Annotated in this window: 113 protein-coding genes, 1 tRNA gene and 1 pseudogene; 51 read left to right on the top strand and 64 right to left on the bottom strand. The window is 61.4% G+C overall.

From position 1 onward, the window contains the following. Positions 1–93: 93 nt before the first annotated feature. The 5 genes from ASC97_RS18265 to ASC97_RS34700 all read right to left on the bottom strand — a co-directional run bounded on the left by ASC97_RS18265 (position 94) and on the right by ASC97_RS34700 (position 3946). Positions 94–318 carry a sulfurtransferase TusA family protein gene (locus tag ASC97_RS18265; protein WP_057469770.1) on the bottom strand — a complete coding sequence of 75 codons (225 nt, stop codon included), beginning with the start codon at positions 316–318 and terminating at the stop codon, positions 94–96. Between the two features lie 4 nt (positions 319–322). Then, the gene (locus ASC97_RS18260) at positions 323–1585 is read right to left on the bottom strand and encodes a L,D-transpeptidase family protein (protein ID WP_057469769.1); all 1263 of its coding nucleotides are present in this window, start codon (positions 1583–1585) and stop codon (positions 323–325) included. A gap of 196 nt (positions 1586–1781) precedes the next feature. Then, on the bottom strand, positions 1782–2735 hold the full coding sequence (locus ASC97_RS18255) for an acetyl-CoA carboxylase carboxyltransferase subunit alpha (RefSeq protein ID WP_057469768.1): 954 nt from the start codon (positions 2733–2735) through the stop codon (positions 1782–1784). A 61-nt stretch (positions 2736–2796) separates the two neighbouring features. Then, positions 2797–3765 carry a site-specific tyrosine recombinase XerD gene (locus tag ASC97_RS18250; protein WP_057469767.1) on the bottom strand — a complete coding sequence of 323 codons (969 nt, stop codon included), beginning with the start codon at positions 3763–3765 and terminating at the stop codon, positions 2797–2799. Between the two features lie 4 nt (positions 3766–3769). Continuing rightward, complete coding sequence (locus tag ASC97_RS34700) at positions 3770–3946, bottom strand: hypothetical protein (RefSeq protein WP_037059419.1); 177 nt, start codon at positions 3944–3946, stop codon at positions 3770–3772. Between the two features lie 145 nt (positions 3947–4091). Between ASC97_RS34700 and ASC97_RS18245 the strand changes: the two genes are divergently transcribed. The 4 genes from ASC97_RS18245 (at position 4092) to ASC97_RS18230 (ending at position 7686) form a co-directional block, all read left to right on the top strand. Further along, entirely contained in the window at positions 4092–4679 is a 588-nt protein-coding gene (locus ASC97_RS18245; protein WP_057469766.1) for a shikimate kinase, read from the top strand. Beyond that, positions 4679–5812, top strand: coding sequence for a 3-dehydroquinate synthase (gene aroB / locus ASC97_RS18240; RefSeq protein ID WP_057469765.1), 1134 nt, complete (start codon positions 4679–4681; stop codon positions 5810–5812). Before ASC97_RS18245 ends, aroB begins: the two co-directional genes overlap by 1 nt. Then, on the top strand, positions 5809–7119 hold the full coding sequence (locus tag ASC97_RS18235) for an HlyC/CorC family transporter (RefSeq protein ID WP_057469764.1): 1311 nt from the start codon (positions 5809–5811) through the stop codon (positions 7117–7119). Before aroB ends, ASC97_RS18235 begins: the two co-directional genes overlap by 4 nt. Positions 7120–7206: 87 nt before the next feature. After that, a complete protein-coding gene (locus tag ASC97_RS18230) occupies positions 7207–7686 on the top strand; it encodes a DUF2938 domain-containing protein (protein WP_057469763.1) in 480 nt (159 codons plus the stop codon). Between the two features lie 72 nt (positions 7687–7758). Here ASC97_RS18230 and ASC97_RS18225 read toward each other — a convergent pair whose 3' ends face one another. Continuing rightward, positions 7759–8040 (bottom strand): BolA family protein, encoded by a 282-nt coding sequence (locus ASC97_RS18225; RefSeq protein WP_037059406.1) that lies wholly within the window; start codon positions 8038–8040, stop codon positions 7759–7761. A gap of 105 nt (positions 8041–8145) precedes the next feature. On the opposite strand from ASC97_RS18225, the gene ASC97_RS18220 reads away from it, so the two are divergent. The 4 genes from ASC97_RS18220 (at position 8146) to ASC97_RS18205 (ending at position 12997) form a co-directional block, all read left to right on the top strand. Then, on the top strand, positions 8146–8760 hold the full coding sequence (locus tag ASC97_RS18220; protein ID WP_037059404.1) for a J domain-containing protein: 615 nt from the start codon (positions 8146–8148) through the stop codon (positions 8758–8760). A gap of 311 nt (positions 8761–9071) precedes the next feature. Then, positions 9072–10064 carry a cobaltochelatase subunit CobS gene (gene cobS / locus ASC97_RS18215; RefSeq protein ID WP_057469762.1) on the top strand — a complete coding sequence of 331 codons (993 nt, stop codon included), beginning with the start codon at positions 9072–9074 and terminating at the stop codon, positions 10062–10064. Positions 10065–10076: 12 nt separating this feature from the next. After that, complete coding sequence (cobT, locus tag ASC97_RS18210; RefSeq protein WP_057469761.1) at positions 10077–11978, top strand: cobaltochelatase subunit CobT; 1902 nt, start codon at positions 10077–10079, stop codon at positions 11976–11978. A 53-nt stretch (positions 11979–12031) separates the two neighbouring features. Next, positions 12032–12997, top strand: a complete 966-nt coding sequence (locus ASC97_RS18205; protein ID WP_244481520.1) for an esterase-like activity of phytase family protein — start codon at positions 12032–12034, stop codon at positions 12995–12997. A gap of 17 nt (positions 12998–13014) precedes the next feature. On the opposite strand, the gene ASC97_RS18200 is transcribed toward ASC97_RS18205, so the two are convergent. Further along, positions 13015–14463: a metal-dependent hydrolase family protein gene (locus tag ASC97_RS18200; protein WP_057469760.1), complete on the bottom strand. Its 1449-nt coding sequence runs from the start codon at positions 14461–14463 to the stop codon at positions 13015–13017. Between the two features lie 272 nt (positions 14464–14735). Between ASC97_RS18200 and ASC97_RS18195 the strand changes: the two genes are divergently transcribed. Next, on the top strand, positions 14736–15272 hold the full coding sequence (locus tag ASC97_RS18195; RefSeq protein ID WP_057469759.1) for a GNAT family N-acetyltransferase: 537 nt from the start codon (positions 14736–14738) through the stop codon (positions 15270–15272). Positions 15273–15294: 22 nt separating this feature from the next. On the opposite strand, the gene ASC97_RS18190 is transcribed toward ASC97_RS18195, so the two are convergent. Both ASC97_RS18190 and rpmB read right to left on the bottom strand, forming a co-directional pair. Continuing rightward, positions 15295–15930, bottom strand: a complete 636-nt coding sequence (locus ASC97_RS18190) for a queuosine precursor transporter (protein ID WP_057469758.1) — start codon at positions 15928–15930, stop codon at positions 15295–15297. A gap of 117 nt (positions 15931–16047) precedes the next feature. Next, positions 16048–16350, bottom strand: a complete 303-nt coding sequence (gene rpmB / locus ASC97_RS18185) for a 50S ribosomal protein L28 (RefSeq protein ID WP_057469757.1) — start codon at positions 16348–16350, stop codon at positions 16048–16050. Between the two features lie 239 nt (positions 16351–16589). Here rpmB and ASC97_RS18180 point away from each other — a divergent pair, with 239 nt between their 5' ends. Then, positions 16590–17366: a DUF3108 domain-containing protein gene (locus ASC97_RS18180; protein WP_057469756.1), complete on the top strand. Its 777-nt coding sequence runs from the start codon at positions 16590–16592 to the stop codon at positions 17364–17366. Between the two features lie 30 nt (positions 17367–17396). After that, the gene (yddG, locus tag ASC97_RS18175; RefSeq protein WP_057469755.1) at positions 17397–18287 is read left to right on the top strand and encodes an aromatic amino acid exporter YddG; all 891 of its coding nucleotides are present in this window, start codon (positions 17397–17399) and stop codon (positions 18285–18287) included. Between the two features lie 88 nt (positions 18288–18375). Here yddG and ASC97_RS18170 read toward each other — a convergent pair whose 3' ends face one another. The 6 genes from ASC97_RS18170 to ASC97_RS18145 all read right to left on the bottom strand — a co-directional run bounded on the left by ASC97_RS18170 (position 18376) and on the right by ASC97_RS18145 (position 27245). After that, complete coding sequence (locus ASC97_RS18170) at positions 18376–20130, bottom strand: methyl-accepting chemotaxis protein (protein ID WP_057469754.1); 1755 nt, start codon at positions 20128–20130, stop codon at positions 18376–18378. A gap of 328 nt (positions 20131–20458) precedes the next feature. Next, on the bottom strand, positions 20459–21286 hold the full coding sequence (locus ASC97_RS18165) for a DUF4167 domain-containing protein (RefSeq protein WP_057469753.1): 828 nt from the start codon (positions 21284–21286) through the stop codon (positions 20459–20461). Between the two features lie 343 nt (positions 21287–21629). Then, positions 21630–22508, bottom strand: coding sequence for a peptide chain release factor N(5)-glutamine methyltransferase (prmC, locus tag ASC97_RS18160; RefSeq protein ID WP_057469752.1), 879 nt, complete (start codon positions 22506–22508; stop codon positions 21630–21632). Continuing rightward, the gene (gene prfA, locus ASC97_RS18155; protein WP_057469751.1) at positions 22505–23584 is read right to left on the bottom strand and encodes a peptide chain release factor 1; all 1080 of its coding nucleotides are present in this window, start codon (positions 23582–23584) and stop codon (positions 22505–22507) included. Before prfA ends, prmC begins: the two co-directional genes overlap by 4 nt. A gap of 28 nt (positions 23585–23612) precedes the next feature. After that, positions 23613–25880: a phosphoenolpyruvate--protein phosphotransferase gene (gene ptsP, locus ASC97_RS18150; RefSeq protein WP_057469750.1), complete on the bottom strand. Its 2268-nt coding sequence runs from the start codon at positions 25878–25880 to the stop codon at positions 23613–23615. Between the two features lie 90 nt (positions 25881–25970). Further along, positions 25971–27245 carry an aspartate kinase gene (locus tag ASC97_RS18145; RefSeq protein WP_057469749.1) on the bottom strand — a complete coding sequence of 425 codons (1275 nt, stop codon included), beginning with the start codon at positions 27243–27245 and terminating at the stop codon, positions 25971–25973. A 445-nt stretch (positions 27246–27690) separates the two neighbouring features. Here ASC97_RS18145 and cmoA point away from each other — a divergent pair, with 445 nt between their 5' ends. The 4 genes from cmoA (at position 27691) to ASC97_RS18125 (ending at position 32676) form a co-directional block, all read left to right on the top strand. Beyond that, the gene (gene cmoA, locus ASC97_RS18140) at positions 27691–28452 is read left to right on the top strand and encodes a carboxy-S-adenosyl-L-methionine synthase CmoA (protein WP_057469748.1); all 762 of its coding nucleotides are present in this window, start codon (positions 27691–27693) and stop codon (positions 28450–28452) included. Positions 28453–28460: 8 nt separating this feature from the next. Further along, positions 28461–29210, top strand: coding sequence for a methyltransferase family protein (locus ASC97_RS18135; protein ID WP_057469747.1), 750 nt, complete (start codon positions 28461–28463; stop codon positions 29208–29210). A gap of 330 nt (positions 29211–29540) precedes the next feature. Continuing rightward, entirely contained in the window at positions 29541–29786 is a 246-nt protein-coding gene (locus tag ASC97_RS18130; protein ID WP_113001263.1) for a hypothetical protein, read from the top strand. Positions 29787–30495: 709 nt separating this feature from the next. Further along, the gene (locus tag ASC97_RS18125; protein WP_057469745.1) at positions 30496–32676 is read left to right on the top strand and encodes a CHASE2 domain-containing protein; all 2181 of its coding nucleotides are present in this window, start codon (positions 30496–30498) and stop codon (positions 32674–32676) included. Positions 32677–33205: 529 nt separating this feature from the next. Here the strand turns inward: ASC97_RS18125 and ASC97_RS35400 are convergent. Beyond that, positions 33206–34165, bottom strand: a pseudogene (locus ASC97_RS35400) (FecR domain-containing protein); the annotation flags it as partial. Positions 34166–34332: 167 nt separating this feature from the next. Between ASC97_RS35400 and ubiG the strand changes: the two are divergent. Further along, on the top strand, positions 34333–35079 hold the full coding sequence (ubiG, locus tag ASC97_RS18115; RefSeq protein WP_057469744.1) for a bifunctional 2-polyprenyl-6-hydroxyphenol methylase/3-demethylubiquinol 3-O-methyltransferase UbiG: 747 nt from the start codon (positions 34333–34335) through the stop codon (positions 35077–35079). Positions 35080–35124: 45 nt separating this feature from the next. Here the strand turns inward: ubiG and ASC97_RS18110 are convergent, their stop codons facing one another. The 6 genes from ASC97_RS18110 to ASC97_RS18090 all read right to left on the bottom strand — a co-directional run bounded on the left by ASC97_RS18110 (position 35125) and on the right by ASC97_RS18090 (position 39066). Further along, entirely contained in the window at positions 35125–36009 is an 885-nt protein-coding gene (locus ASC97_RS18110) for an SDR family NAD(P)-dependent oxidoreductase (RefSeq protein WP_057469743.1), read from the bottom strand. After that, positions 36006–36788, bottom strand: a complete 783-nt coding sequence (locus ASC97_RS18105; RefSeq protein WP_057469742.1) for a hypothetical protein — start codon at positions 36786–36788, stop codon at positions 36006–36008. The genes ASC97_RS18110 and ASC97_RS18105 overlap by 4 nt, the downstream gene beginning before the upstream one ends. A 10-nt stretch (positions 36789–36798) precedes the next feature. Continuing rightward, positions 36799–37386 (bottom strand): protein-S-isoprenylcysteine O-methyltransferase, encoded by a 588-nt coding sequence (locus ASC97_RS18100; protein WP_057469741.1) that lies wholly within the window; start codon positions 37384–37386, stop codon positions 36799–36801. 62 nt (positions 37387–37448) lie between these two features. Next, entirely contained in the window at positions 37449–38033 is a 585-nt protein-coding gene (locus ASC97_RS18095) for a hypothetical protein (protein WP_057469740.1), read from the bottom strand. A gap of 151 nt (positions 38034–38184) precedes the next feature. After that, on the bottom strand, positions 38185–38316 hold the full coding sequence (locus ASC97_RS35395) for an ABC transporter (protein ID WP_080725444.1): 132 nt from the start codon (positions 38314–38316) through the stop codon (positions 38185–38187). A 171-nt stretch (positions 38317–38487) separates the two neighbouring features. Further along, a complete protein-coding gene (locus ASC97_RS18090) occupies positions 38488–39066 on the bottom strand; it encodes a L,D-transpeptidase (protein WP_057469739.1) in 579 nt (192 codons plus the stop codon). 300 nt (positions 39067–39366) lie between these two features. Between ASC97_RS18090 and ASC97_RS18085 the strand changes: the two genes are divergently transcribed. Continuing rightward, positions 39367–40122 carry an SDR family NAD(P)-dependent oxidoreductase gene (locus tag ASC97_RS18085; RefSeq protein WP_057469738.1) on the top strand — a complete coding sequence of 252 codons (756 nt, stop codon included), beginning with the start codon at positions 39367–39369 and terminating at the stop codon, positions 40120–40122. Positions 40123–40124: 2 nt separating this feature from the next. Here ASC97_RS18085 and ASC97_RS18080 read toward each other — a convergent pair whose 3' ends face one another. From ASC97_RS18080 to ASC97_RS18065, 4 genes are read right to left on the bottom strand one after another with little or no spacing between them, the layout of a single operon-like run. Beyond that, the gene (locus ASC97_RS18080; RefSeq protein WP_057469737.1) at positions 40125–40553 is read right to left on the bottom strand and encodes a DUF1178 family protein; all 429 of its coding nucleotides are present in this window, start codon (positions 40551–40553) and stop codon (positions 40125–40127) included. Further along, the gene (locus ASC97_RS18075) at positions 40550–41407 is read right to left on the bottom strand and encodes a carbon-nitrogen hydrolase family protein (RefSeq protein ID WP_057469736.1); all 858 of its coding nucleotides are present in this window, start codon (positions 41405–41407) and stop codon (positions 40550–40552) included. Before ASC97_RS18075 ends, ASC97_RS18080 begins: the two co-directional genes overlap by 4 nt. A 9-nt stretch (positions 41408–41416) precedes the next feature. Then, complete coding sequence (gene grxC, locus ASC97_RS18070; RefSeq protein ID WP_057469735.1) at positions 41417–41674, bottom strand: glutaredoxin 3; 258 nt, start codon at positions 41672–41674, stop codon at positions 41417–41419. A 33-nt stretch (positions 41675–41707) separates the two neighbouring features. After that, positions 41708–42460, bottom strand: coding sequence for a ComF family protein (locus ASC97_RS18065; RefSeq protein WP_244481519.1), 753 nt, complete (start codon positions 42458–42460; stop codon positions 41708–41710). A gap of 101 nt (positions 42461–42561) precedes the next feature. Here ASC97_RS18065 and ASC97_RS18060 point away from each other — a divergent pair, with 101 nt between their 5' ends. Then, entirely contained in the window at positions 42562–43446 is an 885-nt protein-coding gene (locus ASC97_RS18060; protein ID WP_057469733.1) for a methyltransferase domain-containing protein, read from the top strand. Positions 43447–43467: 21 nt separating this feature from the next. Here ASC97_RS18060 and ASC97_RS33105 read toward each other — a convergent pair whose 3' ends face one another. From ASC97_RS33105 to ASC97_RS18035, 6 genes are all read right to left on the bottom strand, one after another. Next, positions 43468–43638 (bottom strand): Flp family type IVb pilin, encoded by a 171-nt coding sequence (locus tag ASC97_RS33105; RefSeq protein WP_082530049.1) that lies wholly within the window; start codon positions 43636–43638, stop codon positions 43468–43470. 58 nt (positions 43639–43696) lie between these two features. Continuing rightward, positions 43697–44014: a hypothetical protein gene (locus ASC97_RS18055; protein ID WP_057469732.1), complete on the bottom strand. Its 318-nt coding sequence runs from the start codon at positions 44012–44014 to the stop codon at positions 43697–43699. 123 nt (positions 44015–44137) lie between these two features. Further along, positions 44138–44551 carry an 8-oxo-dGTP diphosphatase MutT gene (gene mutT / locus ASC97_RS18050; protein ID WP_057469731.1) on the bottom strand — a complete coding sequence of 138 codons (414 nt, stop codon included), beginning with the start codon at positions 44549–44551 and terminating at the stop codon, positions 44138–44140. Then, positions 44548–45357, bottom strand: a complete 810-nt coding sequence (locus tag ASC97_RS18045) for a GNAT family N-acetyltransferase (RefSeq protein WP_057469730.1) — start codon at positions 45355–45357, stop codon at positions 44548–44550. Before ASC97_RS18045 ends, mutT begins: the two co-directional genes overlap by 4 nt. Continuing rightward, positions 45338–46579, bottom strand: a complete 1242-nt coding sequence (gene argJ / locus ASC97_RS18040) for a bifunctional glutamate N-acetyltransferase/amino-acid acetyltransferase ArgJ (RefSeq protein WP_057469775.1) — start codon at positions 46577–46579, stop codon at positions 45338–45340. Before argJ ends, ASC97_RS18045 begins: the two co-directional genes overlap by 20 nt. A gap of 117 nt (positions 46580–46696) precedes the next feature. Beyond that, the gene (locus ASC97_RS18035; RefSeq protein WP_057469729.1) at positions 46697–47581 is read right to left on the bottom strand and encodes a peptidylprolyl isomerase; all 885 of its coding nucleotides are present in this window, start codon (positions 47579–47581) and stop codon (positions 46697–46699) included. Between the two features lie 245 nt (positions 47582–47826). Between ASC97_RS18035 and secA the strand changes: the two genes are divergently transcribed. From secA to ASC97_RS18010, 5 genes are all read left to right on the top strand, one after another. Next, complete coding sequence (secA, locus tag ASC97_RS18030) at positions 47827–50541, top strand: preprotein translocase subunit SecA (RefSeq protein WP_057469728.1); 2715 nt, start codon at positions 47827–47829, stop codon at positions 50539–50541. 183 nt (positions 50542–50724) lie between these two features. Beyond that, positions 50725–51345, top strand: coding sequence for a C39 family peptidase (locus ASC97_RS18025; protein WP_057469727.1), 621 nt, complete (start codon positions 50725–50727; stop codon positions 51343–51345). A gap of 34 nt (positions 51346–51379) precedes the next feature. After that, entirely contained in the window at positions 51380–52498 is a 1119-nt protein-coding gene (locus ASC97_RS18020; protein WP_057469726.1) for a D-alanine--D-alanine ligase family protein, read from the top strand. Between the two features lie 122 nt (positions 52499–52620). After that, positions 52621–54033 (top strand): lipopolysaccharide biosynthesis protein, encoded by a 1413-nt coding sequence (locus tag ASC97_RS18015; RefSeq protein WP_057469774.1) that lies wholly within the window; start codon positions 52621–52623, stop codon positions 54031–54033. Between the two features lie 4 nt (positions 54034–54037). Continuing rightward, positions 54038–55315 carry a GNAT family N-acetyltransferase gene (locus tag ASC97_RS18010; RefSeq protein WP_057469725.1) on the top strand — a complete coding sequence of 426 codons (1278 nt, stop codon included), beginning with the start codon at positions 54038–54040 and terminating at the stop codon, positions 55313–55315. Here the strand turns inward: ASC97_RS18010 and ASC97_RS18005 are convergent. Further along, positions 55290–56942: an AMP-binding protein gene (locus ASC97_RS18005; RefSeq protein WP_057469724.1), complete on the bottom strand. Its 1653-nt coding sequence runs from the start codon at positions 56940–56942 to the stop codon at positions 55290–55292. The genes ASC97_RS18010 and ASC97_RS18005 overlap by 26 nt on opposite strands. A 181-nt stretch (positions 56943–57123) precedes the next feature. Between ASC97_RS18005 and ASC97_RS18000 the strand changes: the two genes are divergently transcribed. Further along, complete coding sequence (locus ASC97_RS18000) at positions 57124–58104, top strand: aldo/keto reductase (RefSeq protein ID WP_057469723.1); 981 nt, start codon at positions 57124–57126, stop codon at positions 58102–58104. Positions 58105–58170: 66 nt separating this feature from the next. On the opposite strand, the gene ASC97_RS17995 is transcribed toward ASC97_RS18000, so the two are convergent. Then, complete coding sequence (locus tag ASC97_RS17995; RefSeq protein ID WP_057469722.1) at positions 58171–58746, bottom strand: TetR/AcrR family transcriptional regulator; 576 nt, start codon at positions 58744–58746, stop codon at positions 58171–58173. 128 nt (positions 58747–58874) lie between these two features. Between ASC97_RS17995 and ASC97_RS17990 the strand changes: the two genes are divergently transcribed. Then, positions 58875–60173: an MFS transporter gene (locus ASC97_RS17990; RefSeq protein ID WP_057469721.1), complete on the top strand. Its 1299-nt coding sequence runs from the start codon at positions 58875–58877 to the stop codon at positions 60171–60173. Positions 60174–60295: 122 nt separating this feature from the next. Then, positions 60296–60380 (top strand) — tRNA-Leu (locus tag ASC97_RS17985). A gap of 58 nt (positions 60381–60438) precedes the next feature. Here ASC97_RS17985 and ASC97_RS17980 read toward each other — a convergent pair. Both ASC97_RS17980 and ASC97_RS17975 read right to left on the bottom strand, forming a co-directional pair. Then, positions 60439–60687, bottom strand: a complete 249-nt coding sequence (locus ASC97_RS17980) for a hypothetical protein (RefSeq protein WP_244481518.1) — start codon at positions 60685–60687, stop codon at positions 60439–60441. Beyond that, complete coding sequence (locus ASC97_RS17975) at positions 60677–61009, bottom strand: hypothetical protein (RefSeq protein WP_082530048.1); 333 nt, start codon at positions 61007–61009, stop codon at positions 60677–60679. Before ASC97_RS17975 ends, ASC97_RS17980 begins: the two co-directional genes overlap by 11 nt. A gap of 307 nt (positions 61010–61316) precedes the next feature. Between ASC97_RS17975 and ASC97_RS17970 the strand changes: the two genes are divergently transcribed. The 3 genes from ASC97_RS17970 (at position 61317) to ASC97_RS17960 (ending at position 64310) form a co-directional block, all read left to right on the top strand. After that, a complete protein-coding gene (locus ASC97_RS17970) occupies positions 61317–63050 on the top strand; it encodes a cation:proton antiporter domain-containing protein (protein WP_057469720.1) in 1734 nt (577 codons plus the stop codon). A 128-nt stretch (positions 63051–63178) separates the two neighbouring features. Next, entirely contained in the window at positions 63179–63775 is a 597-nt protein-coding gene (locus tag ASC97_RS17965) for a YqaA family protein (RefSeq protein WP_057469719.1), read from the top strand. A 22-nt stretch (positions 63776–63797) separates the two neighbouring features. Next, positions 63798–64310, top strand: a complete 513-nt coding sequence (locus ASC97_RS17960; RefSeq protein ID WP_057469718.1) for a disulfide bond formation protein B — start codon at positions 63798–63800, stop codon at positions 64308–64310. 23 nt (positions 64311–64333) lie between these two features. Here the strand turns inward: ASC97_RS17960 and ASC97_RS17955 are convergent, their stop codons facing one another. Both ASC97_RS17955 and ASC97_RS17950 read right to left on the bottom strand, forming a co-directional pair. After that, positions 64334–64891 carry an HNH endonuclease gene (locus tag ASC97_RS17955; RefSeq protein WP_037059323.1) on the bottom strand — a complete coding sequence of 186 codons (558 nt, stop codon included), beginning with the start codon at positions 64889–64891 and terminating at the stop codon, positions 64334–64336. 111 nt (positions 64892–65002) lie between these two features. Then, entirely contained in the window at positions 65003–65689 is a 687-nt protein-coding gene (locus tag ASC97_RS17950) for a DNA-3-methyladenine glycosylase family protein (RefSeq protein WP_057469717.1), read from the bottom strand. On the opposite strand from ASC97_RS17950, the gene gluQRS reads away from it, so the two are divergent. Continuing rightward, positions 65688–66566 (top strand): tRNA glutamyl-Q(34) synthetase GluQRS, encoded by an 879-nt coding sequence (gluQRS, locus tag ASC97_RS17945; protein ID WP_057469716.1) that lies wholly within the window; start codon positions 65688–65690, stop codon positions 66564–66566. The genes ASC97_RS17950 and gluQRS overlap by 2 nt on opposite strands. Here the strand turns inward: gluQRS and ASC97_RS17940 are convergent. After that, positions 66531–67445: a YihY/virulence factor BrkB family protein gene (locus tag ASC97_RS17940; protein WP_057469715.1), complete on the bottom strand. Its 915-nt coding sequence runs from the start codon at positions 67443–67445 to the stop codon at positions 66531–66533. The two genes, gluQRS and ASC97_RS17940, sit on opposite strands and share 36 nt — an antisense overlap. A gap of 77 nt (positions 67446–67522) precedes the next feature. Here ASC97_RS17940 and ASC97_RS17935 point away from each other — a divergent pair, with 77 nt between their 5' ends. From ASC97_RS17935 to ASC97_RS17905, 7 genes are all read left to right on the top strand, one after another. Then, positions 67523–68356 carry an SDR family oxidoreductase gene (locus ASC97_RS17935; RefSeq protein WP_057469714.1) on the top strand — a complete coding sequence of 278 codons (834 nt, stop codon included), beginning with the start codon at positions 67523–67525 and terminating at the stop codon, positions 68354–68356. Between the two features lie 17 nt (positions 68357–68373). Beyond that, entirely contained in the window at positions 68374–68577 is a 204-nt protein-coding gene (locus tag ASC97_RS17930; protein WP_037059312.1) for a twin transmembrane helix small protein, read from the top strand. Positions 68578–68601: 24 nt separating this feature from the next. Next, entirely contained in the window at positions 68602–69180 is a 579-nt protein-coding gene (locus ASC97_RS17925; RefSeq protein WP_057469713.1) for a cob(I)yrinic acid a,c-diamide adenosyltransferase, read from the top strand. Positions 69181–69221: 41 nt separating this feature from the next. Then, positions 69222–70010, top strand: a complete 789-nt coding sequence (locus tag ASC97_RS17920) for a rhomboid family intramembrane serine protease (protein WP_057469712.1) — start codon at positions 69222–69224, stop codon at positions 70008–70010. A gap of 172 nt (positions 70011–70182) precedes the next feature. Beyond that, a complete protein-coding gene (locus ASC97_RS17915) occupies positions 70183–70932 on the top strand; it encodes an electron transfer flavoprotein subunit beta/FixA family protein (protein ID WP_057469711.1) in 750 nt (249 codons plus the stop codon). A gap of 23 nt (positions 70933–70955) precedes the next feature. Beyond that, positions 70956–71885, top strand: a complete 930-nt coding sequence (locus ASC97_RS17910; protein ID WP_057469710.1) for an electron transfer flavoprotein subunit alpha/FixB family protein — start codon at positions 70956–70958, stop codon at positions 71883–71885. 149 nt (positions 71886–72034) lie between these two features. Next, entirely contained in the window at positions 72035–72916 is an 882-nt protein-coding gene (locus ASC97_RS17905) for a 3-hydroxybutyryl-CoA dehydrogenase (protein ID WP_057469709.1), read from the top strand. Between the two features lie 137 nt (positions 72917–73053). Here ASC97_RS17905 and tlpA read toward each other — a convergent pair whose 3' ends face one another. Then, a complete protein-coding gene (gene tlpA / locus ASC97_RS17900; protein WP_057469708.1) occupies positions 73054–73713 on the bottom strand; it encodes a thiol:disulfide interchange protein TlpA in 660 nt (219 codons plus the stop codon). A gap of 40 nt (positions 73714–73753) precedes the next feature. On the opposite strand from tlpA, the gene argH reads away from it, so the two are divergent. The 5 genes from argH (at position 73754) to ASC97_RS17875 (ending at position 80242) form a co-directional block, all read left to right on the top strand. Continuing rightward, entirely contained in the window at positions 73754–75157 is a 1404-nt protein-coding gene (argH, locus tag ASC97_RS17895; RefSeq protein ID WP_057469707.1) for an argininosuccinate lyase, read from the top strand. 133 nt (positions 75158–75290) lie between these two features. Continuing rightward, entirely contained in the window at positions 75291–75485 is a 195-nt protein-coding gene (gene lptM, locus ASC97_RS17890) for an LPS translocon maturation chaperone LptM (protein ID WP_057469706.1), read from the top strand. A 12-nt stretch (positions 75486–75497) separates the two neighbouring features. Beyond that, positions 75498–76766: a diaminopimelate decarboxylase gene (gene lysA / locus ASC97_RS17885; protein ID WP_057469705.1), complete on the top strand. Its 1269-nt coding sequence runs from the start codon at positions 75498–75500 to the stop codon at positions 76764–76766. A gap of 226 nt (positions 76767–76992) precedes the next feature. Further along, entirely contained in the window at positions 76993–79584 is a 2592-nt protein-coding gene (locus tag ASC97_RS17880) for a TIGR02302 family protein (RefSeq protein WP_443216754.1), read from the top strand. Positions 79585–79798: 214 nt separating this feature from the next. Further along, positions 79799–80242 carry a hypothetical protein gene (locus tag ASC97_RS17875; RefSeq protein WP_057469772.1) on the top strand — a complete coding sequence of 148 codons (444 nt, stop codon included), beginning with the start codon at positions 79799–79801 and terminating at the stop codon, positions 80240–80242. A gap of 43 nt (positions 80243–80285) precedes the next feature. Here the strand turns inward: ASC97_RS17875 and ASC97_RS17870 are convergent, their stop codons facing one another. The 3 genes from ASC97_RS17870 to ASC97_RS17860 all read right to left on the bottom strand — a co-directional run bounded on the left by ASC97_RS17870 (position 80286) and on the right by ASC97_RS17860 (position 82021). Beyond that, positions 80286–80645, bottom strand: coding sequence for a response regulator (locus ASC97_RS17870; RefSeq protein ID WP_007528024.1), 360 nt, complete (start codon positions 80643–80645; stop codon positions 80286–80288). Positions 80646–80761: 116 nt separating this feature from the next. Then, on the bottom strand, positions 80762–81304 hold the full coding sequence (hpt, locus tag ASC97_RS17865) for a hypoxanthine phosphoribosyltransferase (protein ID WP_057469703.1): 543 nt from the start codon (positions 81302–81304) through the stop codon (positions 80762–80764). 63 nt (positions 81305–81367) lie between these two features. Further along, positions 81368–82021: a hypothetical protein gene (locus ASC97_RS17860; RefSeq protein WP_057469702.1), complete on the bottom strand. Its 654-nt coding sequence runs from the start codon at positions 82019–82021 to the stop codon at positions 81368–81370. A 206-nt stretch (positions 82022–82227) separates the two neighbouring features. Between ASC97_RS17860 and ftsE the strand changes: the two genes are divergently transcribed. The 4 genes from ftsE to ASC97_RS17840 all read left to right on the top strand — a co-directional run bounded on the left by ftsE (position 82228) and on the right by ASC97_RS17840 (position 85552). Next, positions 82228–82887, top strand: coding sequence for a cell division ATP-binding protein FtsE (gene ftsE / locus ASC97_RS17855; RefSeq protein ID WP_037059285.1), 660 nt, complete (start codon positions 82228–82230; stop codon positions 82885–82887). Beyond that, positions 82880–83890 carry a cell division protein FtsX gene (locus ASC97_RS17850; protein WP_057469701.1) on the top strand — a complete coding sequence of 337 codons (1011 nt, stop codon included), beginning with the start codon at positions 82880–82882 and terminating at the stop codon, positions 83888–83890. Before ftsE ends, ASC97_RS17850 begins: the two co-directional genes overlap by 8 nt. Positions 83891–83964: 74 nt before the next feature. After that, positions 83965–84675, top strand: a complete 711-nt coding sequence (locus tag ASC97_RS17845; RefSeq protein WP_057469700.1) for a YdcF family protein — start codon at positions 83965–83967, stop codon at positions 84673–84675. A 79-nt stretch (positions 84676–84754) separates the two neighbouring features. After that, the gene (locus tag ASC97_RS17840; RefSeq protein ID WP_057469699.1) at positions 84755–85552 is read left to right on the top strand and encodes a lysophospholipid acyltransferase family protein; all 798 of its coding nucleotides are present in this window, start codon (positions 84755–84757) and stop codon (positions 85550–85552) included. Between the two features lie 2 nt (positions 85553–85554). On the opposite strand, the gene ASC97_RS17835 is transcribed toward ASC97_RS17840, so the two are convergent. Continuing rightward, positions 85555–86085 (bottom strand): gamma-glutamylcyclotransferase, encoded by a 531-nt coding sequence (locus ASC97_RS17835; protein ID WP_057469698.1) that lies wholly within the window; start codon positions 86083–86085, stop codon positions 85555–85557. A 51-nt stretch (positions 86086–86136) separates the two neighbouring features. On the opposite strand from ASC97_RS17835, the gene ASC97_RS17830 reads away from it, so the two are divergent. After that, a complete protein-coding gene (locus ASC97_RS17830) occupies positions 86137–87138 on the top strand; it encodes a DUF2125 domain-containing protein (protein WP_057469697.1) in 1002 nt (333 codons plus the stop codon). Between the two features lie 3 nt (positions 87139–87141). Here ASC97_RS17830 and ASC97_RS17825 read toward each other — a convergent pair whose 3' ends face one another. The 3 genes from ASC97_RS17825 to ASC97_RS17815 all read right to left on the bottom strand — a co-directional run bounded on the left by ASC97_RS17825 (position 87142) and on the right by ASC97_RS17815 (position 90044). Next, complete coding sequence (locus ASC97_RS17825) at positions 87142–88071, bottom strand: prephenate/arogenate dehydrogenase family protein (RefSeq protein ID WP_057469696.1); 930 nt, start codon at positions 88069–88071, stop codon at positions 87142–87144. Then, entirely contained in the window at positions 88068–89177 is a 1110-nt protein-coding gene (gene hisC, locus ASC97_RS17820; protein ID WP_057469695.1) for a histidinol-phosphate transaminase, read from the bottom strand. Before hisC ends, ASC97_RS17825 begins: the two co-directional genes overlap by 4 nt. 90 nt (positions 89178–89267) lie before the next feature. Further along, a complete protein-coding gene (locus ASC97_RS17815) occupies positions 89268–90044 on the bottom strand; it encodes a class I SAM-dependent methyltransferase (protein ID WP_057469694.1) in 777 nt (258 codons plus the stop codon). Positions 90045–90097: 53 nt separating this feature from the next. Here ASC97_RS17815 and gloB point away from each other — a divergent pair, with 53 nt between their 5' ends. Together gloB and ASC97_RS17805 are read left to right on the top strand one after the other, a co-directional pair. Beyond that, the gene (gloB, locus tag ASC97_RS17810; RefSeq protein WP_057469693.1) at positions 90098–90868 is read left to right on the top strand and encodes a hydroxyacylglutathione hydrolase; all 771 of its coding nucleotides are present in this window, start codon (positions 90098–90100) and stop codon (positions 90866–90868) included. Continuing rightward, positions 90868–91290 (top strand): cupin domain-containing protein, encoded by a 423-nt coding sequence (locus ASC97_RS17805; RefSeq protein WP_057469692.1) that lies wholly within the window; start codon positions 90868–90870, stop codon positions 91288–91290. Before gloB ends, ASC97_RS17805 begins: the two co-directional genes overlap by 1 nt. Positions 91291–91326: 36 nt before the next feature. Here ASC97_RS17805 and ASC97_RS17800 read toward each other — a convergent pair whose 3' ends face one another. From ASC97_RS17800 to ASC97_RS17720, 17 genes are all read right to left on the bottom strand, one after another. Continuing rightward, positions 91327–91587 carry a formate dehydrogenase subunit delta gene (locus ASC97_RS17800; protein WP_057469691.1) on the bottom strand — a complete coding sequence of 87 codons (261 nt, stop codon included), beginning with the start codon at positions 91585–91587 and terminating at the stop codon, positions 91327–91329. After that, on the bottom strand, positions 91577–92404 hold the full coding sequence (gene fdhD / locus ASC97_RS17795; RefSeq protein ID WP_057469690.1) for a formate dehydrogenase accessory sulfurtransferase FdhD: 828 nt from the start codon (positions 92402–92404) through the stop codon (positions 91577–91579). The genes ASC97_RS17800 and fdhD overlap by 11 nt, the downstream gene beginning before the upstream one ends. Further along, entirely contained in the window at positions 92404–95283 is a 2880-nt protein-coding gene (gene fdhF / locus ASC97_RS17790; RefSeq protein ID WP_057469689.1) for a formate dehydrogenase subunit alpha, read from the bottom strand. The genes fdhD and fdhF overlap by 1 nt, the downstream gene beginning before the upstream one ends. 4 nt (positions 95284–95287) lie before the next feature. Beyond that, entirely contained in the window at positions 95288–96844 is a 1557-nt protein-coding gene (locus ASC97_RS17785; RefSeq protein ID WP_057469688.1) for a formate dehydrogenase beta subunit, read from the bottom strand. Continuing rightward, positions 96841–97320, bottom strand: coding sequence for a formate dehydrogenase subunit gamma (locus ASC97_RS17780; protein WP_057469687.1), 480 nt, complete (start codon positions 97318–97320; stop codon positions 96841–96843). The genes ASC97_RS17785 and ASC97_RS17780 overlap by 4 nt, the downstream gene beginning before the upstream one ends. Before the next feature lie 168 nt (positions 97321–97488). Then, the gene (locus tag ASC97_RS17775; protein ID WP_057469686.1) at positions 97489–98382 is read right to left on the bottom strand and encodes a LysR family transcriptional regulator; all 894 of its coding nucleotides are present in this window, start codon (positions 98380–98382) and stop codon (positions 97489–97491) included. A gap of 70 nt (positions 98383–98452) precedes the next feature. Further along, entirely contained in the window at positions 98453–98791 is a 339-nt protein-coding gene (locus ASC97_RS17770) for an ArsR/SmtB family transcription factor (protein WP_057469685.1), read from the bottom strand. Between the two features lie 106 nt (positions 98792–98897). Beyond that, on the bottom strand, positions 98898–99668 hold the full coding sequence (locus tag ASC97_RS17765) for an SDR family NAD(P)-dependent oxidoreductase (RefSeq protein WP_057469684.1): 771 nt from the start codon (positions 99666–99668) through the stop codon (positions 98898–98900). Between the two features lie 198 nt (positions 99669–99866). Then, on the bottom strand, positions 99867–100274 hold the full coding sequence (locus ASC97_RS17760) for a F0F1 ATP synthase subunit epsilon (RefSeq protein WP_057469683.1): 408 nt from the start codon (positions 100272–100274) through the stop codon (positions 99867–99869). A gap of 76 nt (positions 100275–100350) precedes the next feature. Next, positions 100351–101799 carry a F0F1 ATP synthase subunit beta gene (atpD, locus tag ASC97_RS17755; RefSeq protein WP_057469682.1) on the bottom strand — a complete coding sequence of 483 codons (1449 nt, stop codon included), beginning with the start codon at positions 101797–101799 and terminating at the stop codon, positions 100351–100353. Between the two features lie 23 nt (positions 101800–101822). Then, positions 101823–102707: a F0F1 ATP synthase subunit gamma gene (locus tag ASC97_RS17750; protein WP_057469681.1), complete on the bottom strand. Its 885-nt coding sequence runs from the start codon at positions 102705–102707 to the stop codon at positions 101823–101825. A 26-nt stretch (positions 102708–102733) separates the two neighbouring features. Next, a complete protein-coding gene (atpA, locus tag ASC97_RS17745) occupies positions 102734–104263 on the bottom strand; it encodes a F0F1 ATP synthase subunit alpha (RefSeq protein WP_057469680.1) in 1530 nt (509 codons plus the stop codon). Then, positions 104263–104829 carry a F0F1 ATP synthase subunit delta gene (locus ASC97_RS17740; RefSeq protein WP_082530046.1) on the bottom strand — a complete coding sequence of 189 codons (567 nt, stop codon included), beginning with the start codon at positions 104827–104829 and terminating at the stop codon, positions 104263–104265. Before ASC97_RS17740 ends, atpA begins: the two co-directional genes overlap by 1 nt. Positions 104830–105083: 254 nt before the next feature. Next, complete coding sequence (locus ASC97_RS17735) at positions 105084–105473, bottom strand: AGROH133_08824 family phage infection protein (protein ID WP_057469678.1); 390 nt, start codon at positions 105471–105473, stop codon at positions 105084–105086. Positions 105474–105550: 77 nt separating this feature from the next. Beyond that, the gene (locus ASC97_RS17730) at positions 105551–107767 is read right to left on the bottom strand and encodes a primosomal protein N' (RefSeq protein WP_057469677.1); all 2217 of its coding nucleotides are present in this window, start codon (positions 107765–107767) and stop codon (positions 105551–105553) included. 57 nt (positions 107768–107824) lie between these two features. Next, a complete protein-coding gene (locus ASC97_RS17725; RefSeq protein ID WP_443216753.1) occupies positions 107825–108037 on the bottom strand; it encodes a hypothetical protein in 213 nt (70 codons plus the stop codon). A 75-nt stretch (positions 108038–108112) separates the two neighbouring features. After that, positions 108113–109060 carry a GNAT family N-acetyltransferase gene (locus ASC97_RS17720; protein WP_057469675.1) on the bottom strand — a complete coding sequence of 316 codons (948 nt, stop codon included), beginning with the start codon at positions 109058–109060 and terminating at the stop codon, positions 108113–108115. Positions 109061–109202: 142 nt separating this feature from the next. Between ASC97_RS17720 and ASC97_RS17715 the strand changes: the two genes are divergently transcribed. Beyond that, positions 109203–110138 carry a tyrosine recombinase XerC gene (locus ASC97_RS17715; RefSeq protein WP_057469771.1) on the top strand — a complete coding sequence of 312 codons (936 nt, stop codon included), beginning with the start codon at positions 109203–109205 and terminating at the stop codon, positions 110136–110138. A gap of 85 nt (positions 110139–110223) precedes the next feature. Beyond that, positions 110224–111300 (top strand): TraB/GumN family protein, encoded by a 1077-nt coding sequence (locus tag ASC97_RS17710; protein ID WP_057469674.1) that lies wholly within the window; start codon positions 110224–110226, stop codon positions 111298–111300. Positions 111301–111564: the final 264 nt, after the last annotated feature.

Raw genomic sequence — 111564 nt, 5'->3', positions numbered from 1 at the left:
CATATCGGCAGGCTGGTCGAAACCATCCAGCCCGCCGAATGCCAAAACTATCTGGAAAATGCTGGATATGGTTCCGTTAAAAGGTGAAACGCTCTAGCGCTTGCGGATGAGGAAACGGTGGCCGTCGTCGGTCTTCTCAGCCTCGATGAGTTCGTGACCGTCTTCGTTGCAGAAATGCGGGATGTCGATTCCCGCCAATGGATCGGTCGTTTCGACGCGGATTATCGTGCCGCTCGGCAGCGATGACATTTTGCGGCGCGTCTCGAGGACAGGCAGCGGGCATTTGAGCCCGCGCAGATCGTAGGAAATGGCGGTCAAGCCATCAGTCCTTGGCCCAGAACTTCCAGAACGGCTTCTTCGACGCGACTTCGACCGGCTCGGGCTGTTGTGCCGGCGCAAACGCGGTCAGCGGGCTCGGCGTCGGGACAGGAACCGCAACCGGCGCGGCAACGGCAACCGCCGTCGTCTTGGCCGCTTCAGGCGCAGCCACAGCGCCAGCAGCAGTTGCTGCCTGCGGCGTGGCTGGCGTCGCGGCCGGGGCGGCGTTGGCGGCAACCGCGGTCGCCGTCTTGTTCGCCATCATTCCTTCGAGTTCGGCAACCTTCACCATGCGGCCGGCCTCGAGCGACGTGCCTGTCGGTGCATAGGCAAGGTCGTGTCCCTTGCGCTGCTTGGCAACGACAGCCTTGCGCTCCGCTTCGGAAGGATCGTACCACGCCATGCCGTCGAACGCCTTCAGCGCCTTCGTATATGCCATGTCGTAGGTCTTGCCATAGGATGCCAGTGCCGCCGTCAGCGCCGGAGGCGTCGACATCTGAGGGCATTTGCCGCCCGGATTGAAGGCACCGTCGGCCGACTGCTGATTGAAGACATACTTCTTTTCGCAGACGTTGACCTCGGGCGGACGCTTGGTCACTTCGAAGTTGTCGTAGCCGACCTTCAGCATGTTCCAGAACTCGATGTTCGAGTTCATCCGGTGCTTCACCATATTTTCCGCCGTCATGCGGAACGGGAAAGCCTGCAGCTGTACCGTCGACTGGCCGCCCTTGAAGGCGTCGCGCGCGAAGGCATAGATTTCCAGCACCTGCTGGTCGGTCATGGAATAGCAGCCCGAAGACGAGCATGCCCCGTGGATCATCAGATCGGTTCCGCTGCGGCCGTTAACGGCGTCATAGCGGTTCGGGAAGCCTGTGTTGATCGCGAGATAGTACTTGGAATTCGGGTTGAGGTTGGCGCGGGTCAGGTTGTAGAAACCTTCCGGTGCCTGGCGGTCGCCCTGCTTCACCTTGGGACCGAGACGGCCCGACCAGGCGCAGATCTTGTAGTCGGCGATCTTGTCGAAGCGGTTGTCGGTCTTTGCCTTCCAGATCTCGAGCGCACCCTCTTCCTTGAAGATGCGGATCATGATCGGCGAATTTCGGTCCATGCCCTTGGCGCTCATCTCCGACAGGATGCGCGACGGCAGCGGCTGCTCGACCTTGTTCTTGACCTTGGACAGGTCGATCTGCGTGCTGTCCAACGCGTCATTGCAGCCGGCCAGGGCCAGCGCCATCAGTGAAACATAGGCAAAATGACGAATGCGCATCCAAACAAGCCCAATAACGAGATTCGACCCAATTCGCTTTGCAGCTCAGGCACGAAGCGAATCATTGGTTGATTGTGGTTAAAAAAACCTTACCAACCTATGCCGCGCGTCCAAGACCCCCGCAAGTACGAAAGTTATTGATAACATTATTGTGGCCAAGGTTTGGCCTCAATCGAGAAGACGTCGCAACCTCCGGTCAGAGATTGCGGCCCATGTTGAGGAATTTTTGGCGCCGATCGTTGCGAAGCTGCTCGCCGGACCGGCTCGAAAGCTCGCCGAGCGCATTGGCGATCACGTCGCCGGTCGCAGCGATCACGCTGTCCGGATCGCGGTGCGCGCCGCCAAGCGGCTCGCCGATGATGCCGTCGATGATGCCGAGCGACTTCAGGTCTTCGGAAGTGATCTTCATGTTGGTGGCCGCTTCCTTGGCACGCGCGGAATCCCGCCAGAGGATCGAGGCGGCACCTTCGGGCGAGATCACGCTATAGATCGCGTGCTCCAGCATGTAGACGCGGTTGCCCGTGGCGATCGCGATCGCGCCGCCGGAACCGCCCTCGCCGATGACCACCGAGATGATCGGAACCTTGACGCCGAGGCACATTTCCGTAGAACGGGCGATGGCTTCCGCCTGACCGCGCTCTTCGGCGCCGACGCCGGGATAGGCGCCAGCGGTATCGACCAGCGTGATGACGGGCAGACCGAAACGGTCCGCCATTTCAAGAACGCGGATTGCCTTGCGGTAGCCTTCCGGCCGCGCACTGCCGAAGTTGTGCTTCAGGCGGCTCTTCGTGTCGTTACCCTTCTCCTGGCCGAGAACGGCGACCGGCTGGCCGCGGAAGCGGGCAAGACCCGCCTGGATCGCGGCATCCTCGGAGAACTTGCGGTCGCCGGCAAGCGGCGTGAATTCCTGAAACAGCGTCTTGGCATAGTCGACGAAATGCGGCCGCTGCGGGTGACGCGCGACCTGGGTCTTCTGCCAGGCGTTCAGCTTCGAATAGATGTCGACCATCGCCTCGCGGACGCGAACTTCAAGCCTGCCGATTTCATCGGACGTGTCGATACTCTCGTCTTCCGAGGCGAGCTTCTTCAGTTCGATGATCTTGCCTTCGAGGTCGGAGATCGGCTTTTCGAAGTCGAGATAGTTGTGCATGAGGTGCGTTTCCGTTCCTTGTGCCGGGGCCGCTTTCGTCAGCGCACCCTTGTTGCCGGTCCTATTCCTGCTTTTTCGCCTGTTTGGCAAGGGGGTGATGCGTTTGGACCAGTTGCTGGAGCCTTTCCTCCAGGACGTGCGTATAGATTTGTGTGGTCGAAATGTCCGAATGACCCAAGAGTTCCTGAACAACGCGGAGGTCTGCGCCGTTGGCCAGAAGATGGCTTGCGAATGCGTGCCGCATCACGTGCGGCGAGATCGTAGATGGGGGCAGACCCGCCCGGATCGCAAGATTTTTCAGATCGCGGGCAAAAACCTGTCGTGGCAGATAGCCTTCCTTCGACGCCGCCGGAAACAGCCAGGGACTCTCCCCGGAATCTTTGGCGGCGGGATTTTTGGTGGCGGCATTTTCCGAAGCGATCATGCCGCCATAGAGCTTGAGCGCAGCGATCGCAGATTGCGACAAAGGGACGAGACGCTCCTTGCTGCCCTTGCCCCGGATCATCAGGAATCGCCCGTCCTGGCCGAGCACGCGGGCAGGAAGCGACACCAGCTCGCTGACGCGCATGCCCGTCGCATAAAGGAGCTCCAGCAGTGCCAGCATGCGCAACCGCTGCAATTGCCCGGCTGCGGGATCCTGCGCCTCAGCTTCGGCCTGTTCCAGCAACCTGCCGACCTCGTCGACGCCCATGGTTTTCGGCAGCGGCCTGCCCTTCTTCGGCGCGTCCAGTATCCCTGTCGGATCGTCGGTGCGAAGGCCCTCGGCATAGAGGAACTTGTAGAACTGCCGCATCGACGCCAGGTGGCGCGCCTGCGACGATGGCTTGAAGCCTTGTGCCGCAAGCGACGACAGATAGGCGGCCAGTTCGGCCGACGCCGCTTCCGTCAACCGGACGCCCTTGCCGTTCAGGAAAGACTGTAGATCCTCGAGGTCGTGCTCGTAGGACGACAAGGTATTGGCTGCAGCCCCGCGCTCTGCGCTCATCATCTCCAGAAAGGCTTCGACGTGAACGCGGCCGAGATCCTTCATGACGTCACTTCTTGGCCGGCTCGATGGCACCGGTCGAAGGCGGATTGATCCGTTCGGAGGGAATCCGGATCGTCACGTCGCGCTCCTGCGGTTCGACGAAAGTAACAAGCGCCCACATCGTCCCGTATATCGCTCCGGCGATGACCGCCAATACGGCGAGAAAACGGAACAGGCTCGGCATTCAACAACTCCATGGCTATGCTTCTTTATGAAGAAGCGTCTTCGCAAGCGCAAGAAGGTGCTTTTGACCATGTTTCCCTTGCCCGCGACTTGACGCTACACCCGCATTTGTCGATACCGTTCGCAAACAAAATGTGAATGGACCAATGAGCGACCCAGTTCTGACCGTTGCCGATAGCTTGAGAGACAGAGCTCGCGCTGCGCTCGGTTCACGCAATCTGATCCTCGTCGGGTTGATGGGCGCCGGAAAATCCTCCGTCGGTCGGATCGTCGCAAGCCATCTCGGCATACCGTTCGTCGACAGCGACGCCGAAATCGAGCGCGTCTCCCGCATGTCGATCACCGAACTCTTTGCTGCCTATGGCGAGGAAGAGTTTCGCGCCCTGGAAACGCGGGTGATGAAACGGCTTCTGAAAAACGGCCCGCGCGTGGTGTCCACCGGCGGCGGCGCCTTCATCAACGATCGCACCCGCAGGCACATCAAGAAGGGCGGTATTTCAGTCTGGCTGAATGCCGATCTCGACGTCCTGTGGGAGCGCGTCAACAAGCGCGACACGCGCCCGCTGCTGAAGACGGAAAACCCCAGGCAGACCCTCGAGAACCTGATGAACGCCCGGTATCCGGTCTATGCGCTGGCCGACCTAACCGTCATGTCGCGCGATGTGCGCAAGGAACTCATGGCCGACGAAGTGCTGAAGGCCGTGGTCGACTCTCGAACTGAAAGTGCCGCCTGATGAATGCGATTGCCACCGCCTCCACCGACCGCAAGGTCCACGTGCCGCTCGGCGAGCGCGCCTACGACATCCTCATCGGTCCTGGCCTGATCGCGCGTGCCGGCGGCGAGATCGCGTCGCGGCTGAAGGGGCGCAAGGCGGCCGTCATTACCGACGCGCATGTTGCGCCGATCTATCTCGATGCCCTTCTCCAGAGCCTTGAGGCGGCGGGTTTCACGTGTGCGACGCTCGTTCTGCCTGCCGGCGAGAAGACCAAGAGCTTCGAGCATCTGATGACGGTTTGCGACAAGGTTCTGGAAGCCCGCGTCGAGCGCAACGACGTCGTGATCGCCCTTGGCGGTGGCGTCATCGGCGATCTCACGGGCTTTGCCGCTGGCATCGTACGACGCGGCGTCCGCTTCGTGCAGGTGCCGACCTCGCTCCTGTCACAGGTGGATTCCTCGGTCGGCGGCAAGACCGGCATCAACAGCCGCCACGGCAAGAACCTGATCGGCGTGTTTCATCAACCCGATCTGGTTCTGGCCGACAGCGACGTCCTGAACACGCTGAGCGAGCGCGAGTTCCGTGCCGGATACGCCGAGGTCGCGAAATACGGGCTGATCGACAAGCCTGACTTTTTCGCCTGGCTGGAAGCCAACTGGCGGGATGTGTTTTCCGGCGGCTCCGCCCGCATCGAGGCGATTGCTGCAAGCTGCCAGGCAAAGGCGGATGTCGTCGTCGCCGACGAGCGGGAGACCGGCCGGCGTGCGCTCCTCAATCTCGGGCATACCTTCGGCCACGCACTGGAGGCTGCCACCGCCTACGACAGCTCCCGGCTGGTCCACGGCGAGGGCGTTTCGATCGGCATGGTTCTGGCCCATGAATTCTCGGCCCGCATGAATCTGGCGAGCCCCGACGATGCCCGGCGCGTCGAGCACCACCTCAAAGAGGTGGGCCTGCCGACGCGGATGTCGGACATTCCGGGAACCCTGCCGCCGGCAGAGGTGCTGATGGACGCCATCGCCCAGGACAAGAAGGTGAAGGGCGGCAAGCTGACCTTCATCCTCACCCGTGGCATCGGTCAATCCTTCGTCGCCGACGACGTGCCCACTTCCGAAGTGTTGAGCTTCCTCAAGGAAAAACACCCACAATGACCCTCGAAGGCACGCTGGCATTCCTTTCCGCATATTGGCCGGAAATCCTTTCCATCGTGGCCCTCGTCCTCATGTCGGCTTTCTTCTCCGGATCTGAGACCGCGCTGACGGCGGTGTCGCGCAGCCGCATTCACACGCTGGAAGCCAACGGGGAGGAACGCGCCGGCATCGTCCGTGAACTGATCGAACGCCGCGATCGCCTGATCGGCGCCCTGCTGATCGGCAACAACCTCGCCAATATTCTCTCCTCTGCCATTGCCACCAGTCTTTTTCTCGGGCTCTTCGGCACGTCAGGCGTGGCGCTTGCGACGCTGGCGATGACGGTCATCCTGGTGATCTTTGCCGAAGTCCTGCCGAAAAGCTGGGCGATCTCGATACCGGACCGGTTTGCGCTGAAGGTGGCGTTTGCCGTCAAGGTCTTCGTTGCCGTCGTCGGCCCGGTTTCGTCATTCGTCAATGCGATCGTGCGCTGGATCCTGTCGCTTTTCGGCATCAACCTCTCGCGCGAAAGCTCGATGCTGTCGGCGCACGAGGAGCTGCGCGGCGCTGTCGACCTGCTGCACCGTGAAGGCTCGGTGGTCAAGGCCGACCGGGACCGTCTGGGCGGCGTTCTCGACCTCGGCGAACTGGAACTGTCCGATATCATGGTGCACCGCATGGCCATGCGCGGCATCAACGCGGACGATCCGCCGGAAGTCGTCGTGCGGACGATTCTGGAAAGCCCGTTTACCCGCATGCCGCTCTGGCGCGGCTCGACGGACAACATCATCGGGGTCGTGCATTCCAAGGATCTGCTGCGGGCACTCGCCGAACGCGACGCGGAGCCCGAGCATCTTGATATCGTCAAGATTGCCCAGAAGCCCTGGTTCGTGCCTGACAGCACCAACCTCGAAGCGCAGCTCAATGCCTTTTTGCGCCGCAAGCAGCATTTCGCCGTCGTCGTCGACGAATACGGGGAAGTGCAGGGCATCGTGACGCTCGAGGATATTCTGGAAGAAATTGTCGGCGACATCTCGGATGAACACGACATCGACATGCAGGGCGTGCGCCAGGAGGCCGATGGCTCGATCGTCGTCGACGGCAACGTGCCGATCCGCGATCTCAATCGCGCGCTCGACTGGCAGCTCCCCGACGAGGAGGCGACGACGATTGCAGGCCTCGTCATTCACGAGTCGATGACGATCCCGGAAGAGCGGCAGGCGTTTACCTTCTACGGCAAGCGCTTCATCGTCATGAAACGGGACAGGAACCGTATCACCAAACTGCGCATCCGGCCGGCGGAGGAGAACGACGCGAAGCCGGCCTGACCTTCTTCCAACTCGACTTTAATCCCAATCATTGCGCGCTGCGGGAGGAGATTGTCTCAAGGCGAGCAGCATCGTTATGGATCTGATATGTTTGATATATTTTGGCGTTCGGTGGTCATCGGCATTGGCGCGACGGTTCTCATGGACATCTGGGCTATCGTTCTCGCCCAGGCGACAGGCGGGTCTTTGCCCAACTGGGCGCCGGTCGGTCGCTGGTTCTGGCATCTCGGCAATGGCAAGGTATTCCACGACGACATCGGCAAGGCGGCTTCCTACGAGCACGAACTGGCCCTCGGCTGGATCGGCCACTATGTCGTCGGCATCCTCTACGGCATCCTGCTGGTGCTGATCGCAGGCCCCGGCTGGCTGGCGGAACCGACGTTCCTTCCCGCCTGGATCTGGGCGATCGTGACGGTCGGCGCCGGCTGGTTTCTGCTGCAGCCCGGCCTCGGGATCGGGTGGGCGGCGTCGAAGACACCCAACCCCGCCAAGGTGCGGTTTCTCAATCTCGTCTCGCACACGGTCTTCGGCTTCGGTCTCTACGCGACCGCACTGATCATCCGCTGACACGCGAGAGACCGTCGGCAGACGGCCTTCTTGGAAAGAGGAGGCTGCGCCACCATATAGGGTGGCGTCCGTCTACCAGCGCACGGGCTCGCCCGGTGCCGCCGGTTCTATGGCAAGCGCATGCAGTCCGGCGTCCAGCTCGGGCTTCAACAGCTCGGTGATCGCGCGGTGGCGTGCGAGCCGCGCCATGCCTGCGAACTTGGCCGATACAATTCGTACCCGCATGTGGGTTTCGCCAGCGCCGGTGATGTCGGGCTGATGTCCGGCATGCAGATGGCTTTCGTTGATGACGCTCAGGCGCTCAGGCGCGAAGGCCGCTACCAGCTTTTCTTCGATGGAGGATTGCAGGGTCATTGTCCGATCTTGCTGCTTTGCGAAAAAGGTTCCCACCAAGCCAGCAACATTCCTGTTTGTCAATTCTTGTCGTCAGCTCTTCTGAGCCCCATAATTAGCGCCGTCATGAGACTCGATTCCAAATACTTCGACCGCATCCGCACCAGCCGCAAACGCGAGCCGGAACCCGAACAGGCTCCTCCAACCTGTCAGTGGGACGGCTGCGACAAGAAAGGCGTGCATCGCGCTCCCGTCGGACGCAATGCCGAGGGGCAGTTCTTTCTGTTCTGTTTCGAGCACGTCAAGGACTACAACAAGGGCTATAACTATTTCTCCGGCCTCTCGGACGGTGAGATCGCGCGCTACCAGAAGGAAGCGATCACCGGCCATCGGCCGACCTGGACCGTCGGCGTCAACAAGGCCGCCAAGAATAGCCCGCTGCAGTCCGAAGTGCGCTCCGGAGCCTATACCCGCGTTCGCGATCCTTTCGGTTTCGTCAAGGATAGCAAGGGCAGCGGCCCCCGCTTTCCGGAGCAGCGCAAGCTGAAGAGCCTGGAAACCAAGGCCTTCGACACGATGGGGCTGGCGGCGAATGCGACCTCGGCGGAGATCAAGAGCCGCTACAAGGAACTCGTCAAGAAGCATCACCCCGATGCCAATGGCGGCGACCGCGGATCCGAGGAGCGCTTCCGCGCCGTCATCCAGGCCTATCAATTATTGAAACAGAACGGTTTTTGTTAATTCCCGTCCTTGCTCTTGGTCTTCAATCGGGTATGGTCCAAATCGGCTGAGGCCGCAGGCAACCGCGGCACGTGTTTTTGCGTTTGTCCCACAGGCGCCTCGGCCACTTCCGGATGCGGCGTTTCTTGTCCGGGGCTTTGTTCAAGAATGCTCGCAAGCGATGGATTTGTCGCCCCGAGGTTTCGTTTCAGTCCCGGAGAAGCATCGCCGACGTTCCGACATGAGCGAGCGCGGACCCCTCTGCGGCCTCATGGCTGTGAAATGGGCTGAGACAGTATGGCAGGGTGTCGGCCACCCGCCTTGGAGACATGATGAGCAAGATTGACCTTGATATTTCGGAGATTCCAGACACCACCGTTTCGGTCAGGGAGGTCTTCGGCATCGATTCCGACATTCGCGTTCCCGCTTACAGCCAGGGCAGCGCCTACGTTCCGGATCTCGATCCCGACTACCTCTTCGACCGCGAAACGACGCTGGCCATTCTTGCAGGCTTCGCTCACAACCGACGCGTGATGATCTCCGGCTACCACGGCACAGGCAAGTCCTCGCACATCGAGCAGGTCGCAGCCCGCATCAACTGGCCGTGCGTGCGCATCAACCTCGACAGCCACGTCAGCCGTATCGATCTTGTCGGCAAGGACGCAATCGTCGTCAAGGACGGCCTGCAGGTTACCGAATTCAAGGACGGCATCCTGCCCTGGGCCTATCAGCACAATGTCGCGCTCGTCTTCGACGAATATGATGCCGGCCGTCCGGACGTGATGTTCGTCATCCAGCGCGTGCTGGAATCGTCCGGCCGCCTGACGCTGCTCGACCAGAGCCGCGTCATCCGCCCTCACCCCGCCTTCCGCCTGTTTGCGACCGCAAACACGATCGGCCTCGGAGACACCACCGGGCTCTATCACGGCACGCAGCAGATCAACCAGGCGCAGATGGACCGCTGGTCGATCGTCACGACGCTGAACTACCTGCCGCACGACCATGAGGTGAACATCGTCGCCTCCAAGGTGAAGAGCTTCGGCAAGGACAAGAACGGCCGCGATACCGTTTCGAAGATGGTGCGCGTCGCCGACTTGACCCGCGCCTCATTCATGAACGGCGACCTGTCGACCGTCATGAGCCCGCGTACCGTCATCACCTGGGCCGAGAATGCCGAGATTTTCGGCGATCTCGCCTTCGCCTTTCGCGTCACCTTCCTCAACAAGTGCGACGAACTGGAGCGCCCGTTGGTTGCCGAACACTATCAGCGCGCCTTCGGCGTCGAGCTGAAGGAAAGCGCTGCCAACATCGTTCTGGAGGCCTGAGGCCGATCGATCATGGCATCTCGCGGTGACAATTCGAAAGCTAAGCCCGGTGCGCCCGTCGACGTCGAACCGTTGCGCCGGGCGATAACAGGCAGCGTGCGCGCAATCGCCGGCGACGGCGACGTCGAGGTAACCTTCGCCAATGAACGCCCGGGAATGACGGCCGAGCGGATTCGCTTGCCCGAGCTTTCCAAGCGGCCGACGGCGCATGAACTCGCGGTGACCCGCGGCCTTGGCGACTCGATGGCGCTCAGGCTTGCCTGCCACGACGAGAAGGTGCATGCGACGATGGCGCCTCAGGGCTCCGATGCCCGCGCCATTTTCGACGCCGTCGAGCAGGCGCGCGTGGAGTCGATCGGCTCACTGCGCATGGAAGGCGTAGCCGCCAACCTGCGCTCCATGACCGAAGAGAAATATTCCAAGGCGAATTTCTCCGGCATCGAACGTCAGGAAGATGCGCCCGTCGGCGAAGCCGTCGCCATGATGGTGCGCGAGAAGCTGACCGGCCAGAAGCCCCCGGCCTCTGCCGGCAAGGTGCTCGATCTCTGGCGCTCCTTCATCGAGGAGAAGGCCGGATCGGAACTCGATAATCTCTCCGAGGTGATCACCGACCAGCAGGCGTTCTCCAAGGTCATCCGCAACATGCTCTCGGCCATGGAAATGGCCGAGGAATACGGCGACGACGACAGCCAAGCAGATTCCGACGACGAGCAGGACCAGGAAGACAAGCCTGGCGGCGACGAGCAGGATCAGGACGAGGTCGACGAAGACGCCGGCTCCGATGCTGCCCCCGTCGAAGACAGCGAAGTCGCCGACGAGCAGATGGAGGACGGCGAGACTGAAGGCGCCGAGATCTCCGACGACGACATGATGGAGGAAGGCGAGGACGATTCGGAAACGCCGGGCGAAACCCGCCGTCCGAACACACCCTTCGACGACTTCAACGAGAAGGTCGACTACCACGTCTTCACCGAGGAGTTCGACGAGACGATCACGGCCGAGGAGCTGTGCGATGCGGCCGAGCTGGAGCGCCTGCGCGCCTTCCTCGACAAGCAGCTCGCGCACCTGCAGGGCGCCGTCGGCCGCCTGGCGAACCGCCTGCAGCGCCGCCTGATGGCGCAACAGAACCGCTCCTGGGATTTCGACCTGGAAGAAGGCTACCTCGACCCGGCGCGCCTGACGCGCATGATCATCGACCCGATGCAGGCGCTCTCCTTCAAGATGGAGCGCGACACGCAGTTTCGCGATACGGTCGTGACGCTGCTGATCGACAACTCGGGCTCGATGCGCGGCCGGCCGATCACGGTGGCCGCCACCTGCGCCGACATCCTGGCCCGCACGCTTGAGCGCTGCGGCGTCAAGGTCGAGATCCTCGGCTTCACCACGAAAGCCTGGAAAGGTGGACAGGCGCGCGAACAATGGCTCGCCAACGGCAAGCCGCAGACGCCCGGCCGCCTCAACGACCTGCGCCACATCATCTACAAGTCGGCCGATGCTCCGTGGCGCCGCGCCCGCAGCAATCTCGGCCTGATGATGCGCGAGGGGCTTCTCAAGGAAAACATCGACGGAGAAGCGCTGATCTGGGCGCACAACCGCCTGCTTGCACGTCGTGAGCAGCGCCGCATCCTGATGATGATCTCGGACGGCGCGCCGGTCGACGATTCGACGCTGTCGGTCAATCCGGGCAACTATCTGGAGCGCCACCTGCGCGCCGTCATCGACCGTATCGAGACCCGCTCTCCGGTCGAGCTTCTCGCCATCGGCATCGGCCACGACGTCACGCGGTACTACCGTCGCGCCGTCACCATTGTCGATGCGGACGAACTGGCGGGCGCAATGACCGAACAGCTCGCATCGCTCTTCGAGGACCAGGCCGCGCAGCCGCGAGGCGGACGCATCCGCCGCACCGGCTGATGCGGATGAACGCTTTTCTGGTGGCCCGAACGCATGTCGCGCGAACGATGCTGATGGTTCTTGGCCTGTTGACCTGCGCGCCGCCATCCGGCGCCGGCGGACCGACGGTGGTCAAAAGCAGCGTGATTTCTGACTTCAAGATTGGCTCGGACGAGAAACGGTTCGGGCCTTTCGAATTTCTGGGCGGGCTGGAAATGGTCTCCGCCGACCGGCTGTTCGGCTCGCTGTCATCGATCCGTTTTCGATCCGACGAGACCCATTTCATCGGCGTGCTCGACACCGGCCACTGGATGACCGGGCGTGCCGAACGCGATGCGCAGGGGCGCCTGGCGGCCCTGGCGGATATTGAAATCACGCCGATGCGAAATCGTGTCGGTCAGATCGTCGAGGGCAAGGGTTACATGGATGCGGAAGGCCTGGCGCTGCACGGCGACCATGTGCTGGCGTCCTTCGAACAGGACCATCGTGTCGATGTCTATCCCGACCCTGGCTTCGAGACATCCCGTGCCGTCGACACCGTCCCCATTCCTTTCCCGCGAAAATCCTTGCGCGCCAACCGCGGCTTCGAGACCGTGGCCGTGGCGCCGGCGGCGAGCCCCCTGAAAGGCGGCACGCTGATCGTCGCGGAACGCAGCCTGGATGCCGACGGCAATGCCGATGCGGCCATTCTCGACGGGCCGCTGAAGGGCCGCCTCGCGCTCGCCCGGTTCGGTGACTTCGACGCAACCGACGGAGCATTCCTGCCCGATGGCGACCTGCTCATCCTGGAACGTCGTTTCAACATGGCGGAAGGTATCGGCATGCGCATCCGCCGCATCAAATCGTCAGAGATCCGGCCCGGTGCGGTCATGAACGGCGAGGTCGTGCTGCAGGGCGACTTCGGCTACCAGATCGACAACATGGAAGGCCTTGATGCCTTCAAGGCCGCCGACGGCACCACGCACGTCGTCATCGTCTCCGACGACAACCACTCGATCCTGCAGCGCAATCTGATGCTCGAATTTCGGCTGGTCGACTAGCTCTTCGGTGGCCCGGCCTATGCGCTCAATGTGTTCTTGTAGACCCTCCCATCCTTCATGATGACCGCAAGGTTCTTTTCGGGGTCATTCAGAAGGTTGATGTTCTCCAAGGGGTTGCCGTCCACGACGAGCATGTCGGCGAACGCTCCCGCCTCCAGGACCCCGATTTTGCCCTGATAGGGGTTTCGCGGACCGGAGAGCGCCAGAAGTTCGGCATTGGTCGAGGTTGCCGTCCGCAGGATTTCGTCATTTGTGTACCAGCGGCTGAGATGTGTCAGCATGGTTCCCTGTCGCGCGGTCATCTCGGGCGAAAACAGCATGTCCGAGCCCCACGCGGTCTTGATATTGTATTTGCGCGCAAGCTCGTAGGCGACAAGCGAACCGGCAATGACCTGGTGCAGGCGTTCGGCAGAGGGTCCCGTGAGGGGAACGGAGTCCTCAACCGACAGGAAGGGTTGAATGCTCAACCAGATCCCCTTGTCCGCCATCATCCTCGCGGTTTCATCGTCCATCAGGTGCGCGTGTTCGATACAGGCTGCCCCGGCTGCTATGGCGCGCTGGATGGTTCTGGGCGCATAGGCGTGGACGGTGACATATGTATTCCAGTCCTGTGCCACGTTGACGGCGGCCCGAAGGTCCTCAAGGCTGAATGTCGTCATGTCGAGGGGGCTGCGCGGCGACGATACCCCGCCGCCGCCGACGACCTTTATCTGTGACGCGCCCTGCATCAACTGCTCGCGCACGCGAAGCTGCACCTCGCCGACGCTGTCGGCTATCATTGCGCCGCCCGACTCCTCGACGACGCTGAGCTGAGCGGGGTTGCGGGGGATTTCAGACAGCATGCGCAGATCGCCATGGCCGCCCGTTGTCGTGATGAACGCGCCGGAAGGATAGATTCGCGGGCCGGGGATCGTTCCGTTGTCGATCGCCTGCTTGAACGTGAAGACCGGCCCGCCGAGGTCGCGCACCGTGGTGAAACCGCGAAGCAGCGTTCGTTCCGCTTCCGCCGTCGACGCAGTGAAGATGAAGCCGGGATCGCCTGTCGTCGCAAGTTGGACAGGAACGGCGGCAAAGAGCGTGTGCCAGTGCATGTCGATCAGTCCAGGCATCAGAACACGATCGCCGCAGTCGATGACCGTCGCGTCGTCGGGCGGCGGACTGTTGGTCGTGTCGATGGACGCGATCATGTTGCCCTCGATCAGCACCTGGGTGCCGGATCGCGCCGTGGCCGACTTGCCGTCGAACAGCTTGGCTTGCCTCAGCAGTATCCTCTGCGGCTGCGCGGAAGCCTGCGCCAGCGCGAACGACGGATGAGAAGCTGTAAACAGTGCCGCTCCTATCCCCGCCAGCAGCCCCCTTCGCGTGAAGTCTTCCAGGCGGCGCGATGCCTGTTGGACTTCCGGCGCCGAGCAGCCGCACCCCAGGCCGTGAGCGAGATGCTGATACTTTCCACCCAAGCGGATCATGATGCACTCCCCTGCTTCAACGTTGTACCGATGGCGATGCGGCGATGCAGCCGCAACGGCGTGATCCCTTGCCGGTGAGCCGTCCTGAGGCATCGAACGTTGGAGATCCGCTGCGGACGATGTAGCGACGCACAATCGTGCGCAACTCGTAAGTACGTTACGGTAAAAGCGGGCGTAAATTTTGAGGCCGCAGCCCGGTTGCCTTGCCGGTGCCGCGCTATACGCTGCAGCGAGCGGCCATATCACAGACTAGCACGACGCAGAGGAAGGGAATGTCAGGCATCACGATCCTATCCGCCCGAACGGTCACCAGGCCGTTCACGCCGGGCGACGCAGACGAGGTTTTCTCCTGCATGTCGCCGGAGATCACGCGTTTTATGTCTTGGGAGCCGCCGGCTTCATTGGCTGAATTCGAGCGCATCTGGCGCGATTGGCTGCCGTCGATCGAGGATCGCTCCAACCTTCACCTAGTTGCGCGCGCACGCGACGACGGTCGGTGCCTCGGTGTCGTCGGGCTGCATGGTCTGCCGTCAGGAAAGCCGGAGCTCGGCATCTGGCTCCGGCAGGACGTCCATGGACGAGGCCTCGGGCGCGAGCTGATCGGTTCTGTCGCGGTATGGGCGAGCGAGAACGCAATCGTCGAGTATTTCGAGTACCCGGTCGCCGAGCAGAACGTGGCCAGCAGGCGGATCGCGGAGGCCCATGGCGGCCGCATCGCCGGATACCGGTCCGGCTCCAAATACCGATCCGTCGTCTATGTCATCCCGCCGATTCACCGGTCAGCGCCGCAGGCTTTGCGAGCCGAATAGGCTGCGAACCTGTTGTCGCGGCTCAGCGGGCGCGGGCGGCCTGCATGGGCAGAAGCACGTTCATCAGCGCGCCATAAGGCAGCAGCATTACCAGGCCGACGATCATCTTGACCGAGAAATCGCCGATGGCCCAGGAGATCCAGCGCGGCGCCTGCGCCGAAAAGATGCCGAGGATAGGCGAGGATTCCAGCGCGAAGAGGTCGTTCGGACCAAAGAAGACGAAAAATGCAGCAAACGCGAAGGAGAAGAAGATCACCGTATCCAGCATCGAACCGACAAGCGAGCCGAGCAGCGGTGCGCGCCACCAGGCCTGACGGCGCAGGCGATTGAAAACGGCGATGTCGAGCAGCTGACCGGCCAGATAGGCCGAGCCGGAGGCGATCGCGATGCGCGGCACGGACGTGAAGAACGAAAGCGAAACGCCGACCACGAAGCCGGCGAACACCACCTTGCGCGCGGCCTGCGGACCGAACTGGCGATTGGTAAGATCGGTGATCAGGAAGGCGACCGGATAGGTGAAGGCACCCCAGGTCAAAAGGTCGGCCAGATTGATGCCGGCAAACTGCGCGTCCACCGGGAACTGCACGAGGAAGTTCGAGGCGACGACGACAAGCGTCATCAGTGCGACGTAGACAATGGTATTGCGCGTCTTAAGCATTTTTTTATCCTGGGGTATGCCACCAGTTGGAGTGATCGGCAGGCAAAGCAAAAGGCTTGTGCGGATGTTATCCGTTCAAGCCTTTTGAAGCCTTAATAGCAGAAGAGCAGTCGAAGCTTAGGCAGCAGCAACTGCGGCTTCGGCAGCCTTCTTGACGATCTGGCGGCGCAGCAGACGAGCGCGCATCGACAGTTCGCCTTCATTTGCCTTGATCAGGAAAGCATCGAGGCCGCCACGGTGCTCTACGGTACGAAGGGCAGCAGCCGAAACGCGAAGACGGTAACGCTGGCCGAGCGCGTCGGAAATCAGCGTAACCTGGCACAGGTTCGGGAGGAACCGGCGCTTGGTCTTGTTGTTGGCATGGCTGACATTGTTGCCAACGAGGACTGCCTTGCCGGTCAATTCGCACATGCGGGACATGGGACACCTATTCTTGTTTTTCTCGGCCATCTATTGCCGACCCGCGCAAAATCGGGCTTGCAATCCAACAGGCCATGATTGGAAAGTTGCGGTTCTATAATCAGACAGGCCGGGCGCGTCAAGCCAAACGTTGGCGTTTCCCGCAATTCCGTCAAAAAGCTCGTGTTTTCTTCGCGACGCAACAGGCGTATAGACCGTGCTGTGCGGCTTTACCAGCTTGCCGGAACAAGGCAGATCTCATGGCTCAATTGGGCAAACGCATTTTCATCTCGGCAATTGCGGCACTGGCCGCGCTTCCGGCCGGTGCCGGCGAGGTCCAGCACCGAACGGAATACAGGGTTTCCCTCGGAATCCTGACGATCGCGCGCGCGGCGTTTCTCACGAAGATCGAGGACGACAAGAGCTATGAGATCTCGGGCGACATCAGTTCGGCCGGGCTTGCCGATCTGGTAACCAACATCTCGGCCAAGACCAGCGTCGACGGCGTGTTGCGCGGCAATCGTCTGCAGGCCTCGCGATACCATCTCTACTACAAGAGCGGCAAGCGTGCCCGCACATACGACGTCCGCTACGACAACGGCAACATCACCTCGACGACCGTCAGGCCACCGCGCCGGCTTCCGGCGAACTGGGTTAATGTGCCGACAGGCGACATGCGCTCGGTGCTTGACCCGATCTCCGGCCTGATCTTCCCGGCGGGCACCAATCTCTGCGCCCAGAAACTTCCGATCTACGACGGGGAGATGAGAATGGACCTCGTGCTCTCGCCGAAGGGCTCGAAGGATTTTGCGACCGAAGGTTTCAGCGGCAAGGCGACCGTCTGCAACGTTCGTTTCGTGCCGCGGTCCGGTTACAAGAAGGGCCGTAGCGACATCGAGTATCTGAGCAAGAGCAGCCGCATGGAAATCTGGTTTGCCAAGGCAGACGCGGCGAATGTATATGCTCCTGTCTATGTCCGTATCCCGACGCAATACGGGCCTGTAACGATTACCGCGGTGAGATACAGCGCAGGCTGACGGAGCTGATGTCTCCGTGAAGGGGGACGAGTGAAGCTTCGGGCAACGTTAATCGGGTTCACGGCCATTCTGATGTGGTCGTTTCTGGCGCTGTTTACCGCAGCGTCGGGAAAAATGCCGCCGTTCCAGCTTTCCGCCATATGCTTTGCCATCGGCAGCATCCCTGGCCTCCTGGTCCTGATCGTCAATCCGTCGCGCCTGGCGCTGCTGAAGCAGCCGGCCAAGGTGTGGCTCGTCGGCATTGCGGGGCTGTTCGGATACCACTTTCTCTACTTCACGGCGCTGCGCAATGCGCCCGCCGTCGAGGCCGGACTGATCGCCTATCTCTGGCCCCTGCTGATCGTCGTCGGTTCGGCGCTGCTGCCGGGCGAGCGGCTGCGCTGGTATCACATCGTCGGCGCGCTCGCCGGCTTGAGCGGCACCTTCCTGATCGTCGGGCGCAACGGCATCGACTTCGATGGCGCCTACGCCGTCGGTTACGGCGCTGCCGTCCTCTGTGCCTTCACGTGGTCGGGGTACTCGCTGCTGACACGGCGTTTCGATGCCGTGTCGACCGATGTCGTCACCGGCTTTTGCCTTGCGACATCGGTCCTGTCGCTGATTTGCCATCTGGGGCTTGAAACCACCGTATGGCCGGAAGCGACGTTCGAATGGATTGCCGTTGCCGGGCTCGGGCTCTTCCCCGTGGGAGCGGCCTTTTATGCCTGGGACTACGGCGTCAAGAACGGCGACATCCAGATCCTCGGTGCGGCAAGCTATGCCGCGCCGCTTTTCTCGACGCTGATCCTGACGGTCTTCGGCTTTGCCGAGCCGAGCTGGCGCATCGCGCTCGCCTGCCTCCTGGTGACGGGTGGAGCCGTGCTTGCCGCGCAGGAGATGTTTCGGCGAAAGAGGCCACCGGTAGAACAGCCGGCCGCCTAGCTAGCGCCTTCGACCCAACCTTTGACCAAGCAAAAAAGCCGGCATCGCTGGTGCGATACCGGCCGCATTGTCCTGCCGACTGTTGCGTTCAGAACTCCTCCCAGCTCTCTGCCGCGGTCGACGCGGCGCCGTGAGCCCTGGCCGCACGTGCCACCAGATGCAGCGCCGGAGAGCCGGCAGCCCTGGAGGAGCCGCGCACCGCGTAGGCCTCGCCAAGGCGAAACTGCGTGAGCAGCGAGCGCAGCGCTTCTGCCTCCGACGCCAGCTTGTGGCTTGCTGCCGTACTCTCCTCGACCATCGCCGCATTCTGCTGTGTCGATTGATCGAGCGAGTTGACGCTCTGGTTGATCTCCTTGAGCCCTGTCGCCTGCTCTTTCGAGCCCTCGACGATCGCCGTGACGTTGGCATTGATCTCGCCGACCTGGCTGACGATGGTTTCGAGCGCCTTGCCCGTCTCGCCGACCAGATCGACTCCGTTGCGGACCAGCTGGCTGGACGTGGTGATCAGTGACTTTATTTCTTTGGCGGCACTGGCGGAGCGTTGGGCGAGCTCGCGAACTTCCTGAGCGACGACCGCGAAGCCCTTGCCCGCCTCCCCCGCGCGCGCGGCCTCGACGCCGGCATTGAGCGCCAGGAGGTTGGTCTGGAAGGCGATGTCGTCGATGACACCGATGATGTTGGTAATCTCCCGCGACGACTGTTCGATCTGTCCCATCGCCGCCACGGCATTGCGCACTACCAGGCCCGATTGCTCGGCGCCGTGCTTCGTCTTCGCGACCAGCTTTCCTGCTTCGTCCGCACGGTGGCTGGAATCGTTGACCGTGGTCGTGATCTCCTCCAGCGCCGCAGCCGTTTCCTCGATCGACGCCGCCTGCTGTTCCGTGCGCTTGGAAAAGGAATCCGCAGCCGATCCGATCTCCCGCGAGCCGGCAGCGATCGCCTGCGCGTTCTCGCCGACGGTCTTCAGCGTCTCGGAAAGTCTGGCGACCGTCGCGTTGAAGTCGTGCCGCAGTTGCTCCATCGACGGCACGAACGCCGAATTGACCGTCTTGGTGAGGTCGCCTTCTGAAAGCCCGCGAAGGGCCTCCCCGAGCTGGCTGATGGCGCTCATGCGCTGCGTGACATCGGTTGCGAACTTGACGACCTTGTAGACCCTGCCGTTGGCATCGGTGATCGGGTTGTACGCCGCCTGGATCCAGATTTCCCGGCCGCCCTTGCCATAACGCACGAATTCGTTGGCGATAAACTCCCCCTGCTCAAGGCGACGCCAGAAGCTCGCATACTCGTCGGTTCGCGTATAGGCGGGGTCGCAGAACATGCTGTGATGCTTGCCGGCGATTTCGAAGAGGGAGTAGCCGAGCGCATTGCAGAAATTCTCGTTCGCCGTCAGGATCTCGCCCTTCGGCGTGAATTCGATGATTGCCTGTGAACGTGAGACGGCGTCCAGCTTGCCGGCATCCTCGACCGCCCTGTTTTTCGCGTCGGTAACGTCGGCTGCGAACTTCACCACCTTGTACGGCTTGCCGTGCTTGAATACGGGATTGTAGGACGCCTGGATCCAGATCTCACGTCCCCCTTTCGCGAGGCGCTTGTAGGCCCCGGCATCGTACTCGCCCCTCCCAAGACGAGCCCAGAACGCGCGATACTCCGATGTTGCGGTGTAGGCGGGCTCGCAGAACATGCTGTGATGCTTGCCGGTGATTTCCGAAAGGCTGTACCCAAGCGCCCTGCAAAAATTCTCGTTCGCCTTGAGGACATTTCCCTTGAGATCGAACTCTATGATCGCCTGCGACTTGGAAATGGCATCGAGGATATATTTCGAATCGGACGTCAGGCCAAACATTCCACCCTCCCTGTGCGGCGCCACGCCGTGGGCGCCGAGCTCCGTTTAGGCGAAGCCAACGACTGCCCTCGACGGGAGAGCCCGCTCGCTGAGGAAGCGGGGCAACTCTATTCTAGATCGCAGTAGTGGAACGCCTCACAACTGATGATGAGACCGGGAGGGTTAATGTTCGGTATAAAACAGATATCTAATTTAATATGGATTAACCGCCAAAAATCATGATGTATTTCCTGTTGCAAGCTGGACGCCGCAACGGAAAAAGGGCGCCCCACCGGGAGCGCCCTTTCACAATCACTAGGCTTGCAACGCCTTGCGGAGGACCGAATCCTTATTCCGAAGCGGCGTCCGCGAGAACCGGAGCATCGCCGGACGGAGCATCTCCCTCGCTCGAAGCCTCTGCCTCTCCTTCCGCACCGCGGCGCGGGCGACGGGGACGGGCGCCGGTGGCGCGGCGGCGCGGCTGGCGTTCGCGCGGCTGGCCGGCAGCACTTTCCTCGTCCATGGAGACCTCGGCCGGAATGCCCTCGATGACCGGCTGCGGGCCGGTGCCATCGATGATCTCAGGCTGCGCCTCAACCGCTGTGACCGGAGCCGGCTGCTCTTGCTGGCGACGCGGCTGGCGGGTGGGCTGATCCTCGCTCCGGCGCGGCTGCTGCTGTGCCTGCTCTTCAGAGCGGCGCGGCTGTTGCTGCTGCTCATCCGAGCGCCGCGGCTGTTGTTCTTCCGAGCGGCGCTGATGCTGCTCCTGCTGGCGCGGCGGCTGAACGACGACGACGTCATCGTTGTCGATGCCATCATTTTCATCGCCGTCAGCGCCTTCGCCGTATTCGCTTCGGTCGTCGCGCTGGAAACGTTCCTGCATCTGCGCCTGTGCGGCGGCAATGATGCGGTTGTAGTGTTCGGCGTGCTGTAGATAGTTTTCTGCCATGACGCGGTCGCCGGAGCTCTGGGCATCACGGGCGAGTTGCGCATATTTCTCGGCGATGTGCTGGGCAGTACCGCGGATCTTTACGTCGGGGCCGGAGCTATCGTAGCTCCGCGTCAGCGGATTTCCGCCCTTGCGGTTGAAATTGTTGTTATTATTGTTTCCACCGCCGCCGCCGCCGTTGTTACTGCCACGCCCGCGACCGCGCTTATTCTGCTGTCCTGGCCTCATCGATCGTTCACCTGAATTCTCTGTTTGTGTGGAGTGATGGCACCAACCGCCGTGACCGGACAAACCGTCTCAGGCTCTCGTGCCGCAAGCATACTGCGCCTTCGCGCCGACCTGCCGCTTGTTCTCAAGTCAGTTTGACTGATTCACGCATTGGGTCGTGTTCAACCTTTAAAACTCTCGTTTAAAAGAGCGGACCCCCGAGGCCGAGCTAGTATCGAACGAATCGTCGTTCTGTCCTATCTCTCCAACGCGTGGGGGCAACCTATATTGCTTCCAGTGGAAATCCAAGCCTTTTCTTCGCAATGCCACCAATGTCCTATTCGAAGCTTAACTTTGTCGCCGGTCATTTCAGCGCGAATACGAGCACCCTGTCATTCTGACCGTAGTCCTTCACGGATTCCAGAAGCTGGAAACCCTCGGCTTCAAAGAGGCTGGTCACATCGTTTCGCTGATCGTAGCCTATCTCAAGTCCAATAACCCCATTGGGCTGCATGAACCTTGCCGCATCCTTGGCGATGGCTTTGTAAGCGTCAAGCCCGTCCAGGCCACCATCCAGTGCGGCAGCCGGATCAAATTTCGTCACTTCGGGCGCGAGACCGTGAATGACACTGGACGCTATATAGGGCGGATTTGAGACAATCGCGTGAAACGACTGTTCGATGTTCTCGAACCAATTGGATCGAACGGCTTCGAACCGATCCCGCAACCCGTTGCTTTCCGCGTTGGATTTTGCCGTCCGCAAGGCATCGGCCGATATGTCGCTACCGATGCCCGACGCGTCCGGACACTCGCTCAACAGCGCAAGGCATATAGCCCCGGTTCCGGTTCCCATGTCCAGAATGTGGATATGGCCCTCCGTCGTTGCAAGGTCGCGCAGATAGGGAAGCATCGTATCGACGAGAATTTCAGTGTCGGGCCGCGGTTCCAGCGTCTCGGCCGAAAGCGACATTGGCAGACCGTAGAATTCGCGCGTACCGAGAATCCGGTGAACGGGCTCATGCGACAGTCGTCGCTCGATGGCGGCCCGAACGCTGGGGAGCCTGGCTCCGACCAGATCGCCCCCACGCGTCAGGATCTCCGTCGTCGACAGGTCCAGGAGACCGGCAATCAGCACGCGTGCGTCGGTTGCCGGGTCATTGACCCCCGCCTCGGTGAAACGGCGGCGAGCTTCGGCCAACATTTGGGAAACGGTAGGCCCGGCCTGTTTCCCGCTCTCGTTCATCGCTGTAAGCCGAGTTGCGCCAATTGGCTCGCCTGATAGTCCGCCATCAGCGCATCGACGACCTCGTCGATCTCGCCGACCATCATCCGGTCGAGCTTGTAGAGCGTCAGGTTGATGCGGTGGTCAGTGACGCGCCCCTGCGGAAAATTGTAGGTGCGGATGCGCTCCGACCTGTCCCCGGAGCCGACCTGACTCTTGCGGTCGGCGGAACGCTCGCTGTCGGCGCGCTGGCGCTCGGCGTCGTAGAGACGCGAGCGCAGCACCTGCATCGCCTTGGCGCGGTTCTGGTGCTGCGATTTCTCCGAGCTCGTCACCACGATGCCGGTCGGCAGATGGGTGATGCGAACCGCCGAGTCCGTCGTGTTGACGTGCTGTCCGCCCGCGCCGGACGACCGCATCGTATCGATGCGGATGTCTTCCGGCCGGACTTCGATATCGATCTCCTCGGCCTCCGGCAGCACGGCAACCGTGGCCGCCGACGTATGAATGCGGCCGCCCGCTTCCGTCTCGGGCACGCGCTGCACACGATGCACCCCGGATTCGAACTTCAGCTTGGCGAACACGCCCTTGCCGGTGATGGTCGCAATGATTTCCTTGAAGCCGCCGGCTTCACCCTCGCTGGACGAGAGAACCTCGACCTTCCAGCCGCGGGCCGCCGCGTAGCGCTCGTACATCCGGAAGAGGTCGCCGGCAAAAAGGGCTGCCTCAGAGCCCCCGGTGCCGGCGCGGATTTCGAGGATCGCGCTCTTTTCGTCGGCAGCGTCCTTCGGCAGCAGCTGAATCTGGATTTCCTGCTCCAGAGCCTCTATCCGCTCCTTCACATCCGGCAACTCGACCTCCGCCATATCGCGCATTTCGCGATCGACGGATTTGTCTTCCAGGAGCGACTCCAGATCGGTCAGTTCCGCCAGCGCCTTCTCGTACTCCCGGATCTTCGTCACAACAGGCTGCAGCTCGGAATATTCGGAGGCAAGCTTGACGTAGACGTCGGCTGACGGGCCGGCCGACATGCGCGCTTCGATCTCGCCGAAACGGCGTTCCAGCTCGCGCATCTTTTCAACGGGAAGCTTCGCCACCCTTCACTCCGATTCTGCTTGTCTGTGTCTAAAGAGGAATATTGTGAGCGTCGGCGAAGTGGGCAAGCAGTTCGCGTATCGACGTTGAAGTCTTGGTGTCGTCCAGCGCCTCGTTCATGGCTTTGCCGAGCGCTTCGGCATCGAGGCCGAGCAGCATCGCCTTGACCGGGCCGATCGAGGCTGGCGACATCGACACCGAACGGAATCCTATTCCGAGCAGCGCCATTGCCGAAATCGGCTTGCCGGCGAGTTCGCCGCACAGCGTCACCGGCGTATTGTTGCGCTGGCCGGCGCGCACGATGTCGCGCAGGATCCGGAGGAACGGCTTGCCGAGCGGATCGAAACGATCCGACACCCTGGCATTGCCGCGATCGACGGCCATCGCGAACTGGAAGAGGTCGTTGGAGCCGACGGAAACGAAATCGACCGCCGCCATCAGCTCGTCGAGCTGCCACAGCAGCGACGGCACCTCCAGCATTGCGCCGAACTGCAGCTTGCGCGGCAGGCCGTGGCCGAAACGCGAGAGATGCTGCACTTCCTTCTGCAGAAGTTCGCGCACGGCGGCGATCTCAGAAACCTCTGTCACCATCGGTACCATCAGCTTCAATTCGATACCGGCCGCCGCCTTCAGCATGGCGCGAAGCTGCGTCCGCAACAGTCCCGGCCTGTCGAGCGAGAGGCGGATGGCGCGCCAGCCGAGCGCCGGGTTTTCTTCCTCGTGGCCGCGGAAATACGGAACGACCTTGTCGCCGCCGATATCGAGCGTGCGGAAGGTCACGACGCGGCCCGCCGCCTGCTTCAGCACGTTGCGGTAGAACAGCTCCTGCTCCTCGGCCTTCGGCATCGTCGAGGCGATCATGAACTGCAGTTCGGTGCGGAACAGCCCGATGCCTTCGGCGCCGGACTCCGCCAGCTGCGGCAGGTCGACCAGCAGGCCGGCATTCATCATCAAGGACACGCGCTGCCCGTCCTTGGTCAGCGGCTCGACGGCGCGCAACGCCCGGAACTGTTCCTGCCGGCGCGCACGGAAGCGCACCTTCTCCTCATAGGACCGCTGATGCTCCGGCAAGGGCCTGAGATGCACATGGCCGCCGTCGCCGTCGATGATCAGGGCGTCGCCGTTTTCGGCAAGCGCCACGATGCCGGCGGCCTGGCCGATGACGGGGATGCCCATCGCGCGGGCGACGATGACGACGTGGCTGGTCACGGCGCCCTCTTCCAGCACCAGGCCGCGGACGTTTGCGCGAGGATAGTCGAGCAGTTCGGCAGCGCCCATGGCACGCGCCAGGATGATCGCATCGTTCGGGAAGCCGTCACCGGCGGTGCGGCCGGTATAGCCTGTCAGCTGCCGGAGCAACCGGTTCGCCAGATCCTCGAAATCATGCATTCGCTCGCGCAGATAGGGGTCCGTCATGCGGATCATGCGCGCCTTGGTATCGCTCTGCACCTTCTCGACCGCGGCTTCCGCCGTAAGGCCGTTGCGGATCGCTTCCTCGAGCTTGCGCACCCAACCCTGGTCGTGGGCGAACATCCGATAGGTTTCGAGAACCTCGCGGTGTTCGCCTTCCATCGACATGTCGCGTTGCGACAGAAGGTCGTCGATCGAGATGCGCAGCGAACCCAGCGCCTCGGAAAGCCGCCTGATTTCCTTGTCCGAGTCCTCGTTCAACAGGTTCGTGACGACGATGCGCGGCTCGTGCAGCACGACATAGCCGAGCCCGATGCCCTCGTTGTAGGTATCGCCATCGATCGTCACCGAACGCGTCAGGTCGAGTTCGAGACCCGGCTTCGTGATCTTCTTGAGTTCGCCGGTGGCGATCATCTCGGCAAGCACCATCGCGGTCGTCTCGAGGGCCTCGAGCTCTTCCTCGCGATAGTTGCGGCTCGCCTTGTTCTGCACGACGAGAACGCCGAGCGACCGGCCGGTGCGCAGGATCGGCACGCCGAGGAACGAGTGGTAGATTTCTTCGCCCGTCTCCGGCAGGTAGCGGAAGGCCGGGTGCGACTGTGCGTCCGAGAGATTGAGCGGTTGCGCCGACGCCGCGATGGTGCCGACGAGGCCCTGGCCCATCTTCAGTTGCGCGAGGTGGACGGCTTCGCGGTTCAGACCTTCGGTTGCATAGAGCTCGAGCACGCCGTCGGCGCGCAGCACGTAGACGGAGCAGACCTCCGCCACCATGTTGCCGGCAATTTGGCGCACGATCCGGTCGAGACGCTCCTGTGGCTCCAGCGGCTCCGCCATCAACTCGCGTAGCCGCCTGAGCAGCACGCGCGGACCACCGGAAAGGTCTCTCATTGCGTCTCAAGCTCCAAAACAAAAGCACAGTAACCCGGCAGATAAGCCGCGTCACTTCTCAACTTGAACGCGCGACCAGCTTGCTGGGAATCAATTCTTATCCAGACCGTAGCAGGAATGCAAAGTCCTGACAGCGAGTTCCGCATAAGGACCGTCGATCAGGATGGAAATCTTGATTTCCGACGTCGTGATCGCCTTGATGTTGATGCCCTTGTCGGCCAGCGCCTTGAAAGCGGTGGCGGCTACGCCGGCGTGGCTGCGCATGCCGATGCCGATGACCGACACTTTGACGAGGCCCGATTCGTTCTGCACGACGTCGTAGCCGATCTTGTCCTTGTTCTCGCCAAGCACCTTGATGGCCTTCTCGACGTCGCCGGACGGCACGGTGAAGGTCATGTCGGTCTTCGAGCCGTCCTCGGAGATGTTCTGGACGATCATGTCGACATTGATGTGGCTCTCGGCCAGCGGTCCGAAGATCGCGGCGGACACGCCGGGCCTGTCGGCAAGACGGCGAAGCGAGATCTGAGCCTCATCCTTGGCATAAGCGATGCCGGTGACTACTTCCTGTTCCACGATTTCTTCCTCGTCACAAATCAGCGTTCCGGGCGGATTCAAGAAATCACCCATGCCCGGAGCATCGGGATCTTCAAACGACGAGCGCACGAACGTGCGCACCTTGAACACCATGGCAAGCTCGACCGAGCGAACCTGCAGGACCTTGGCGCCGAGCGAGGCCATTTCGAGCATTTCCTCGAAGGCGATCTTCTTCAGGCGACGCGCCTGCGGCACGATGCGCGGATCGGTCGTGTAGACACCGTCGACGTCCGTATAGATATCGCAGCGATCCGCTTTGACAGCAGCCGCGATCGCGACCGCCGAGGTATCCGAGCCGCCGCGCCCGAGCGTCGCGACGCGGTTGTCGGGGCCAAGGCCCTGGAAACCCGCAATAACGGCAACCTGCCCCTCGCCCATGCGCTTGACGATGTCGGCACCGTCGATTTCGAGGATGCGGGCGGCGCCGTGTGCGTTGTCGGTGCGGATCGGGATCTGCCATCCCTGCCAGGAGCGAGCGTTGATGTCCATCGCCTGCAGCGCGATCGCCAGCAGCCCCGAGGTCACCTGCTCGCCCGAAGCCACGATCGCATCGTATTCGCGCGCGTCGTAGAAAGGCGAATCGCCGCCGACGACCTTCGGCATTCCCTGTACCCAGCCGACCAGTTCGTTGGTCTTGCCCGACATCGCGGAAACGACGACAGCCACCTCATGGCCGGCATCGACCTCGCGTTTGACGTGGCGGGCAACATTCTTGATGCGGTCCAGATCGGCGACGGAGGTCCCGCCGAATTTCATTACGATGCGTGCCATTTGCCTCTACCACAGCCCCAACATGACGCCGAAAAATACAAGCTGCTTCGGACGCCGTCATGCTCTATATCTTTGCCAGACCGGGAGAGACGAAAGCCAGACCCGGCATCACGAAGCCTTGGAAAGCGGCATGGCCGAAGAGCCAGGATTGGGAGTTCTGGAACCCTTCTAAAGCCTTGCGCCCCAAGGGCCCAAGTTGCGGCGTCTCTTAGCGAGTTTGTCGGGGGGTGGCAAGGCACGAAGCCGAGAATGAAGGCGCGACGGAATGGAAAGCCGATCGCAGCCTTTCGGATAGCATTCGATGCGTCCGCGTGAGGAGGCAGCAGGCCTTTTTGGATGCGTTCAGGTAGGCGTCAGGTTTAGATGTGCCTGTTGTAGCACAACGTGATGATGGTGATGCCCGGACTGACCTGAGGCGTCATCGCGAACTGATTGGGGGACGATCATGGCCGATAGCCCGACAAGATTGATTCTGCGCAGGGATCAAAAAGACGAAGTATTTGCTGACGGAAAAGGTCCGGTTGGAGACTTCGCATTCAATGCAACAGTTGCAAACGCCTTCGACGACATGGTCAGCCGATCAGTGCCGTACTACGAAGAGATGCAACGAATGGTTTGCGAACTGGCGCAGGACTTTGCCCAGCCGGACACCAATCTCTACGACATAGGCTGCTCCACCGCCACGACGCTGCTGACGCTCGATGGCATGATCGGTTCGGACGTGCAGTTCATCGGCATCGACAATGCGCCCGACATGCTGGACAAGGCGGCGCAGAAGATCGAAGAATCTGGAACCAACCGCTCGATCGACCTTCAGGTCGTAGACCTGCATCGCGGGTTGCAGATAGAGAATGCGAGCGTGGTGACGATGTTGCTGACGCTGCAGTTCGTTCGTCCGCTTTTTCGTGAACGCATCATGAAGACGATCTATTCAGGACTGAACGATCATGGCTGCCTTCTTCTCATAGAGAAGCTGACCAGCGAGGACACGACGTTCAACCGGCTCTTCATCGAGCATTACTACGATTTCAAGCGCCGCAACGGCTATTCGGAAATCGAGATTTCCAAAAAACGCGAGGCGCTGGAAAACGTGCTGATCCCTTATCGGCTGGACGAGAACGTCCAGCTCCTGAAGGAGACCGGTTTCCGCAGCGTCGAGGTGTTTTTCCGCTGGTACAATTTCTGCGGCATCATTGCCGTCAAGTAGGGGCACACATGAAGTCGACAATGATCAAGATCGGAAACTTCTTCTTCCGTTTCCGAAACCAGGTTTTCCCGCTGCTGATCGTGGCGCTGTTCCTGCTTGCGACGCCGCCGCTGCAGTTGATGGGAAGTGCGGCGACCGAGCGCGCCAAGGACCACCTCGCATTGCTTGTCATCGTCTCCGGTCTGGCGCTGCGGGCAACCGTTATCGGCTTTGCCTATATCCAGCGCGGAGGCCTCAACAAGCGCGTCTATGCCAAGGACCTCGTGACCGAGGGAATGTTCGGCGTGTGCCGCAATCCTCTCTACGTCGGCAACATGCTCGTCTACATCGGGATATTCCTCCTTCACGGCGATCCGCTGGTGGCCGTGTCGGGCATCGCGCTCTTTGCCTTCATCTATCAGTGCATCGTCTACGCCGAGGAAACATTTCTGGAGGCGAAGTTCGGCGACGCCTACAAAGCATACTGTCGCGACGTGCCGCGCTGGGGGCTCCGCCTCAGCCGATTTGCCGAGTCAACGCAGGGGATGACGTTCAACGTTCGTCGCGTGATCGCAAAGGACTACTCGACGGTCGCGTCAACCTGCATCGCGGTCCTCGCGACAGAAATCTATCGGTTCGCCCCAATGGCCGAACAGGTCGAGTACGTCCGATACCTGGTCGTTCTGGGGCTGTTGATGGCATGCGTCGGGATCGCAACCGCCGCCGTCAGCCACCTCAAGAAACGCGGTGCCTTTCGTGAACCGAAGGCTCTCTACTGAATAGAGGGAGCCGTCGCCCCCCGCTTAAGTGGCGTTTCAGAAGCATCGAGTACGAAAAGAGATTGCATCGAAAAATGGCTTGCGCCTTGGCGGCGCAATGCCGGAGAGTTCTGGAAGCTCCGGCCGACGGACAGTAAGTCCGATGATCATGTTATCGCCAATACTACAACAGCGACGGATCAAATAATATAAATCCCGACCTCCTGAAAAAAATAGCGCCGCCACCTATTTTCAAAGGAATGCAACTGTGATTCTTCTTTCTACACAAGTATGCGGCGTAGAATGATTCGCGACTGTCTTTGATGCTGAATGATTTGGCGGAGATTGCGAATGGTCGATATTGACATAGAAAGTTGGGCACTCACCAGAGCCCACCATATTGTCCTGAACGAGGGCCTGAGCCTTGCACAGGCAGCGCAGGATCTGGATCGCAAGCGATCGCGCTCCCTCGTCTACGAACTGCGACGGGTCATCACGGCAGCCATTCTCGAAGCCCACGCCGCATCCACCCGTCCCGATGTCTCCCAATCGATGCAGCCGGAGCCGATGCTCTTGCATGATCAAGGCGCAGTGTGACGGCGCGCGCACTGGCTTTTGCCGAATTCCGTTCGTCCGACCCCTCCATCCCTCCCTCACTCCCGTGCTTGTCACAGGAATCCAGCCACGGCGCGTCCGCGCGGTGAATGAAGGACGTCAAGGCACATGGTCTCCCGCGCCCAAGGACTTGGGCGCGCTGGATTCCTGTGACGAGCACAGGAATGAGGTTGGCATGGGCGTAGGAACGACTGGCACAGGCCAGAAATAGGGGGATGATTCTGCACTATCGGCTGAGCATAATCAATCGCTTAGCCGAAATATCGCGCCAGATCATCCCCGCTCCCCGAACCCGTTCCACAATCTCCGCGTCCCNAGTTGCGGGCATAAACCGCCGAACGGGGCGCTGGGAAGCGCCATATTTTTACTCAATCGCGGCAATTTCCAGCGCCCCGTGCGAGTGAGCAGGCATGGTCAGACCACGGGTGATGAAGCCGCGTGAAGGAGACACGATGTGCGGCGTGCAAGGCTGCAGCGGCGACGAAGCCAGGCGGCGCTTTGCCCCAACGCTGCCGCACTGCTCCCTGTCTCTACCATCGGTTGCCCACGCCGCAAGTCTCGGCGGCCGCCCGAAAGGCGCAGTTGCATCGCGCCGCGGAAACGGGCAGCCTGTCCACGCCTGAGGTCTGCGGGCGGGCTCCTCTGCCCGGCGCGTCCGGCCAGGTATCCGGCGCAAGGGCCCGACCCCATCATGACGCGAGCGCAGCAAATCGGTGTCGTTATCGGCCTCCTGATCGTCGCGGCCTTTACGATTCTGCGGGCCAGCGACCCGCCGCTCCTGCGCCAGATCAGAGACATCACCTTCGATGAATACCAGCGCATCAGACCCCGTCCCTTCGAGGCGACGCCCGTCCGGGTGATCGACATCGACGAGGCATCGCTGAAGGAATTCGGCCAATGGCCCTGGCCGCGCGACAGGCTTGCGCTGCTCGTCGAGCGGCTCTCGGAGATGGGGGCGGCGGCCATCGCCTTCGACATTCTGTTCGCCGAGCCGGATCGCCTGTCGCCGCGAAGCGTCATGCGCGACGTCGCCGGTGTCGATGCATCGCTGCTTCGGCGGCTGCCTGACAACGACGAGATTTTCGCCGAGGCAATTGACGGGCGGCCCGTCGTGCTCGGGTTCGGCCTGTCGACCGACGGCAACTACCGCCCGCCGGTCAAGGCAGGCTTCGCCTATACCGGCGAAAGCCCGTTCAACGCCCCGCCCCGGCTGACGGCCGCGACGCCGCTGCGCCCGCAACTGCAGATCAATGCCACCGGCATCGGGCATATCAGCCTCAACCCCGGCAATTATTCCTCGGTTGTCCGTCGTGTTCCGCTGCTGCTGACGGACGGCGAACAGCTGTATCCGAACCTCGCGATCGAGGCATTGCGCGTGGCGCAGGGCGCCTCGACCTACATCGTATCGACGGCCCCCGACGCGCCCGATACGTTGACCTCGATCAAGATCGGCGACTTCGTCGTCCCGACGACTGCCGACGGCGAACTCTGGCTCTACACCAGCCCCGATGTTGCCGAGCGCTACATTTCGGCCGGAAAGGTGCTTGCGCCCGATGGCGCCCCGCCGGAGGTCGGTGCCGCCGTGCAAGGCAGCATCGTCTTCGTCGGCACCTCGTCGGCCGGCCTGCAGGACATTCGCTCGACCGCGCTCGGGCAGAATGTGCCAGGTGTTTCGATGCACGCCCAGACCGTCGAGCAGATCCTGTCGGGGCGTTTCCTGTCGCGGCCGGACTGGGCAGACGGCATGGAGATCCTGTCTATCGCCGTGCTCGGTACCGTTCTCGTAGTGCTCACCACCTTCGTCAGCCCCGCAGTGGCCTTGGCCTGCGGTCTCTTCATCACCGCGCTGGCGCTTGCCGCCTCATGGGTCGCGTTCTCCTACTCGGGTCTCCTCTTCGACCCGCTTGCCCTGATCATCGCCGGTTCGATCATCCATTTTGCCGCAACCTCGTTCCGTATCCTGGTGATCGATCGCGAGCGGCGCGAAGTTCGGCGAGCCTTCGGTCAATATCTCTCGCCCTCGCTGCTCTATCGCATCGAACACACGCCCGACGCCCTTAGACTCGGCGGCGACGACCGCGAACTGACGGTCATGTTCGTCGACGTACGCGGCTTCACGGCGCTCAGCGAGGGGCTGCAGCCGGCCGAGGTCGTACGGTTCCTGAATACGCTGCTCGACGCGCTGAGCCGCCATGTCGTGGCCAACGAGGGTACGCTCGACAAATTCATCGGCGATTCGATCATGGCCTTCTGGAACGCGCCGGTCGATGTTGCCGGCCACCCCGCCAAGGCGGTGCGGGCGGCGCTTGCAATGCGCGAGACCCTGGCCGGGCTCAATGCCGCCGATGCCTTCGGCTTCGGCAAGGATTACCAGGTCGGCATCGGTATCGGCATTCACACCGGTCTTGCCTGCGTCGGCAACATGGGCGCCGAGTCCCGCTTCAACTATTCGGCCGTCGGCGACGCGGTCAACGTCGCGGCCCGCATAGAAAGCTGCTGCAAGGAGGTGGGCTTCGACATTCTCGTCTCAGAGACGACGGCAGCTGCGCTGCCGGACTTTGCGCTGCTCGATGCCGGCGCGCTGGGACTCAAGGGTAAAAGCAGTCGGGCGAGGCTCTACGCCACCGTCGGCGACGAGACGGTCGGGCGATCGGCCGAATTCGCCGCGCTGCTCCGCGCTCACGAGGACCTTGTTGAGGCATTACGCACGCGCGCCGCCGACAGCCGCAAGCGTCTCGCCAGGGCAAAACAGAAGGCAGCCGGATTGGCGGCCGCTCTCCCGGAATTCTATCGCCGCCTGCCGCGCCGGGGCGACCATTTTCGCGACACCCATACCGAGACGGAGGACGCCGCATCGGAACCCGCAAACTAGAGCAATTCGAGCAAAAGCGCTTATCGGTTTTGCCTCAGGAGTTGCGTAGAAATAAGGAGATAGGGAGTTTTCGCCATTCGATGAAGAGCGGAAATGCCTAATCGTCGGTACGATTGCGGTCCCGTCCGTCCGATCGGTCGCCATGTCGATCCCTGCCGTGCCCGCCGTATCTCTGGCCGTTGCCCTGGCCGAATCCCCCCTGGCCGCCGCCACCCTGTGCGCTGCTCCCTTGTGCGCTGCCCGCTTGGCCGCCATCTCCCTGCTGCTGGCTCCCACTCATGCCGCTGCCTTGCGGGCCACCCGCGCCGGAGCCATCGCCTCCACTGCCTGGCTGGTTGTTCCCCGCTCCACTGCCGCCGAACCCATTATTCCCAGATCCGCCGCCGCGATGGTCTCCACGTCCACCGCGTCCCGGACCGTCGGCACCCGGCCGGTTGCCGGCTTGGTCGTTGTCTCCACGGTGCTCGTTGTACCTGTCGTCCCCGCGTCCCCAGTGGGAACGATTGCCCCAGCCGGGGCCGTCGCCGTCCCCGCGATCGTGATGTCCATCGCGATCCCCATGATGTCCATCGCGATCCCCGTGATGTCCATCGCGATCCCCGCGATGCTCGTCGCGATCATGACCACGATGGTGATCGTTGTCTCGATCGTGATCCTTTTCCCGATCGTGGTGATGGTATCCGTGCTGCTGTTTCGTTGGCTTGTCCGGCGTCCGGAAAAGCGGTGCCGGCGGCGCTGGCGTGGGCGATGGCGGAGCCCGCGTCGGCGGCGGGTCAGCCTGTTGCCGGGCGGGATCTTTCCGGTCCAGCCTCAGGCTTGCGAGACCGCAACTGGTACGAATTCCGCCGAGCGCACCCGAAAGCTGCTGGTTGCCGGAGAGGAACGGCAGCGCGCGCTGGTTTCCAAGAGCGCGCAACGTCCGTGCGTCCACGGCACGCGGGTCCGACACGCCGCCGCCGCGCGTGGCGATGACGCAATCGCATTGCTGTCTCAGCTGCTTGCACCCTCCGGCGCCGCAGAACTGCGCCGCGCCGCTGAGCAGCACCATGGCCGTCGTACCGTTTGGACCGACATAGAAGTCGAACGCCGTCCCGCGGACGCCGATCGTTCCAGCCGGCGTCACGATCGAGTAGGCCGACGACGAGGAATTGCCGCTGATCCAGCGAAAGGTACCTTTGGCCGCCCTGATGGTCAGCTTCTTGGCCGAATTCGCGTCGTCGTAGACATAGTTGTCGATGACGACGGACGAACCGGCGCCGACCGCCAGTTTCGTTCCGTCGCGGAAGATGAATTGTCCGAGCCCGCTGATGGATGTCTTTATCCGCTCATCCCGGTGCACCGGCGCCCTGACGACCAGCGGCCCACGCGCGCCCGTCACTTCCGTACGAATCAGAGTCGCCTCGCCGACCGGCTCGGCGGATAAGGCCGGCATCGGGCTGCAGAGAACAAGACTGAGCATCACGGCGGGAACGCCACGAAGGTTGGACATCGCTTTACCCTCAATATATTTACATTAGCATGCAATAATATGAAGTGCTCCATATCCTCTTGGTGTAGCCGAGCCTTTCTCGGTCGATCTCAACCGACGTCCCGGCACCCCTTGACTTCATCAGCCGTTCGTCCGACTTCAGTCGTGACCAACCAAGGAGCAAGCCCATGACGGAAGCGGCCAAGAGCACGATCGACCAGAGCGAGGTGGACCGTTTTTCAGCCATGGCGGCCGAGTGGTGGAGCCCGACCGGCAAGTTCAGGCCGCTGCACAAGTTCAACCCCGTACGCCTCGCCTACATCAGGGATAAGGCTGCGGAGAATTTCGGCCGCGACGTTCGCAGCGCAAGGCCGCTGGAAGGTTTGCGGGTCCTGGATATAGGCTGCGGCGGCGGCCTGCTGTCTGAGCCGGTGGCGCGCATGGGTGCGACGGTCGTCGGTGCCGACCCATCCGAAAAGAACATCGGCATCGCCTCCACGCACGCAATGGCATCCGGCGTTCCGGTGGATTATCGCGCGGTGACAGCCGAGCAGTTGGCCGAGGCCGGCGAAACCTTCGACATCGTCCTTAATATGGAAGTGGTCGAACACGTTGCCGACGTCGAGTTCTTCATCGCCACGTGCGCGAAGATGGTTCGGCCCGGCGGCCTGATGTTCGTTGCCACGATAAACCGCACGATGAAAGCGGCCGCGCTGGCCATTTTCGCAGCGGAGAACATCCTGCGCTGGCTGCCGCGCGGTACGCATCAATATGAAAAGCTTGTCCGCCCCGAAGAAATCGAGAAGCCGGCTACGGAAGGCGGCCTGACAATCGTCGACCGCACCGGCGTCTTCTTCAATCCGCTGTCGAACCAGTGGAACCTGTCGAAGGACATGGACGTCAACTACATGCTGCTCGCCAAGCGGGAGGCCTGAGCAGAGAAAAATAGGCCGGCGAAATCCACGTCGCCCGAAATGCGGCTACTCTGTCAGGGTGCCAGGACGCCGCCGGGCATGGCGGTTGCCGCAGCACTCCTTGAAGGTCTTTCCCGAACCACACAGGCAGGGATCGCCGCTCCGCCGCTGTAGCCGGCCGATCAAGGGCAGCAGAAGCGCCGACGGCAGCAGCGTCGCTGCCACGGCCACCAGCTTGGCCGAGATGCCCGGCACGACAAGCCGCCGGCCGGACTTGAACCCGCGCCAGGCACGTTCCGCCACATAATGCGAATCGAGCTTCGGGAGAATTTTGAACAGCGCTGCCCTGTCGGCACCGGATCGCTCGAGGAATTCCGTCGCCACGGGTCCCGGGGCGACGCAGGTGACGGTCACCCCGGTACCGCGCAATTCCTGGTGAAGAGCTTGCGAAAAGGAGCGCACGAAGGCCTTGCTGGCATAGTAAAACGCCATGCCCGGCCCGGGCGTGAACCCGGCAATGGAACCGAGATTGAGCACGCCGCCGCGCCCGCGAGCCACCATGCCCGGCAAGAACCGGAGGGTCATGTCGCTGAGGGCGCGTATGTTGAGATCGATGATCCCGAGCTGATCGTCTCTTGCAAGCGTCGTCGCCGCGCCGCGCAAACCGTAGCCCGCGCTATTGACCAGCACGTCGCAAACCAGATCGTTGGCGGCGAGGAAATCCTGCAGGCGCGCCGACGCATCGACCGCCAGGAGATCCAGCTCGAACGTGAGCGGCTCGCCGCCGGCTTCCTTGACGTCGGTTGCGGCAGCGGCAAGGCCGTCGGGCGAACGTGCAACGAGAACGACGACTGCGTGCTCGCGTGCCGCAACCTTGGCAATGGCCCTGCCGATACCGCGGGACCCGCCGACCACCACGACAGCCGGACGCAACGCGCCGTCACGGGTCATGTCGCCGTTCCCGAAACCGCCTCGCGGTGAGCGGCGGCCTGATCGAGGCGCCTCACCTCGTCGGCGACGTCGCCATTGAGTATCGCTTCGAACCGTTCCAGTGCGCGCGCCACATTGGCTCCGTCCATGACCCTGTGGTCGTAGTGGATGCGCACCGTGACCAATCCTTCGTCGGTGATCTGGCCGTAGTTGAAGATCGTCGTCAGAGGGGTCAGCGGATTGAGGGATTCGGCGCCGAGGCCGGAATAGACTGACAGCTGGAAGGTTCCGAAATAGCGCGCCCGTTTCTGCCCGAGATTGAGTCCCAGCCACATCAGCAGCCATCGGATGGGTCCCGGTGCACGGGCAATCTTCAGCGCACGCCGGAACTCCTTGACCTCCAGAACCGGGCGTGATCGCGCCAGCTCGATCAGGGACCCGAGTTCGGCGAGCGAACGTCGCTCCGGATGCTTGATCGTTGTCAACAACACGGCCCGCTCACCCTCGTAATCGCGCTCGTGGGCGACAGACGCAACGCTTTCCGGGTACTCATAAAGCTGCGGCTTGGGGAATTTGACGTAAGCACGTCGAAAATCAGGCGTCTCGCGCGAAAGAAGCGCATAGCCCTTGAGGAAAAGCACGGTCCACGAGGGCCGATCCGGCTGCGCCTTTCTGGCCTCCAGAAGCTCCCGGAGATTCATTTGCCGCTGCACGGTGACCCGCGGCACCCCGATGGAGAACCGCATCAGATCTCCGACAAGGCGTCGCGGCGCCGAAAGCTTGATGGCTCTGCCTCGCATCACGCCACCTCTAATAAAGATAGGGGATAATTCGCTTCGTCCTGTCCATATAGGCGCGGTACTGAGGGCCGAAAAGCTCGAGCATCATTCGCTCCTCCTTGTCCACCCGCAGAAAAAACAGAATTGCAAAACCGATCACGCCTGCCAGTCCTACCACCCAGTTCGACAGCAGGAATGCCTGACCGAGGCCCATCAGCAGGAAAGAAGTGTACATCGGGTGGCGGATAAGGGCGTACGGCCCGCCGGATACAAGCTCGTGCTTTTCGCGAATCTCCAGCGTTATGGACCAATTGCGCCCGAGCGCCTTGTGCGTTCTGCGAAAGACCCACATTGCCGCGCCATACAGCAACGCTCCCACGACCACAGCCCATATATGAGCGGGGTAGTCAGCCGCACGCGGTATGCCGGTCGCCACATAGAAGGCGGGGACGACTGCCAGCCCGAGCATCGCAAAGGCAAGCCCAGCCGCCTCTGAAGTCGAGCGTTTATGACTGACAACCCTGACCCGCTTGGCGCGACGCTCAAAAGGATACCGAATAATATACCAGGCGATGACGCCGAGTACCCACGCCAACTTACCAAAAGCAGCTATGCTCAATTAAACCACCCAGGCCCTTCTGTATCCTGTAATCGGCAGGGCAGATGGCATACCCAATACCATCAAGCCGCCGTATTCATCTCTCTCAGCTTTGTCACAAACTGCTGCGGCCGGAGCCATATGCTAGGCGTCTTATATCCCATTGAGGCAGCAATTTCCCCAACAAAATTGTTGCAGTTGGACACAGATGCCTGCCAGACTTTCGATTTCGCCTGCAACTGCCGGATAGATGCAACGACCTTGTTGTATTCGGCTTGCGTCAGCAGGACGCGCCAGCTTGCGGACCGGTATTCTTCCTCCAGGTCACCATCGGTTACGCCGGTCGTGGCCGGCACAGGCACGAAGTGACCGAGCACGTAGGCATCGACATTGCCGGACGGGGCGAGCCCGGCGACTTCCTGGGTGGCGACCCCGCCGGCTTTGTTCAACCGACCGAAAACCACGTAGGTGTGGCCGTAGCTCAGCGCATAGCGCGAGCGGAATTCTATGAAGTACTGGCCCTCTCGTTTCTGAGAAGCAGTGCCGACGGATCCGCCAGTGGCGTCCGAAACGAACCTCGGCTGAGGCGGCTTATCTTCAGTTTGACAGGATGTTGTCGCAAGCGCGACTAGGACCAGAAGGGATAGAGAGCTTTTGGTAAGCGGCATAGCTGCGCTTCATCTCCGGGATCGAGTGAGCAAAGATACAAAGCCAGCTCGACGGACTTTCAATGCGAGCCACGGAACTGGTTTTGCCCGAAAAGCGAAGTGTGGGAAGGGCCACGAATGCCCCCTCCCGCGTTCAGCTAGAAGTCAGCTGTCACTTATAAACCGGTGCCGGTTCCGCGGCAGGTGGCGGGGCTTTCCCCTTGCCCTTACCAATGGTTCCGCAAGCTGTCAGGCTCGACACCGAAAACAGCGCAATCAGGCACATAACTAGGATTCTGCTCATCAAGTAGTCCTCTCCGTTTCGCATGGAATAAGGTTATCGAAGGCAACGATTCTACTAATAGCCGCAAAATTCGTCGAAGCCAAGCGCTGAAAGGCAAATGCGTAGGTCTGCCCGGCTCAACGCCTCACAATGCCTAACAGAGCGTGGCAACGTCGCCACAAAATGTAAGGATCATATGACCAATACTTGCGTTCCCACGGGGACGCGACTGTAGAGGTCGACGATATCCTCGTTCGTTAGGCGAATGCAGCCATTCGACACTGCCTGGCCTATCAGCCACGGCGCGTTCGTCCCGTGCAGACGAAAGTAGGTGTCCTGCCCACCGCGGTAGAGATAGAGGGCTGCGGCACCAAGCGGATTGTTGGGACCGCCAGGAACGCCGCCTGCATATTGCCCGAGATTGGGCTTGCGTTCGATCATGCTTGCGGTGGGGGTCCATGACGGCCATTCCGCCTTGCGGCCGATGGTCGCCCTGCCTTTCAGCGTAAGACCTTCCTCGCCCACAGCCACAGCATATCGCATCGCCCGGCCGTCGCCCTCGATATAATAAAGCTGGCGCTCGTAGGTATTGACGACGATGCTGCCCACCGGTTCACTACCGGCATACTCTACCTCCTTGCGGACGTAGCGACGCTTTACGCCTGATGAGGTAAGTCCCGACCCTAGCGGCCAATTCGTAGTACATCCCGTAGTCAGTATAGCCAGCGAGCCCAACACAAGCCCGCGACGCGTAATATTGTGTTCGTCCATGTTTACCTGCTAAGCAATTGGTGAGCCCCTATCTTCTCCTTTAGCATCCGAATCCCTTTCGGCCAAGTCTCCCAACCGATGCACAGGAGATTCGATATTTCAGAGCAATCGGGGGTTACCATTTGTTGTTATGCTCCATATGAAGTGGATCTAGGCGAGCGCACACCACGCGTCGCGGGCAACACACAGGGGCTTCCGCTTAGGTGAGCTGAATTCTCTGTTGTGGGCTACGAATGAATTTTATTGCAGTATGCGTCGGCCTCTGCTCGATTGTATCGCAATGGGGGAGCAAGGATAAAAATGAAATTCGACTTCGAAGGGAAAGTCGCGATTGTGACGGGTGGCGGGTCTGGAATAGGCGCGGCCATATCGCGGCAGCTTGCGGACGAAGGCGCTGAGGTTATCGTCGCCGACGTCGACGCCGGAACAGCGAACGCCATCGCAACCGAGATTCGCTCACAAGGAGGCAAGGCGCGCGACTTCGTTGTCGATGTCACCGACGCTGCCGCCGTTGAAAGGCTTGTCGATTTCGCCGTCCGGGAATGTGGCGGGCTGCATCTGGCAGTCAACAACGCTGGGGTCGACGGCGTCCGGAAGGCGACCTCCGACTACCCGCTCGACAACTGGATGAAAGTGATAGACGTCAATCTGAATGGCGTCTTCTACTGTATGAAATACGAGATCGCCGCCATGCTCGGGCAGGGTGGAGGGGCCATCGTCAACATGTCCTCCGTTCTTGGCTCTGTCGGATTGCCGACGGCCCCTGCCTATACGGCGGCCAAGCACGGGATAGTCGGGCTGACGAAGGTTGCGGCGATGGAATATGCGCGACTGGGCATCCGGATCAACGCTGTCGCCCCCGGCTGGATCGAAACGCCGCTTCTCTCGGAGCATACGGAGGTCGCAAGCACGCGACGGATGATGGCACTGCAGCCAATGGCCCGCCGCGGAACACCGGAAGAGGTATCCGCCCTCGTGTGTTTCCTGTTGTCGGAACAGGCCAGCTTTATCGCTGGAAGCTGCCATCTGGTCGACGGAGCCTATAGCGCTCACTAAGGCTAATTCACGTCATCCGGAAGCACCGGCAGCGCGGCAATCTCGATGCCTTCTTCAAGCAGGGCCTGGGCTTCGTCAGGCGTCGTCTGGCCGATGATGCCGCGGGCGTCGGCTTCACCGTAGTGGATCTTGCGTGCCTCTTCCGGAAAACGTGTGCCGACGTCCTCGGAATTGGCCTTGATGGTGGACACGGCCTCCTTGAGCTTCAGGAAGGCTTCACGCCGCATCGTGTCCATCGCAAGCGTCTGCATCTCGCTCTTCTTGCGCGCAGTGGCAACGGACGGCGCCATCAGCAGCTTTGAAATGGAAGGGGAACTGCACACTGGGCAGGTCAGAAAACCAGACTCGACTTGACGCTCGAAATCCGCACTTTCGGAAAACCAGCCTTCAAATTCGTGTGCGTTTTCACAACGAAGCGAATAACGGATCAAGCGGCTACGCCTCCTGTGGCGGCCCCCGCAACCTTCTCTACGGAAAACTCCCGAGCATTCGCAAGGTTCGGAATCTTGTCATGCGCAGCCTTCACCGCCGACGTATCGATCTCGGCGACAATCACCGCTTCGCCGGCAGGCCCGGCAGCTGCCAGCACCTTGCCCCATGGATCGATGATCATCGAATGGCCAAATGTCTCGCGCCCGTCTTCATGCAGCCCCGCCTGCGCGGCGGCTACGACGAACACGCCGTTCTCGATCGCACGGGCACGCAGAAGGATTTCCCAATGCGCCTCGCCGGTCTGTTTGGTGAAGGCGGCGGGCACCGTCATCACCTCTGCCCCGGCAACGGCCTGAGCACGGAAGAGCGCTGGAAACCGCACGTCGTAGCAGATGGCAAAACCCATCTCGGCAAAAGGCAGCGACAGTACCCGTGCCTCCGTTCCAGGCCGGTACGCAGCGCTTTCGCGCCAGCTCTCGCCATTGTCGAGGTCGACGTCGAACATGTGGATTTTGTCGTATCGATTGAGGATCCTGCCGTCCGGGCCGAAGAGATAGCCGCGATTGGCAAGTTTGCCGCCGTCAAGCGCAATCGCCGTCGAACCGACATGCATGTAGATGCCAAGTTCCTTGGCGAGTTCTGCGCCGGTGCCGACGATGATGTCGTGGGCTTCTTCCCGCAGCAGAGACTTGGCCGCCGCACGGTCGCGTTGCAGCATGCCGGTCATCTCGGGCGTCTGCACATAAGTCGCGCCCCTCGCGGCCGCGTCGCGCACGAGTCGGGCCATTGCGGCAGCGTTTCGCTCGGGATCCACGCCCGAGCACATTTGAATGGCGGCAGCCCTGAAGGTCATCGATTTTCCCTAAGCTGCGAGCAGTTGATCGAGCTTGCCTGCCCGGTCCAGCGCAAAGAGATCGTCACACCCGCCCACATGCTGTTCGCCAACGAATATCTGCGGAAAGGTCGTGCGGCCATTCGACTTGCCGATCATCTCCTGCCGGAGATCCGGCGAGAACGTCGCATCGTGCTCCAGGAAGTCCACACCCTTTCCGGTGAGCAAGGACTTTGCCCGGCTGCAGTAGCCGCAGGCTTGGCGCGTATAGATCGTGACGGGTACCATGTTGGCTCCAGAAAAATGCACGTATTCCCTCCGTCATATAGTTTCTGAAAGTGCCCTTGCAAAGGTCAAAACCGTGATGTCGGCGGCGCCGGCCTTGCGAAGAGCCCTGGCGGCGGCAGCAACCGTGGCGCCGGTGGTGTAGACGTCGTCCACAAGCACAAGCCGTTTGCCGGCGACATCACCTTCGTGTCCCTTTGCGACGGCGAACGCCCCGCGTACGTTGTCTTCTCGTGCTCTTGCGCCAAGCCCCACCTGCTGGCGTGTACGCCGGATGCGCAGCAACGTGCCCGGCAGGAACGGCTTGTCCGACTGCTGCGCCATATGCCGCGCGAGTTCCGCCGCCTGGTTGAACTTGCGCGAAAACATACGCGTCCGATGCAAAGGGACCGGCAGGATCGCATCGCAGCGTTCGATCGTCCCGTCCGCCGCCCTGAGCATCCAGACGGCCATCATCGGTGCGAGATCGGTTCGATCGCGGTACTTCAAGCCATGCACGAGATTGCGGACCGCATCGTCATGGTAGGCCGCCGACCGCAGCCTGTCGAACGGCGGTGGATTGGCGATTGCTTCGGCGCTCAGTATGCCCGGACCCAGATCATGCGAGAACGGGACGCCGAGGACCTCGCAATAGGGCCGCTCGATAAACCGCAGGGCGGACCAACACTTCGGACACAGGCCGCGGTGCCTGCCGGTCGCGACGCCGCAGAAGGCGCATCCGGGCGGATAGACGAGATCGACGACGAACGCCAGCGGCCGCAGCAGCAGCGTTCGTTCCAGCCTCCGCAATCGTCCAAACCCGCACAACCCCATGGCGACAGACTAGCCCGTTTCCCGTCGCAGGAAAATCGCCTTGCCGCACCGGTCCGGCGGGATTATGGACTCGGTTCATGGATATCATTTTCGACAAGGCCCGGATCGCGGCGAACAGGCATCGCGCATTGAGCAACAACGATCCGAAAGCGGCATTCCTGCTCGATATCGCGGCCGAAGAGCTCGGAGAGCGTCTCGCCGTCGTCGAGCGAACCTTCGAACACGCCGTCGAACTGCATGGCGCAACGGGCGCAGCCGCCCGTGCAGCGAAAGCGACCGGAAAGATTGCCAGCCTGACGAGGGTCGAAAGCGAACGGACGCGTGCCGAGGCGGACGACACATTCATCGAGGCGCCCATCGAGACGATTCCGCTCGAGCCGCAATCGGCCAATCTGGTGCTTGCCCCGCTCAGCCTGCACCTGACCAACGACACGCCGGGGATCTTCATCCAGATTCGTCGCGCGCTGAAGCCGGACGGCCTGTTCCTGGCCGCCATACCTGGCGCAGGCACCCTGCAGGAACTTCGGGAGGTGTTGCTTGCGACCGAGATCGAGATGACCGGCGGCGCAAGCCCGCGCGTCATCCCCTTTGCCGATGTGCGTGATGTCGGCGGACTGATGCAGCGTGCCGGCTTTGCCCTTCCGGTGATCGATGCCGAAACCTATACGGTGCGGTACGATTCGATCTTCCCGCTCATGCGCGATTTGCGGGCAATGGGCATGAGCAATCCACTGGCCGAACGCAGCCGCAAACCACTGACGCGGGCATTCTTCCTCAGGGCGGCGGAGATCTACGCCGAGCGCTATGCCGATCCAGACGGTCGCATCAGGGCGACGTTCTCGATCATCTATGTCTCGGGTTGGGCGCCGCACGAAAGCCAGCAGAAGCCACTCCGACCGGGATCGGCCAAGGTCAGGCTTGCCGACGCGCTGAAGGTCGAGGAGCACAAGCTCAAGCAGTGAGGCGAGTCTTTCTGGGCGGTGTCAGTTGCGCAGATGCATCTCGTTGCTGATGCCCAGGAACACATTGCTGATGTTGTTGCTGAGCACGCCCATGCCCGCCAAAAGCGCGACTGATATGACCGCTGCGATCAGGCCGTACTCGATGGCGGTTGCGCCGTCGATGTCTGCGAAAATTGCCCTCAGAATTCGCATCGCCGTCCTTTGCACCAAGCAATTGCTCATTTAGTCCGCGTGCCCGTGCTGGGCGCCGTCAGCAGCCAACTCCGCTACCGTATCCCTGAACGACGCAGACGGAACCAGGCGTTTCCTGGAGGACGCTGCGGCGGATGGTATAGCGCTTGCCGTTCTCCGTCTTCGGGATCGAGCCTGTCGTGATCGAATCGAATTCGGATGGTGCGCTGGCAAATACGCTGGATTTCGACTTGTCGGCGAGCATCGGCGTCAGGATCAATGTCAGTGCCACGACGGCTGTGCCGAACAGCAACGCAATGTTCAGCGCCCCCGTCTTGCGCGAGGCAGCCGAAGCTTGTTCTTTTTCCCGAACTGCTTTCCAGAAATCGTCGTCCATGCGTCAAGCCTTCTACACACACGCCAGTTGCTTGATTGAGGCTGATCTATGTCAGAAGGTGTTAAACGATCGATTAATATCCACAGCCAAATCGGCACGACCGCGACTTTATTGCAGACACTGCTAAAGTAAGTCCTGCAAAACCGGGATGAGCGGCTCGTCGGCGGGCGGCATGGGATAGTCGCGCAGCGCCTGCGGCTTCACCCACTTGATGGCCTGGCCCTCTTTCCCGTGTGGGATTCCTTCGTATCGCCGGCACACATAGAGCGGCATCAGCAGATGGAATTTCTCGTACGTGTGGCTGGCAAAGCTGAGCGGCGCCAGGCAGGCAATCTTGGTGGTGATCCCCAGTTCCTCGTGCAGTTCTCGCACGAGCGTTTCCTCGGGCGTTTCGCCCGGCTCTACCTTGCCTCCCGGGAACTCCCAGAGACCCGCGAGCGACTTGCCTTCGGGGCGCTGCGCTAGGAGAATTCGCCCGTCGGAATCGATCAGCGCGCACGCCACGACGAGCAGGATGCTTCGCTCCGTCTCGCTCATTGCGATAGCTCCCGCCGCCAGTAGGAGTAACGATAGGCCTCGCGGAAGCCGAGGCGTTCGTACAGGGCCAGTGCCGGCGCGTTGGTCGCCTTGACCTGTAGCCAGGCTGAGCGGGCACTGCGCATGCGGGCCCAGCGCAACGCCGACGTCAGAATTTCCAGGCCGAGCCCTTCGCGCCGGCGCCCTTCAGCGACCGAAAGCGACATGATGCCTGCCAGATCGTTGTCCTGAACGCAGAGAACAGTCGCCAGAGGCCCCGTCTGCGGATCCTCGATCATGAAGAGACCCGACGGCGGCTTGATCGCATTGATGACCTCGGCAAGTGCGGGCTTCAGCTTTGGAGACACCTGATCGGTCGCCAGATTGGCGTCGACGAAACGGCCGATATCATGCGTCGGAAGATGATCGAGCGTGTCGGGCAGTTCCGCGTGTGCCAGGTCGCAGGTCATGACGATCGTCTCGTCGAAGTGCGTCCACTGCTCGGCCCTGACGAGGTCGACCAGTACCGGCGATGCGAGTGGTGTCTGGCGCAGGACGGCCGGGCGACCATATGCCTCGAACCTGCGGCTGGCCTTGGCGAGGCGGATTTCGACGTCGCGATGATCGGAGGGGTCGAGCGGCACGATGGAATTCAGCCTGTTCGACGGGTGTCCGGCTGTCAATCGTACCTGCCAGCTGCCGTCGTACTGAACGGATGAGGCCGGCCAGGCCCGGAACCCGACAGCCTCGAGCCTGCGAACCAGCGGCAGATTTGCCTTCTTGGGGAATGCTTCGGTCAATGGACGATCAGCTCCGATAGTCACCATTGATGGCGACATACTCCTTTGTGAGGTCGCAGGTCCAGACAGTCGCCTTACCGTTGCCGAGACCGATCTCGACTTTCACCGGAATGTCCTGATTTTTCATCACGTCGGAGGCAGCCTGCTCCGAATAGCCCGCGTCGCGTTCGCCGTTGACAGCAACGCGCACATCGCCAAACCAGATGGCAAGGCGATCGCGGTCGGCCATTTCGCCTGATTTGCCGACAGCCATCACGATACGGCCCCAGTTGGCGTCCTCGCCGGCTGCCGCTGTCTTGACCAGCGGCGAATTGGCGATCGAGAGTGCAATTTTCTTGGCGGCGGCATCGCTTTCGGCGCCAGTCACCGTAATCTCGAGCATCTTGGTGGCGCCTTCGCCGTCACGAACGACCTGCAGGGCGAGATCCCTGAGAAGATCGTTGAGCGCTGCACGGAATGAGCCGAGGCGCGGATCGTCGGCCGCCTCGACCCGCAGCTGGCCATCTTCGGCCGCCGCACCCGTGGCAAACAGCATCAGCGTATCGGATGTCGACGTGTCGCTGTCGACCGTCATCGAATTGAAGGTCGGATCTACCCCGGCCGACAGCATTGCCTGCAGTGCGGCGGGCGCGATATCAGCATCGGTGACGACAAACGACAGCATCGTCGCCATGTCGGGCGCGATCATTCCCGCGCCCTTGGCGATGCCATTGATCGAAACCCCGACCCCGTCGATCTCCGCGCTGCGGGTGGCGACTTTCGGATAGGTATCGGTGGTCATGATGGCCTTGGCGGCTTCGAACCAGAAGTCCCCGGTCGCGTCGGCATGGAGCGTATCCAGAACGCCTGAAAACTTGGTCGCGTCGAGCGGCTCGCCGATCACACCCGTCGAAGCGAGATAGATCTCGCGCTCGCTGCAGCCGACGGCCGCAGCGGCGGATTTCGCAGTCAGCGCTGTGGCCTCGCGGCCCTTGATGCCGGTAAAGGCGTTGGCATTTCCGGAATTCACGACAACTGCACGGGCCGTGCCGTGCGGCAGATTGGCACGGCAGAAATCGACAGGAGCGGACGGGCACTTCGAGCGGGTGAAGACCCCCGCGACGGCCGCCGGCTTGTCGAACACCATCATCAGAACGTCGGTCCGGTTCTTGTACTTGATCCCCGCGGAAGCGGTAGCCATGCGAACGCCGCGGACGGCGGGCATGGAGGCAAAGGATTTCGGGGCGAGCGGAGAAACGGAACCGGACATGATGATCGACCTGGCTAGGAGCATTCCCCGGGCGAATGGAAATCGGTTCGCCGTCAGGAGATGCGACAACAGAAGATAGTGAAGGGCCCGGAAGAACCGGGCCCTGGATCGATGTTACTACTGCGGCTGCGCGGCGGGCGCATCGCCCGGCTGCGGCTGCTTGTTGGCATCTTCGTAGCCCTTCCGAAGGGCCTCGTCCGTGATGTCGACCTTGGACTTTTCCTTCGCTGCGGCGAGAAGGGCAAGATACTTGTCGCGCATGACGAGCTGACGAACCTGGTCCTTGACCTGGTCGTACGCCGGCGGAGGTGCGTCCCGCTTATCCTCGACCTTGATGACGTGATAGCCGAAATCGGTTTTCACCGGGGTCTTGGAGTATGTGCCCTTGTCGAGGGTGAAAGCGGCCTCCTCGAATTCCTTGACCATGCGGCCCTTGGTGAAATAGCCGAGATCGCCGCCGTCCGCCTTGTTCGGGTCGGTGGACTTTTCCTTGGCGAGTTCAGCGAAGTCCTTGCCGGCGTCGAGCTGCTTGATGACGTCCTTGGCTTCATCCTCGGTCTTCACCAGGATGTGGCGAGCGTGCACTTCTTCCTGCTTCGGCAGCGCAGCCACTTCCTTGTCGTAGCGCGCCTTCACTTCGTCGTCGGTGACCGTATCGACGACATGCTTCTTGAAGTAGGCGTTGTGCAGCTCGCGATCGGCGAGATACTGCATGCGCTTCTTGAACTCGGCGGACTGGTCGAGCTTTTCGGCGGCCGCATCCTTGGCGAGCAGCTTGACGTCGATTGCCGCAGACAAGGCTGCAACCTTCTTCTGATCGTCGGGAAGCTGTGCGAGCTGCGGGTCGAGATTGGCGACAGCCAGGTCCAGCTCGGACTGATGAATTTCGACATCGCCGACCTTGGCAACCACGGCATCCGGCTTGTCTTCAGCGCGGACCGGTGCCTGGAACGCAACAAATGTTGCGAACGCCACGACGGCGATTTTGTTGTAGTTCAACATCAAATAACCCTTCACAGTTAAACCACCGGCTTCAACTTCGTGAATCCAGCCTGAAACAGCCATCAACACCGGAATGTGGCCTTTCTATATCAGCCAAATCCGTTGACATCATTCGACCCCCCTCTTATCTGTCACGCAACCTCGCGTCCAGAACAGTTTCCTGGCGTTTCGAGACGTGCGCCTGAATTTCGGCCGGGCCGCGGATAAGAAAAGCCGGGGAAGTATATTGAGAAAGGACCAGTCATATGGTCAGCTTTGGCGGTATAGCCCGCAAAATATTTGGCTCTGCCAACGATCGCCGCGTGCGGTCCTTCCAGCCGAACGTCGACGCAATCAATGCGATTGAAGAAAAGACGAAGGCGCTGTCCGACGAGCAGCTCGCTGCCCAGACGGTCGAGTTTCGCAGGCTGCTGGCGGAAGGCAAGACGCTGGACGACATCCTCGTCCCGGCTTTCGCCGTCGCTCGCGAGGCCTCGCGCCGCGTTCTCGGCATGCGACCTTTTGACGTACAGCTCGTCGGCGGGATGATCCTGCATTCGAACGCGATCGCCGAAATGAAGACCGGCGAAGGCAAGACGCTCGTTGCGACGCTGCCGGTCTACCTCAACGCACTGTCGGGCAAGGGCGTGCACGTCGTCACCGTCAACGATTATCTCGCGCAGCGCGACGCCGCCACGATGGGCCGGGTCTACGGCTTCCTCGGCCTGACGACCGGGGTTATCGTCCACGGCCTCTCGGACGAGGAGCGCGCCGCCGCATACGCCTGCGACGTCACCTACGCCACCAACAACGAGCTCGGCTTCGATTATCTGCGCGATAACATGAAGTACGAGAAGAACCAGATGGTCCAGCGCGGCCACAACTTCGCGATCGTCGACGAAGTGGACTCGATCCTGGTGGACGAGGCGCGCACGCCGCTGATCATCTCCGGACCGCTGGACGACCGCTCCGATCTCTACAACACGATCGATGCCTATATACCGCTGCTCGCCGAAGGCGACTACGAGATCGACGAGAAGCAGCGCTCCGCCAACTTCTCCGAGGAAGGCACCGAGAAGCTGGAAAACCTGCTGCGCGACGCTGGACTGCTGAAGGGCACGGGGCTCTACGACATCGAGAACGTCGCGATCGTCCACCACGTCAACAACGCGCTGAAGGCCCACAAGCTGTTCCAGCGCGACAAGGACTACATCGTCCGCAACGATGAAATCGTCATCATCGACGAATTCACCGGCCGCATGATGCCGGGTCGCCGTTATTCGGAAGGTCAGCATCAGGCCCTCGAAGCCAAGGAACACGTCAAGATCCAGCCGGAAAACCAGACGCTGGCGCAGATTACCTTCCAGAATTACTTCCGCATGTACGGCAAGCTTGGCGGCATGACCGGTACGGCGCAGACGGAAGCGGAAGAATTCGGCAACATCTACGGCCTCGACGTCATCGAGGTGCCGACCAACCTGCCGATCCAGCGTATCGACGAGGACGACGAGGTCTACCGGACCTTCGAAGAAAAGTTCAAGGCGATTATTGCCGAGATCGCCGAGGCCCAGAAGCGCGGCCAGCCGGTTCTCGTCGGCACCACCTCGATCGAGAAGTCGGAATTGCTCGCCGAGATGATGCGCAAGCAGGGCTTCAAGAACTTTCAGGTCCTGAACGCCCGCTACCACGAGCAGGAAGCCTATATCGTCGCCCAGGCCGGCGTGCCGGGTTCCGTCACGATCGCCACCAACATGGCGGGTCGTGGTACCGACATCCAGCTCGGCGGCAACCTCGACATGCGGATCGAACGCGAGCTCGGCGAAGTCGAGCCCGGCCCCGAGCGTGACGCCAGGATCGCTGCCATCGTCGAGGAAATCAAGGAACTGAAGCAGAAGGCGATTACCGCCGGCGGTCTCTATGTCATCGCCACCGAACGCCACGAAAGCCGCCGTATCGACAATCAGCTGCGCGGTCGTTCTGGCCGTCAGGGCGACCCGGGGCGTTCGAAGTTCTACCTGTCGCTTCAGGACGACCTGATGCGCATCTTCGGCTCCGACCGCATGGACAGCATGCTGACCAAGCTGGGTCTCAAGGAGGGCGAGGCAATCGTCCACCCCTGGATCAACAAGGCTCTGGAGCGCGCGCAGAAGAAAGTCGAAGCCCGCAACTTCGACATCCGTAAGAACCTGCTCAAATATGACGACGTTCTGAACGACCAGCGCAAGGTGGTCTTCGAACAGCGTCTGGAGCTCATGGAATCGACCAATATCTCCGAGACCGTTTCGGACATGCGCCGTGAGGTAATCGAAGACCTGGTCGAGAAGCACATCCCCGAGCGCGCCTACGCCGAACAGTGGGATGCCGTCGGCCTGAAGGAACAGACGAGCGCGCTGCTCAATCTCGACCTGCCGGTCGAGGATTGGGTCAAGGAAGAAGGCATCGGCGAAGACGATATTCGCGAACGTCTCACCGAAGCCGCAAACGCGCTCTTCACCGAGAAGGCAGAACGTTTCGGCGACGACATCATGCACTATGTCGAGCGCTCGATCGTCATGCAGACGCTCGATGCCCTGTGGCGCGAACACATCGTCAACCTCGACCATCTTCGCTCGGTAGTCGGCTTCCGCGGCTACGCCCAGCGCGATCCATTGCAGGAATACAAGTCGGAAGCGTTCGAACTCTTCACGTCACTGCTCAACAATCTCCGCCAGGCCGTCACTGCCCAGCTGATGCGTGTCGAACTCGTGCAGCAGGCTCCGGCCGAGCCGGAACCACCTCTGATGCAGGCCCATCACTTCGACCCGGATACCGGCGAAGACGACTTCGCGCCGACCTATCAGGCTTCTGAAGTTATTGTCGCCCCGGAAAGCCGCAATCCGGATGACCCCTCCACGTGGGGCAAGGTCGGCCGCAACGAGGTCTGCCCCTGCGGCTCGGGCAAGAAGTACAAGCATTGCCACGGCGCTTTCGAACAGGCTTAAGGCCGGCTTGATTACGTTAGGATGAGGCCCTCGCGACGGAGATGTTGCGGGGGCTTTTTCGTTTCCGGACCGCGCCGGTATTCGCGCAATCATAACATCTCAATCGGTACATTTTTCAGCCGCAAAAGCGTCGCTTTGTTCGCCGAGCTTACGGGCATAGTTGATTGATTGCCGAGGGATTTCATGAGAGCCGACACCCTAGCGGTACCCTATTTCAGCCAGTGGGAAACGCCGGCGATGACCATGCCGGTCGTCACGCAAGGCGCATCGGCCCTCCTCGACGATCCACTCTGGCGGGAATCCGGCGCGGAAACGGCGGAGGAATATGCCCACTGGGCCAGCAATATCTGCGGCATGGCGTGCCTGAAGATGGTCCTGGCCGCACGCGGCGAAATTCACCGGACCATCGACCTTGCCAGGGCCTGCACCGCCTTCGGTGGCTATGTGGTCAATGAAGCCGATCGCTCCATCAAGGGCCTGATCTACGCGCCGTTCGTCACATTCGTTGCCGAGACATTCGGTCTCAAGGCGGAGACGATCACCGGTCTTCCGACAAGCGACCTCCCCGGGCTTCTCCAGAGCAGGACATTTTTCATAGCCTCGGTGAACAGCCAGATTCGCTGGCCCGACCGAGAGCCGCCGTCAAAAGGCGGGCATCTCGTCCTCATCACGGACGCAAGCCCGGACATCATCCGTTTTCACAACCCGTCCGGCCATGACCGGAACAGCCAGGCGAATGTCGCCTTGCCGGTGTCGAACTTCGACCGCTTCTTCGCCAATCGCGGCATCGCCATAACACTCTGAGCATCCGAACCGGGAAAGATTGAGGGCACTATTCATGACGGGCACATTTCCGAACGCAAAGCCGAACGACAACGCGGACCGATCGGCAATTCCGCGGCGGCGCGTGGCGGTTCTGTTCGGCGGCCGGTCGCCGGAACACGATGTGTCGATCCTCTCGGCTACAAATGTCCTGAAAGCGCTCGATCCGGAACGCTACGACGTGGTCCCGGTCTATGTCACGAAAGACGGACGTTGGACGATGCTGGATCCGACGGCGGATCTGTCGACCGCCGCAACGATGGGGGGCGCAACGGAGCTTTGCCTGCTGCCGGGCGGCTTCGGCCGGTTGATCGCCATCTCAGAAGGGGTACCCGCATTCGAGCTGCCGCGCATCGACATCCTTTTCCCGGTCCTGCACGGGATGCACGGCGAAGACGGCTCGATACAGGGATTGGCCGAGGTCGCCCGCGTGCCTCTCGCCGGCTGCGGCATACTGGGCTCGGCAACCGCCATCGACAAGGATATCGCCAAGCGGCTGCTCAGGGATGCAGGCCTGCCGGTGGCAAGATCGGTCTGCATTCACGCCGGCGACACGCCGTCCTTTGATGACCTGGTCGACACACTCGGCCTCCCGATCTTTATCAAGCCCGCGCGCCAGGGCTCTTCAGTCGGCGTCAGCAAGGTAACGAGGGCCGAGGACTTCGCCGCCGCGCTGGCCGAAGGCTTCAAGTACGACCGCAAGCTGCTTGCCGAGGAGTTCATTCGCGGACGGGAGGTCGAATGCAGCGTGCTGGAGCATGCCGACGGCAGCATATTCATTTCTCTGCCGGGCGAGATTGCGCCCTCGGAGAGCCACGGCTTTTATAGCTACGAAGCGAAATACATCGATGAGAGCGGCGCCGTTCTGAGGGTTCCGGCACAATTGCCGAAGGAGGTCGAGGATGAGATCCGGCAGGCCGCCGGGCTGGCGTTCAAGGCGCTCGGCTGCGACGGCATGGCGCGTGTCGACTTTTTCCTTACCGCCGACATGAGGTTCATCGTCAACGAACTCAACACGATCCCCGGCTTTACCGATATCAGCATGTATTCCAAGGCAATGGCCGCGAGTGGTGTCCCCTATCCCGAGATCATCGATCGATTGATCGACCACGCGCTTGCCCGCGCCAGTCGTTGAGCAGGACCGGATGCGTCTGGCGCCGCCAACGATTAAGGAGTTATCCGCGGCCACAACCGTTTCTTAACGCTGTTCTGGCACTACTCAGTGCACGATTTGCCAGAGAGTTTTGCGTGTTCATGATGGCGGTCATCGAGACAGCTGAAAAAATGTTGCCAGCGGGGTTGCGCCCCTCGGGCGGCCGCGCATTGCGCATGCTTGCGGGGCTTTTGACCGAGCATGGCGAAAAAGCCGTTGCCCGGCGCATGGCGTTGACCGCATTCTCGATCCGCATCATCAGCGCGGCGCTCGCCTTCGTCTCCCAGATCGCCCTCGCCCGCCTGATGGGCGAGTACGAATACGGGATCTTCGTATTCGTCTGGGTGCTGATCGTTGTCTTCGGCGATCTGTCTTGTCTTGGCTTCCACACCGCCATCGTCCGTTTCCTGCCGCACTACAAGGCGGCGGGCGCCCTCGCAGAAATTCGCGGCCTGACCGGAACCGCCCGCATCTTCGGCCTGCTGTCGGGAACCGGCATGCTTGCCGTCGGCATGATCGCGCTGCACCTCTTCGGCGACAGGATCCACAGCTACTACGTCGTTCCCATTTTCCTCGGCCTGTTCGCCATGCCGATGATCGCGCTCAGCGACATCCTCGAAGGCACATCGCGCGCCAACCACTGGCCGGTCATGGCGCTGAGCCCGGCCTATATCATCCGCCCCGTCCTGATCATTCTGTTCATGCTGGCCGCGATCGCCCTCGGTGCGCCGCACACGGCGGTCACCGCCATGCAGGCGGCACTCGTCGCCACCTACGTGACGACAATCGGACAGCATCTGGCGACCCTCGTGCGTCTTCGCCGCCACTTTCATGCGGGCCCGCGCAAGGTCGACTTCCTCGGATGGCTCGGCGTCGCATTTCCGATGTTCCTGATTGAAGGTGTCAGTTTCCTGCTGACCAGCTCCGACGTCGTCGTGGTCGGCATCTTCCTGGAGCCGCACGATGTTGCAATCTACTTCGCCGCCGCCAAGACGATGTCGCTTGTTCACTTCATCAATTTTTCCGTCAAGGCCGCCTCCGGCCCGCGCTTTTCCAGCATCATAGCTGGAGGCACGCGCTCCGAACTGGCCGCCGCGGCTATCGATGCGGCGAAATGGACGTTCTGGCCGGCGCTCGCCGTCGGGCTGACGGTTCTCGCCGCCGGCCATCTTCTGCTATCGCTGTTCGGCGCCGCTTTCACAGCCGGCTACATTCTGATGGCGATCCTGCTGGCCGGCATCCTCGCCAAGGCGCTGGTAGGGCCTGCCGAGACGTTGCTGATGATGGCCGGCAAGCAGAATATCTGTGCCCTGCTCTACGCCGGCGCCCTGCTGGCCAGCGTTGGTCTCAACGTTCTCCTCATTCCGCGCTTCGGCATCGAAGGCGCGGCGGTTGCAACCGCAACGGCCATGGGCGTCGAAGCTGTGCTCCTGCACCTTGCGGTCCGCCGGGCGCTCGGCATCGCCCTCTTCGCCTTCGCCAAATCGGCCGGTACGCATAAAGACATGGAAGCCTGACAGAATGGTGCGCAATCCCCCCGTTACCCAGACGACAGATGCGACCGCCAACCGGATGGTTCACGAGCTTGCCGCGTTGGATTTCGATACGCCGCGGGCCGAAGCACGCATCGACATCGGAAGGCCCGGACGCGAACTCTGCGTATATTCCGGAAAGCTCGGTTATGAGCTTCAGGACGAACTGGATTTTCTCTCCAATCGCGCGCTGGAACCCAACGTCTTTTTCACCGGCCGTTTTCTTGCGCCGGCAATGCCGCGACTGGACGACCGGCAGGTCGACTTCGCACTGTTGCGCGACCGGGGCGACAACCGAAGCCGCCTGCGCGTCCTGATGCCCTTCTCCGTGGAAAAGCCCGGCTTTGCCGTCGGCCCGTCCATCATCCGTGTCTGGTCGAACAGCTTCGCACCGCTGGGCACGCCGCTGGTCGACACCGAGGACGCTGCCGAAACGCTCGACAATCTGTTGGAGGGCCTGACGGCCAGCGATCTGCGGCTGCCGCGGATCCTCGTGCTTCCCGACCTGCGGCTGAACGGTATCTTCGCTCGCATGGCGCGTGCGGTCGCCATCAGCCGCAACCTTCCGATCACGATCACCAATCCCTATCAGCGGCCGATGCTGCAGAGCGACGAGGATGCCACGGTCTATCTTGGCAAGGCCGTCTCTTCCTCCCACATGCGCGAGATGCGCAGGCAGTGGCGTCTGCTGGAGGAAAAGGGCACAGTCGCCTACAGCGTCGCGCGCCAACCGCACGAGATCCGCACGCGCTTCGAGGAGTTCCTCGCGCTCGAAGGCGGCGGCTGGAAGGGCAAGAGGCGAAGTGCACTCGTCACCGACCGCTATCACACAGCCTTCGCCCGCGAGGCGATCTCCAACCTTGCAGCCATCGATGCGGTGCGTATACACAGCATCGATTTCAACGGCCGGGCAATCGCCTCGACGGTGGTGCTGATGATGGGCGGCGAGGCTTATACGTGGAAGACCGCCTATGACGAATCCTACGCGCGATATTCCCCGGGCAAGCTGCTGATGGGAGAGCTGACGGAATGGCATCTCGACGACGCCAACATCGTGCGCTCCGATTCCTGCGCCGTCCCCGATCATCCGATCATGAGCCGCTTCTGGCGGGAGCGTGAGGACATGGGCACGGTGGTGATTGGCCTGTCGCAAAACGGCGACCGCGATGTGCGCCAGGTCGCAGCCCAGCTTCACATGTACAGCAGCACCCGCAATGTCGCGAAGATGCTGCGCCAGAAAATCATGTCGCTCGCCAAGCGGGGATAGCGGCCTCCGCGGCCGCCCGCTCCCGCAGCAGGCGGCGGATAACCTTGCCTGTCGTCGTCAGCGGCAGCTCGTCGACGAATTCGACCTCGCGCGGATATTCATGCATGGAAAGCCGCATCTTCACCCAGTCGCGGATCTGGGCGGCGAGCCCTGAACTCGCTTCGAAGCCCGGCACGAGAACGACATAGGCCTTGACGATCTCCGTACGCAGCCGATCCGGCTTGCCAACCGCGGCCGCGAGCTGCACTGCCGGATGCCCGCTCAGACAGTCCTCGATTTCGGCAGGCCCGATCCGGTATCCGGACGAGGTAATGACGTCGTCGTCGCGGCCGAGAAAGGTAACAAACCCCTCTGTGTCCTGCCGGCCCATATCGCCGGTCAGCAGCCAGTCGCCGACAAACCTGCGCTGCGTCGCCGCCGGATCGTTCCAGTAGCCGAGAAACATCACCGGATCGGGGCGCCTGACCGCGATCTGACCCGCCTCCCCGGCAGCCAGCTCCTCGCCGCTGCCGTTTACAACGGCAACGCGGTGGCCCGGCACCGGCCGGCCGATGGCGCCCGCCTTGCTGACACCCATGGCAGCGCTCGACGACAGCACAAAATTGCACTCCGTCTGGCCGTAGAACTCGTTGACCTCAATGCCGAGCGTCCGCCTGACCCAATCGTAGGTCTCCGCGCCCAGCGATTCGCCGGCCGCACCGATCGTCCGGAGCACAAGATCGTACTTCGCAAGCGGATCGGACACCGCCTTCATCAGGCGAAGCGCAGTCGGCGGAATGAAACCGTTGCGCACCTTCATCTCGGCCATGATGCGATAGGCCATGTCGGGATCGAACTTCTGCGCCGGCGACGAGACCACCGGAACGCCGAGCAAAAGACTTGGCAGCAGCGCGTTCAGCAGGCCGCCCGCCCACGCCCAGTCCGACGGCGTCCACATCTTGTCGCCCGGTTGCGGAAACCCCTCATGTGCAAACTGCATGCCCGGGATGTGGCCGGCCAGCACCCTGTGGCCGTGCAGCGCGCCCTTCGGCGGCCCTGTTGTGCCTGAGGTGAAGATCATCAGCGCCGGCTCGTCCGGCCCGGTCGCCGCAACGTCGAAAACAGGCGGATGAGCCTCAGCCAGCCCGGCAAAGGACAACGCATCATTACTGCCGTCGACACTGATGACGGATACCAGATCGGGCAGCCGCTCTCTGATCTGCCGAATTCGCTCAAGCCCGAAGCTGTTGGTGATCACAGCCGCAACACCGGCAATTCTGAGCCTGTATTCCAGCGCCTCGACGCCGAAAAGCAGCGCAAGCGGCACCGCGATTGCGCCCATCTTGTAGATCGCCACATGCGCGATCACCGTCTCGAACGATTGCGGCAGGAGCAATGCGATGCGGTCCCCGCGCCTGAAACCCAGGGAGACAAGCGCATTGGCAAGTGACGAGGAGCGGTCGGCGAGCTCACGATACGTCATTGAAAGATGGTTGCCATCAGGACTGAAATGCTCAAGACAGATGCGGTCCGGTGCCCGCTCGGCCCAGTCGTCGCTGACAGCGCGGCCGATGTTGAAATCGTCCGGGACGGTCCAGGCAAAATCGCGATAGAGATCGTCATAGCGATCGCGCGGCGGCAGTTTCATAGGCAAGATCCGATTATGCTGCAGCAGCTAACACCTTGTGCACCGCGCGCGCAAGCACGCAACCGAACTGCCCTCCTGCATTGGCGTGCCGAATAATCTTCGACCGGATCACTGATATTTTGGCGATTGCCGCCCTAGATCAAGAGAAGCGCCGGGATAGCGATCGTGACGGAGCAGGTTCATGGACTATTTAAAACTTGGCGGTACCGGGCTGGAGGTGTCGAAGATTTGCCTCGGCTGCATGACATTCGGCGAGCCGGACCGTGGCAACCACAGCTGGACACTCGGCGAGGAAGAGAGCCGCACGCTGATCAGACAGGCGATCGACCTCGGCATCAATTTCCTCGATACGGCCAACACCTATTCCGACGGCTCTTCCGAGGAGATAGTCGGCCGTGCGATCCGGGACTTCACCAGGCGCGACGACATCGTGCTCGCCACCAAGGTCTTCAACCGCATGCGGCCCGGTCCCAATGGTGCCGGTCTGTCGCGAAAGGCTATATTCGACGAGATCGACAACAGCCTGAGGCGCCTTGGCACCGACTATGTCGATCTCTACCAGATCCATCGTTTCGACTATTCGACGCCGATTGAAGAGACGCTGGAAGCCCTGCACGATGTCGTTAGGGCCGGCAAGGCCCGCTATATCGGCGCATCCTCTATGTATGCCTGGCAGTTCGCCAAGATGCTGTACACGTCGCGGGCAAATGGCTGGACACCGTTCGTCAGCATGCAGAATCACCTCAATCTGCTCTACCGCGAGGAAGAGCGGGAGATGCTTCCGTTCTGCCAGGACCAGAAGATCGCGGTAATCCCATGGAGTCCGCTGGCACGTGGCCGCCTGACCCGGGCATGGGACGAAAAGACGACGCGCAGCGAGACCGACGAGTTCGGCAAGACACTCTACAATCAGGCCGAAGATGCCGACCGAACGATCATCGGCATCGTTGGCGAACTGGCGCAGAAGCATGGCGTTTCCCGGGCACAGATCGCCACCGCCTGGATCCTGCAGAAAAGCGCCGTCACGGCGCCGATCATCGGCGCCTCCAAGCCAAACCACCTGGTCGATGCCGTCGGCGCCCTCTCCGTCAGGCTCGCGCCCGAAGATGTTGCGGCACTGGAACAGCCCTATGTTCCCCAGCGAATCGAGGGCTTCAAATAGAGCTAGATGGAACAGGAGTGCTTTTGTCGCAGCCGTTGAAATCAGTGGCCTGATCGCCCGACGCGGCTAGCTTTTCGCCCTTAAAAGCTCATCACGCGTCGTGAACAGAAAGCTGTCGGAAAGCTCGCGGCTTTCGACGGCGCGTGCCAGGATAACGGCCCCCATCATCGCAGAAAGCGTCGTGAACCCCTTGTCGCGCCGCTCCTCGACCGTCTCGCCCGGGACGATCCCGGCGAGGATGTCGACAAGCGCCGACAGCCCGTCGTTGAACGTCTCGCGCACCGCACCGCGGCTGCGGCTCACCTCCTGTACCAGCGAGGCAAAGACGCAGCTGCCGCCCGGATCGTCGACGCTGCACCGCGCGAGATAGTGGCGGACCAACGCATCGAGCGGCCGGTCCGGAGCGGCTGATACGATCTCGTTCCAGCGGATCTTGACCTTCTCGATCAGGTCGCGGCTGACCGCGAGCGCCAGATCTTCCTTGGATTCGAAATGCCCGTAGAAGCCGCCATGCGTCATCCCCGCGGCCTTCATAATTTCGGCGACGCCGATACCGTCAAATCCATTCTCGCGAAAGAGCACGCCGGCGACCTGCAGGATCTTCTCCCGGTTTTCGGCAAATTTCTCTCGGCTGACCCGCATTTGGTTCTCCGCAAAATAGCTGCTTGACAATTTATATGACGTCCATCATCAATAATCAACAAATATGATGATCGTCATCTAAAGGCTTGCTATACCCATTTCCGACAACCCCCAAACGGAATAGCCCAATGGTCTCCACTGCACTTGCCTCTTCGCTGGCGCGGCGCAACATCCACTACGGATGGGTTGTCGTCGCAGCGACCTTTGTCACCATGCTCGTGACAGCCGGCGCCATGGGCGCGCCCGGCGTGCTCATCAAGCCGTTGCAGGACGAATTCGGTTGGGAAACGTCGCAGATCTCGTCTGCGCTCGCCGTGCGCCTGCTCCTCTTCGGTCTGATGGGCCCTTTCTCGGCCGCCTTCATGAACTATTTCGGCGTCCGCAAGGTCATCGTCTTCGCCATGATCATGATTGCCAGCGGCTTCGTCGGCTCGCTGTTCATGACCGAGCTTTGGCAACTGCTTCTCCTCTGGGGCGTCGTTGTCGGCCTCGGCACCGGCCTGACGGCGATGGTGCTTGCAGCAACGGTTTCCGCCCGCTGGTTCACCAGGCACCGCGGTCTCGTCGTCGGCATGCTGTCGGCAAGCTCCGCGACAGGCCAGCTCGTTTTCCTGCCCTTCATGGCGGAGTTGACAGAACGCTATGGATGGCGCGCCACCGTCTTCTTCGTCTGCGGCATGATCATGTTCGCGGCATTGGTGGTTCTGGGCTTCATGCGCGACCGTCCATCCGATCTCAACCTGCCATCCTTCGGCGAAGAAAACGTCACGCCGCCGCCGCCGGCGCAGTCCGATCTGCTGACAATGCTCGCCACGCCGATCACCGTGCTCAGGGACGTGTCGAAAACCTCTACCTTCTGGATCCTCTTCGCCACCTTCTTCATCTGCGGCCTCAGCACCAACGGCTTGATCCAGACCCACTTCGTGACGCTCTGCGGCGATTTCGGCATTCTGCCTGTGGCAGCCGCCAGCGTGCTCGCAGTGATGGGCATCTTCGACTTCTTCGGCACCATCGGCTCGGGCTGGCTTTCCGACCGCTTCGACAATCGCTGGCTGCTCTTCTGGTATTACGGTCTGCGCGGCTTGTCCCTGCTCTTCCTGCCCTTCAGCGATTTCAGCTTCTACGGCCTGTCGATCTTCGCTGTCTTCTACGGCCTCGACTGGATCGCCACAGTTCCGCCCACCGTGAAGATCGCCGCGGACCGTTTTGGGCGAGAAAAGGCGGGGATCGTCTTCGGCTGGATCTTCACCGGTCACCAGTTGGGTGCGGCCACAGCCGCCTATGGCGCAGGTCTGTCGCGAACCGAACTGTCGAGCTACCTGCCCGCCTTCTTCATCGCCGGCGCATTCTGCCTGCTCGCATCCGTTCTCGCGATTACGCTGAAGAAGCCCGGCCTGGTCGCGCCCGGCTCCGCCATCGCACATTGAACCGCGGCTTCCGACCGAAGGCCTTCGGTCGGAAGCTCCATCAAATCAGTCCGATAACTTCACCGGCCGTCTTGCGCGCCCCGGCAAACGCATGTTAGACACCCGCCTCGTCGGTATCCGTTGCCCCATTGGCGGAATTGGTAGACGCGCTCGACTCAAAATCGAGTTTCGAAAGAAGTGCTGGTTCGACTCCGGCATGGGGCACCACCGACGAACATCAGATCGATTTTGAATAGGCGGCCACAAGGGTCTCAAAGACCGCTTGTTATACCCCGCAGCCGGCGGTCGGAAGCAGGTTGCTGTTTGCAGCCATGGGGGCATTGCGAGGCATGGTGGCGACGTACATCACATAGCGGTCGGCAGCATCTGCGAGCGCCATCGCAGACTCGCTTTCGCGCCAACCGGCTTGGATGGCCTCGAGCACAAGTGCTCTGGCCGCCTGATCGAATACGCGGCGGCAGTCGCCGCTGCGCAACGCATCATCGGCATCAAAACTTGGCGCCTCAATGTCCATTCTTGCTCTCGCGTGGCAGCCGTGCGGGACGTTTCCGAAGTCTCATCGGAAGCCCCTGAATTGCATAGCGATGGAAAGGAGAAATCGAACTCTTCCTGACCTGCACGAAGCGTCCGAAGTGATGCTCGAGCTGCAAGGTGAGGTCGTCATGGCTTGTGACGCCCTCCTGGAACAGCCGGATCAGCAAGTTGGCAGCGACGCCCGTTGTGCCTGGCTCTTCGAGCGCGGCGTCGTCGCCCGAATATCCCGCATCCGCAAGGATGCCGTGCAGGAAATCAAGATCGTCGCCTGAGAGGTATTTCGTATCCACGTCGGAAGACATCAAGGTCCTCCTTTCGGTGTAGGGCTAGGGTTTGGTGACCCTCAACCAGCAGCGCCCGTAAAAGTGGCTACTGAAGGACAGACCATGCGCCCGAACCCGTCACAAAGCAATGTGCCGGAAGCGGAATGCAGTCTGCCGGAAGCAAATGGCATAACGATTTCGTGATGCTTTTGCGCCCTTCGGCGTCCCCGCAGGCGGCAGTTGAGAGGTCTCCGGCAGCAAAGCACATGCGTTCCTTTTCCAAATCAACTGTTTAATTTCCCTCACACTTCGGTCAAAGTGTCGCCGCCAAGAGGGAAAGTGCCACGTGCATCAGGAAGTATCGCTTATCGCCACCGTAGCCGTCAGCTTTGTCTGCGCGGCGTTGCTCGGCTACATCGCCGATCGGTTGCGGCTCCCGCCGTTGGTCGGATATCTTGTGGCCGGCATCGCCATGGGTCCGATCACGCCCGGCTTTATTGCCGATGCAGGCCTTGCCGGCCAGCTGGCGGAGATGGGCGTCATCCTGTTGATGTTCGGCGTCGGCCTGCATTTCTCAGCCGCCGACCTGCTTGCCGTACGCGGCGTTGCCGTGCCTGGCGCAATCGTCCAGATCCTGGTCGTAACACTCCTCGGCATCGGCCTGGCGGAATGGTGGGGCTGGGGGCTGGGCGCCGGCATCGTCTTCGGCCTCAGCCTTTCCGTGGCCAGCACCGTTGTGCTCCTCAAGGCACTCGAGGAGCACAACCTCGTCGACTCGGCAAGCGGACGCGTCGCCGTGGGCTGGCTGATCGTCGAGGATCTGGCGATGGTCCTCGCGCTTGTGCTTCTGCCTGCCTTTGCCGAACTGCTCGGCGGCCACGCGGCCGCAAGTACAACCCATGGCGCAGGTCTGCCGCTGCTCTTGACCATCGCGCTCACGCTGCTGAAGGTCGGCGCATTTGCCGTCATGGCGATCTTCCTGGGGCCGAAAGTCGTGCCCTGGCTCCTGACCCGCGTCGCACGGACTGGATCGCGCGAGCTCTTCACGCTGACCGTTCTGGCGATCGCGCTCGGCATTGCGTTCGGCTCGGCGCAGATTTTCGGTGTCTCCTTTGCGCTTGGCGCCTTCTTCGCGGGCGTCGTCATGAGCGAATCCAATCTCAGCCACCGGGCCGCGGCCGATTCCCTGCCATTGCAGAATGCCTTTTCGGTACTCTTCTTCGTTTCGGTCGGCATGCTGTTCGATCCCTCGATTCTCGTGCGCGAGCCGATGGCCGTTCTTGCCGCGCTCGCGCTGATCATCGTGGGCAAGGCGATCGTCTCCTTCGCCGTCGTCGCGCTGCTGCGTTATCCCATCGGCATGGGCCTTACGGTGGCGGGCGGCCTTGCGCAGATCGGCGAGTTTTCCTTTATCCTCGCAAGCCTCGGCGTTTCGCTCGGCTTGCTGCCACGCGAGGGGCAGGATGTCATCCTGGCCGCCGCCATCATATCGATCACCTTGAACCCGCTTGTTTGCGTCGGCGCGCAAGTGTTGGATACGCATGCGCATCAGCGATGGCCCGCCCTCTACGCCCGCTTCGGTCATCACCGGCACGAAGCGCTCGGCCGCGAGCTCGAAAAGATCCGTGGGCTGAATGAGGAACGGCAGCGTCAGCATCAATTGGAAATCCAGGAGCTGATCGAAACCTTTCCGTTATTCGCCAAGGTCGACGAGGACTCACAGGAGGAATTGCTTCTCCTCTTCCGTCCGAAATCCGCCCTGCCCGGCGAGCGCGTGATGAGGAAGGGCGACCGCGGTGACGGCATGTATTTTCTCTCGTCGGGTGCGGTCGAAGTGCAGCTCCCCGGAGAACCGATCCGGCTGGAGCCGGGTGCATTCTTCGGAGAGATGGCGCTTTTGAGCGGCGGCCGCCGCACGGCCGACGTCGTTGCGGTCGACTTTTGCCAGTTCTTCGTTCTGGAACGACGCGACTTCAACATGTTCACCGCCAAGCACCCAACCCTGCGCCAGGCGGTCAGCGAAATGGCCCGCGAGCGAACCGAGATGAACGTCATGCGCCAGACGCACGTCGCGTCCTGATTTTCCCCGGAACCGGTCCGCCGATCACGAAGAATTTTTCGCCGCACCGCCGCATGAACGACACAGCAAGCATTTACAGGCGGATGCGCGCCCCATAAAGCTCATGCACCCAACGCGAAAGGATCGGAATGCTTCGCAGACTGTACGACTGGACCATGTCGCTTGCCGCCCGCAAATCGGCGGAAGTCTGGCTTGCCGTTATCGCCTTCGTCGAGAGCTCCATCTTTTTGGTTCCGGCCGACGTTCTCTTCTTGCCGATGGCACTCGCAAAGCCCGAGCGTGCCTACCGATATGCACTGGTAGCGACTGTAGCCTCGGTTCTCGGCGGCATCGCCGGCTGGATGCTCGGCTACTACGCCTATGATGCGGTCGCCCGCCCCGTTCTCGAATTCTACGGCAAGCTCGACGCATTCGAACAGCTGAGGGTCTACATTCACGACGAGTGGGAAATCCTACTTTTGCTCCTGGTGACCTCGGGGCTGGCACACCTGCCGCCGATCAAGGTGGTGACGATTCTCGCCGGCGTCATTCACATGAACCTCGGCTTCTTCGTTGTGTCGGCGATCGTCGCCCGCGGCGCCCGCTTCCTGTTTCTCGCCTGGCTGCTTCGCCGCTATGGCGAGCCGATCCGCGATTTCATCGAGAAGCGCCTCGGCCAGATTGCCGGCATTGGCGCCGCCGTCCTGATCGCCCTCGGCATCGCCTACAAACTATTAGCCCACTGAGCCATACGCCCGGAGCTCCTGCATGACCGCCTCGTTCTCCCTCCGCCGCCCGGCCTTCCTCTATTCGATCCTGCTTGCGACAGGCATGGCGATCGTCGTCGGCACCGCGCTCGGTTTCCAATATATCGGCGGTTACATTCCCTGCGCGCTCTGCCTGATGCAGCGCCAGCCCTACTATTACGGCATCCCGATCGTCATCATCGGCGCTCTCGCGTCGGCCATCGGTCTGCCGAACTGGATCGGCCGCACATTCCTGCTTGCCGGCGGCATGCTGATGGTCGTCGGCGCGGGCATGGGCATCTACCACACGGGTGTCGAATGGCACTTCTGGGCAGGTCCTGCTACCTGCTCGACCACCGCCAGCAGCATGTCTCAGAACGCGGGCGATTTGCTCACGGAACTCAATACGATCAAGGGCCCATCCTGCACGGACGCGGCGCTGCGCGTTCTGGGGCTTTCCTTCGCCGGCTGGAACGTCATCGCAAGCATCCTTCTGGCAGCCTTGGCCTTCATCGGCGTGCGCAGATCGGCTTGAGCCTCACGCTGATCGAAAACTGATCAGGGCTGCAGTTCGCTATCCCAATAGAGATAGTCGAGCCAGCTGTCGTGCAGATAGTTTGGCGGGAAAAGCCGGCCGTTGTTGTGCAGATCCTGCACCGTCGGCTGATAGGGCTTCTGATGCGGGAACATGCCGGCCTGCTTCGGCAGCTTGCTGCCCTTTCTGAGATTGCAGGGGGAACAAGCAGCCACGACATTCTGCCAGGTCGTCTCGCCGCCATGGGCGCGCGGGATCACATGGTCGAAGGTCAGATCGTCATGCTCGCCGCAATACTGGCACTCGAACCTGTCCCGCAGGAACACGTTGAACCGCGTAAAGGCCGGATTGCGGGATGGCTGAACGTAGGTCTTCAGGCACACGACACTTGGAAGCCGCATGGAAAAGCTCGGGGAAGATACCGAGTGTTCGTACTCTGCTATGATATTCACACGGTCAAGAAAGACCGCCTTGATCGCGTCCTGCCAGGACCAGAGCGACAAGGGATAATAACTCAGTGGCCTGTAGTCAGCGTTCAGGACGAGCGCTGGCAGGGCCTGGGGGGAGACTGCAATCGTCAAGGGACTCTCCTGATCGATTCGGCATCTGCATCCTTATATTAGGCCGGTTGTGACGGCATTGTGAAGTCCAATAAATTCAAGCAACACCATGGCTTTTATAAGTGCGGCACTTCAGGCCACGGGCAGCAGGCCGCGCCCGAGCTTTACGGCATAATAAGCCCAGAACAGCCGGGCCGCGACGGATCTCCACGGCGACCACGCCTCTGCCAGCACTGCAAGTTTTTTTGGATCGGGTCGCTCCGAGAGACCGAATGCCGCAGCCACGGCGTTCTGAAGCGCCACGTCGCCGGAGGGAAAAACGTCGACGTGACCGCCGCAGAACATAAGATACACCTGTGCAGTCCACGGGCCGACGCCCTTCAGCGCCGTCAATTCGGCCAGCGCCTCGGCCTGCGGCTTGCCGGAGAGCCCTGCCAAATCAAGGCCGCCGGACACGACTGCCTCTGCGATGCGCGACAGGGTCTCGGCCTTGGCGCGCGACAGACCGAACTCCCGCCAGGCCTCGGGATGGAACAGGGCGTAGTTTTCCGCCGTCAGTATCCCTTCGGCCGGCAGCATCCGACGCCAGATCGCCTCGGCGCTGGCGCGCGACACCATCTGCGAAACGATGATATGCGCCAGCCCTTCGAAGCCGGGCTCGCGCAGCCGCAGCGGCAGGGAACCCGCCTCTGCGGCGATCGAGACAAGCCGGGGATCGAGGCGAAGCAGCCGCTCCAGCCCTTGTCTGACATCCTCGTCACTGCGAATGATTTCCACGCTTCCTCGCGATCGTTTCGAATCCGTGGCAGAAGACAGCATGATCGAGAATCTCCGTCAAAAGCCCGTCTTCCGTTTTGCGCCCAGCCCCAACGGGCCCCTGCACCTCGGTCACGCCTTCTCGGCCTTCGTCAACCGCGACATGGCGAACGCGGCCGGCGGACGCTTGCTGCTACGCATCGAAGACATCGATCTGGCCCGTTGTACACCCGAATTCGAGGCCGGCATCTATGCCGATCTCAATTGGCTCGGCATCGGCTGGGAGATGCCGGCTAGGCGGCAGTCCGAACATTTCGCAGATTACCAGGCCGCATTGGACCGACTTGTCGCTCGCGGGCTTGCCTACCCCTCTTTTCTGACCCGCGGCGAAGTCAAGGCGCGCGTTTTAGCCTCGCAAGACACAGGCGCACGATGGCCGCGCGACCCCGACGGTTCGCCGCTCTATCCGCCGGACGACCGCGATCGTTCCGAGGCCAACCGGCAGCGCCTGCTGACCTCCGGGCGGAAGCACGCCTGGCGGCTCGACATGGAAAAGACGCTGGCGCTCGTTGGCAAACTGTCCTGGACGGAAACGGGCGACGGAGAGAAAGGCGAAATCGCCGCCGATCCCAGCGCATGGGGGGATGTGGTCCTGTCGCGATCCGATGCGCCGTCGAGCTACCACCTCTCCGTCGTCGTCGATGATGCGCTCCAGGCAGTTACGCATGTCGTGCGCGGGCTCGACCTCTTCCACGCAACTTCGGTACACCGGCTGCTGCAGGCTCTCCTCGATCTGCCGGCACCGACATATCATCATCACCGCCTGATCGTCGGCAGCGACGGCCGCAAGCTCTCCAAGAGCGAGCGTGACACAGGTCTTGCGGAACTGCGCGACAAGGGCCAGTCAGTGGCCGACATCCGCCATCTTGTCGGGCTTTGACGCCTTCGAGCCCTGGCCGCTCAGGAAATTGTGATTGAAGATCGCGCGAACGCGGAACTTCATCAGCGCCGCATTTATCTCCGCGCCGATGATGAAGATCACCCCGATCATGTAGAGAAAAATCAGGGCGATCATCACCGAGGCAAGACCGGCATAGGTCGCCGTGTAATTGGCGAATGTCGCAAGGTAGTAGGCAAAGATCAGGGCCCCGACAAACCAGCAGATCAGCGTCAGCAGCACGCCCGGCACGACATCGAGAATCCTTCGGCGTCCGGCAGGCAACCAGAGATGTGCAACGAAAAGGCCAACCGTCAGAACGAACAGCGTGCCGTAGATACGCCAGTCGAAGACCACATCGAGCGTATCGGCAAACAACGGAAACCATCGGCGGGCATAATCGAGCGCCAACGGCACCGCCACCAACAGAATGCTGATGGCCGCGAATATCACGACCGCAATCAGCACGTAGCCGAGGCTGGCAAGTCTGGTGAAATACCAGGGACGCGTCTCCTGGACGCGATAGGCGCGGTTGAGCGAGATTCGCAACGCCTCCACGCCGTTCGAGGCGAAGTAGGCTGCGGCCAGCACGGAAATCGTCAGCAGGCCGCCCCGCGGGACGGTCAGAACCTGCAGGACCTGGTCGGCCAGCGGCTTGGCGATCGCCTCCGGCCAAGTATCGAAGACAAGGTGAACTGCCGTTGAGGAAAACTGGTCCGCACCCAGAAAATTGGCAAGCGCCGTCCCGAAGATCAGGAAAGGGAAGACTGCGAGCAGGCTCGACAAGGCAACATGGCTTGCCATGGCGAAACCGTCATCTTCGATGAAGTGCCAGATCGCGTCATAGGCCACATCATAGAAGATGCGAAAAATCTTCGGCATTCCAGCTCCCGGCATTCCTCATTGTGTCGCCCGTCCGAATATGGGAAACGAGTCCCACTTTGTACAGGAATCATTCCATGTCGGATCAGCGTACAATCATCGTTACCGGATGCTCGTCCGGCATCGGTGCTTTTTGTGCCCGCGCCCTGAAAGCGGATGGTTGGCGTGTGTTCGCGACCGTTCGCAAGCGGGAAGATCTTGCGTCCCTGGCAGCAGACGGCATCGAGGCGTTTCGCATGGATTACGCGAATGCCGATTCGATCGCCGACTTCGTACGGGAGGTCACCGCGGCAAGCGGCGGCCGCATCGATGCGCTGTTCAACAATGGTGCCTACGGTCAGCCGGGCGCGGTGGAGGACCTGAAGACCGATGTCTTGCGTGAGCAGTTCGAAACGAACGTTTTCGGCTGGCATGACCTGACGCGGCAAATCGTCCCGCTGATGCGCAAGCGCGGCCAGGGTCGAATCGTCCAGTGCTCGTCGATCCTCGGCGTAGTGCCCTATCGCTACCGCGGCGCCTACACGGCTTCGAAATTCGCGCTGGAGGGTCTCAGCGTTACCCTGCGCATGGAGCTCCAGGGCAGCGGCATTCACGTGAGCCTGATTGAACCGGGGCCGATCACCTCGCGTTTCACCGCCAATGCCCTCGCGAAGATGAACGAAAACATCGATATCAGGAACTCGGTGCATGCGACCGATTACCGCCGGCAGCTCGCGCGCCTTGACGGATCGGGGCAGCCCAGCCGACATAAGCTCGGCCCGGACGCCGTTTATTCCGTCCTGAAACATGCATTGAACTCGGATCGCCCGAGACCACATTACCCCGTAACCACCCCGGCAAAGCAGGGTCTGGTACTGAAGAGACTGCTTCCCGCCGATCTCTTCTACCGTCTGATGCGCTGGATGGACTGACCAGGAAAGCCAACGAAATGTCTACGGTCACCTACGTTCTCGCGATCATCGTCATGGGCCTCGTTGCCATCGTGCTGATCCGCGGCCTCTTCAACATGCTGAAGGGAGGCGACGCCAACACGTCCAACAAGCTGATGCAGCTGCGCGTGCTCCTGCAGGCGATCGCGGTGTTTCTGATCATGCTGACTCTCTGGCTGACCGGTGGCGGTCGCCCGACCTGATATCGAGACGTGGGAGGATGTGGCATGGTCAAGCTTAACAAGATCTATACCAAGACGGGTGATGACGGCACGACCGCGCTTGTCTCCGGTCCACGCCGGTTGAAGGACGACCTGCGAGTTGAAGCCTACGGCACCATTGACGAGGCCAACTCCGCAATCGGCATCGCTCGCCTGCATATGCAGGGCATGCCGGTCCTCGACGCCATGCTGATGCTGATCCAGAACGACCTCTTCGACCTTGGTGCCGATCTCGCGACCCCGGATACCGGTGAAACACCCGCGCATGAGCCGCTGCGCATTGTAGAAACGCAGGTGGCTCGGATCGAAAGCGATATCGACCAGCTCAACGCGGATCTGCAGCCGCTGAAATCATTCGTTCTGCCCGGCGGCCATTCGGCGGCAGCCCACCTGCATCTCGCCAGAACCGTCACCCGCCGTGCCGAGCGGCTGATGGTGACGCTCGCCCGCGGCAAGGGCGAAATCGTCAGCGAGGCGGCGTTGAAATATGTCAACCGGCTGTCGGATTTCCTCTTCGTCGCCGCACGTCATGCCAATGATCGCGGCCTTGCGGATGTGCTTTGGGTTCCGGGAAAAAACAGATAGGCTCACCCTCCGATTAACAGGAACCCCGGGGACAGGCCTGCATGTTCATACCGCTGCACGATGCCAATACGCTGAAGCACATCAAGCTCCAGTGGGTGACCCTGGGGTTGATTGCAGCCAACATCGTGGTCTGGCTGTTTACCGGGCTAGTTGCCAGCGAACAGGTGTCGAAGGCGACGTTCGTCGGTCTGGGCTACATTCCGGCGGTTGCCTTTGACTATGCCGTGCTCCCGCCGTCGCTCGAACTCGTGCCGGAGCCGCTGACCTACATCACCTATGCCTTCGTTCATTCGGGCTTCTGGCACCTCGCTTCGAACATGCTGTTCCTCTGGGTTTTCGGCGACAATGTCGAAGATGCGATGGGGCATGTTCGCTTCCTGGTCTTCTATCTCCTGTGCGCGATTGCAGGCGCACTTTGCCACGGCCTCGTGGGAACGACGTCGGAAGCACCCCTCATCGGCGCATCCGGCGCGATTTCCGGTGTCGTCGCCGCCTATCTGGTGCTGCATCCGCGGGTGAGGATCTGGGTCCTGGTGTTCATGCGCGTGCCGCTACCGTTGCCGGCCTTCGTGCCGCTGGTGCTCTGGATCGGTCAGCAGTTCGTCATGCTCGCCCTCGATCCGGACGGCGGCGTTTCCTGGGGCGCGCATGTCGGCGGCATCGTCGCCGGCGGCTTGCTGGTGGTTATCATGCGCCGCCGCGGCGTGCCGCTGTTGGACCGCGAAGTGGTGACGCCGAGAGCGGTCAGGGACCGTCCCGGAACTGCCCCTGTGTTGGTGGCGATACCCGGCCAACAGCCACGCCCGCGCCTCCCATGGGACAGGCGATAATCTGGATTATTGACGTGAACGTAAACGTCGTATATTGGCAGGCGCAATTTGCCTGTCTGCGGCATGGAAGCGTTGTGTTTGGAGGAAAAACGCGTATCCATGTCGCCATTCGACAATCGGAGCGCCGCCGAAGCGCGCATTTTCCTGGCGAAAGAGTTGAAGGAAGGACCCCATGAAAATTCTCGTCCCCGTCAAGCGGGTGGTTGATTACAACGTGAAGATCCGTGTGAAGCCGGATGGCACAGGCGTCGAGCTCGCGAACGTCAAGATGTCGATGAACCCGTTCGACGAGATTTCCGTCGAGGAGGCGTTGCGGCTGAAGGAAGCCGGCAAGGCCGAGGAAGTGATCGTCGTCTCGATCGGACCGGCCAAGGCCGAAGAGACGCTGCGCACGGCACTTGCCATGGGCGCCGACCGGGCAATTCTTGTCGAGACCGACGATCAGGTCGAGCCGCTGGCGGTCGCCAAGATCCTGAAAGGGATCGTCGACGCGGAAGCGCCGGGCCTGGTCATCACCGGCAAGCAGGCGATCGACGACGACTCGAACCAGACCGGCCAGATGCTCGCGGCCCTGATGGGGGTCGCCCAGGCCACCTTCGCCTCGAAGATCGAGATCGGTGACGGCAAGGCCCAGGTGACCCGCGAAGTCGATGGCGGCCTGCAGACGATCGAGATCAGGCTTCCGGCTGTCGTCACCACCGACCTGCGCCTCAACGAGCCGCGCTACGCCTCGCTGCCGAACATCATGAAGGCAAAGAAGAAGCCGCTCGACAAGAAGAGCCCGGCCGATTTCGGCGTTGACACAAGCCCGCGCCTGAAAGTCCTGAAGACCGAGGAGCCATCCGGCCGCAAGGCTGGCGTCAAGGTCAAGTCGGTTGCCGAGCTCGTCGAAAAGCTCAAGACCGAAGCCGGCGTCCTCTAGGGTTCGAGAAAGGAAGATATATCATGGCCATTCTTCTTCTGGCTGATCACGACAGCAACCACCTTTCCGACCAGACCGCCAAGACGCTGGCGGCGGCTGCGAAGATAGGCGGCGATGTTCACGTCCTCGTCGCCGGGGCCGGCGCCAAGGTTGCCGCCGAACAGGCCGCCAGGCTCTCCGGCGTCTCCAAGGTGCTTGTCGCCGAGGATGCAAGCCTTGCCAACAATCTCGCCGAACCGCTGGCCGCCCTGATCGTTTCGCTGGCAGGCAACTATGACACGATCATCTCGGCCGCCACCTCGACAGGCAAGAATGTCCTGCCGCGCGTTGCCGCCCTGCTCGACGTCGCCCAGGTCTCCGAGATAATCGAGGTCGTCTCGGCTGACACCTTCAAGCGTCCGATCTATGCCGGCAACGCCATTCAGACGGTGCAGTCGACCGATGCCAAGAAGGTCATCACCGTGCGCACGGCATCCTTCGCCGCTGTATCCGAAGGCGGATCCGCATCGATCGAAGCAATCTCGGCCGCCGCCGATCCTGCTGTTTCGACCTTCGTCAAGGACGCGCTGTCGGCTTCCGACCGTCCGGAACTGACATCGGCAAAGGTCATCATCTCGGGCGGTCGTGCGCTCGGCTCTGCCGAGAAGTTCAAGGAGGTCATCCTCCCTGTTGCCGACAAGCTCGGCGCCGCCGTCGGCGCAAGCCGTGCCGCCGTCGATGCCGGCTACGCGCCGAACGACTGGCAGGTCGGCCAGACCGGCAAGGTCGTGGCCCCCGATCTCTACATCGCCTGCGGCATCTCGGGCGCCATCCAGCACCTCGCCGGCATGAAGGACTCGAAGGTCATCGTCGCCATCAACAAGGACGAGGAAGCCCCGATCTTCCAGGTCGCCGACTACGGCCTCGTCGCCGATCTGTTCGAGGCACTGCCGGAGCTCGAAAAGGCGTTGTGATTCCGCAAGGACGCGTCATTTCGCACTTGCGAGAGACTGGAAAATTATCCTTTTAAGGTCTACTACTGCTGCCGGGCAATCCTTTGCCCGGCAGTTTCGTGAGAAGAATGCGGCAGACGCGGGGGCGGGTGCCGAGTGGGGGATTGGAGATGAGTGCGGTGTTGAAGACGATTGGCATTATCGGTGCGGGCCAGATGGGTTGCGGCATCGCGCAGGTTTCGGCGGGTGCGGGTTACAAGATTCAAATCTACGATCTCTCTCAGGATCGCATCGAACACGGCCTCGCCACCATCAACGGCAACCTCGCCCGCCATGTCACCAGCGGCAAGATGACCGAGGAAGAGCGTTCCGCCACACTCGCGCTGATTTCCGGCTCCTCCGACGTCAACGATCTGGCCGCCTCGGATCTCGTCATCGAAGCGGCAACCGAGGACGAAAGCGTCAAGCGCAAGATTTACAACCTTGTCTGTCCGGTCCTCAAGCCGGAAGCCATCCTGGCAACCAACACCTCGTCTCTTTCCATCACCCGCCTGGCATCGGCGACGGACCGCCCCGAGCGCTTCATGGGCATTCATTTCATGAACCCCGTGCCGGTTATGAAGCTCGTCGAACTGGTGCGCGGCATAGCGACGGAAGAGAAGACCTTTTCGGCTGCCCGCGAATTCGTCGCCTCGCTGGATAAGACCGTGACGGTCGCCGAAGACTTCCCGGCCTTCATCGTCAATCGCATCCTGCTGCCGATGATCAACGAGGCGATCTACACGCTCTACGAAGGCGTCGGTACGGTCGACGCGATCGACACAGCCATGAAACTCGGCGCCAACCACCCGATGGGCCCCCTGCAACTGGCCGATTTTATCGGCCTCGACACCTGCTTGTCGATCATGCAGGTGCTGCATGACGGGCTGGCCGATTCCAAGTACCGCCCCTGCCCGCTTCTGGTGAAATACGTCGAAGCCGGCTGGCTCGGCCGCAAGTCGGGCCGAGGATTCTACGACTATCGCGGCGAAGTACCCGTTCCGACGCGGTGAGTTTTTTGGGGACGAGTAGGCGGTGGAGCAGGCAGCCCCTCATCCGCCTGCCTGTTGGGGAGAAGTGCCGGAGCGGAGCGAGGCGATGAGGGGAAAGCGACCGTCGAGGCCTCCCAAGCAACACCTCAGCCCCTAAATCATGACCCGATAGCGCCCTTGATCAGCGCCTTGGCCTCTTCGCTGTCCCACGCGGCGGGGCCGTTCATCGCCGAGATCAGGCAGCCTTTGCCGTCGATCAGCAGAGTAACCGGGAGGCCGAAGGCCAGGCCTTCCTTCTTCAGGCTATTGAACACCTCGATCGTGTTGTCGCGATAGAGCATCAATGCGTCGACTCCCGTTTCCGAAAGAAACGTCTTCGGCTTTTCGTCGTCGCCCGTGTCGATATTGACGGGGACGACCTGAAAACGCTCGCCGCCCATCTCTTTCTCGAGCGCGTTCAGCGCCGGCATCTCTTCGCGGCACGGTACGCACCACGTCGCCCAGAGATTGAAAAGCACCGTCTTGCCGGCGAAGTCGTCGAGCGTCATCGGCTTGCCGCCGGCATCCTTGAAAGACACGGTCGACAATCTGCGCGGCTCGCTCGCGGCAACCATCGCGGCAACCTGTCCCTTCAGCAGCGGTGTAATTCTCGTGGCAACATCCTTCGTCGCCGCACATTCGGCCGATGCCGCCGCCCCGGCATTGCCAGACCCGGCTTCCTTAATGTAAACCGCTGCCGCACCGGCAACGATGCCTGCGGCGGCCGCAATCCCGATGAGCTTGAGGGATGGCAGGCGCAAAGGCGTTCTCGTCGTCATTTCATTCTCCGCGACATGCGTTCTTCAAGGTAGCAGCTTCATGGCCGAAAGCACCACGGACACCAAATCTTCCAACCAGATGTGGGGCGGTCGTTTCGCGTCCGGTCCCGATGCGATCATGGAGGAGATAAATGCCTCGATCGGTTTCGACAAGAAGCTGTTTGCGCAGGACATCCGCGGTTCGATCGCCCACGCCACCATGCTTGCCCACCAAGCCATCATTTCGGCAGAGGATAAGGACAAGATCGTTCACGGGCTAAACACGATCTTGTCAGAGATCGAGAGCGGCAATTTTGAATTCTCGCGCAAGCTCGAGGACATTCACATGAATGTCGAAGCACGCCTTGCGACGCTGATCGGCCCGACTGCGGGCCGCCTGCACACGGCTCGTTCCCGCAACGACCAGGTCGCGCTCGACTTCCGCCTGTGGGTCAAGGAAGAGCTGCAGAAGACCGAGCAGTTGCTGACCAATCTCATCGCCGCCTTCCTCGACCGTGCCGAAGAACATGCAGAAACGGTCATGCCCGGCTTCACGCACCTGCAAACGGCACAGCCGGTCACCTTCGGCCACCATTGCATGGCTTATGTCGAAATGTTCGGCCGCGACCGCGCGCGCGTTCGCCATGCCATCGAACATCTCGACGAGAGCCCGATCGGTGCAGCGGCCCTTGCCGGAACCGGCTATCCGATCGACCGCCACATGACCGCGAGGGCGCTCGGGTTCCGCGAGCCGACCCGCAACTCGATCGATACCGTGTCCGACCGCGATTTCGCCATCGAGTTCCTGTCGATCGCGGCGATCTGCGCCATGCATCTGTCGCGCCTTGCAGAAGAAATCGTCATCTGGTCGACGCCGCAGTTCGGCTTCGTGCGGCTGTCCGATGCCTTCTCCACCGGCTCGTCCATCATGCCCCAGAAGAAGAATCCCGATGCTGCCGAACTCGTCCGCGCCAAGACCGGCCGCATCAACGGTTCGCTGATTGCCCTGCTGACGATCATGAAGGGCCTCCCGCTCGCCTACTCCAAGGATATGCAGGAAGACAAGGAACAGGTCTTCGACGCGGCCGAGAGCCTCGAACTGGCTGTATCGGCCATGACAGGCATGGTCCGTGACCTGACGATCAACACCGCCCGGATGAAAGCCGCTGCCGGCTCCGGCTATTCGACCGCGACCGACCTTGCCGACTGGCTGGTCCGCGAAGCCGGCCTGCCCTTCCGCGACGCACACCATGTGACCGGCCGCGCAGTCGCCCTTGCCGAAAGCAAGGGTTGCGACCTCGCGGAGCTGCCGCTTGCCGATCTTCAGGCGATCGACGCGGCAATCACGGACAAGGTCTACGGCGTGCTGACCGTCGAGGCTTCGGTCGCAAGCCGCAACAGCTTCGGTGGCACGGCGCCGTCCGAGGTGCGCAAGCAGATCGCCTTCTGGCGCGCCCGCAACTGAAGCACTCGGGGCAAAATGGAGCCGGGTCGCGGTTCGGAATGCGCACCGGCAACTGAGCCCAACAATCAGGGTGCACAAGCTGGATAAACTTCGCTATGAAGATGTCCACCACTGCCGCTTCAAGAGGAATCCCATGCAGACCAGCTTGCCGCAGATCATCCGCCTGACGGTTGTTTTCGCCGTGATCGGCCTTGCCGTTGCCGGATGTGGACGCAAAGGCGACCTCGATCCGCCGAGCGTGCAGGCAACCAAGGGCGGCGACTCGTCCAAGCCGACGAAACAGCCCGGCACGGCAGACCGGCCCTTCCTCCTCGATCCACTTCTTTAGCAGGCCACGCCAGTGAACCATTTCGAGTATCGCGACGGCATTCTCTACGCCGAGAACGTTGCCGTTCCTGACATCGCCAAGGCTGTCGGCACACCTTTCTATTGCTATTCGACGGCGACGCTCGAACGACACTACCGGGTATTTTCCGACGCATTCAGCGATGTCGACTCCATGGTCTGCTACGCCATGAAGGCAAACTCCAACCAGGCTGTACTGAAGACGCTCGGCAAGCTTGGCGCCGGGATCGACGTCGTGTCCGAGGGCGAGTTGCGCCGTGCGCTCGCAGCCGGTATTCCGGCAAGCCGGATCATGTTCTCCGGCGTCGGCAAGACGCCGCGAGAGATGGATTTTGCGTTGGAAGCCGGCATCTATTGCTTCAACGTCGAATCCGAGCCCGAGCTCGAAATTCTCAATCAGCGCGCCATGAAGGCTGGCAAGAAGGCGCCCGTATCCTTCCGCATCAATCCTGACGTCGATGCCAGGACGCATGCGAAGATCTCGACCGGCAAGAAGGAAAACAAGTTCGGTATTTCCTGGGAACGCGCCCGTGCCGTCTATGCCCGCGCAGCGACCCTGCCTGCGATCGAAGTGACCGGCATCGACATGCATATCGGCAGCCAGATCACCGAGCTGCAGCCTTTCGATGACGCCTTCAAACTGCTGCGCGAGCTTGTCAGCACGCTTCGCGCCGACGGTCACGACATCCACCACGTCGACATTGGCGGCGGGCTCGGCATCCCCTACAGGGAAGACAACAACCCGCCGCCGTTGCCCGATGCCTACGCCGTCATCGTCAAGAACCAGCTCCGCGAGCTGAACTGCAAGATCGTCATGGAGCCCGGCCGGCTGATCGTCGGCAATGCCGGCATCCTGGTAACCGAAGTGCTCTACGTGAAGGATGGCGGCGAGAAGACCTTCGTCATCGTCGATGGCGCCATGAACGATCTCATTCGTCCCACGCTTTACGAAGCCTATCATGAGATCCGCCCCGTCGTGATCTCTGCGGCCAACGCGCCGCGTATCAAGGCCGATATCGTCGGCCCGGTGTGCGAGACAGGCGACTACCTCGCGCTCGACCGCGAAATGGCAATGCCGAAGTCCGGCGACCTTTTTGCCGTCAGCTCCGCCGGCGCCTACGGGGCAGTGCAGGCCGGCACCTACAATAGCCGTCTTCTGATCCCTGAAGTGCTGGTGAGGGGTAGCGATTTCCACGTGATTCGTCCCCGGGGCACCTATGAGGAGCTGATCGCTCTCGATTCTGTTCCCGCTTGGCTGGACTGAAAGCCGCTCCGGTTCGACATCACTTTTTGGCGAATAGGCGCGAAAAACCGGCATCGCGGCCGGGTTGCCCTCGCCTTCGCCACAAAGAATGTTATCTTTTCCCGAGAGCGAATTGCCCAGCAATCGCCGGAAGCGCCCTCTGCCCCGTAAATGCCAGATCGCGGAGACCGGATTGAAGAAGAGCTCCAGCAGGGAGAAGAACGGTGCGTTTGCCCTGAGGCCGCCCTTGGCGCGGCTGGTTGCGGCGAAGCGTTTTCTTGCGCGCATCGTCCTACTGTCCGAGCAGTTGCTCCCCCTGCTACTACCCATCCTGTCGCTGGTCGCGCTATACCTCGCAACGTCCTGGTTCGGTATCTTCCGCTTGGTACCCGATTGGATCCGCGTAACGCTTCTGATCCTCTTCGGCGTTGCGTTTCTGGCCACTCTTTATCCGTTCCGAAAGCTGCACTGGCCCGCTTCGGGCGCAGCCGATCGTCTTCTGGAAGATCGCAACGGCCTGCCGCATCAGCCGGTCACCGTGCAGGAGGACGAGCCGGCGTTCGACACGCCGTTCGCGCGGGCTCTCTGGCGGGAACACCAGACGCGCATGGCGGAAAAGATTGCCACGCTCGATGCGGGATTTCCTCAACCCGACATCGCAGCGCATGACCGTTGGGCGCTGCGCGCCGTTCCCGCCTTGCTGGTGGTGATTGCATTCGGCTATTCGCTGTCGACCAATGGCGGTTCGATTGCCGACGCCCTGCAGTCGCGGCCGGAGCCGCAGGCTGGCGATCCAGCGGTTCGCATCGATGCCTGGGTGACGCCGCCGCCCTATACCGGCCGCGCGCCGGTCTATTTGACAGCGACCGGCACCGAACAGGCGGCGATCCGAATTCCGCAGATGTCCAACCTCACGGTTCGTGTCAGCGGGGGCAAAGCCGACGAAAAGGTCATCTTCAAGAAGGAAGACGGACGGACGCTGGAGATCGCCGCGGCGGAGGATCCCAAGACGCAGCCTGCACCAACCGCACCACAGCCGGGCGCCCCCGCTCCCCCATCCGCCAGTACCCACCTCATGAAGCTTGAAGAAAATGGTGCGCTGCTGGTAAACGGCCGAACCTGGACCTTCGATGTCATTCCCGATAAGGCGCCTGAGATCGCATTCAACGGACTGCCGAAGCCTACCGTCAACGGCGCACTGGAGATCGGCTTTACGATCAAGGACGACTACGGCGTACAGGACGCCCATGCAGAGATCGTCCCACTCGAAACCGATCCTGCGGCGACGCCCCTCTACCCGCTTCCGGAGTATCGGCTCGACGTTCCACGCCGCAACGCGCGCGACGCCAAGGGACTGACCAGCAAGAACCTGACCGAACACCCGCTCGCCGGCAAACGGGTTCGCATCACCCTCGTCGCCAAGGATGCAGCCGGCCAGACGGGCCGCAGCCCGCCGCATGAAATGACACTGCCGAGCCGTCCGTTCAGCGAGCCGCTTGCGGCTGCCGTCGCCGAGGAACGTCAGGTTTTCGCGCTCGATACGCGCAGGATGCCTGAGGCAATTGCCCTCAACGAAGCGTTGACGATCCGTCCGGAAGAGACGATCCCGAAGTTGACCAACTACCTGCTGCTGCAATCCGCGCTGACGCGGATGAAGCTCGCGAGGGGCGAGGAGGCCCTGAAGGACACCGCGGACTACCTCTGGGATATCGCGGTCGGGATGGAGGACGGGGATCTTTCCCAGGCCGAACGCACCCTGCGCAATGCCCAGCAGAACCTGGCCGACGCCCTGCAACGCAACGCGCCCGACGCCGAAATCAAGAAGCTCATGGACGAACTGCGCAAGGCGATGCAGGACTACATGAAGGAACTCGCCCAGCGCCTGCAGAATGCGCCGATGCAGCCCAACCAGAACGCCCAGAATGTCCTTCGCCAGCAGGACCTGGAGCGGATGATGGACCAGATCGAGAATTTGGCGCGCTCCGGCAATCGCGATGCGGCGCAGCAGATGTTGTCCGAATTGCAGAGGATGATGAACAACCTTCAGGCGGGCAGACCGCAGGGGCAGCAGCAAGGCAAGGACAACAGCCAGATGCGTCAGCAGATGGACAAGTTGGGCCAGATCCTGCGCGACCAGCAGAAATTGATGGAAGAGACCTTCAAGCTGGATCAACAGCTCAAGGACCGCATGCAGCGCGGCGACCCCAATATGGGGATGAACGATCCGCTGCTGGACGACATGCCGATGGATGACGACGGCATGCCGCAGGATCAGCAGCAGGGCCAGCAAGACCAGCAGAATTCGCCCGGCCAATCGCCGTCCGACCAGCTGACGGCGGATCAGTTGCGCGAAGCGCTGAAGCAGTTGCGTTCGCGGCAGGACGAACTCGGCAAGCAGCTGGGAGAGCTGCAGAAGGGCCTCGGCGATATGGGCATGAAGCCGGGACCTGGCTTCGGCCAGGCACAGCGCGAAATGGACGGCGCCGGTCGCGAACTCGGCCAAGGCCGCGGCGAACCGGCAATCCAGGGCCAGGGACGCGCCCTGGAAGCGCTTCGTCAGGGTGCGCGCGACATGATGAGCCAGATGATGCAGGCGCAGCAGGGGCAGGGGCAGGGACCGCAAGGCCAGGTCGGACAAGGCAACCAGAACGGCCGCGACCCGCTCGGTCGCCCTCGCCGTGCGGACGGACCGGACTTTGGCGATCAAGTGAAGGTGCCTGACGAGATTGACGTCCAGCGCGCCCGCGAGATCCTGGACGCAATCCGCGAAAAACTCGGCAACAATCCGCCGCAGGAGATGGAGCGGCGCTACCTGGAACGCCTGCTCGATGTCCAGTAGTGCAGCGGAATGCCCTCTTCGCCGCGCGCAACTGTCACATGGCGGCAAGCACGCGCATAGCAAGTGCCCGGGCTCTGGATGATAGGTTTCGCCCGTGCTATGCCTCCAACGGTAGAGGCGATAGCATCTTCTAAAATTCCACAGGAAGACACTATTCCTGCATGCCCGAAGCTTCGTAATGTCGCCGGAGCAGGCGACTAACGATAGCGATTCGATGGCAATTCTTTTTAAGACGGTAATCGGTGAAAATACAGCGTTCGAGATGATCGAGAACGCGCTGTCGAGCACCGGCGACTACGACGGTTACCTGAATGTCGTGGCCGACGAGGGCGAGCAGACGCTCTCCTGGGCGCCCGACATGCATGCCGAACAATTCCAGGCGGAAGTCACCGAAATCCTGCGCTCGACCTGGGACATTTGCCGCTTCTGGATCATCTATGAACGGCGCGACGACCGGCAGGACGCCGAAGCGAATGTGATCCGCAACGCAGCGTTCAAACTCACGCGCGGCTATGCCGGCGTCATTGTGATCACCCTCAGCCTGCTCCACAAGCGCGGCGAGGCGCCCGATATCGAGTTGATCTTCGTTTGTTTTCAGCAGGACTTCCAGCGGCGAAACTTCCGGGTGCGCTACGAGGGGAAATTCATCCCCAACTAGCCGGAGCGGACCTGTCTGCCGACCTCGACAGGCTCCTCACCTCTTATGCGGCCAGGGCCCGTGCCACCGCCTTGCGGATGTCAGGCAAAGCAAAGGGTTTGGAAACGACGTCGACGATTTTTTCCGCCAGATCGTCGGCGCGCTCACGCTGCTCGGCGTAGCCGGTCATCAACAGAATTTTCAGCGCCGGAAAGGCGGATTTCGCCTGGTGCGCGAGTTCGATGCCGTCCATGACAGGCATACGGATATCGGAAAGCAGAAGGTCGTAGGCGCCGTCTCTCAGCTTCTCCAATCCTTCCGCACCGTCTGCTGCTTCTTCGGTCTCATGACCGTCAAGACGCAAAGCGCGGGCTACGAAAGAGCGCAGGGAATCCTCGTCTTCCGTAATCAGAATTTTTGCCATGGTGTGCATTGCTCCGTTTCATGCCCTGACACGGAAATCACACGACTTTCCTTTGCGATCGGTAAACGGCGGCAAGCGATGGACGGGATGGTTAACAACCCGTCTGTCCGGCGCTACTAGGCGTCGCCGGTGACGACGCCGACGAAGGGCAATTCGCGGAAGGCATAGGCGACGTCCATGCCGTAGCCGACGACGAAATAGTCAGGGCATTCGAAACCGACATAGTCTGCTTCGAGCTTTTCCTTGCGCTTGACGCTCTTGTCGAGCAGCACGGCAATGGTGACATGTCGGGCACCGCGCTCGTAAAGCAGTTCCTTCGCAAACAGCAGCGTACGACCGGACTCCAGAATATCGTCGATCAGCAGGACATCGCGATCTAGCACATCGCTGTCGATGTCCTTGACGATGCGAACACCCTGCGAAACCGTGCCCGTCCCGTAGCTCGAGAGAGTGATGAACTCGACTTCAGGGGCAAGACCGCTGTCGTGCAGGGCGCGGATCAGGTCGGCCGCGAAAATGAAGGACCCCTTGAGGATCGCGATGACAAGGAGATCCTTGGTGGGCCCCTGCGCGATCTGCTTGGCAATGGCGTGATTGCGCTCGGCAATCTGCTCGGCAGTGAAGAGGGGCTCGATGTTTTTTCCGCGCACGACGGGCATTAACGCTTGCTCCATGGAAAACAAGCACCAGCCGTTACCACAAACGGCGCCGCGAAACACCCCTCAGGGCAGGAAGGAAAGCCGGACTTCCGGCATTTTTCCACCGGCATACTGCACTCTGGTCGAAAAACCTCGGCTTTGGCCGCCGTAAATCGCATCCACGGAGGGGTCGATGACGATGCTCGCGGTCAACTGTTCATCGACAAAGAGATCCGCGCGAATGGGGCGGACGAGCTGCGTCGTTCCGCTCATATTGTCGATGATGCCGTTGATCAGCAGCACGCGCATGCCATTGGCATCCCGTGGTGTGGCCGTGACATGCGTGAAATGAAGCGGCGAACTGTGATCCACCGTGCTGGGGCGGGCAAGGCCGGAGAAGCCGCCCGAGAGCCCGAATACCAGCACGCAGACTGCAAACACGAACGCTGCAAAACCCTTGGCGGAAGCCTGCTGCAGCCGGGCTTCGCCGTAGCGCGCAAGCGACGAGGCTGGTCTGAAGGAAGGGGGCTGCCTTGGCGCCGTTGCCGAATTGCACCTGCGATTGTCGTTGAAACTGCCCGCGCGGGGTTCAGGGGCGCGACCGCTGCCGATCACCACGAATTCGGCGTCCGCAATATCGGCGGCGTGGCCCTGGCGAGCATCCCGTTTGACGGGCTCGGGCGGAAGAAAGTCGTAGGCCCGGCCGGCTGCCTGGCGTCTGAACGAGGAGGAGGTCATGATGACGGCCTTTCCGGTGTCCGCATGGCTTCAGGCCGAATAAAAAATCCGGCATTGAAACGAATCCTGCTCAGTCGTAAATTTTAATGGTTAATGCTTTGCAAAGATCGCCTTCAAACGGGCGCCTTTCCGCTCGAATTTACCACTTGTTAACGGAGTTGGTTAACAAGTCCTACGGTCAAACAAACAAAAGACTGAGCTGCCCGTTGATCCACTTCGAGAATGTCGGTTTGCGCTATGGGATGGGACCGGAAATTCTCCGGGACCTAACCTTCGACATCCCGAAGAAATCCTTCCAGTTCCTGACCGGGCCTTCTGGCGCCGGCAAGACGACGCTGCTCAGGCTTCTCTTCCTGTCGCTGCAACCGACCCGCGGCCTGATCCGCATGTTCGGCCGCGATATCTCGGATATTCCGCGCCAGGAACTGCCGCTGATGCGTCGGCGCGTCGGCATCATCTTCCAGGAGTTCCGCCTCCTCGACCACCTGACGACCTACGAGAATGTGGCACTGCCCTTGCGGGTGCGCGGCAAGGACGAGAGTTCCTACAAGACCGATGTGCTGGAGCTGTTGAAATGGGTCGGGCTTGGCGAACGCATCAATGTTCTGCCGCCTGTGCTTTCGGGCGGCGAGAAGCAGCGCGCCGCAATCGCACGCGCCCTCATCGATCGCCCGGAAATCCTGCTTGCCGATGAGCCGACCGCCAATGTCGACCCACCGATGGCCCGTCGATTGCTGAACCTCTTTCTCGAACTGAACCGTCTCGGAACCGCCGTTGTCATCGCCACCCACGACCTGACGCTGATGGACCAGGTTGAAGCCCGCCGCATGATTCTGTCGGAAGGGCATCTCGATATCCATGACTGAACCCGCGCCCCGCTCCGCAAAGCAGCCAGCCGCAAAGGGCCAGAAACGGCCCGAAATGAAGGTGCGTCCGACAGCGCCTATCCTTCCCTCGGCCAACATACAGGGCAATGCACTGATGGTGGTGATCGCCATCATGGCTTTTCTCGCCTGCCTGACGCTTGGCGGCGTCAGCATGGTGCGTTCGACGGCGGCAAGCTGGGAAGGCCAGATTTCCCGCGAGATCACCATTCAGATCAAGCCCGACGACGGGCTGGACATGGAAAAGGCCCTGGTCCAGGCCCGCGATATCGCCCTGACCTTCGTCGGCACGAAGAGCGGCCAGATTGTCGATGAGGCGGCGACCGCCCGTCTGCTCGAGCCCTGGCTTGGCGCTGGTCTGGACATCAAGGAACTCCCCGTTCCCCGCCTCGTCATCATCACGATCGATGAAAGCAACCCGCCCGATTTCGAGGCGATGCGTTCGCTCCTGAAGGAGAGCATACCGCAATCCTCGCTTGACGATCATCGCAACTGGGTCGACCGCCTCGTCTCGATGGCCCATACCACTGTGATGATCGGCACCGGCGTGCTGCTGCTCGTCTTCTCGGCGATGGTGCTGACGGTGGTCTTTGCAACGCGCGGTGCGCTGTCCGGCAATCGCCACATTGTCGAGGTCCTGCACTTCGTCGGCGCCGAAAGCTCGTTCGTCGCCAACGAGTTCCAGAAGCACTTCCTGAAGATCAGCCTCAAGGGATCGGCAGTCGGCAGCGGGCTCGCTGCCTTGTTCTTCCTCAGCGCGGGATTCCTGCAGAGCCATACACTGGCGACCCCGCAGACCGATCAGGCAACAGCCCTTTTCGGCACTTTCTCGGTCGGGGCTCTCGGTTATGCCGGCATCTTTGCGACCATGATCGTCATTGCGTTGCTGACCACTCTCACGGCCCGCCTGACCGTCATGCGGACGATCTATGAAATCGATACTCTCCGCTCCGATCCCACGCGCGCCGACGGGCTCGTGAATTGAGCGTGCGTTGCTCTTTTTGACACGAAAGCGTCTGTTCGCGGCCTTAATCTGCGTATATTTTTCGATTCATGAGCATGGGCCACATGTCGCGCAACTTGATTCGTCCCAAAACGGAGCTTCGTCGCTCCGAAGGCGAGCCCGTTCGCCGCAGCCTGGTAAGACGCATGCTGCGCTGGGGTGGTTTCGCATTCGTGATTGCTGCCGCTCTCGTCTTCGGCGGCTTCCTGCGCTTTGCCGATTCGGTGACAACCCTGAAGCCGCCGCCGGAGCCTCGCGCCGACGCGATCGTCGTACTGACGGGAGGCTACCAGCGCATCGACCAGGCGGTGGAACTGCTTCAGAAAGGCGCCGGCAAGCGCCTCCTGATTTCAGGCGTCCACCCAACGACGACACGTGCACAAATCCGCAAGATGACCCAGGCCGCGCCGGAACTCTTCTCCTGCTGCGTCGACATCGGTTATGACGCGCTCGATACGATCGGCAATGCCGAGGAAGCCAGCAACTGGATCCACGCGAAGGGCTATAAGAGCGTTCTCGTCGTCACCAACAACTACCATATGCCGCGCAGCCTGTCGGAACTCGCCTATGTGGACCCCGAAACGCAATTCATCCCCTACCCGGTCGTCAATACCGATCTTAAGAACAGCAACTGGTTCACGGATCCGAACGCGATGCGGGTCATGCTTGCCGAGTATGCCAAGGTTCTTCTGGCCGGCGCCCGAAATTTGACAGGGCTCGGCCGCCATCCCGGCCTGCGCTCGGCAACTGCAGCCGGGCAAAACTGATCAGAGCTTTTTATGGCGGCCAATATCGTGTAGGAGGGCGCAACCGCCCTTCACGCGGACACCGGCCTTGGGAAAGTTCATGATCGCCCTGCGTTCCGTCCTCTTCAACACGATCTTCTACGCCAATCTGATCATCCGGATGATCGTGCTTTCACCCTATTATTTCCTGGCACCTCGCAAGACCGCTTACCAGGTCCCCAAGAACTGGGCGCTGTCGAACCACTGGCTGATGAAAAAGATCGTCGGCACGACCTTTGAAATCGAAGGGATGGAGAACCTGCCCGAAGGCGGCTACATCCTGGCGCCGAAGCATCAATCGTTCTGGGACACGTACGCGCTGCTGCCGTGGCTGAAGGATCCGGTCTACATTCTGAAGCGCGAACTCATGTGGATCCCGCTCTTCGGCTGGTACGCCAAGAAACAGCGCATGATCCCGATCAATCGCGGCGCCCGTGGCAAGGTCATGGTCGAAGCTCTGAAGCGGACGAAGGAAGAGCTTGCAACCGGCCGCCAGCTGATCATCTACCCCGAGGGCACACGGCGCCCGCCCGGTGCCGAACCGGCTTACAAATATGGCATCGCACGCATGTACCGCGACCTGAAATTGCCGGTCGTGCCGGTCGCCATGCATCCGGGCCTCTTCTGGCCTCGCCGCAGCACCATGCGCTATCCCGGCCACTTCAAGGTCAGGATTTTGCCGGCCATCCAGCCTGGCATGGACCCGGACGCGTTTTTCGCCCATCTGATCGAGGTGACGGAGCGCGCGAGCGATGAACTGCTGGTCGACACGGCGGAGCGCAATCCCGATCTGCCGTTGCCTCCGACCGTCGTGCACAGGCTGGCCGAACTCAGGGACGCAAAAGCGGCGACGGCCTGATCTCAGGCGGTCCGCAACCGCTCGACTTCGTCCACCACCTGCTCCAGCCAATGGTCTCGAATGCCCATCTCCTTGAGATGCGCCAGCGTATTGAAGACGTAGGCATCGTTTGGGCCGGATTGACCCTGCGCTTCGTGAACAATGCGGGCGGCGGCAAGCGTATCGAGAGCGCCGGCATATTGCGTATGATTGCGATCGACGACGTATGCCACGCCTGGGACGCTCCTGCCGCCTTCCAGCTGAAGCGCCACGTTGCGTTCGAGATAGACGTTGGTCACCAGTTCGCGCGCGCGCAGATAGTCGATCACCTCGGCCCATACCTCGGCTGCAATGCGGAAAGCCATGCCCCTGCATGAGCCCCCACGGTCGAGACCGAGCACGAGGCCCGGATTTTGCTGGGTCCCCCGGTGCACCCAGGAACGAACGCAAAGCGAACGACGATACCCATAAACGAGAGCTTGCGACCGCTCCACAAACTCGAAGCCCGGATTCCACATCAGCGATCCGTAGCCAAACACCCAAAATTCGTCCATATCGCACGCCAGACCGAGATTCCCATTTGCGACTCACCATTGGAGAACATCATGTCAGCGTCAAGCCAATCCCGCAGCGGCAGGAAATTCTGGTTGCTCGGCGGCGGCATCGTACTGGTGATCGCGTTGTACACCGGCGGATGGTTCTATGCCGCATCCGAACTGAAGCGCACGGTCCTGAAGGCGATCGCGCCGGGCAATGCTGCCGGCGTCACAGGCGAGTGCTCCAATATCGACTTCCGCGGCTATCCCTTCCGGATAGGCCTGTTCTGCTCGAAGGTCGATGTTGACGATAACGTCAACGGCGTTTCGGCAACGTTCGGCGAGCTGCGCTCCGCGGCCCAGGTCTATGCCCCTGGCCACATCGTCTGGGAGCTGGATTCTCCAGCGGAAATTCGCACCGCACATGGATTGTCGATCAATGCCGAGTGGGCAAACCTGCAATCCAGTCTGGTCACCAAATTCAAGGGCGTCGATCGCACTTCGACCGTCATCGATGAGCTGAAGGCAACGGCGATCTCTTCGGTCACCGGCCAGACGATCAATGTCGACGCATCTCAGGCGGAAATCCATCTGCGCCAGAACGGCACCGACCTCGACGGCGCTATGTCGGTCATGGGCTCCAACATCGCCATCAAGGATTGGCCGCAGGTCTTTCCGAAGCTCACGGCGAGCGCCGACCTCACGCTTGCCGGCAAGGCCGGCATGATCGACGGCAGCGACAGCCACGGCCTTTATGGAGCAAGCGGCGAGCTGCGCAAGGCCGTCGCCGATATTGGCGACGGTAAGACCATGACGCTGAGCGGCCCCTTCTCCTTCGATGAGGAGGGCTATCTCTCCGGTCAGTTCAAGCTTGAGATCCAAAACCTCGGACCGTGGCGCGACAGCATCAAGCAGACCTTTCCCGAGGTGGCCAAGACCGTCGACACCGCGACAAAACTCTTGAAGGCGCTGGCCGGCGGTGGCGACAAGGTCTCGGTCGATCTCGTCGTCCAACGCGGCAATGCAACCGTGAGCGGCTTCATCCCACTCGGTTCGATACCCCCGATCTGAGGATCAGGGCTTCTTGTCCAATGCGTGGGGACGTCCGAAATCGGGCGCATCCACGTCCTGGCCAGCCTGCACGATCGAGCGCCGAATGGTACGGGTTCGGTTGAAAAGTTCGAAGATCTTGTCTCCTTCGCCCCAGCGGATCGCCCGCTGGAGATAGGCAAGGTCTTCGGAGAATCGCGCCAGCATCTCCAGGATCGCATCCTTGTTGTGCAGGCAAACGTCTCGCCACATGGTCGGATCGGACGCCGCAAGGCGGGTAAAATCGCGGAAGCCCGAAGCCGAATACTTGATGACTTCCGATTCCGTCACCGTCTCCAGATCGTCCGCCGTGCCGACGATGTTGTAGGCGATGATGTGCGGCAGGTGCGAGACGATAGCAAGCACCTTGTCGTGATGCTCCGGATCCATCTCGTCCACCTTGGAGCCGAGGGTTTCCCAGAAACTCCGCAACCTCCTCAGCGCCGTCTCGTCCGTGCCGGCAAGCGGTGTGAAGATGCACCAGCGTCCCTCGAAAAGACCCGGGAAGCCCGCGTCGGGCCCCGATTTTTCTGTACCTGCCAAGGGATGACCGGGAATGAAGTGGGCAAGCGCCGGCATATGCGGCTGCATCTGTGCAATGACCGACGCCTTCGTCGAACCCACATCGGTGACGATCGCACCGGGCTTCAGGCTACCGGCGATTTCCCTTGCAACGCTCTCCGACGCGCCGACGGGCACGGAGACGATGATCAGGTCGGCATCCCTCGCGGCCTCTGCCGCAGAACTCGTATACCGATCGCCGAGCTGCAGCTCTTCCGCCCGCTTCAGCGTTTCGGCGCTGCGGGTGGTGATGACCACGTCCTTTGCCAGGCCCAGCCGCTTGATGTCATGCGCCAGCGAAGACCCGATCAGCCCGATTCCGATCAGCGCGATGCGATCGAACTGAACTGTCATGCCTTGCGTCCCATAAACTCGCCGAGCGCCTCGATGACGCCGCGGTTGGCTTCCTCGGGACCGATGCTCATGCGCAGCGAGTTGGCAAAGCCATAGCCCCTGACGGCCCGCAGGATATAGCCGCGGCTGGTCAGGAACGCATCGGCGTCGACAGCGCGCTTGCCGTCTACGTCAGGGAAATGGATCAGGACGAAGTTGGCGACGGAGGGCGTCACCTTCAGACCCAGCGTTTCGAATGCGCCGGTCAGCTTCTCGATCCACATCTGATTGAAGGAAACAGCCTCCTGCACGAATGCCTGATCGCGAATGGCGGCGGCACCCGCGGAGATCGCCGCCGAATTCATGTTGAACGGCCCGCGCAGGCGATTGAGCGCATCGATGATCTCCGCCGGCGCGTACATCCAACCGACGCGCAGCGCAGCAAGGCCGTAAACCTTCGAGAAGGTGCGCGTCATGACCACGTTGGGATTGGACGAGACGATCTCGATGCCGGCTTCGTAGTCGTTGCGGCGGACGTATTCCGCATAGGCCGCGTCGAGAACGAGGATCACATTCTTCGGAAGACCGGCATGCAGGCGGCGGATTTCGCTGACTGAAACATAGGTCCCGGTCGGATTGCCCGGATTGGCGATGAACACCATCTTCGTCTTCGGCGTCACGGCCGCAAGAATCGCGTCGACATCGACGGTCGCGTCATTCTCCTTGGCAACGACGGCCGTCGCGCCTGCGCCCATGATCTGGATCTTGTACACGAGAAACCCGTGCTCTGTGATGATGGCCTCGTCGCCGGTGCCGAGATAGACGTGGCAGAGAAGCCCGAGCAACTCATCGGAGCCGTTGCCGCACATGATGTTAGCCGGGTTAAGACCGTGAACGGCAGCAATCGCCTCGCGCAGCTCGACCGCCTGGCCATCCGGATAGCGTTCCAGACTGTCTGCCGCGGCGCGGAAAGCCTCGATTGCCTTAGGGCTGGCACCGAGTGGCGTTTCGTTCGAGGAAAGCTTGTAGACGCGTGCAACGCCCGGCGCGTGTTCCTTTCCCGGAACATAGGCTGCGATATCCAGGATACCGGGACGCGGAACGGGCTTGCTTATCTCTACGTTCATGGGATCGACCTTGGAAAATGCCGCTAGTCCGGCTGAAAATTGCCCAGAGGCAATAGAACGGAAAGACGATCTTGTCGAGGGCCGGACGGCCTATCTGCTGCGCGTCGTCGGAACGCCGTGCGGCGCCAGAACCGGCACGAACACCCGCCGCGAGGCGCGAACCGCCACCGGCAGGCCCTGGTAGAGCCGCTTCTGCGCTTCGACGATAATGACACCGGAGAAGGCCGGCCACATCGTCCGCCCGACGCGCTCGAAGGCGCTTCGAAGCCGCATCATGGTTCGAAGCTTGGAGGGCGGAAACAACAACGCCTCGGCCGTTGCGCCGGGTGTGAAGTTCGTTTCGCGCAGCAGATGAGTAAGCTGGCCGCGCGAATAAGGGCGCCCGGAGCCGAACGGCGTGTATTCCATCCGCGCCCAGACGCCGCGGCGGTTCGGCACGACGATCACAAGCCGCCCTCCCGGTGCCAGCACCCGCCACAGTTCCTTCAACGTCTCCCGTGGGCTCTCGGCAAACTCGAGCGAATGCACCATCAGCACGCGGTCGATCGAGGAGTCCGGCAACGGCAGTTCCTCGTCGAAGATCAGCGCGGTGGAGGACAGCGATCCCATCGGCCAGTTCACCGCACCTTGCCCCGCAGGCATGAACGCGAACGTCCGTTCCGTATCCGCCTGAAAACGATCGAGGAAGGGGACGGCATAGCCGAGGCCCACAAGACGTTCCTGCGGAAGCCGCACCCAGAGCGACGATAACGCCATCGCGATCGACTGCTCGGCGATACGGCCGAGGTCGGAATGATAAAACTGGCGTAGGTCGACAATATCGGCGTGCATCGCAACAAATGTTATCAGCGGGCGGTTGGACTTCAAGGCCGGAACCTCTACATTCCCGGTATGTCCGCGATAAAGAGGTATTTGAGACTATGAGCCCTTTGGATTTAGAGGTTTTTCTATGCCGTTCCGATAATTTCGGCGTTCTTGTGCACGACCCCGAAACCCGCTTCACTGCCTCGATCGACGCCCCGGATGCCGCCGCCGTCATATCGGCAGCCGAGCGCCGCGGCTGGAAGATCACCCACATCTTCACGACGCACCACCATACAGATCACGTCGAGGGCAACCTTGCGCTGAAGGAGCGATACGACTGCGAAATCGTCGGCCCGATCAACGAAGCAGTCGCGATCCCCGGTCTCGACAAGACGATGGCCGACGGCGATTCGTTCCTGTTCGGTGACCATACGGTGAAAGTCATCGAGACACCCGGCCACACGGCTGGCCATATCTGTTACCACTTCGTGGACGACAAGCTGCTCTTTGCAGCCGACACGTTGTTTGCGCTCGGTTGCGGCCGCCTGTTCGAACGGCCGGCGGCCGACATGTGGCATTCCCTGCAGAAGCTTGCGGTGCTGCCGGACGAGACGGCGATCTACTTCGGTCATGAATATACGCTGTCGAACGCCCGCTTCGCCCTGACCATCGACCCCGACAACGAACGCCTGAAGAGCCGCGCGGCAGATATCGAGGCGCTGCGTGCGGAAGGAAAGTTCACGATCCCGACAACGCTGTCGATGGAAAAGGAAACCAATCCGTTCCTGCGCGCAGCCGATCCTGCGATTCGCCGCAATCTCCTGATGGAGACGAGGACCAACGAGGAAGTCTTTGCCGAAATCCGCAAGCGCAAGGACAATTTCTGATGTCGCCTGACGATATTATCCGCGAGCTTTCGATGCAGTTGCACCCCGAAGGCGGATGGTACGTGCAGACATTTCGCGACACCGAAGGTGGCACGCGCGGACATTCGACCGCGATCTACTACCTCCTGAAGGCCGGGCAGCGATCGCACTGGCATCGGGTCCGCGACGCCGCTGAAGTCTGGCACCACTACGCCGGCGCACCGCTCGCACTCCACCGTGCTGAAGGCGGCGGCAGGAGCGAGACACTCACGCTCGGCACGGATATCCTGAACGGCCAACGGCCGCAGGCGATCGTCCCGGCCAACTGGTGGCAATCGGCAGAAACGCTCGGCGACTACACGCTCGTCGGCTGCACTGTCTCGCCGGGTTTCGAGTTTTCAAGCTTCGAGATGGCACCGCCCGATTGGGCGCCGGACGCTTGACAACGGGTCCGGAAAGGAGCCGGGGATCCGTCCGGCTCAAGCACTGGCGTCGGTGCCTGCAGGCATCGCAGAAGCAGCCGGCCTCTTGATCAGCGGCCCAGCCTGCACGACCAATGGGCTCAGGCCGTTCTCTTCTCGCTCCAGCATCTCGAAAAGCTGGTGCCGCATGCGTGGCTCCCAGAACTTGTTGATATGCGTCGCCACCCCCTGCGCAGCTTCGCTTTCGGGCTGGGTCGCGAAGAAGGTCGCGATCTGGTTGGCCATATAGACGAGCTTGGCTTGCGTATCATGCGACATCGGAAATGCTTCCCGGTTGAATGCGGTGTGGATGCGTAAAGATCTCGAAATCCTCCCCGCGCACAAGCGCGATCAGCGTCATGCCTGCCTCCTCCGCCGTGCGGATCGCCAGCGCCGTCGGTGCAGAGATGGCAATCAGGACAGGACTGCCGAGGATGGCCGCCTTCTGCACCATCTCGACGGAAAGGCGGCTGGTAACGGCAACGACGCCGCTTCCGCCCTCCAATCCCAGACCGACGACCGCGCCGCAAAGCTTGTCGAGAGCATTGTGACGGCCGACGTCCTCGCGCACAGCGGCAAGTCCCTTGCCCGGGATATAGAACGCCGCCCCATGAACGGCGCGCGTCTCGCGATGCAGCGGTTGGGCGCCGTTCAGAAGCGAGACGGCCTCGACCACATCCCGATGGCTGATCGTCATCGCCACAACGGAAACGTCTGATACCTTGCGCACAGCCTGCTCGATCGATTCGATGCCGCAAAGCCCGCAACCCACGGGTCCCGCCATGCTCCGTCTGCGCGCACTCAGCGCCGCGGCAACGTCCTCCACCAGCGACACCTGCACATCGATACCCTGATCGCCTTCGACGATATCGATTGACGCAATCTCCTCCCGGGTTGCGACGATGCCTTCGGTGAGGGTGAAGCCGACGGCGAAATCTTCGAGATCGCCCGGTGTTCCCATCATCACGGCATGCGTCGTGCCACCATAGGAAAATGCTATCGGTATTTCTTCCGGCACGATGCGCTCGCCCGACCTGACAACGCCACCGCTGCGGGCGATCCGTCTGACGGCAATCCGGGTCGGCCTTTGCGTCATTACTCAGCCGCCTCCAGTTTGCCGGATATGCGCCGGCTCTGCCGCGCCTGCTCGTCATACTCCACCTGCCAGTCGGATGGACCGTTGGAGGGCGAAACCTGTACTGCCGTCACCTTGTATTCCGGGCAGTTGGTCGCCCAGTCGGAGAAGTCGGTGGTAATGACGTTGGCCTGCGTATCCGGGTGGTGGAACGTGGTATAGACGACACCCGGCGCGACGCGGTCGGTGATCAGCGAGCGGAGCGTCGTATCGCCGGACCGGCTCACCAGCTTGATCCAGTCGCCATCGCGAATGCCGCGCTGCTCGGCATCGTGCGGATGGATCTCCAGCCGGTCTTCCGCATGCCAGACGACATTGTCCGTGCGCCGGGTCTGCGCGCCGACATTATACTGGCTGAGGATGCGTCCGGTCGTCAGAAGCAACGGGAAACGAGGCCCGGTCCGCTCGTCGGTGGCCACGTATTCCGTACGTATGAACTTTCCCTTACCGCGAACGAAGCCATCCACGTGCATGATTGGCGATCCCTCCGGATGCGCCTCGTTGCAGGGCCACTGCACCGATCCCATTTTATCCAGGTAGTCATAGGAGACGAGCGCGAAGCTCGGCGTCGTTGCTGCGATCTCATCCATGATTTCGGAAGGATGCTTGTAGCTCCAGGCAAGCCCCATCGCCTGTGCAAGCTTCTGCGTGACTTCCCAGTCGGCATAGCCGTTCTTCGGGGTCATGACCTTGCGCACGCGGTTGATGCGGCGTTCCGCATTGGTGAAGGTGCCGTCCTTTTCCAGGAAGCTCGAACCCGGCAGGAAGACATGTGCATAATTCGCCGTCTCGTTGAGGAACAGGTCGTGGACGACGACGCACTCCATCGCCGCGAGACCCGCCGCAACATGCTTGGTATCCGGATCCGACTGCAGGATGTCCTCGCCCTGCACGTAGAGCCCCTTGAAGGAGCCGTCGACGGCAGCGTCCAGCATGTTCGGGATGCGCAACCCTGGCTCATCGCTGATCTTCACGCCCCAAAGCTTCTCGAAAATGTCGCGTGTTGCGTCGTCCGACACGTGGCGATAGCCGGGCAGCTCGTGCGGGAAGGAACCCATGTCGCAGGAGCCCTGCACATTGTTCTGGCCGCGCAAGGGGTTCACGCCGACACCGGGGCGGCCGATGTTGCCGGTGACCATGGACAGGTTGGCGATCGCCATCACGGTCGTCGAGCCCTGGCTGTGCTCCGTAACGCCGAGGCCGTAATAGATCGCACCATTGCCCCCGGTCGCATAGAGACGGGCTGCGCCGCGCACCAGTTCGGCCGGGACGCCTGTGAATTTCTCCGAGGCTTCGGGGCTGTGGTAGGGCTCGGCGACGAAGCCGGCCCAATCCTCGAACTCTGACCAGTCACAACGCTCGCGGATGAAGGCTTCGTTGAACAGTCCCTCGGTTACGATCACATGCGCTAGCGCCGTCAGGACCGCAACGTTGGTGCCTGGAGTGAGGGGTAGATGATAGGAGGCCTCGATATGCGGCGAGCGTACGATATCCGTGCGGCGGGGATCGATGACGATCAGCTTTGCGCCCTGGCGCAATCGCTTCTTCAGCCGCGAGGCAAACACCGGATGGCCGTCGGTCGGATTGGCACCGATGATGACGACGACATCACTCTTTTCGACACTGTCGAAATTCTGCGTTCCCGCCGATGTGCCGAATGCCTGACCAAGACCATAACCGGTCGGCGAATGGCAGACGCGGGCGCAGGTATCGACGTTGTTATTGCCGAAACCGGCCCTCACCAGCTTCTGCACCAGATAGGTTTCCTCGTTCGTGCAGCGCGACGACGTGATGCCACCGACCGAATCGCGGCCATACTGGTACTGGATACGGCGAAACTCCGTGGCGACATGGGCGAAGGCCTCCTCCCAGGTAACCTCGCGCCAGGGATCGGAAATTTTCTCGCGAACCATCGGATTGAGGACACGGTCCTTGTGGCTGGAGTAGCCATAGGCGAAACGCCCTTTGACGCAGGAATGGCCGCGGTTCGCTTGGCCCTCCTTCCATGGCACCATGCGCACCAGCTCTTCGCCACGCATCTCCGCCTTGAACGAACAGCCGACGCCGCAATAGGCGCAGGTTGTAACAACCGAGTGCTCGGGCTGCCCGATTGCGATCACAGATTTTTCCGTCAGCGTTGCCGTCGGACATGCCTGGACGCAGGCGCCGCAGGACACGCATTCCGACGAGACGAAATCCTCGCGCATGCCGGCCGAAACGCGCGAATCGAAACCGCGCCCTTCGATGGTCAGCGCAAACGTCCCCTGGACCTCCTCGCAGGCGCGTACGCAGCGCGAACAGACGATGCATTTCGCAGGATCGAACGTGAAGTACGGATTGGATTCGTCCTTCGGCGCCCATTTGAGATTGATGCCGCCGCTGTCGCGCGCCTTGACATGGTTTTCGCCGTCGTAACCGTAGCGCACGTCGCGAAGCCCGACGGCGCCCGCCATGTCCTGCAGCTCGCAATCGCCGTTCGCCGCACAGGTCAGGCAGTCGAGCGGATGGTCGGAAATGTAGAGCTCCATCACCCCGCGGCGAACATCCTTCAGCCGGGTCGTCTGCGTCGAGACAACCATTCCCGGTGCCACCGGCGTCGTGCAGGACGCCGGCATGCCGGCGCGTCCCTTGACCTCCACCAGACAAAGCCGGCAGGAGCCGAAGGCTTCCATCATGTCTGTGGCACAGAGCTTCGGAATCTCGATCCCGGCGTCCATCGAGGCGCGCATGATCGAGGTGCCCTCGGGCACCGAAATCTCGTTGCCGTCGATGGTCAGCGTCACCATGGTTTCGGATGTCGAGGCCGGCGTGCCGTAGTCTGTTTCTGCAACGAGGGGCATGGTCTTACTCCGCCGCTTCGATAAGGGGGGTGGGCGCGAAATCATCGGGGAAATGCGTCATGGCGCTCATCACGGGATAGGGCGTAAAACCGCCGAGCGCGCAGAGCGACCCGAATTTCATGGTATTGCAGAGGTCGGCGAGCAGTTCGCGGTTCTTCTGCGGCTCGATACCTTGCGCGATCTTGTCGGCGGTTTCGACGCCGCGCGTCGAGCCGATGCGACAGGGGGTGCACTTCCCGCAGCTTTCGACGGCGCAGAACTCCATCGCGAAACGCGCTTGCTTCAGCATGTCGGCGCGGTCGTCGAAAACGACGATGCCGGCGTGGCCGATCAGCCCGTCCCGGGCCGCAAAGGCCTCGTAATCGAAAGGCGTGTCGAACAGCGTGCGCGGGAAATAGGCTCCGAGCGGGCCCCCAACCTGCACGGCCTTGACCGGCCGGCCGGATGCCGTTCCACCGCCGATCTCATCGACGATCTCGCCGAGCGAAACGCCGAACGCAGTTTCGAACAACCCGGCATACTTGACGTTGCCGGCAATCTGCAGCGGGATCGTGCCGCGCGACCGGCCCATGCCGAAATCGCGATAGTAGGCCGCGCCCTTTTCCATGATCACAGGCACGGAGGCCAGAGAAATCACGTTGTTGATGACGGTGGGACAGTCGAACAGACCCTTGTGCGCCGGCAGTGGGGGCTTGGCGCGCACGATGCCGCGCTTGCCTTCAAGGCTGTTCAGCAACGCTGTTTCCTCACCGCAGACATAGGCGCCGGCACCGGTTCGAACCTCCATATCGAAAGCCCTGCCCGAGCCGAGGACGGATAGCCCGAGTATCCCGGCACTTCTCGCAATATCGATTGCCCTGCCCATGGCCGCAATCGCATGCGGATACTCGGAGCGTGTGTAGACGAACCCCTTGGTCGCGCTGGTGGCAAGCCCCGCAATCGCCATGCCCTCGATCAGCACAAAGGGATCGCCCTCCATGATCATCCGGTCGGCAAAGGTGCCGCTGTCTCCCTCGTCGGCGTTGCAGACGATGTATTTGCGTGCGCCCGGCGCATCGAGCACGGTCTTCCACTTGATGCCCGTGGGAAAACCGGCACCGCCGCGTCCGCGCAGGCCGGAATCGGTGACTTCCCTCACGACGTCGGCGGGCAGCATTGAGATGGCGCGCCGAAGCCCAGCCAGGCCGCCATGCGCCTCATAGTCATCAAGGGACAGCGGATCGGTGATGCCACAGCGGGCGAATGTCAGGCGCGTCTGCCGCTTGAGGAACGGCAGTTCCTCGACGACGCCCAGACAGAGCGGGTGGTCGCCGCCAGACATCAGGCCGGCATCGAACAGCGCACCGACATCCCTCGCCTTGACCGGTCCATAGCCGATCCGTTTGCCCGCCACTTCGATTTCGACCAATGGCTCCAGCCAGTGCATTCCGCGCGAGCCGTTGCGCACGATCTTCGCATCGAGACCGCGGGCGACAATCTCCTGGGCAATTGCCTTCGCCACGTTTTCGGCCCCGAGCGCCAGCGCTGCGGCGTCGCGCGGAACATAGATCCTCCCGGTCATCGGCGTGCCTCCGAGATCAAAGCTTCCAGGTCCTCGGCATCGACCCGGCCATGCACCTCGCCGTCCATCATCGCAGACGGCGAGCATGAACAGAGCCCGAGACAGAAGACGGGCTCAAGCGTGATCGCACCGTCGGGCGTCGTCCCGTGCCAGTCGACACCGAGCATATGCTTGGCGCGCTCCGCCAGAGCATCTCCACCCATTGACTGGCAGGCCTCGGCGCGACAGAGCTTCAGCACATGCCGACCGGCCGGATGATCGCGATAGTCGTGGTAGAAGGTGACGACGCCGTGCACTTCGGCGCGCGATAGGTTGAGCTCGTTGGCGATCACGGGAAGCGCCTCCTGCGGGACATAGCCGAACTCCGCCTGGATCTCGTGCAGGATCGGCAGCAGCGGACCTTCGAGCGCCTTGAGATTGTCAACGATAGCGCGGGTGCGTGTCGGGACATCGCCCTTGGCGATATGAATATTCATCAGCAGCCCTCCCACGGCCTGCACATTGCGCGGAACCGGTTGGGCAGGCGGGCTTTCTTCCGAAACCTGTGGCCGACGGAACCGCTAGCGTGCGTTCATTATAGAACCTTCTCAGGGAAGCGCGAAGCGATCAATACGGCTGTTCCGTCAGACGATAGGAAATTCCTATCAATCGTGTGTCGCCGCTGCGAGAATTCGCGCCTCATGCAGCAAGGCCGAGACCAGCGGTGTGAATGGCTCGCGATGGGTTGCGACCAGGCCCACGACATGGTGCACCTGCGGCTCGACGATCGGGATCATGCGGATTTCCGCAGGAAACCCGAAGGATTTGGCCACATTGCGCGGCATGATGCTGGCCCAACGCCCGGTTCTCACATGCGAGAAGAGCACGATCATCGAATTCGACTCGAGCGTCGGATGGGCGGTCGCACCCGCCTGCTCAAGGAGTTTATTGATAATCCGTCGATTCTGCATGTCGGCGGTCAATAGACAAAGCCTAAGATCGCCGACTTCCTTCCAGGTGACGCTGTCTCGATCGGACAAGGGGCTGCCGGAGGCGGTGATGAGATTGTAGTGCTCGGCATAGAGCGGCACGCTGGTGACCCGGCCGAGCGGCTCGTTCTCCAGGTAGGTGATGCCTGCATCGATTTCCAGGTTTTCCAGCATACTCAGAACCTGCAGCGAGTTGCGCGACATGATGGAGAAGGTCACATCCGGATGCCGCTCCTGAAACGGCGTCGTGATGCGCGGCAGCATCGCGAGCGCCGTTGGAATGACTGCAATCTTGATATGGCCGGAGAGCCCTTTGCGCGCCGCGCGCATTTCCTCGCGCATGGTGCGGGTATCTCCCACGATTCGCCGCGCCCATTCGAGCACCCGTTGGCCCTCTGGCGTCAGCCCCTGGAAGCGCGATCCCCGGCTGACGAGCATGACGCCGAGCTGATCTTCCAGTTGGCGGATGGCCGCGGAAAGGGTGGGTTGCGAGACGCCGCATTCCTCTGCCGCGCGACCGAAGTGCTTCTCATTGGCAAGCGCGATGAAGAATTCCAGCTTATCGATCATTCGGCCTCCGCGCCGAACCACGGCGTGCGCTCATTTGCGCCGGAGAACTGGCGTTTCGCAAGTCCCGAGATTAATCCTGCGCTGGCGGCACCATGACGAAGAGGGATCCGAGAAACGAGATTGTTGCCGGTTTGCTCACGCGATAGTAGATCAGGCGGCCTTCGCGACGCGTTGCGACCAGGCCTTCCAGCCGCAGCCGCGCAAGCTGCTGCGATACCATCGCCTGCTGGATGCCGAGGATATCTTCCATCTCGCCGACTGTCTTTTCCTCCTCCGCGAGAATGCAGAGAATGAGCAGTCGCGTGTGATGAGCAAGTGCCTTCAGGAGATCACTCGCCTCGCGTGCCCTCCTTGAAAACATCTGAAGTTCCTGATCGGCCATACCAGACCTTGGTGTGGGCAAATGCATTCTGAATCTCTAGTTGCATAAATATCGAAAAGCGAACCATCAGAATAACATATACGTGGAAGACGATTGTTTGGATTTCCTAAAATGCCAAAAAAAGTCACGCCCGTCAGCAGATCAACTGGCCACCGTTGATCTCGAGCGTCTGCCCGGTGACGTAACCGGAAAGAGATGGGGCAGCCAGGAAGAGATATGCAGGAGCACAATCCTCAGCCGTGCCCAACCGTTGGAGCGGTATGCTCTTGCGGGTCTGCTCCAGCTTCTCCGGCGAGGAATAGCGTTGATGAAAATCGGTCTCGATGGTTCCGGGCGAAACACAATTGACGCGTATTCCGTCCGGCGCGAGTTCCCTTGCCAGAGCCTTCGAGTAGGTTGCCACGAACGCCTTGGATGCCGAATAGATCGCCGAGCCCGGGCTTCCTCCGGTCAGCGCGGAGATCGACACGGTGTTGACGATGGCGGCGCCCTGCGCCGCTCTCAGCGCCGGCAGCAATGCCCGCGTCAACTCGACGACTGAGGTCTGGTTCAGCTGGACAATCGACCCGTATTGTTCGTCGGTAAGCGTATCGGCCGGAAAACGCCCAAACATGGTTCCAGCATTGTTGACCAGCACGTGCAGGCTGTCGAACACCGTCAGCGCCTTTGCAGCAAATTCAAGCGTCTCTCTGCCGGACGAAAAATCGGCCGGAATCAGGAATGCCCGCCGGTCCTCCTCCGCCGTCAGCAGAAAGTCGGGAAGAGCACGATCCTTGGCTCGACCAACGTGAACGAGGACTCTCGCCCCGCAATCGAGAAACTGCCGCGCCACCTCAAGGCCGATTCCCCTGCCGGCACCTGTCACCACGACATTGCGATTTTCAAACAACCTTGGATGAAACATATCCCCTCCTTCGGTGGGCGGATCACACACTGCCAATTTAGACAGTATACGCGATGGAGCAATCTCTACCTTCACCGCGACCGATCTGACGACTGCGAGACGGAGAATCAAAGCGGACGCGCAGCGGTACGCACGCAGGCGTGCCAACAAAAAAGCGGCCAAGTGGCCGCTTCAATGAAGTCTCTGTGTCTGATGCAATCAGTCCTGCTGGATGACACCGCGCAGATGCGTGAGCTCCAAGATCAGGCGTTCGAGCTGCGACTTGTGCTCGTGATGCTGGCTGTCTTCCAGCTCGCTCTTCGCGGCGTCGATTCGACGCGTCAGCTCATCCTTCTGCATGTCCTCGACGGCGACCGCCGATTCGGCAAGCAGCGTGCAGCCGGTTGGCAGGATGTCTGCAAAACCGCCGAAAACGACATAGTCCTGCTTGGCGCCGCTGGCGGAGCGAACACTGACGATGCCCGGCTTGATGGTTGTCATCGTCGGGGCGTGGTGCGCCATGACGGTCATCTCGCCCTCGGTTGCCGGAATGACAACTTCGGTCACCATCTCCGACAGGAGCAGACGCTCCGGAGATACGAGTTCAAAATTGAAATTGTCAGCCATGACGTTTCACTTCTTGATTGTCTTTGAAACGAGAGACGGCGCGCTTGGGCGATCCAGCGCGCCGTAAGTGAATGCATCAAGCCGCTGCAGAGAGCTTCTTGGCCTTTTCGACAGCCTCTTCCATCGAGCCGACCATATAGAAGGCAGCTTCCGGCAGGTGGTCATAGTCGCCGTTGACGAGGCCCTTGAAGCCCTTGATCGTGTCTTCGAGTGCAACCAGCTTGCCTGGCGAACCGGTGAAGACTTCGGCAACAAAGAACGGCTGCGACAGGAAGCGCTCGATCTTGCGGGCGCGGGCGACGGAGAGCTTGTCCTCTTCAGACAGTTCGTCCATGCCCAGGATCGCAATGATGTCCTGCAGGGACTTGTAGCGCTGCAGTGTCGACTGAACCTTACGGGCAATCTCGTAGTGCTCTTCGCCGACGACCAGCGGGTCGAGCATGCGCGAGGTCGAATCGAGCGGGTCGACGGCCGGGTAGATACCCTTTTCGGCGATCGAGCGAGACAGAACGGTCGTCGCGTCCAAGTGGGCGAACGATGTTGCCGGAGCCGGGTCGGTCAAGTCGTCGGCAGGGACGTAAATGGCCTGAACCGAGGTAATCGAGCCCGTCGTCGTCGTGGTGATGCGCTCCTGCATCTGGCCCATATCAGTGGCAAGCGTCGGCTGATAGCCAACGGCCGAAGGAATGCGGCCGAGCAGAGCCGACACTTCGGAACCTGCCTGCGTAAAGCGGAAGATGTTGTCGACGAAGAACAGGACGTCCTGGCCCTGGTCGCGGAAGTTTTCGGCAACCGTCAGACCGGTCAGGGCAACGCGTGCGCGTGCGCCCGGCGGTTCGTTCATCTGGCCGTAAACCAGCGCAGCCTTGGAGCCTTCGCCGCCACCGTGCTTGTTGACGCCGGATTCGATCATTTCGTGGTAAAGGTCGTTGCCTTCGCGGGTACGTTCACCCACGCCGGCGAATACCGAGAAACCACCGTGCGCCTTGGCGACGTTGTTGATCAATTCCATGATGAGAACGGTCTTGCCGACACCGGCGCCGCCGAACAGGCCGATCTTGCCGCCCTTGGCGTAGGGCGCCAGGAGATCGACGACCTTGATGCCGGTGACGAGGATCTGCGATTCCGTGGACTGCTCGACGTAAGCCGGAGCGTCCTGGTGGATGGAGCGCCTGGAAGCGGTGACCAGCGGGCCTGCTTCGTCAACCGGCTCGCCGATGACGTTCATAATGCGGCCGAGCGTTTCCGGACCGACCGGAACGGAGATCGGAGCACCGGTGTCCGTCACCGCCTGACCGCGAACCAGACCTTCGGTCGAGTCCATGGCGATCGTGCGGACGACGTTTTCACCCAGGTGCTGCGCGACTTCGAGAACCAGGCGGTTGCCCGTGTTCGTCGTTTCGAGCGCGTTCAAAATCGCCGGCAGTTCGCCTTCGAAAGCAACGTCAACGACGGCGCCGATAACCTGCGTGACCTTGCCGGCAGAGCCTGCCGCAGTCGTCTTGGGGGTAGCTGCCTTAGCCATCTTCTTACCCTCTTTCCCTAACCTCAGAGCGCTTCCGCGCCCGAAATGATTTCAATGAGTTCCTTGGTGATCTGCGCCTGACGCTGACGGTTGTAGCTGAGCGTCAGTTTATTGATCATCTCACCGGCGTTACGCGTCGCATTGTCCATGGCGCTCATCTTGGCGCCCATTTCACCAGCGACGTTCTCGAGGAGCGCGCGGAAGATCTGGACCGAAATGTTGCGCGGGATCAGATCGTTCAGGATCGATGCCGGATCCGGCTCGTATTCATAGACCGCACCTGCATGCGCCTCATCCTGGGAAACGACTGTCGGAGCCGAAGCCGGAATGAGTTGCTGAGCTGTCGGAATCTGCGAGATGACCGACTTGAACTCGGAGTAGAACAGCGTGCAGACGTCGAACTCCCCGGCTTCGAACATCTCGAGGATGCGCTTGCCGATCTGGTCCGCATTGTCGAAACCGACACGCTTCACATCGCGAAGTTCCTTGCGCTCGACGATGAGCGAGGCGAATTCGCGACGCAGAACGTCGTAGCCCTTTTTGCCGACGGTGAAGATCTTCACCGTCTTGCCTTCAGCGAGAAGCTTGCGGGCATGGTCGCGCGCAAAACGCGAGATCTGCGAGTTGAAGCCGCCGCAAAGGCCGCGTTCCGCAGTGCAGACCACCAGCAGATGAACCTGGGCCTTGCCGGTCCCGGTCATCAGCAGCGGCGCACCGTCCGCATCGGTGACGGCGTTGGCGATGTTCGCCAAAACCGCACCCATACGCTGCGAATACGGCCGGGCGGCTTCGGCCGCCTCCTGCGCACGCCGAAGCTTCGCCGCGGCGACCATTTTCATCGCCTTGGTGATCTTCTGCGTCGCCTTGACGGAGGCGATCCGGTTTTTCAGATCCTTAAGTGAAGGCATCCGTTATCCGTCCTAACTGGGTCCGATTACGAGAAAGACTTCGCGAAGCTATCGATGGCAGCTGTGAGCTTGCCCTTCGTATCGTCGCTGATTGCCTTTTCCGTGCGGATCGTGTCGAGGATGGCAGAGCCTTCCGAGCGGAGATATGACAACAGGCCCTGTTCGAACTTGCCGACCTGAGCGACCGCAACCTTGTCGAGGTAGCCATTGACGCCGGCGAAGATCACCGCGACCTGTTCTTCCGTCTTCAGCGGCGAGAACTGCGGCTGCTTGAGAAGCTCGGTCAGGCGAGCACCACGGTTCAGCAGGCGCTGTGTTGCAGCGTCAAGGTCCGAACCGAACTGCGCGAAGGCAGCCATTTCACGATACTGGGCGAGTTCACCCTTGATCGAGCCGGCAACCTGCTTCATCGCCTTGATCTGCGCGGCGGAACCGACGCGCGAAACCGACAGACCGACGTTAACAGCCGGGCGGATACCCTGATAGAACAGGTCGGTTTCGAGGAAGATCTGACCGTCGGTGATCGAGATCACGTTGGTCGGGATGAACGCCGAAACGTCGTTGCCCTGCGTTTCGATGACCGGCAGAGCCGTCAGCGAACCAGCGCCCTTTTCGTCGGAGAGCTTTGCAGCGCGCTCGAGAAGACGCGAATGCAGATAGAAGACGTCGCCCGGGTATGCTTCGCGGCCCGGCGGACGGCGCAACAACAGCGACATCTGGCGGTAAGCGACAGCCTGCTTGGACAGGTCGTCATAACCGATCAGCGCATGCTGTCCGTTGTCACGGAAGTATTCGCCCATGGTGCAGCCGGCAAACGGAGCCAGGTACTGCATCGGAGCCGGATCGGAAGCCGTCGCAGCAACGATGATCGAGTACTTCAGAGCGCCGCGTTCTTCGAGAACCTTGACGAACTGGGCAACCGTCGAACGCTTCTGGCCGATAGCGACGTAGACGCAGTACAGTTTTTCGCTGTCCGGGCCGTTGTCGTGGATCGCCTTCTGGTTCAGGATCGCGTCCAGAATGATCGCGGTCTTGCCGGTCTGGCGGTCGCCGATGACGAGTTCGCGCTGGCCACGGCCGACCGGGATGAGCGCGTCGATGGCCTTGAGGCCGGTCGACATCGGCTCATGAACCGACTTGCGCGGGATGATGCCAGGAGCCTTGATGTCGACGCGCGAACGACGCGTCGCATTGATCGGGCCCTTGCCGTCGATCGGGTTTCCAAGAGCATCGACAACACGGCCAAGCAGTTCGGGACCAACCGGAACGTCAACGATTGCGCCGGTCCGCTTAACGGTGTCGCCTTCCTTGATGTCACGGTCGGAGCCGAAAATAACAACACCGACGTTATCGGACTCAAGGTTCAGCGCCATGCCACGGATGCCGCCCGGGAACTCGACCATCTCGCCTGCCTGGACATTGTCCAGACCGTAAACGCGAGCGATACCGTCACCGACGGAGAGCACCTGACCGACTTCCGAGACTTCTGCCTCTTTGCCGAAATTTTTAATCTGATCTTTGAGAATTGCGGAAATTTCCGCGGCGCGGATATCCATCAGCCAACCTCTTTCAATGCAAGCTTAAGGGTAGAGAGTTTGGTACGAAGAGACGTATCAATCTGACGGGACCCGACCTTCACGATCAAGCCGCCAAGAATGGACGGGTCGACCGTGACGGCAATCGCCACGTCTTTGCCGGTGACGCTCTTGAGCGCCGCCTTCAATTCGGTTTCCTGCGCTGCATCGAGCGCATGGGCCGAGGTAACCTCGGCAGAAATCTCACCACGCTGCTTGGCAGCGATGATGCGGAAGGCCTTGATCATGCCCGGAAGGGCAAAGAGGCGGCGGTTACGCGCCACGACCTTCAAAAAGTTTGCGAAGAAGCCGCTGATGCCGGCCTTCTCGCTAATCGCAACGATCGCCTTCAGTTGATCGTCGGCCGAGAAAACCGGGCTCGAAACGAAACGCTTCAGATCGTCGCTCTCGTCCAGCATCGCCTGGAACCGGTCGAGATCGGCAGTCACTGTCTTGACCGCACCTTGCTCGAGCGCCAGTTCAAACAGCGACGAGGCATATCGTTCTGCAACACCAGATGTTAGCTGGGACGTGTCTGCCACGGGCACAAATTTCCCTGATTTCAATCCAAGAATCCGGCTTCCGGCGGGCGCCTGATCTAAATTCCTGAATTCGTTATGATTTCCCCCAGAAATCGCAAGAGAAGCCTCTTGCTTCTTCCGAAATTCGGGGTCCGTCTAACATAGGATCTCCGGACTCGCAACACGCGTAATGCCCGAATACGGCTTTAGCATCGTTTTCTGACGCAAAAATGCGGAAAGCTTCGAGGACGGGCTGGGAACCCGCCCGATATCCACACAAGTCACGCTGAAAAGAAACCAAAAACGTAACCGAGCGGAAGCGCGGCGAGAACGATTTGTACAACCAGAAGTAAATAGTTGAGAATCGTACCCCCCTTATCGGAAAGCAGTGAAACTATGCGGGCAAAGGCAGCCATCGCAAACACGGCACCAACGACCAAATAGATATTCGGCTGCGCAAGCAATATTGGAGCAAGGCCAAGCGCGAGATACGCACCGCCCATCGAGCGCTGCTCGGCATACCCGTCACGCCTCCCTTCTCTTGGCTGGAGGCCGAAAACGCGCATCGCGTAGCCTGGCGCGAACATTATCACAAAGCCCGCAAGCGCCACAAAAGCAGCTGCACAAAAAGCCAGTTGCTCGCCCAGTTCTTCGGGGAAATACAATTCCATAGATCGACCTCAAATCATGCCCTATGGTTTCTTATGGCACGATTGGGAAATCCCGCAAACGCCTTGCCATGCCTGATCTACAGGAAGCTTTGCGGATCGATATCGAGCTGGACGTGGACAGAGCCCCGCTCTTTCGGCGCCTGCGACAGCATGGCGCGCAGAAAGCCCTGCATGTCGGAGTTCCGGCGTCCGTGCACCAGCAGGCGGAACCGATGGCGTCCGCGAACCAGTGCCAGCGGCGCCTCGGCAGGGCCAAGCACCGAAATACCCGTCACCTGCGGCGCGGCATTGCGCATCCCGCGGGCGTGGGTTTCCGCGTCGTGGCGGGTCTCCGCCGAGACGATGATCGACGCGAGCCTCCCAAACGGCGGCAGGATGGCGCGTTCCCGCTCGGCGATCTCGCGCTCGTAGAAAGCGCCGGCATCGCCCGAGACGATCGCCTGCATGACAGGATGCTGCGGCTGATAGGTCTGCAGCAGGCCGTGGCTCTTGAGGCCGGTTCGCCCGGCGCGGCCGGTGACCTGCGACAGAAGCTGAAACGTCCTTTCGGCAGCGCGCGGGTCGCCGTTCGCAAGCCCGAGATCGGCGTCGACGATGCCGACCAGCGTCATCAGTGGAAAATTATGCCCCTTTGCGACCAGCTGCGTGCCGATCACAATATCGGCCTCACCCTTGGCGATCGCGTCGAGCTCCAGCCGCAGCCGCTTGACGCCGCCCATGATGTCGGAGGAGAGCACGATCGTGCGCGCATCCGGAAAATGGCGTTCGACCTCCTCGGCGATCCGCTCGACGCCGGGGCCGCATGCGACGAGGTGATCGAGTGTGCCGCATTCCGGGCAAGCTTCCGGCGTCCGCTCGTTGTGACCGCACTGGTGGCACTGCAATTGCCTCTTGAAGCGGTGCTCGACGAGCCAGCTCGAGCATTGGGGGCACTGGAAACGATGGCCGCAGACCCGGCAGAGCGTCAGCGGCGCATAGCCGCGCCTGTTGAGGAACAACAGGGCCTGCTGCTTCTTCTCGACCGTCTTGCCGATCGCCCGCACAAGCACCGGCGAGAGAAAGCCGCCCCGCTCCGGCGCGTGCCGGCGCATGTCGATCAGGTGCAGGTCGGGAAGTGCCGCATCGCCGAAGCGCGTCGGCAGATGAATAGTGGTATAGCGGCCGCTCTGGCCGTTGACCTGGCTTTCGACAGACGGTGTGGCCGAGACGAGCACCACCGGAAAGTCGCCTATCCGCCCGCGCACCACAGCCATGTCGCGGGCATTGTAGAAAACGCGGTCCTCCTGCTTGTAGGCAGGATCGTGCTCTTCGTCGACGATGAGCAGGCCGAGGTCCTCGAACGGCAGAAACAGCGCCGAACGCGCGCCGGCCACGACGCGCACCTCACCGGTGACCGCCTGCCGCCACACTTTTTCGCGCATGCGCGGCGCAAGATCGGAGTGCCATTCGGCGGGCTTGGCGCCGAAGCGATCCTGGAACCGCTCCAGGAAGCTCGCCGTGAGTGCGATTTCCGGCAACAGGATCAGCACCTGCTTGCCTTGCTTCAACGTCTCCGCAATTGCCTCGAAATACACTTCGGTCTTGCCTGAACCGGTGACGCCGTCGATCAGCGACACCGCAAATTCGCCCTTTCGGACTTCGCCCAGTATCTCTTCGGCCGCTTCCTTCTGCGGCCCCTCGAGCCGCGAAGTGATAAAATCAGGATCCGGCTTTGCGACAACAGGCGGCGGCGACAGGAATACCGTTTCGAAGACACCCAGGCTCACCAGGCCGTCGACGACACTCGTCGACACGCCGGCTGCATGGGCAAGCCCGCTTCGCGTCCACGACAGGCCATCGCCGGCAATGTCAAGCACGCGACCGCGCGCCGGCGTCATCCGCTCCGGTTCGCCGCCCACAAAGCGCAAGCCCTCCACCATCGGCTCCGGCTCGAAAGCGTTCGGCGCACGCAGCGCCATGCGTGCCACGAGCCCGGGCGGCGATAACGTGTAGCTCGCAACCCAGTCTATGAAGTCGCGCATTTCCCTGGAGAGCGGCGGGCAATCGAAGACATGGCTGATGGGCCGTAGCTTCTTCGGGTCGACACCCTCGTCCCCACCGTCCCAGACGACGCCGATCACCTGCCTCGGCCCGAGGGGCACCTGCACGACGGAACCCGGCTCGACCGCCATGCCATCCGGCACCGCGTAGGAATAGGGCTTCGGCGCCGGCATCGGCACGAGCACCGCAACCGTGCGGCTCGCCGGTGGTGTCTCAAACAGGGCTCCGAAGAGATCGGACGAATCTGTGCTCATCGGGCGAGACCATGCCTCCAACAGCCACGAAATGGAACCCGCGACAACCTCGCCCGTCTAATCTTCGTCATCGCTCTCGCCGGCTATGACACCCGTCAGTCGCATCCCTTCTATCCATGTCGCGCCGTTGTCGCGAATCACCGTTCGCTGCCTCACGCCGTAGCGTTCGCGGACGCCTTCGGCCAGTTGCGCTGAGTGGGTGACGATCCAGACCTCGCTCGTCTTCGAGGCCTCGGCGATCATGTCGGCGGTGGTGTCTGGCAAATCCATGCGGATCGATCGGAGCGATCGGCAATTCTGGGCAAATATCGAGCGGAGCAGCATGCCCCGCTTTACCCTATCCATTCAACGAAATGAATGGGCTCCGACCGGCTCCTTCTCAACCGGCTGCACCACCGGCTGGAATTGTGCGTCGGCATTGGCGTTGAGATCATGGACGGTATGGTTCTCGAGCGCATTGGTGACATCGTTTATGTCGCCGTCCAGATGCTCCGCTGGGATCAGGTCGCCGATCACGAAATCGAAACGATCGCCGCGCTTGTTCAAAAGCTCGTGAAAGACGGTCATGTCCCGCAGCTCCGTCGACCACTTCGCAAACCAGTAGAAGAGGCCTGAGTTTCGCGCTGTCACGTGGACGGGAAGAATCGGCAGATTGTACTTGCGGGCCAGCCCGACGGCGGACGTTTTCCAAGGCCGCTCATTCAGCCGTCCGCTCGCCCAGTAGGCGATGCGACCGGAGGGGAAGAGTATCGTCGCCTTCCCTTCCCGAACGGCTTGATTGGTCAGGAGCAGCGTCTCGCGCGTCTTGAGCTTGCTCTTGTACTCCTCACGCCACTCGACAGGGATGATCACCTCGGCAAAGCGCGGATTGACGCGGACGGCATCACGGTTGGCAAAGAGCATCATGTCCGGCCGCCGGCTCTTGAGAAGGTCGAACACCGCCACACCGTCGGCAATCCCGGTCGGATGGTTGCTCACCAGAAGAAAACCGCCGGTTGCCGGTATGCGTTCTGCGTGGCTGACAACGATTTCGAGTTTCAAAAGGTCGCTCATATACTCGAAGCACGCGAAGCCCGGCATGTTGGCGAGATCGTTGGCGAACTTGACCGCCCTGTTATAGCGCAGCAGAGTATAGAGAAATGGCCGCAACAGGGGCCACGACGGGTTGTGCACGATCCTCTGGCCGCGTTCAGCAATGAGGGTATCGACGATGTGTCCGGGTTTGCCTTGCGAGACCAGTGCGATCGCTTCCGCGAATTGTCCGAATGCCGTCATCGGCTGGCGGTGTGCCATACAAGATCCTGCGTCGTTGGATGGTCAGTTGTTGCAACTATTATAGGGGAAGCATGACAAGCACTTGGCCGGTATTAGCAATTCCATAACTGTCCGTGCTCCAGAATTGGCCGCCGGAATGGCAAATTCAAGGGCCGCAGATGTGAACGAACTCCTGATTATCGCCGACGCGCACCTGATGGCCGAACGCGCCGCCTGGCTGCAGAACCTCGCCAGCGAAAGGCGCCTTTCCGAACACACGCTCACTGCTTATGAGCGCGATACGCGCCAATTTCTGGCCTTTCTGACAGGCCACCTCGCCGGTCCTTCCACTCTGAGGGATATTCAGGCACTGCGTCCGGCCGATTTCCGCGCCTTTCTGGCGGCACGCCGCAAGGAAGGTTCTGGAGCGCGATCGCTCGGCCGGAACCTCGCTGGCCTGCGTTCACTCTTGCGTTACCTCGAAAAGAAGGGCCTGGTGAACGCCGCCGGCGCGGGCGCCGTACGCTCGCCCAAGCAGCCGAAGTCATTGCCGAAGCCACTTTCCGACAGACAGGCGATCACCGTCGTCAGCGACGAAGCGCAGCTCCACGAGGAACCCTGGATTGCCGCACGCGATGCGGCTGTCATGACGCTCCTCTACGGCTGCGGCCTGCGCATATCGGAAGCTCTCGACCTGACGCCCGGCGACCTGCGGGCCGGTGCGACAATGTTGCGCATCGTCGGCAAGGGCAACAAGACCCGGCTGGTGCCGTTGCTCTCGGTCGTCTTCGACGCTGTCGAAAGATACCGTTCCCTCTGCCCATATCACCTGGAGGCGACGCAGCCACTCTTTCGCGGCGCCCGTGGCGGCAAGCTGCAGGCAGCGATCATCCAGCGCACCATGCAGAAGATGCGCAGCGCCTTCGGCCTGCCTGAAACGGCGACACCCCATGCGCTGCGACATTCCTTCGCAACCCACCTGCTGGCCGGCGGGGGCGATCTCCGGACGATTCAGGAACTGCTCGGCCACGCCAGTCTGTCGACCACGCAGGTCTACACAGGTGTGGATTCCTCACGGCTGCTTGAAGTGTACGACCGTGCCCACCCGAGGGCGTAATCTTTTGTTAACGCCTTCTCTTAAAGGAATATGCGCACGCAGAGCGTAGAGCTTGAGCCTAGTTTATCGTGACCGGAACACCATCATGACGATCTCTATCGGCCACCGCAGTCAGCACATCGCATCGCTGGGCAATGTCCTGCTCTGGCTGATCGCCGCCTTCCATGTGCTACTCGCCGCAACCTTGCTTACCGTGCTCTTTTCAGTCGCGCCGGCGGCAGCCGGCGACGATAGCTGCTCCGGTCGCAATGTCCTGACCGATCTCAAACAGAACGATCCGGCGCGTTATGCACAAGCGGTCAAGGAAGCGGACGCAGTGCCGAACGGCAAGGGTATCTTCTGGAAGATCGAAAAGGCGGGCGTGAAACCCTCCTGGCTGCTCGGCAGTATGCATGTCACCGATCCCCGCGTGCTGACGCTCCCCCCGCGTACGCAAGCGGCGCACGATGCAGCCGACACCATCGTCATCGAATCCGACGAGATCCTGGACGAAAAGAAAGCATCCGCAGCGCTTCTGATGCAGCCGGAACTGACGATGTTCACCGATGGCACCACCATCGAAAAACTTCTCTCGCACGACGACTACGTGCGCCTGGAGGAAGGCTTGAAGCAACGCGGCATCCCGCTTGCCGCCGTCGCGCGCATGCGACCGTGGATGATCTCGAGTGTGGTTGCCCTGCCCGGCTGCGAAATGGCCCGCAAGGCCAAAGGCGTCCAGTTCCTCGACCAGAAAATCGCAACCGACGCGATTGCATCGGGCAAGCAGGTGAAGGGCCTCGAGACGCTCTCCGAGCAGTTGCAGGCGATGGCGGAATTGCCGACCGAGTTCCACCTGAAATCCCTGATAGAAACGCTGGCGCTCGGATCGAGGATGAACGACGTCGTGGAAACCATGACTGACCTCTATCTCTCCGGCGACATCGGCATGACCATTCCCATGCTGAAGACCGTCTCGCCCGACGGCAAGGATGAGGAAGGCGACTACGCCGCCTTCGAACAGCGCATCATCCTCGACCGCAACAAGGTCATGGCCGAGCGCGCCGCCCCGATCCTCGCCAACGGCAACGTCTTCATGGCGGTCGGTGCGTTGCACCTGCCCGGCGAAGGCGGCGTCATCGAGCTGCTGCGCAAGCAGGGATATACCGTGACGGCGGTGAACTAGTGCCGTCTATAACCGCCGACCTCTGCCCCCCATAGCACCGGAAACGTGCCGATCGTCTCGATACCCCTCCGGGGTCCGGCGGAGGCAGTTGCAGCTGGACATCTTGACGAAAAAGGCCGCGGTCCTTTCGAACCGCGGCCAATCTAGAGCGTTTCACCTTTTAACGGAACCATATCCAGCATTTTCCAGATAGTTTTGGCATTCGGCGGGCTGGATGGTTTCGACCAGCCTGCCGATATGACGCCATGTGTCGTCGATGGTGCG

Source organism: Rhizobium sp. Root1203 (assembly GCF_001424945.1).
Lineage (GTDB): Bacteria > Pseudomonadota > Alphaproteobacteria > Rhizobiales > Rhizobiaceae > Rhizobium.
Note: the sequence above shows the minus strand (reverse complement) of the source record. Positions and strands in the feature narration are given on the sequence as shown.

Coding starts and splice junctions, on each gene's coding strand:
- ASC97_RS18260 (WP_057469769.1), bottom strand. CDS start 1,585: ATGCGCATTCGTCATTTTGCCTATGTTTCACTGATGGCGCTGGCCCTG.
- ASC97_RS18255 (WP_057469768.1), bottom strand. CDS start 2,735: ATGCACAACTATCTCGACTTCGAAAAGCCGATCTCCGACCTCGAAGGC.
- ASC97_RS18250 (WP_057469767.1), bottom strand. CDS start 3,765: ATGAAGGATCTCGGCCGCGTTCACGTCGAAGCCTTTCTGGAGATGATG.
- ASC97_RS34700 (WP_037059419.1), bottom strand. CDS start 3,946: ATGCCGAGCCTGTTCCGTTTTCTCGCCGTATTGGCGGTCATCGCCGGA.
- ASC97_RS18245 (WP_057469766.1), top strand. CDS start 4,092: ATGAGCGACCCAGTTCTGACCGTTGCCGATAGCTTGAGAGACAGAGCT.
- aroB (WP_057469765.1), top strand. CDS start 4,679: ATGAATGCGATTGCCACCGCCTCCACCGACCGCAAGGTCCACGTGCCG.
- ASC97_RS18235 (WP_057469764.1), top strand. CDS start 5,809: ATGACCCTCGAAGGCACGCTGGCATTCCTTTCCGCATATTGGCCGGAA.
- ASC97_RS18230 (WP_057469763.1), top strand. CDS start 7,207: ATGTTTGATATATTTTGGCGTTCGGTGGTCATCGGCATTGGCGCGACG.
- ASC97_RS18225 (WP_037059406.1), bottom strand. CDS start 8,040: ATGACCCTGCAATCCTCCATCGAAGAAAAGCTGGTAGCGGCCTTCGCG.
- ASC97_RS18220 (WP_037059404.1), top strand. CDS start 8,146: ATGAGACTCGATTCCAAATACTTCGACCGCATCCGCACCAGCCGCAAA.
- cobS (WP_057469762.1), top strand. CDS start 9,072: ATGAGCAAGATTGACCTTGATATTTCGGAGATTCCAGACACCACCGTT.
- cobT (WP_057469761.1), top strand. CDS start 10,077: ATGGCATCTCGCGGTGACAATTCGAAAGCTAAGCCCGGTGCGCCCGTC.
- ASC97_RS18205 (WP_244481520.1), top strand. CDS start 12,032: ATGGTTCTTGGCCTGTTGACCTGCGCGCCGCCATCCGGCGCCGGCGGA.
- ASC97_RS18200 (WP_057469760.1), bottom strand. CDS start 14,463: ATGATCCGCTTGGGTGGAAAGTATCAGCATCTCGCTCACGGCCTGGGG.
- ASC97_RS18195 (WP_057469759.1), top strand. CDS start 14,736: ATGTCAGGCATCACGATCCTATCCGCCCGAACGGTCACCAGGCCGTTC.
- ASC97_RS18190 (WP_057469758.1), bottom strand. CDS start 15,930: ATGCTTAAGACGCGCAATACCATTGTCTACGTCGCACTGATGACGCTT.
- rpmB (WP_057469757.1), bottom strand. CDS start 16,350: ATGTCCCGCATGTGCGAATTGACCGGCAAGGCAGTCCTCGTTGGCAAC.
- ASC97_RS18180 (WP_057469756.1), top strand. CDS start 16,590: ATGGCTCAATTGGGCAAACGCATTTTCATCTCGGCAATTGCGGCACTG.
- ASC97_RS18170 (WP_057469754.1), bottom strand. CDS start 20,130: ATGTTTGGCCTGACGTCCGATTCGAAATATATCCTCGATGCCATTTCC.
- ASC97_RS18165 (WP_057469753.1), bottom strand. CDS start 21,286: ATGAGGCCAGGACAGCAGAATAAGCGCGGTCGCGGGCGTGGCAGTAAC.
- prmC (WP_057469752.1), bottom strand. CDS start 22,508: ATGAACGAGAGCGGGAAACAGGCCGGGCCTACCGTTTCCCAAATGTTG.
- ptsP (WP_057469750.1), bottom strand. CDS start 25,880: ATGAGAGACCTTTCCGGTGGTCCGCGCGTGCTGCTCAGGCGGCTACGC.
- ASC97_RS18145 (WP_057469749.1), bottom strand. CDS start 27,245: ATGGCACGCATCGTAATGAAATTCGGCGGGACCTCCGTCGCCGATCTG.
- cmoA (WP_057469748.1), top strand. CDS start 27,691: ATGGCCGATAGCCCGACAAGATTGATTCTGCGCAGGGATCAAAAAGAC.
- ASC97_RS18135 (WP_057469747.1), top strand. CDS start 28,461: ATGAAGTCGACAATGATCAAGATCGGAAACTTCTTCTTCCGTTTCCGA.
- ASC97_RS18130 (WP_113001263.1), top strand. CDS start 29,541: ATGGTCGATATTGACATAGAAAGTTGGGCACTCACCAGAGCCCACCAT.
- ASC97_RS18125 (WP_057469745.1), top strand. CDS start 30,496: ATGACGCGAGCGCAGCAAATCGGTGTCGTTATCGGCCTCCTGATCGTC.
- ubiG (WP_057469744.1), top strand. CDS start 34,333: ATGACGGAAGCGGCCAAGAGCACGATCGACCAGAGCGAGGTGGACCGT.
- ASC97_RS18110 (WP_057469743.1), bottom strand. CDS start 36,009: ATGACCCGTGACGGCGCGTTGCGTCCGGCTGTCGTGGTGGTCGGCGGG.
- ASC97_RS18105 (WP_057469742.1), bottom strand. CDS start 36,788: ATGCGAGGCAGAGCCATCAAGCTTTCGGCGCCGCGACGCCTTGTCGGA.
- ASC97_RS18095 (WP_057469740.1), bottom strand. CDS start 38,033: ATGCCGCTTACCAAAAGCTCTCTATCCCTTCTGGTCCTAGTCGCGCTT.
- ASC97_RS35395 (WP_080725444.1), bottom strand. CDS start 38,316: ATGAGCAGAATCCTAGTTATGTGCCTGATTGCGCTGTTTTCGGTGTCG.
- ASC97_RS18090 (WP_057469739.1), bottom strand. CDS start 39,066: ATGGACGAACACAATATTACGCGTCGCGGGCTTGTGTTGGGCTCGCTG.
- ASC97_RS18085 (WP_057469738.1), top strand. CDS start 39,367: ATGAAATTCGACTTCGAAGGGAAAGTCGCGATTGTGACGGGTGGCGGG.
- ASC97_RS18075 (WP_057469736.1), bottom strand. CDS start 41,407: ATGACCTTCAGGGCTGCCGCCATTCAAATGTGCTCGGGCGTGGATCCC.
- grxC (WP_057469735.1), bottom strand. CDS start 41,674: ATGGTACCCGTCACGATCTATACGCGCCAAGCCTGCGGCTACTGCAGC.
- ASC97_RS18060 (WP_057469733.1), top strand. CDS start 42,562: ATGGATATCATTTTCGACAAGGCCCGGATCGCGGCGAACAGGCATCGC.
- ASC97_RS33105 (WP_082530049.1), bottom strand. CDS start 43,638: ATGCGAATTCTGAGGGCAATTTTCGCAGACATCGACGGCGCAACCGCC.
- ASC97_RS18055 (WP_057469732.1), bottom strand. CDS start 44,014: ATGGACGACGATTTCTGGAAAGCAGTTCGGGAAAAAGAACAAGCTTCG.
- mutT (WP_057469731.1), bottom strand. CDS start 44,551: ATGAGCGAGACGGAGCGAAGCATCCTGCTCGTCGTGGCGTGCGCGCTG.
- ASC97_RS18045 (WP_057469730.1), bottom strand. CDS start 45,357: ATGGTGACTATCGGAGCTGATCGTCCATTGACCGAAGCATTCCCCAAG.
- argJ (WP_057469775.1), bottom strand. CDS start 46,579: ATGTCCGGTTCCGTTTCTCCGCTCGCCCCGAAATCCTTTGCCTCCATG.
- ASC97_RS18035 (WP_057469729.1), bottom strand. CDS start 47,581: ATGTTGAACTACAACAAAATCGCCGTCGTGGCGTTCGCAACATTTGTT.
- secA (WP_057469728.1), top strand. CDS start 47,827: ATGGTCAGCTTTGGCGGTATAGCCCGCAAAATATTTGGCTCTGCCAAC.
- ASC97_RS18025 (WP_057469727.1), top strand. CDS start 50,725: ATGAGAGCCGACACCCTAGCGGTACCCTATTTCAGCCAGTGGGAAACG.
- ASC97_RS18020 (WP_057469726.1), top strand. CDS start 51,380: ATGACGGGCACATTTCCGAACGCAAAGCCGAACGACAACGCGGACCGA.
- ASC97_RS18015 (WP_057469774.1), top strand. CDS start 52,621: ATGGCGGTCATCGAGACAGCTGAAAAAATGTTGCCAGCGGGGTTGCGC.
- ASC97_RS18010 (WP_057469725.1), top strand. CDS start 54,038: ATGGTGCGCAATCCCCCCGTTACCCAGACGACAGATGCGACCGCCAAC.
- ASC97_RS18005 (WP_057469724.1), bottom strand. CDS start 56,942: ATGAAACTGCCGCCGCGCGATCGCTATGACGATCTCTATCGCGATTTT.
- ASC97_RS18000 (WP_057469723.1), top strand. CDS start 57,124: ATGGACTATTTAAAACTTGGCGGTACCGGGCTGGAGGTGTCGAAGATT.
- ASC97_RS17995 (WP_057469722.1), bottom strand. CDS start 58,746: ATGCGGGTCAGCCGAGAGAAATTTGCCGAAAACCGGGAGAAGATCCTG.
- ASC97_RS17990 (WP_057469721.1), top strand. CDS start 58,875: ATGGTCTCCACTGCACTTGCCTCTTCGCTGGCGCGGCGCAACATCCAC.
- ASC97_RS17980 (WP_244481518.1), bottom strand. CDS start 60,687: ATGGACATTGAGGCGCCAAGTTTTGATGCCGATGATGCGTTGCGCAGC.
- ASC97_RS17975 (WP_082530048.1), bottom strand. CDS start 61,009: ATGTCTTCCGACGTGGATACGAAATACCTCTCAGGCGACGATCTTGAT.
- ASC97_RS17965 (WP_057469719.1), top strand. CDS start 63,179: ATGCTTCGCAGACTGTACGACTGGACCATGTCGCTTGCCGCCCGCAAA.
- ASC97_RS17960 (WP_057469718.1), top strand. CDS start 63,798: ATGACCGCCTCGTTCTCCCTCCGCCGCCCGGCCTTCCTCTATTCGATC.
- gluQRS (WP_057469716.1), top strand. CDS start 65,688: ATGATCGAGAATCTCCGTCAAAAGCCCGTCTTCCGTTTTGCGCCCAGC.
- ASC97_RS17950 (WP_057469717.1), bottom strand. CDS start 65,689: ATGCTGTCTTCTGCCACGGATTCGAAACGATCGCGAGGAAGCGTGGAA.
- ASC97_RS17940 (WP_057469715.1), bottom strand. CDS start 67,445: ATGCCGAAGATTTTTCGCATCTTCTATGATGTGGCCTATGACGCGATC.
- ASC97_RS17935 (WP_057469714.1), top strand. CDS start 67,523: ATGTCGGATCAGCGTACAATCATCGTTACCGGATGCTCGTCCGGCATC.
- ASC97_RS17930 (WP_037059312.1), top strand. CDS start 68,374: ATGTCTACGGTCACCTACGTTCTCGCGATCATCGTCATGGGCCTCGTT.
- ASC97_RS17925 (WP_057469713.1), top strand. CDS start 68,602: ATGGTCAAGCTTAACAAGATCTATACCAAGACGGGTGATGACGGCACG.
- ASC97_RS17920 (WP_057469712.1), top strand. CDS start 69,222: ATGTTCATACCGCTGCACGATGCCAATACGCTGAAGCACATCAAGCTC.
- ASC97_RS17915 (WP_057469711.1), top strand. CDS start 70,183: ATGAAAATTCTCGTCCCCGTCAAGCGGGTGGTTGATTACAACGTGAAG.
- ASC97_RS17910 (WP_057469710.1), top strand. CDS start 70,956: ATGGCCATTCTTCTTCTGGCTGATCACGACAGCAACCACCTTTCCGAC.
- ASC97_RS17905 (WP_057469709.1), top strand. CDS start 72,035: ATGAGTGCGGTGTTGAAGACGATTGGCATTATCGGTGCGGGCCAGATG.
- tlpA (WP_057469708.1), bottom strand. CDS start 73,713: ATGACGACGAGAACGCCTTTGCGCCTGCCATCCCTCAAGCTCATCGGG.
- argH (WP_057469707.1), top strand. CDS start 73,754: ATGGCCGAAAGCACCACGGACACCAAATCTTCCAACCAGATGTGGGGC.
- lptM (WP_057469706.1), top strand. CDS start 75,291: ATGCAGACCAGCTTGCCGCAGATCATCCGCCTGACGGTTGTTTTCGCC.
- ASC97_RS17875 (WP_057469772.1), top strand. CDS start 79,799: ATGGCAATTCTTTTTAAGACGGTAATCGGTGAAAATACAGCGTTCGAG.
- ASC97_RS17870 (WP_007528024.1), bottom strand. CDS start 80,645: ATGGCAAAAATTCTGATTACGGAAGACGAGGATTCCCTGCGCTCTTTC.
- hpt (WP_057469703.1), bottom strand. CDS start 81,304: ATGCCCGTCGTGCGCGGAAAAAACATCGAGCCCCTCTTCACTGCCGAG.
- ASC97_RS17860 (WP_057469702.1), bottom strand. CDS start 82,021: ATGACCTCCTCCTCGTTCAGACGCCAGGCAGCCGGCCGGGCCTACGAC.
- ASC97_RS17850 (WP_057469701.1), top strand. CDS start 82,880: ATGACTGAACCCGCGCCCCGCTCCGCAAAGCAGCCAGCCGCAAAGGGC.
- ASC97_RS17845 (WP_057469700.1), top strand. CDS start 83,965: ATGGGCCACATGTCGCGCAACTTGATTCGTCCCAAAACGGAGCTTCGT.
- ASC97_RS17840 (WP_057469699.1), top strand. CDS start 84,755: ATGATCGCCCTGCGTTCCGTCCTCTTCAACACGATCTTCTACGCCAAT.
- ASC97_RS17835 (WP_057469698.1), bottom strand. CDS start 86,085: ATGGACGAATTTTGGGTGTTTGGCTACGGATCGCTGATGTGGAATCCG.
- ASC97_RS17830 (WP_057469697.1), top strand. CDS start 86,137: ATGTCAGCGTCAAGCCAATCCCGCAGCGGCAGGAAATTCTGGTTGCTC.
- ASC97_RS17825 (WP_057469696.1), bottom strand. CDS start 88,071: ATGACAGTTCAGTTCGATCGCATCGCGCTGATCGGAATCGGGCTGATC.
- hisC (WP_057469695.1), bottom strand. CDS start 89,177: ATGAACGTAGAGATAAGCAAGCCCGTTCCGCGTCCCGGTATCCTGGAT.
- gloB (WP_057469693.1), top strand. CDS start 90,098: ATGAGCCCTTTGGATTTAGAGGTTTTTCTATGCCGTTCCGATAATTTC.
- ASC97_RS17805 (WP_057469692.1), top strand. CDS start 90,868: ATGTCGCCTGACGATATTATCCGCGAGCTTTCGATGCAGTTGCACCCC.
- ASC97_RS17800 (WP_057469691.1), bottom strand. CDS start 91,587: ATGTCGCATGATACGCAAGCCAAGCTCGTCTATATGGCCAACCAGATC.
- fdhD (WP_057469690.1), bottom strand. CDS start 92,404: ATGACGCAAAGGCCGACCCGGATTGCCGTCAGACGGATCGCCCGCAGC.
- fdhF (WP_057469689.1), bottom strand. CDS start 95,283: ATGCCCCTCGTTGCAGAAACAGACTACGGCACGCCGGCCTCGACATCC.
- ASC97_RS17785 (WP_057469688.1), bottom strand. CDS start 96,844: ATGACCGGGAGGATCTATGTTCCGCGCGACGCCGCAGCGCTGGCGCTC.
- ASC97_RS17780 (WP_057469687.1), bottom strand. CDS start 97,320: ATGAATATTCATATCGCCAAGGGCGATGTCCCGACACGCACCCGCGCT.
- ASC97_RS17775 (WP_057469686.1), bottom strand. CDS start 98,382: ATGATCGATAAGCTGGAATTCTTCATCGCGCTTGCCAATGAGAAGCAC.
- ASC97_RS17770 (WP_057469685.1), bottom strand. CDS start 98,791: ATGCATTTGCCCACACCAAGGTCTGGTATGGCCGATCAGGAACTTCAG.
- ASC97_RS17765 (WP_057469684.1), bottom strand. CDS start 99,668: ATGTTTCATCCAAGGTTGTTTGAAAATCGCAATGTCGTGGTGACAGGT.
- ASC97_RS17760 (WP_057469683.1), bottom strand. CDS start 100,274: ATGGCTGACAATTTCAATTTTGAACTCGTATCTCCGGAGCGTCTGCTC.
- atpD (WP_057469682.1), bottom strand. CDS start 101,799: ATGGCTAAGGCAGCTACCCCCAAGACGACTGCGGCAGGCTCTGCCGGC.
- ASC97_RS17750 (WP_057469681.1), bottom strand. CDS start 102,707: ATGCCTTCACTTAAGGATCTGAAAAACCGGATCGCCTCCGTCAAGGCG.
- atpA (WP_057469680.1), bottom strand. CDS start 104,263: ATGGATATCCGCGCCGCGGAAATTTCCGCAATTCTCAAAGATCAGATT.
- ASC97_RS17735 (WP_057469678.1), bottom strand. CDS start 105,473: ATGGAATTGTATTTCCCCGAAGAACTGGGCGAGCAACTGGCTTTTTGT.
- ASC97_RS17730 (WP_057469677.1), bottom strand. CDS start 107,767: ATGAGCACAGATTCGTCCGATCTCTTCGGAGCCCTGTTTGAGACACCA.
- ASC97_RS17725 (WP_443216753.1), bottom strand. CDS start 108,037: ATGGATTTGCCAGACACCACCGCCGACATGATCGCCGAGGCCTCGAAG.
- ASC97_RS17720 (WP_057469675.1), bottom strand. CDS start 109,060: ATGGCACACCGCCAGCCGATGACGGCATTCGGACAATTCGCGGAAGCG.
- ASC97_RS17710 (WP_057469674.1), top strand. CDS start 110,224: ATGACGATCTCTATCGGCCACCGCAGTCAGCACATCGCATCGCTGGGC.